General features: G+C 71.6%; 89 protein-coding genes (1 of these 89 running past the window's edge). 41 read left to right on the top strand and 48 right to left on the bottom strand.

What is annotated here, in order from left to right; all coding sequences use genetic code 11:
• Positions 1-116: 116 nt before the first annotated feature.
• Entirely contained in the window at positions 117-884 is a 768-nt protein-coding gene (locus tag AB0I15_RS28455) for an SAM-dependent methyltransferase (RefSeq protein WP_358101806.1), read from the top strand.
• 66 nt (positions 885-950) lie between these two features.
• Here the strand turns inward: AB0I15_RS28455 and AB0I15_RS28450 are convergent, their stop codons facing one another.
• Entirely contained in the window at positions 951-1,325 is a 375-nt protein-coding gene (locus AB0I15_RS28450; RefSeq protein ID WP_358101804.1) for a thioredoxin domain-containing protein, read from the bottom strand.
• A gap of 279 nt (positions 1,326-1,604) precedes the next feature.
• Between AB0I15_RS28450 and AB0I15_RS28445 the strand changes: the two genes are divergently transcribed.
• Complete coding sequence (locus AB0I15_RS28445) at positions 1,605-3,005, top strand: pentapeptide repeat-containing protein (RefSeq protein ID WP_358101802.1); 1,401 nt, start codon at positions 1,605-1,607, stop codon at positions 3,003-3,005.
• 111 nt (positions 3,006-3,116) lie between these two features.
• Here AB0I15_RS28445 and AB0I15_RS28440 read toward each other — a convergent pair whose 3' ends face one another.
• From AB0I15_RS28440 to AB0I15_RS28430, 3 genes are read right to left on the bottom strand one after another with little or no spacing between them, the layout of a single operon-like run.
• Positions 3,117-3,566 carry an SRPBCC domain-containing protein gene (locus AB0I15_RS28440; protein WP_358101800.1) on the bottom strand — a complete coding sequence of 150 codons (450 nt, stop codon included), beginning with the start codon at positions 3,564-3,566 and terminating at the stop codon, positions 3,117-3,119.
• On the bottom strand, positions 3,556-3,885 hold the full coding sequence (locus tag AB0I15_RS28435) for a metalloregulator ArsR/SmtB family transcription factor (protein ID WP_358101798.1): 330 nt from the start codon (positions 3,883-3,885) through the stop codon (positions 3,556-3,558). Before AB0I15_RS28435 ends, AB0I15_RS28440 begins: the two co-directional genes overlap by 11 nt.
• Complete coding sequence (locus AB0I15_RS28430; protein ID WP_358101796.1) at positions 3,882-4,235, bottom strand: VOC family protein; 354 nt, start codon at positions 4,233-4,235, stop codon at positions 3,882-3,884. The genes AB0I15_RS28435 and AB0I15_RS28430 overlap by 4 nt, the downstream gene beginning before the upstream one ends.
• A gap of 106 nt (positions 4,236-4,341) precedes the next feature.
• Here AB0I15_RS28430 and AB0I15_RS28425 point away from each other — a divergent pair, with 106 nt between their 5' ends.
• Positions 4,342-5,007 (top strand): permease prefix domain 1-containing protein, encoded by a 666-nt coding sequence (locus tag AB0I15_RS28425; protein WP_358101794.1) that lies wholly within the window; start codon positions 4,342-4,344, stop codon positions 5,005-5,007.
• Position 5,008: 1 nt separating this feature from the next.
• Here AB0I15_RS28425 and AB0I15_RS28420 read toward each other — a convergent pair whose 3' ends face one another.
• Positions 5,009-5,344, bottom strand: coding sequence for a helix-turn-helix transcriptional regulator (locus AB0I15_RS28420; protein ID WP_358101792.1), 336 nt, complete (start codon positions 5,342-5,344; stop codon positions 5,009-5,011).
• 86 nt (positions 5,345-5,430) lie between these two features.
• On the opposite strand from AB0I15_RS28420, the gene AB0I15_RS28415 reads away from it, so the two are divergent.
• From AB0I15_RS28415 to AB0I15_RS28380, 8 genes are all read left to right on the top strand, one after another.
• A complete protein-coding gene (locus AB0I15_RS28415; RefSeq protein WP_358101790.1) occupies positions 5,431-6,597 on the top strand; it encodes a cytochrome ubiquinol oxidase subunit I in 1,167 nt (388 codons plus the stop codon).
• A gap of 11 nt (positions 6,598-6,608) precedes the next feature.
• Entirely contained in the window at positions 6,609-7,373 is a 765-nt protein-coding gene (locus AB0I15_RS28410) for a cytochrome d ubiquinol oxidase subunit II (RefSeq protein WP_358101788.1), read from the top strand.
• Positions 7,374-7,379: 6 nt separating this feature from the next.
• Positions 7,380-9,326, top strand: a complete 1,947-nt coding sequence (cydD, locus tag AB0I15_RS28405) for a thiol reductant ABC exporter subunit CydD (protein ID WP_358101786.1) — start codon at positions 7,380-7,382, stop codon at positions 9,324-9,326.
• Between the two features lie 8 nt (positions 9,327-9,334).
• Positions 9,335-11,074, top strand: a complete 1,740-nt coding sequence (cydC, locus tag AB0I15_RS28400; protein WP_358101784.1) for a thiol reductant ABC exporter subunit CydC — start codon at positions 9,335-9,337, stop codon at positions 11,072-11,074.
• 83 nt (positions 11,075-11,157) lie between these two features.
• Positions 11,158-11,778: a hypothetical protein gene (locus AB0I15_RS28395; RefSeq protein WP_358101782.1), complete on the top strand. Its 621-nt coding sequence runs from the start codon at positions 11,158-11,160 to the stop codon at positions 11,776-11,778.
• On the top strand, positions 11,775-12,095 hold the full coding sequence (locus AB0I15_RS28390; RefSeq protein ID WP_358101780.1) for a transcriptional regulator: 321 nt from the start codon (positions 11,775-11,777) through the stop codon (positions 12,093-12,095). Before AB0I15_RS28395 ends, AB0I15_RS28390 begins: the two co-directional genes overlap by 4 nt.
• Positions 12,092-12,973 (top strand): ABC transporter ATP-binding protein, encoded by an 882-nt coding sequence (locus AB0I15_RS28385; protein WP_358101778.1) that lies wholly within the window; start codon positions 12,092-12,094, stop codon positions 12,971-12,973. Before AB0I15_RS28390 ends, AB0I15_RS28385 begins: the two co-directional genes overlap by 4 nt.
• Positions 12,966-13,706 carry an ABC transporter permease gene (locus tag AB0I15_RS28380; protein ID WP_358101776.1) on the top strand — a complete coding sequence of 247 codons (741 nt, stop codon included), beginning with the start codon at positions 12,966-12,968 and terminating at the stop codon, positions 13,704-13,706. Before AB0I15_RS28385 ends, AB0I15_RS28380 begins: the two co-directional genes overlap by 8 nt.
• Positions 13,707-13,776: 70 nt before the next feature.
• Here AB0I15_RS28380 and AB0I15_RS28375 read toward each other — a convergent pair whose 3' ends face one another.
• From AB0I15_RS28375 to lon, 6 genes are all read right to left on the bottom strand, one after another.
• A complete protein-coding gene (locus tag AB0I15_RS28375) occupies positions 13,777-15,030 on the bottom strand; it encodes a trypsin-like peptidase domain-containing protein (protein WP_358101774.1) in 1,254 nt (417 codons plus the stop codon).
• A gap of 151 nt (positions 15,031-15,181) precedes the next feature.
• Positions 15,182-16,717 (bottom strand): AMP-binding protein, encoded by a 1,536-nt coding sequence (locus tag AB0I15_RS28370; protein WP_358101772.1) that lies wholly within the window; start codon positions 16,715-16,717, stop codon positions 15,182-15,184.
• Between the two features lie 135 nt (positions 16,718-16,852).
• On the bottom strand, positions 16,853-17,689 hold the full coding sequence (locus AB0I15_RS28365; protein WP_358101770.1) for a MetQ/NlpA family ABC transporter substrate-binding protein: 837 nt from the start codon (positions 17,687-17,689) through the stop codon (positions 16,853-16,855).
• A gap of 9 nt (positions 17,690-17,698) precedes the next feature.
• A complete protein-coding gene (locus AB0I15_RS28360) occupies positions 17,699-18,355 on the bottom strand; it encodes a methionine ABC transporter permease (RefSeq protein ID WP_358101768.1) in 657 nt (218 codons plus the stop codon).
• Positions 18,352-19,305, bottom strand: a complete 954-nt coding sequence (locus AB0I15_RS28355; protein WP_358101766.1) for an ATP-binding cassette domain-containing protein — start codon at positions 19,303-19,305, stop codon at positions 18,352-18,354. The genes AB0I15_RS28360 and AB0I15_RS28355 overlap by 4 nt, the downstream gene beginning before the upstream one ends.
• 581 nt (positions 19,306-19,886) lie before the next feature.
• Positions 19,887-22,244 carry an endopeptidase La gene (lon, locus tag AB0I15_RS28350; protein WP_358101764.1) on the bottom strand — a complete coding sequence of 786 codons (2,358 nt, stop codon included), beginning with the start codon at positions 22,242-22,244 and terminating at the stop codon, positions 19,887-19,889.
• A gap of 1,047 nt (positions 22,245-23,291) precedes the next feature.
• Between lon and AB0I15_RS28345 the strand changes: the two genes are divergently transcribed.
• Together AB0I15_RS28345 and AB0I15_RS28340 are read left to right on the top strand one after the other, a co-directional pair.
• On the top strand, positions 23,292-24,653 hold the full coding sequence (locus AB0I15_RS28345; protein WP_358101762.1) for a histidine kinase: 1,362 nt from the start codon (positions 23,292-23,294) through the stop codon (positions 24,651-24,653).
• Entirely contained in the window at positions 24,650-25,309 is a 660-nt protein-coding gene (locus AB0I15_RS28340; RefSeq protein ID WP_358101760.1) for a response regulator transcription factor, read from the top strand. Before AB0I15_RS28345 ends, AB0I15_RS28340 begins: the two co-directional genes overlap by 4 nt.
• Positions 25,310-25,869: 560 nt before the next feature.
• On the opposite strand, the gene AB0I15_RS28335 is transcribed toward AB0I15_RS28340, so the two are convergent.
• Positions 25,870-26,772 carry a helix-turn-helix transcriptional regulator gene (locus AB0I15_RS28335; RefSeq protein WP_358101758.1) on the bottom strand — a complete coding sequence of 301 codons (903 nt, stop codon included), beginning with the start codon at positions 26,770-26,772 and terminating at the stop codon, positions 25,870-25,872.
• An 88-nt stretch (positions 26,773-26,860) separates the two neighbouring features.
• On the opposite strand from AB0I15_RS28335, the gene AB0I15_RS28330 reads away from it, so the two are divergent.
• The gene (locus AB0I15_RS28330; protein ID WP_358101756.1) at positions 26,861-27,241 is read left to right on the top strand and encodes a nuclear transport factor 2 family protein; all 381 of its coding nucleotides are present in this window, start codon (positions 26,861-26,863) and stop codon (positions 27,239-27,241) included.
• 69 nt (positions 27,242-27,310) lie between these two features.
• Complete coding sequence (locus AB0I15_RS28325; protein ID WP_358101754.1) at positions 27,311-28,696, top strand: phenylacetate--CoA ligase family protein; 1,386 nt, start codon at positions 27,311-27,313, stop codon at positions 28,694-28,696.
• A gap of 112 nt (positions 28,697-28,808) precedes the next feature.
• Here the strand turns inward: AB0I15_RS28325 and AB0I15_RS28320 are convergent, their stop codons facing one another.
• The 8 genes from AB0I15_RS28320 to AB0I15_RS28285 all read right to left on the bottom strand — a co-directional run bounded on the left by AB0I15_RS28320 (position 28,809) and on the right by AB0I15_RS28285 (position 37,470).
• Positions 28,809-29,756 carry a DUF5829 family protein gene (locus AB0I15_RS28320; RefSeq protein ID WP_358101752.1) on the bottom strand — a complete coding sequence of 316 codons (948 nt, stop codon included), beginning with the start codon at positions 29,754-29,756 and terminating at the stop codon, positions 28,809-28,811.
• 83 nt (positions 29,757-29,839) lie between these two features.
• On the bottom strand, positions 29,840-30,844 hold the full coding sequence (locus AB0I15_RS28315; protein WP_358101750.1) for an Lrp/AsnC family transcriptional regulator: 1,005 nt from the start codon (positions 30,842-30,844) through the stop codon (positions 29,840-29,842).
• A gap of 19 nt (positions 30,845-30,863) precedes the next feature.
• On the bottom strand, positions 30,864-31,715 hold the full coding sequence (locus tag AB0I15_RS28310; RefSeq protein ID WP_358101748.1) for an alpha/beta hydrolase: 852 nt from the start codon (positions 31,713-31,715) through the stop codon (positions 30,864-30,866).
• 11 nt (positions 31,716-31,726) lie between these two features.
• On the bottom strand, positions 31,727-32,896 hold the full coding sequence (locus tag AB0I15_RS28305; protein WP_358101746.1) for a Xaa-Pro peptidase family protein: 1,170 nt from the start codon (positions 32,894-32,896) through the stop codon (positions 31,727-31,729).
• The gene (locus tag AB0I15_RS28300) at positions 32,893-33,747 is read right to left on the bottom strand and encodes an ABC transporter permease (protein ID WP_358101744.1); all 855 of its coding nucleotides are present in this window, start codon (positions 33,745-33,747) and stop codon (positions 32,893-32,895) included. The genes AB0I15_RS28305 and AB0I15_RS28300 overlap by 4 nt, the downstream gene beginning before the upstream one ends.
• Complete coding sequence (locus AB0I15_RS28295; protein WP_358101742.1) at positions 33,744-34,697, bottom strand: ABC transporter permease; 954 nt, start codon at positions 34,695-34,697, stop codon at positions 33,744-33,746. The genes AB0I15_RS28300 and AB0I15_RS28295 overlap by 4 nt, the downstream gene beginning before the upstream one ends.
• Before the next feature lie 5 nt (positions 34,698-34,702).
• A complete protein-coding gene (locus tag AB0I15_RS28290; protein WP_358101740.1) occupies positions 34,703-36,262 on the bottom strand; it encodes an ABC transporter substrate-binding protein in 1,560 nt (519 codons plus the stop codon).
• Positions 36,262-37,470, bottom strand: coding sequence for a membrane dipeptidase (locus tag AB0I15_RS28285; protein ID WP_358101738.1), 1,209 nt, complete (start codon positions 37,468-37,470; stop codon positions 36,262-36,264). Before AB0I15_RS28285 ends, AB0I15_RS28290 begins: the two co-directional genes overlap by 1 nt.
• A 130-nt stretch (positions 37,471-37,600) precedes the next feature.
• On the opposite strand from AB0I15_RS28285, the gene AB0I15_RS28280 reads away from it, so the two are divergent.
• A complete protein-coding gene (locus tag AB0I15_RS28280; protein WP_358101737.1) occupies positions 37,601-38,602 on the top strand; it encodes an ABC transporter ATP-binding protein in 1,002 nt (333 codons plus the stop codon).
• On the top strand, positions 38,586-39,575 hold the full coding sequence (locus AB0I15_RS28275; protein WP_358101735.1) for an oligopeptide/dipeptide ABC transporter ATP-binding protein: 990 nt from the start codon (positions 38,586-38,588) through the stop codon (positions 39,573-39,575). The genes AB0I15_RS28280 and AB0I15_RS28275 overlap by 17 nt, the downstream gene beginning before the upstream one ends.
• A gap of 1 nt (position 39,576) precedes the next feature.
• On the opposite strand, the gene AB0I15_RS28270 is transcribed toward AB0I15_RS28275, so the two are convergent.
• The 6 genes from AB0I15_RS28270 to AB0I15_RS28245 are packed head-to-tail and all read right to left on the bottom strand — an operon-like array spanning position 39,577 to position 45,350.
• Positions 39,577-41,145, bottom strand: a complete 1,569-nt coding sequence (locus AB0I15_RS28270) for a SpoIIE family protein phosphatase (RefSeq protein ID WP_358101734.1) — start codon at positions 41,143-41,145, stop codon at positions 39,577-39,579.
• Positions 41,138-42,796 carry an ATP-binding protein gene (locus tag AB0I15_RS28265; protein WP_358101732.1) on the bottom strand — a complete coding sequence of 553 codons (1,659 nt, stop codon included), beginning with the start codon at positions 42,794-42,796 and terminating at the stop codon, positions 41,138-41,140. The genes AB0I15_RS28270 and AB0I15_RS28265 overlap by 8 nt, the downstream gene beginning before the upstream one ends.
• Positions 42,783-43,790: an ATP-binding protein gene (locus AB0I15_RS28260; RefSeq protein ID WP_358101730.1), complete on the bottom strand. Its 1,008-nt coding sequence runs from the start codon at positions 43,788-43,790 to the stop codon at positions 42,783-42,785. The genes AB0I15_RS28265 and AB0I15_RS28260 overlap by 14 nt, the downstream gene beginning before the upstream one ends.
• Positions 43,787-44,188, bottom strand: coding sequence for an anti-sigma regulatory factor (locus tag AB0I15_RS28255; RefSeq protein ID WP_358101728.1), 402 nt, complete (start codon positions 44,186-44,188; stop codon positions 43,787-43,789). The genes AB0I15_RS28260 and AB0I15_RS28255 overlap by 4 nt, the downstream gene beginning before the upstream one ends.
• Complete coding sequence (locus tag AB0I15_RS28250) at positions 44,185-44,550, bottom strand: STAS domain-containing protein (RefSeq protein WP_358101726.1); 366 nt, start codon at positions 44,548-44,550, stop codon at positions 44,185-44,187. Before AB0I15_RS28250 ends, AB0I15_RS28255 begins: the two co-directional genes overlap by 4 nt.
• Positions 44,550-45,350 carry an STAS domain-containing protein gene (locus AB0I15_RS28245; RefSeq protein WP_358101724.1) on the bottom strand — a complete coding sequence of 267 codons (801 nt, stop codon included), beginning with the start codon at positions 45,348-45,350 and terminating at the stop codon, positions 44,550-44,552. The genes AB0I15_RS28250 and AB0I15_RS28245 overlap by 1 nt, the downstream gene beginning before the upstream one ends.
• Positions 45,351-45,574: 224 nt before the next feature.
• Between AB0I15_RS28245 and AB0I15_RS28240 the strand changes: the two genes are divergently transcribed.
• Complete coding sequence (locus AB0I15_RS28240; RefSeq protein WP_358101722.1) at positions 45,575-46,249, top strand: biliverdin-producing heme oxygenase; 675 nt, start codon at positions 45,575-45,577, stop codon at positions 46,247-46,249.
• 4 nt (positions 46,250-46,253) lie between these two features.
• Here AB0I15_RS28240 and AB0I15_RS28235 read toward each other — a convergent pair whose 3' ends face one another.
• From AB0I15_RS28235 to AB0I15_RS28205, 7 genes are all read right to left on the bottom strand, one after another.
• Positions 46,254-47,846, bottom strand: a complete 1,593-nt coding sequence (locus AB0I15_RS28235) for a glycoside hydrolase family 13 protein (protein WP_358101720.1) — start codon at positions 47,844-47,846, stop codon at positions 46,254-46,256.
• Positions 47,847-47,916: 70 nt separating this feature from the next.
• The gene (locus AB0I15_RS28230) at positions 47,917-50,367 is read right to left on the bottom strand and encodes a CBM35 domain-containing protein (RefSeq protein WP_358101718.1); all 2,451 of its coding nucleotides are present in this window, start codon (positions 50,365-50,367) and stop codon (positions 47,917-47,919) included.
• 51 nt (positions 50,368-50,418) lie between these two features.
• The gene (locus AB0I15_RS28225; RefSeq protein ID WP_358101716.1) at positions 50,419-51,291 is read right to left on the bottom strand and encodes a carbohydrate ABC transporter permease; all 873 of its coding nucleotides are present in this window, start codon (positions 51,289-51,291) and stop codon (positions 50,419-50,421) included.
• A gap of 1 nt (position 51,292) precedes the next feature.
• On the bottom strand, positions 51,293-52,216 hold the full coding sequence (locus AB0I15_RS28220; RefSeq protein ID WP_358101714.1) for a sugar ABC transporter permease: 924 nt from the start codon (positions 52,214-52,216) through the stop codon (positions 51,293-51,295).
• Positions 52,213-53,562 (bottom strand): extracellular solute-binding protein, encoded by a 1,350-nt coding sequence (locus AB0I15_RS28215; protein ID WP_358101712.1) that lies wholly within the window; start codon positions 53,560-53,562, stop codon positions 52,213-52,215. Before AB0I15_RS28215 ends, AB0I15_RS28220 begins: the two co-directional genes overlap by 4 nt.
• 192 nt (positions 53,563-53,754) lie before the next feature.
• Positions 53,755-54,759 carry a LacI family DNA-binding transcriptional regulator gene (locus tag AB0I15_RS28210; RefSeq protein WP_358101710.1) on the bottom strand — a complete coding sequence of 335 codons (1,005 nt, stop codon included), beginning with the start codon at positions 54,757-54,759 and terminating at the stop codon, positions 53,755-53,757.
• A gap of 40 nt (positions 54,760-54,799) precedes the next feature.
• Entirely contained in the window at positions 54,800-54,988 is a 189-nt protein-coding gene (locus AB0I15_RS28205) for a hypothetical protein (protein WP_358101708.1), read from the bottom strand.
• 76 nt (positions 54,989-55,064) lie between these two features.
• On the opposite strand from AB0I15_RS28205, the gene AB0I15_RS28200 reads away from it, so the two are divergent.
• Positions 55,065-55,673, top strand: coding sequence for a TetR/AcrR family transcriptional regulator (locus AB0I15_RS28200; RefSeq protein ID WP_358101706.1), 609 nt, complete (start codon positions 55,065-55,067; stop codon positions 55,671-55,673).
• Between the two features lie 89 nt (positions 55,674-55,762).
• The gene (locus AB0I15_RS28195; protein WP_358101705.1) at positions 55,763-57,181 is read left to right on the top strand and encodes an MFS transporter; all 1,419 of its coding nucleotides are present in this window, start codon (positions 55,763-55,765) and stop codon (positions 57,179-57,181) included.
• A 6-nt stretch (positions 57,182-57,187) separates the two neighbouring features.
• Here AB0I15_RS28195 and AB0I15_RS28190 read toward each other — a convergent pair whose 3' ends face one another.
• On the bottom strand, positions 57,188-58,417 hold the full coding sequence (locus AB0I15_RS28190; protein ID WP_358101703.1) for a cytochrome P450: 1,230 nt from the start codon (positions 58,415-58,417) through the stop codon (positions 57,188-57,190).
• A 126-nt stretch (positions 58,418-58,543) separates the two neighbouring features.
• Here AB0I15_RS28190 and AB0I15_RS28185 point away from each other — a divergent pair, with 126 nt between their 5' ends.
• Entirely contained in the window at positions 58,544-59,923 is a 1,380-nt protein-coding gene (locus AB0I15_RS28185) for an FG-GAP and VCBS repeat-containing protein (RefSeq protein ID WP_358101701.1), read from the top strand.
• Between the two features lie 30 nt (positions 59,924-59,953).
• On the opposite strand, the gene AB0I15_RS28180 is transcribed toward AB0I15_RS28185, so the two are convergent.
• Genes AB0I15_RS28180 through AB0I15_RS28155 form a run of 6 tightly spaced genes read right to left on the bottom strand, consistent with a single transcriptional unit; the run spans position 59,954 to position 65,970 of the window.
• Positions 59,954-61,444, bottom strand: coding sequence for a HAMP domain-containing sensor histidine kinase (locus tag AB0I15_RS28180; protein ID WP_358101699.1), 1,491 nt, complete (start codon positions 61,442-61,444; stop codon positions 59,954-59,956).
• Positions 61,445-61,475: 31 nt separating this feature from the next.
• Entirely contained in the window at positions 61,476-62,168 is a 693-nt protein-coding gene (locus tag AB0I15_RS28175) for a response regulator transcription factor (protein ID WP_358101697.1), read from the bottom strand.
• Positions 62,165-62,734: a hypothetical protein gene (locus AB0I15_RS28170; protein ID WP_358101695.1), complete on the bottom strand. Its 570-nt coding sequence runs from the start codon at positions 62,732-62,734 to the stop codon at positions 62,165-62,167. The genes AB0I15_RS28175 and AB0I15_RS28170 overlap by 4 nt, the downstream gene beginning before the upstream one ends.
• 10 nt (positions 62,735-62,744) lie before the next feature.
• On the bottom strand, positions 62,745-64,013 hold the full coding sequence (locus tag AB0I15_RS28165; protein ID WP_358101693.1) for an ABC transporter permease: 1,269 nt from the start codon (positions 64,011-64,013) through the stop codon (positions 62,745-62,747).
• Complete coding sequence (locus AB0I15_RS28160; RefSeq protein ID WP_358101691.1) at positions 64,010-64,792, bottom strand: ABC transporter ATP-binding protein; 783 nt, start codon at positions 64,790-64,792, stop codon at positions 64,010-64,012. The genes AB0I15_RS28165 and AB0I15_RS28160 overlap by 4 nt, the downstream gene beginning before the upstream one ends.
• Positions 64,789-65,970: a biotin/lipoyl-binding protein gene (locus AB0I15_RS28155; RefSeq protein WP_358101689.1), complete on the bottom strand. Its 1,182-nt coding sequence runs from the start codon at positions 65,968-65,970 to the stop codon at positions 64,789-64,791. Before AB0I15_RS28155 ends, AB0I15_RS28160 begins: the two co-directional genes overlap by 4 nt.
• A 146-nt stretch (positions 65,971-66,116) precedes the next feature.
• On the opposite strand from AB0I15_RS28155, the gene AB0I15_RS28150 reads away from it, so the two are divergent.
• Positions 66,117-67,766 carry an efflux RND transporter periplasmic adaptor subunit gene (locus AB0I15_RS28150; RefSeq protein ID WP_358101687.1) on the top strand — a complete coding sequence of 550 codons (1,650 nt, stop codon included), beginning with the start codon at positions 66,117-66,119 and terminating at the stop codon, positions 67,764-67,766.
• A gap of 232 nt (positions 67,767-67,998) precedes the next feature.
• Here the strand turns inward: AB0I15_RS28150 and AB0I15_RS28145 are convergent, their stop codons facing one another.
• The 3 genes from AB0I15_RS28145 to AB0I15_RS28135 all read right to left on the bottom strand — a co-directional run bounded on the left by AB0I15_RS28145 (position 67,999) and on the right by AB0I15_RS28135 (position 71,070).
• Complete coding sequence (locus AB0I15_RS28145) at positions 67,999-69,561, bottom strand: alkaline phosphatase D family protein (RefSeq protein ID WP_358101685.1); 1,563 nt, start codon at positions 69,559-69,561, stop codon at positions 67,999-68,001.
• A 94-nt stretch (positions 69,562-69,655) separates the two neighbouring features.
• Entirely contained in the window at positions 69,656-70,255 is a 600-nt protein-coding gene (locus AB0I15_RS28140) for an HAD family phosphatase (RefSeq protein ID WP_358101683.1), read from the bottom strand.
• Positions 70,252-71,070: a hypothetical protein gene (locus AB0I15_RS28135; RefSeq protein WP_358101681.1), complete on the bottom strand. Its 819-nt coding sequence runs from the start codon at positions 71,068-71,070 to the stop codon at positions 70,252-70,254. The genes AB0I15_RS28140 and AB0I15_RS28135 overlap by 4 nt, the downstream gene beginning before the upstream one ends.
• Before the next feature lie 167 nt (positions 71,071-71,237).
• On the opposite strand from AB0I15_RS28135, the gene arfB reads away from it, so the two are divergent.
• Entirely contained in the window at positions 71,238-71,645 is a 408-nt protein-coding gene (gene arfB / locus AB0I15_RS28130; RefSeq protein WP_358101679.1) for an alternative ribosome rescue aminoacyl-tRNA hydrolase ArfB, read from the top strand.
• Between the two features lie 22 nt (positions 71,646-71,667).
• Here the strand turns inward: arfB and AB0I15_RS28125 are convergent, their stop codons facing one another.
• Positions 71,668-72,108, bottom strand: a complete 441-nt coding sequence (locus AB0I15_RS28125) for an NUDIX hydrolase (protein WP_358101677.1) — start codon at positions 72,106-72,108, stop codon at positions 71,668-71,670.
• A gap of 77 nt (positions 72,109-72,185) precedes the next feature.
• Here AB0I15_RS28125 and AB0I15_RS28120 point away from each other — a divergent pair, with 77 nt between their 5' ends.
• The 3 genes from AB0I15_RS28120 to AB0I15_RS28110 all read left to right on the top strand — a co-directional run bounded on the left by AB0I15_RS28120 (position 72,186) and on the right by AB0I15_RS28110 (position 76,102).
• A complete protein-coding gene (locus AB0I15_RS28120; protein ID WP_358101675.1) occupies positions 72,186-73,115 on the top strand; it encodes an acyl-ACP desaturase in 930 nt (309 codons plus the stop codon).
• A gap of 229 nt (positions 73,116-73,344) precedes the next feature.
• Positions 73,345-75,456, top strand: a complete 2,112-nt coding sequence (locus AB0I15_RS28115) for an AarF/UbiB family protein (protein ID WP_358101673.1) — start codon at positions 73,345-73,347, stop codon at positions 75,454-75,456.
• Between the two features lie 112 nt (positions 75,457-75,568).
• Positions 75,569-76,102, top strand: a complete 534-nt coding sequence (locus tag AB0I15_RS28110) for an NAD(P)H-dependent oxidoreductase (RefSeq protein ID WP_358101671.1) — start codon at positions 75,569-75,571, stop codon at positions 76,100-76,102.
• A 185-nt stretch (positions 76,103-76,287) separates the two neighbouring features.
• Here AB0I15_RS28110 and AB0I15_RS28105 read toward each other — a convergent pair whose 3' ends face one another.
• The 3 genes from AB0I15_RS28105 to AB0I15_RS28095 all read right to left on the bottom strand — a co-directional run bounded on the left by AB0I15_RS28105 (position 76,288) and on the right by AB0I15_RS28095 (position 78,252).
• Positions 76,288-76,626, bottom strand: a complete 339-nt coding sequence (locus AB0I15_RS28105) for a hypothetical protein (protein WP_358101669.1) — start codon at positions 76,624-76,626, stop codon at positions 76,288-76,290.
• A gap of 217 nt (positions 76,627-76,843) precedes the next feature.
• Entirely contained in the window at positions 76,844-77,467 is a 624-nt protein-coding gene (locus AB0I15_RS28100) for a hypothetical protein (protein ID WP_358101667.1), read from the bottom strand.
• A gap of 44 nt (positions 77,468-77,511) precedes the next feature.
• The gene (locus AB0I15_RS28095) at positions 77,512-78,252 is read right to left on the bottom strand and encodes an HAD-IIA family hydrolase (protein WP_358101808.1); all 741 of its coding nucleotides are present in this window, start codon (positions 78,250-78,252) and stop codon (positions 77,512-77,514) included.
• Positions 78,253-78,352: 100 nt separating this feature from the next.
• Between AB0I15_RS28095 and AB0I15_RS28090 the strand changes: the two genes are divergently transcribed.
• The 8 genes from AB0I15_RS28090 (at position 78,353) to AB0I15_RS28055 (ending at position 87,278) form a co-directional block, all read left to right on the top strand.
• The gene (locus AB0I15_RS28090; protein WP_358101665.1) at positions 78,353-79,543 is read left to right on the top strand and encodes a M20 family metallopeptidase; all 1,191 of its coding nucleotides are present in this window, start codon (positions 78,353-78,355) and stop codon (positions 79,541-79,543) included.
• Between the two features lies 1 nt (position 79,544).
• A complete protein-coding gene (locus AB0I15_RS28085; RefSeq protein ID WP_358101663.1) occupies positions 79,545-80,510 on the top strand; it encodes a zinc-dependent alcohol dehydrogenase family protein in 966 nt (321 codons plus the stop codon).
• Positions 80,511-80,655: 145 nt separating this feature from the next.
• Complete coding sequence (locus AB0I15_RS28080) at positions 80,656-82,488, top strand: ABC transporter substrate-binding protein (protein ID WP_358101661.1); 1,833 nt, start codon at positions 80,656-80,658, stop codon at positions 82,486-82,488.
• 3 nt (positions 82,489-82,491) lie between these two features.
• Positions 82,492-83,499, top strand: coding sequence for an ABC transporter permease (locus AB0I15_RS28075; protein ID WP_358101659.1), 1,008 nt, complete (start codon positions 82,492-82,494; stop codon positions 83,497-83,499).
• A complete protein-coding gene (locus tag AB0I15_RS28070; RefSeq protein WP_358101657.1) occupies positions 83,496-84,404 on the top strand; it encodes an ABC transporter permease in 909 nt (302 codons plus the stop codon). Before AB0I15_RS28075 ends, AB0I15_RS28070 begins: the two co-directional genes overlap by 4 nt.
• 2 nt (positions 84,405-84,406) lie before the next feature.
• Positions 84,407-85,393, top strand: coding sequence for an ABC transporter ATP-binding protein (locus tag AB0I15_RS28065; RefSeq protein ID WP_358101655.1), 987 nt, complete (start codon positions 84,407-84,409; stop codon positions 85,391-85,393).
• Positions 85,390-86,400, top strand: coding sequence for an ABC transporter ATP-binding protein (locus tag AB0I15_RS28060; protein WP_358101653.1), 1,011 nt, complete (start codon positions 85,390-85,392; stop codon positions 86,398-86,400). Before AB0I15_RS28065 ends, AB0I15_RS28060 begins: the two co-directional genes overlap by 4 nt.
• The gene (locus AB0I15_RS28055) at positions 86,400-87,278 is read left to right on the top strand and encodes a GNAT family N-acetyltransferase (protein ID WP_358101651.1); all 879 of its coding nucleotides are present in this window, start codon (positions 86,400-86,402) and stop codon (positions 87,276-87,278) included. Before AB0I15_RS28060 ends, AB0I15_RS28055 begins: the two co-directional genes overlap by 1 nt.
• Here the strand turns inward: AB0I15_RS28055 and AB0I15_RS28050 are convergent.
• Positions 87,257-88,414 carry a DUF1343 domain-containing protein gene (locus tag AB0I15_RS28050; RefSeq protein ID WP_358101649.1) on the bottom strand — a complete coding sequence of 386 codons (1,158 nt, stop codon included), beginning with the start codon at positions 88,412-88,414 and terminating at the stop codon, positions 87,257-87,259. The two genes, AB0I15_RS28055 and AB0I15_RS28050, sit on opposite strands and share 22 nt — an antisense overlap.
• Positions 88,415-88,471: 57 nt before the next feature.
• Between AB0I15_RS28050 and murQ the strand changes: the two genes are divergently transcribed.
• From murQ to AB0I15_RS28015, 7 genes are all read left to right on the top strand, one after another.
• Complete coding sequence (gene murQ / locus AB0I15_RS28045) at positions 88,472-89,371, top strand: N-acetylmuramic acid 6-phosphate etherase (protein ID WP_358101647.1); 900 nt, start codon at positions 88,472-88,474, stop codon at positions 89,369-89,371.
• A 5-nt stretch (positions 89,372-89,376) separates the two neighbouring features.
• Complete coding sequence (locus tag AB0I15_RS28040) at positions 89,377-90,510, top strand: serine hydrolase domain-containing protein (protein ID WP_358101645.1); 1,134 nt, start codon at positions 89,377-89,379, stop codon at positions 90,508-90,510.
• Positions 90,511-90,640: 130 nt separating this feature from the next.
• A complete protein-coding gene (locus AB0I15_RS28035; RefSeq protein ID WP_358101643.1) occupies positions 90,641-91,996 on the top strand; it encodes an MFS transporter in 1,356 nt (451 codons plus the stop codon).
• Between the two features lie 96 nt (positions 91,997-92,092).
• Positions 92,093-95,659, top strand: a complete 3,567-nt coding sequence (locus AB0I15_RS28030; RefSeq protein WP_358101641.1) for a condensation domain-containing protein — start codon at positions 92,093-92,095, stop codon at positions 95,657-95,659.
• 11 nt (positions 95,660-95,670) lie between these two features.
• Positions 95,671-96,720 (top strand): MupA/Atu3671 family FMN-dependent luciferase-like monooxygenase, encoded by a 1,050-nt coding sequence (locus AB0I15_RS28025; protein WP_358101639.1) that lies wholly within the window; start codon positions 95,671-95,673, stop codon positions 96,718-96,720.
• Positions 96,717-101,423, top strand: a complete 4,707-nt coding sequence (locus AB0I15_RS28020) for an amino acid adenylation domain-containing protein (RefSeq protein WP_358101637.1) — start codon at positions 96,717-96,719, stop codon at positions 101,421-101,423. The genes AB0I15_RS28025 and AB0I15_RS28020 overlap by 4 nt, the downstream gene beginning before the upstream one ends.
• Positions 101,420-103,035: the 5' end (the start) of an amino acid adenylation domain-containing protein gene (locus AB0I15_RS28015; protein ID WP_358101635.1), read on the top strand. Its footprint extends 2,158 nt past the window's final position; the window shows 1,616 of its 3,774 coding nt (coding positions 1-1,616); its start codon is at positions 101,420-101,422; its stop codon lies off the right edge, out of view. Before AB0I15_RS28020 ends, AB0I15_RS28015 begins: the two co-directional genes overlap by 4 nt.

Genomic DNA, 103,035 nt, shown 5'->3' with positions numbered 1-103,035 from the left:
CCGCCCTCCCGGGGCGGCGCACGACGTGATTTACGTCTCATTGCCGGACAGAACCGAATCCTCCGGTTTAAACGGTTTCCACGGCTATGATCACCTCGGAAGAGAGGAGGTCCGCCGTGGACCGTGCTCCGGAGGGCGTCGACCCCAGCGTCCCCAACGTCGCGCGCATGTACGACTACTTTCTCGACGGCAAGGACAACTTCGCGGCCGACCGGGCGGCGGCGGAGCAGATCCTCCAGACCTTCCCCAACACCAAGGAGGGCGCGCGGGCCAACCGCGCGTTCCTGCGCCGCGCCGTCCGGCACCTGGTCGACTCGGGTGTGCGGCAGATCGTGGACCTGGGCGCCGGCCTGCCCACGCAGGGCAACACACACGAGATCGCCCCCGATGCCCGCGTGGTCTACGTCGACTACGACTCCGTGGTGTGCGTGCACGGCAGGGCGCTGCTGGCCCGGCAGGACAGCGTCGACTTCGTCCAGGCCGACGTACGCGAGCCCGACACGCTGCTGGCCACGCTCGACGGCCTGGTGGACTTCAAGCAGCCGGTCGCGTTCCTGATGCTGGCGATCCTGCACTTCATCCCCGACGACATCGCCTACGACGTGGTGACCAAGCTCCGTGAGGCGAGCGTGCCGGGCAGTCACCTGGTGATCAGTCACGCGGTCGACTCCACGCCGGACACCACGCCGCAGGCTCTGGAGATCTACCGGAAGGCCACGGCGGCGCTCAACCTCAGGACGCGCGAGGGGGTCCTGCGCTTCTTCGACGGTTATGAGCTGGCCGAGCCGGGGCTGACGTATCCGAACGGCTGGCGGCCCGATGACCCGGACGCCCCCGGCAACGGCATCACCTTCGGCTACGTGGGCGTCGGCCGCAAGCCCTGACCCGCTCGCGGGCCCAGGGGGCCGGATGTGGGAGCCCCGCCGTGACGGCGGGGCCGGTCGCGGGCGTCAGTTCTGCTGGGCGTTCTTGAGCTCCTCGCTCAGCTCGGCCCTGATGGCGTCCATGTCCAGCTCGCGTACCTGACGGATCAGGTCATCCAGCGCCGGCGCCGGGATGGCGCCCGCCTGGGCGAAAACCACGATGCCATCGCGAATGGCCATCAGCGTGGGGATCGAGCTGATGTCGAACCCCTGCGCGAGGCCCTGCTCAGCATCGGTGTCGATCTTGCCGAAGGTGATGTCGTCGTGCTTGTCGGACGCCTGCTCGAAGATCGGCCCGAACTTCTTGCACGGCGGGCACCACTCGGCCCAGAAGTCGAGCAGCACGATCCCCTTGTCGGCGATGTCGTTGAAGTTCTTCTCTGTTACCTCGATGGTCGCCACAAGTGGCTCCTCGCTCGTCGTCGCTTTGGTGCAATCGCTTTAGTGCTTCGGTGTCAACCACGTACCCGTCACCAGCATTCCATGCCAGAGCGCCCGGCGCGGCCCCCTCAGGGCCGCGCCGGGCGGGTCGTCGTCGGGGTCGTGGCCGGAGACGCGCGGGACAAAGAGGCGTAGGACCGGCACGTCGGAGGCAATTCAGCCCGCATATTTCCACATAAAAGTGGATGGAACATAAAATCGTCGAACCTTGACCTGAGCGGCGGGGGGTATCACCCATGCATGGACTGGGTCACCTGCGCGTACTCCGCTGCCTGCACCGGAATCGCTAACCGTCCGTCCGGATTCTGCCTCGCCCACCTCACTCCCGAACAGCTCGGCGACACGATCGGCGAGCTGTCCCCCGGCCGCCTGCTCGACCTGCGCGGCATGACCGTCACCAGCGATCTGCTGTCCAGGGTCCTCGAGGCCACGGGCGGCAGGCCCGGCAGGACCCGGCTCGACCGGGTCAGGTTCACCGGCGACGTCAGGCTGTCGGGCGTGACGTTCGGGGGCGACGTGTCGCTCGACGGCGCCCGGTTCGACCGGCTCGCCTCGTTCTTCGGCGCCCGCTTCGAGGGCAACGTGTCGCTGGCGGGCGCCCGGTTCATCCGCGAGCTGTCCTTCCACGGCGTCACCGTGCGCGGGCACGTCTCGCTCGACCGGGCCGTGATGTCCAGGGACGCGCTGTTCAGCCAGGCCGTGTTCGGGCACGGGCTGTCGTGCGAGCGGGCCCGTTTCGACGGCTACGCCACCTTCGACGGCGCCCGGCTCGGCGACGGGGCCGCCTTCAGGGGCGCGCGCTTCGGCCGTACGCTGTCGTTCCGCAAGGTCCACGGGCACGCCGGGTTCGAGGCCGCGCATTTCGCCGCGGACGCGTACCTGTCGGCCACGGGACGGCTCTCGGCGGCCAGGGCGCGCGCCGACGGGCTGCTGGACGTGGCCGTCGCCCGGTGCGGCGTGGACCTGCGCGGCGTCGAGGTGACGGGCGCCACGACGGTGCGGCTGACCGACTCCCAGGCGGACCTGGAGGGCGCGGTGCTGCGCGGCCCCGCCACGGTGACCGGCAGGGGCACGTCCATGCTGACGTCGCTGCGGCAGGTGGAGGCGGCCAGCCTGGGGCTGTTCGGGCTGGACCTGTCGGCGTGCAGGTTCGCCGGGCTGACGCATCCGTCCGGGGTGCGGGTCAAGGACTGCACGTTCGCGCTCACGCCCCGGGGGGTGCGCGTGAGCCTGCGCTGGCCGATGCTGCGCTGGTTCTCGCGGCGCCGGGTGCTGGCCGACGAGCACTCTCTGCGCCGCCGCTCCAACACGGGCGTCCTGGGCGGCCCCGGCGACCCGGGCGACCCAGGCGACCCAGGGGCCACCCCCGACCGGCTGGCCGCCCTCTACGCCGGCCTCCGCCCCACCGACCGCGCCACCTCGGCCGACTTCGCGTTCGCGGCCATGGAGATGCGCCGCCAGGCCGGTCATCGGTGGTGGTTATCGCTGTCCTGGCTGCTGTGCGGCTACGGCATGCGCATGGGCCGCGCGGCGGGCTGGTTCGCCCTCCTGGCCGCGATCGCCGCCGCCGCCATCGTCTGGAGCACCGCCTCCCACGCCACCCCCACCACCGAACCCCCCAACCCGGCCGTCCGCCGCTGACTCGCGCGGCTCGCCGGGAGGTCAGGCGCCGAACGCCCGGTCCCGGCGAGCCCCGGGCGGCGGCCGTCACCCGTGCGGGGCGCCCCGCCCTCCCAAGGGCCCGTACCGGGGTCAGAACTCGGCGGCGATGCCGGCGATGACGCCGAAGTGGCGGGGCCAGCCGCCGCCCATGATCCGGCGGGAGAGCTGCTGGATCTCGTCGGCCGGATCGAAGCCCTCGTGATCGAGGAAGAGCCTGGTCCCCCGGCCCTCGGGTTCGAGCCGCCAGGTGACCGTCCAGTCGGCCCGCCCGCCGTCGCTCCAACTGATCTTCAGCAGTTTCTCCGGCTCGATCCGCAGCACCTCGCAGTGCACGATCCCATCGAAACCCACCTGCTTCTTGGGCGTCGTGGTGAACGTGAACCGATGCCCCACCTCGGCCTTGAAGTCGTTGGGCATGAGCCAGCGGGCCACCAGCTCCGGCTCGGTGAGCGCCCGCCACACCTTCGCGGGCGGGTGCGGGATGAACTGGTCGAGCCTGATCGCGCGCAGGTCGTCCGTCCGAGGTGGTTCAGGAGGCATCGTCGTCGTCCATTTCGTCCAGCAGGGCCGTGAGGTCGGTGAGCTTCTCGCGCCAGAACCGCTCGTACGGGCTGAGCCAGTCGCGGATCTCCATGAGCGGCGCCGCCTCCAGCCGGTAGTGCCGTTCCCGGCCCCTGCGGGTCTCGGCCACCAGCCCCGCGTCCCTGAGCACCTTGAGATGCTCCGACACGCTCGGCCTGCTCATGTCGAACCGCTCGGCCAGCCGCCCGGCGGGCTGGGCGCCCTCGTCGAGGAGCAGGCGCAGCAGTTCGCGCCTGGCCGGGCTGGCCAGCGCGGTGAAGACGTGGTCGGCGCTCACGCCTGGCCGGCCACGAAGCCGTTGCCGAACGGGTCGTGGAACAGCAACTGGCGGCCCCACGCCTGGTCGCTCGGCCCCTCGAAGGCGATCTCGTTCTCGAGCAGCCGGGCGGCCAAGGCGTCGAGGTCGGGCGCCCCGACGACCAGGCCGCCGATCGGCGCCATGCCGGGGAACCAGGAGGCCAGCAGCAGCGTGGTGCCGGCGCCCTTGGGCGCGACCGTGAGCCACCGCCCCATGGGGAACGGGTCGTCGGTGCGCACCTCGAAGCCGAGCACGCCGGTGTAGAAGCCGAGCGCGCGCTCCTGGTCGGCGACGGGCACGGTGACGGTGAGGATGGAGGAGATGGGCATGTCGGACACTATACGTAGGTTTTTTCCTACACGACAACCGGGCTCGGTGAAATATCGGGGAATTCCCCGATGAGACCCCGAGGCGGCCCTCCCTAAACTGGGTTTCATGCGCATCGACGACTACGTGGCAGAGCTCAGCGACGCGCTGGCCGGCCCTCATGGGCCCAAGCGTGATCTGGTCGTCGAGGCGCGCGACAGCCTGACCGACACCGCCGACGCGCTGGAGGCCGGCGGGCTCGACCGGGCCGAGGCCGAGCGGATGGCGGTGACGGAGTTCGGGCCGGTGACCGAGGTCGCGCCCGGCTACCAGGCCGAGCTGACCGCCTCGTCGGGCCGGCGGCTGGGCGTGCTGCTGTTCATCAGCGTGCCGCTCACCGTGGCCATGTGGTCGGTGCTGTGGCGCCTGTATCCGCCGCCGGACGACGCCTGGGCGAACACCCCGCCCTGGTACGCGACCGTCTCGCGGCTGCTCGACATCGTCCAGCTCGGCACCGGCCTGTACGGCGGGCTCGTGCTGTACGCGCTGAGCCGGGGCGCCCGCTGGGTCCGCCGGCCGCACCTGGCGACCCGCTCGCTGGGGGTGCTGGTGTGGGCCACGCTGCCGGTCACCGCCGGGCTGGGGCTGCTGCTGTCGTACGGGACCGAGCCGCAGCCCAACACGCTGGCCGCCCTGCCGGGCGTCCTGGCCAACCTGGTGACCTCAGCCCTGTGGGGGATGCAGATCTACTGCGCCACGCGCTGCGTGAGCATCACGCGCGCCTCCCGCCGCTGACTCACGTCAGGCCGCTCGTCTCCGCGCGCAGGACACTGCCGATCACGTTGGTGAACTCCCGCCAGGCCGACCGCTCCCCCTCGAGCCGCCTCCTGCCCGTCTCCGTCAGCCGGTAGGTGCGGCGCTTGCGCCCGCCCACCGTCGCCCACTCGCTCGACAGATATCCGATGCGCTCCAGTCGGCGCAGCGCCGGATAGACGGTGCCCGTGGGCACGTTGAGGGCCCCTCCGCTGCGCTCCTGCAGCGCCTCGATGATGGCGTAGCCGTGCAACGGCTCCCGCTCCAGCACTGAGAGCAGCAGCGCGTCCATGTGCCCGCGCAGCGCGTCCGGATTCATGACTCCGATCCTAGACATCCGTTCGTTGCGTAGCCAGTCTACATGTAGGCTACCTATATGTAGACAGGCACACTATTGGAGCATCGATGAACGCACTTGATCTGGCACGCACGCAGTTCGCGGTGACGGGAAGCCTGCACTTCCTGTTCGTGGTGCTGACGCTGGGTCTGGCGCCGCTGGTGGCGATCATGCACACCCGCTGGGCGCTGTCGGGCAAGCCGTTGCGGGAGCGGATGACACGGTTCTGGGGACAGATCTACGTCATCAACTACGCGATGGGCATCGTCACCGGGCTGGTGATGGAGTTCCAGTTCGGGCTGTCGTGGAGCGGGCTGTCGCACTACGCGGGCGACGTGTTCGGCGCGCCGCTGGCGATGGAGACGCTGGTCGCGTTCTTCCTGGAGTCCACGTTCCTCGGCCTGTGGATCTTCGGCTGGGGGCGGCTGCCCAAGGCGGCGCACCTGGCGTGCATCTGGATCGTGACGCTGACCGCGTACGCGAGCGCCTTTTACATCATGGTCGCCAACTCGTTCCTGCAGAACCCGGCGGGCTCGGTGGTCAGCGGCGATCGTATGCGCCTGGTCGACTTCGGCGCCCTGCTCACCAACAAGGCGCTGGTCTTCTCCTTCCCGCACGTGATCGGGGCGGGGCTGTTCACCGGCGGCATGGTGCTGGTGGGGGCGAGCGCGTACCGGCTGCGGCGGCGCGCGCCCGAGGTGGAGTTCTTCTCCGCGTCGATGCGGACGGGCGTGATCGCGGCGGCCGTCGGGATCCTCATCACGCTGGGCTTCGGATACGCGCAGTTCGCCGGGATCCAGCAGGGCAAGTTCGACGGCAACGCGACGGCGGCGATCTCGCTCGCGCTCATGGTCGAGCTCGGGCAACTGCTGGCACTCGGCGTGCTGCTGGTGATGCTGCCCATGATCGCCGTGCTGCCACGGTGGCGGTGGACGCATCCGATCCTCATGGCGTTGACGCCGCTGCCGTTCGTGCTGTCGATCCTGGGCTGGGCGGCCAGGGAGGTCGGGCGGCAGCCGTGGATGATCTGGGAGCGCCTCACCGTGGCCGACGCCATGTCGCCGGGGCTGACCCCGGGCATGGTCACGGCCTCGCTCATCGGGTTCACCGCCGTGCTGGGGCTGCTGGCGGTCGTCGACTACGTCCTCATCGCCCGGGTCGTCCGGCGCGGGCCCCACGCCCTCGACCTGGGGGCCACCGCCGGCGAGCCGCGCGCCGCGGCCCTGACCTACTGAAGGGGTGCTTCATGGAACTGATGTGGTTCGTCTTCTTCGCCGTGCTGCTGACCGGGTATTTCGCGCTCGAGGGGTTCGACCTGGGCGTGGGGCTGCTGCTGCCGGTGCTGGGCAGGACGCGCGAGGACCGCGACAGGATGGTGGCCGCCGTGGCGCCGTACGTGCTGGCCAACGAGGTGTGGCTGGTCGCGGTGGCCGGGACGTTGTTCGGGGTCTACCCGCTGCTGGAGGGCGAGGTGCTGTTCACGCTGTATCCGCTGGTGGTGGCCATGCTGCTGAGCTGGGTGCTGCGCGACGCCGGGCTGTGGTTCCGCCGCCGGATCGACGGCCACCGCTGGCGCGGCTTCTGGGACGCGATGATCGCCTTCGGCTCGCTGGGGCTGTCGGCGGGCTGGGGCATGGTCCTGTACGCCGCCGCCACCGGGTTCTCCTCCTCCCCCGTGCACCCGGTCGGGGTGATGCTGGGCCTGGTGGTGACCCTGCTGTTCGCCTTCCACGGCTGGACGTTCCTGGGCTGGCGGGTGCCCGGAGCCTTCGGGGCCACCCGGTCGGGCCGGGTGCTGCTGGTGTCGGGGCTGGTGGCGGCGCTGCCCGCGGCAGGGGTACTGGCGGGCGCGATGCCGTACCTGCTGGAGCACAGCGCGCACCCGGCTACGTTGAATGTGCTCAGTGTCATGGTCCTGCCGTTCGCGCCGATCATGCTGGGCGCGCAAATATGGGTATGGCGCACTTTCCGTCCAGGGAAGGACGCTTTCCGGCTCCCGTCGTTCTTCTGAGGTCACGTGCACAAGGATCTCCTCGCCCTCATGCGGGCCGAGCGTTCGGTTCGCCGTCATCTGGGCGTCACCGTGGCCGCCGCCATGCTGACCGGCCTGCTCGTGCTCGTCCAGGCGGAGCTGCTGGCCGGTGTGCTGTCCGGCAGGTTCACCACGGTCGCGCTGGCGGTACTGGCCGCCGTGGTGGGCGTGCGGGCGGTGCTGGCGTGGACGCAGGGCGTCTTCGCCGGGCGTACCGCGACCGGGGTGAAGTCGGCGCTGCGCCACCGGCTGCTCGGGCGGCTGCGCGAGCTCGGCCCCGGCCGGCTCACCGCGCACCGCTCCGGCGAGCTGGTGACGCTGACCGGGCGCGGCCTGGACGGGCTCGACGCCTACCTGACCGGCTACCTGCCGTCGATCGCGGTGGCGGCCGTCGTGCCGGTGGCCGTGCTGATCCGGCTGTTCGCCGCCGACCTCGCCAGCGCCGTCATCGTCCTGTTCACGCTGCCGCTGATCCCCATCTTCGGCGCGCTGGTCGGGATGACGACCAAGGCCGTGACCGAGCGCCAGTTCCTGGCGCTGTCGCGGCTCGGCGGGCACTTCCTCGACGTGGTACGCGGGCTGCCCACGCTGCGGGCGTTCGGGCGGGCCCGCCACCAGGCCACCGTCATCCAGCAGGTCGCCGACGCGCACCGGGGCGCCACCATGCGGACGTTGCGGGTGGCGTTCCTGTCGTCGCTGGTGCTGGAGTTGTGCGCGTCGCTGTCGCTGGCGCTGGTGGCGGTGCCGGTCGGGCTGCGGCTGCTGGGCGGGTCGCTGGACCTGACGACGGCGCTGCTGGTGCTGTTGCTGGCGCCGGAGGCGTACCTGCCGTTGCGGGCCATGGGGACGCGGTTCCATGCCTCGATGGAGGGGGTGGCGGCGGCCGACGCGGCCTTCGCCGTACTGGACCGGTCGGCCGGCGAGCGGCCCGAGACGCCTCACGCAGGCGCCGCGCCCGTACCGGGCGTCCCGGAGATCCGGCTGGAGAACGTGACCGTGCGCTACCCGGGCCGTGACGGCGCCGCGCTGGAGAACGTCTCCCTCACCATCGCGCCCCGCGAGCGGGTCGCCCTGGTGGGTGAGAGCGGCGGGGGCAAGAGCACGCTGCTCCACCTCGTCCTCGGTTTCGTCCAGCCGTCCGAGGGCCGGGTCCTCGTCGACGGTACGGACCTGCGCGATCTCGACCTCGCGGGCTGGCGGGCGCGGCTGGCGTTCGTGGCCCAGCGCCCGCACCTGTTCGCCACGTCGGTGGCCGACAACATCCGGCTCGGCTCGCCCTCGGCGTCCCTGGAGGAGGTCCGGCGGGCGGCCTCGGCGGCGCACGCGGACTTCGTGGCGGAGCTGCCGCAGGGGTTCGGCACGGTGGTGGGCGAGCGGGGCACGAACCTGTCGGCCGGTCAGCGACAGCGGATCGCGCTGGCGCGGGCGTTCTGCCGGCCGGGGGCGTCGGTGCTGCTGCTCGACGAGCCCACGGCCCGCCTGGACGGGCGCAGCGAGGCGGCGGTGGTCGCGGGCACCTCCGACCTGGCCCGGGACCGCACGGCCGTCATCGTCGCCCACCGGCCCGCCATGATCGACCTCGCCGACCGCGTCATCCGCATCCACGAGGGCCGCGTCATCTCCGACACCACCCGGCCACCATCCACCGGCCCATCCACCGGCCCGACCGCCGGCACTACCGCCGGCCCGACCGCCGGACACGCGGCGGAGGAGGGCCTTCCACCGGCCGAGAGCCTTGAGGCGGAGGCAGGGGCCTCAGGGACGATCCCTGACGAGAAGCCCGGGGCGGCGGCCGGGGGCCCGGAGACGACGCCTGAGGAGCCGGAGAAGGCCGCTGAGGATGCGGCCGCTGGAGAGCCCGTGGGTGGTCCTGCGAGGGGCCTCGGGGTGGATCGGGTGACGGGCGTACGGCCGGAGAGGGGCGCGCGATGAGCCGGCGGATGAGGATGCGGCTCCTGTGGGCCGTGCTGGCCGGGGCGGCGGCCGACCTGGCCGGGCTCGGGCTCATCGCCGCCGCGGCCTGGCTGATCACCCGGGCCGCCGAGCAGCCGCCCATCTCCGCGCTCAGCGTGGCGATCGTGGCGACCAGGGCGTTCGCCACGAGCAAGGGCGTCTTCCGCTACGCCGAGCGCCTCACCGGCCACGACGTCGCACTGCGCGCCCAGGCCGGCACCCGCGAACGGCTCTACCAGGCCCTGATCCCGCCCCAGCAGCCCCGCCACGGCGGCGCCGACCTGCTCTCCCGCATGGTGGACGACACGGAGGCCGTACAGGACCTGCTGGTCCGCTGCTTCCTGCCCGCCGCCGCCGCGGCGATGGCCGGGCTGGCGGCGGTCGTCGTCGGGCTGACGATCCTGCCGGTGGCGGCGCTGGTGCTGGTGGCGGGGCTGGTGCTGGCCGGAGTGGCGCTGCCGGCCGGTACGGCCGCCGCGGCCCGCCGCTGGTCGGCCAGGATCGCCCCGGCCCGGGCGGCGCTGGCGGGCCGGGTGGCGGACCTGGTGCACGGCTCGGCGGACCTGGCCGCGTACGGGGCCGACGACGAGGCCCTGGCGAAAGCCCTGGCGGCCGACGAGTCCCTGGCCGCCCTAGAGCGCCGCCAGGCCCGCGTGCACGCCGCCGCCCTGGCCGGGGGAACGCTGGTACAGGGGCTGACGGTGGCGGGCGTCGTCCTGCTGGCCGTGGGGGCGGGCGTCGGCTCGGTGGGCACCGCCGTGCTCGCGCTCACCGCGCTGGTCGCGTTCGAGCCGGTGCTGCCGCTGGCGGCGGCGGGCGAGCGGATGGCCGGGATCCTGGCCGCCCTCAGGCGGCTGCGCGACGTCCGCTCGGCCACCCCCGCGATCACCGAGCCGGCCACGCCGGCGCCCCTGCCCGAGGCCCCGCTGACCATCGACATCGACGACCTCGTGGTCCGCCACAAGGCCACCGCACCGCGGCCGGCCCCCGAGGCCGCCGTGTCCGGTGCCGCCCTCGTTCCCGGCGTGGAGGACGCCGGCGGCGGGCGGCCGGCGCTGGACGGGGTGTCGCTGCGGATCACCCCCGGCAAGCGGGTCGCGATCGTCGGGCCCAGCGGGGCCGGGAAGAGCACGCTGCTGGCCGCGCTCATGCGGCTCGTCGAGCCCGACTCCGGCAGCGTCCGGGTCAACGGGGTCGACCTGCGGGACCTGTCCGGCGACGACGTACGGACGCTCATGACCGGCCTCACCCAGGACCCCTACATCTTCCGCGCCAGCCTCCGCGACAACCTGCGCCTGGCCGGTCCCGACGCCGGCGACGAGACGCTGCGGAGCGCCGTGCGGGACGCGCGGCTGGAGGAGTGGGTCGAGCGGACCGGGTGGGACGCCGAGCTGGGCGAGGACGGCCGGACCGTGTCCGGCGGGCAGCTCCAGCGGCTGTCCCTGGCCAGGGCGCTGCTGTACGACCCCCCGGTGCTGCTGCTCGACGAGCCCGCCGAGGCGCTCGACGAGGAGACGGCGGACCGGCTGATGAGCGACCTGCTCGACGTCACCCGCGACCGCACCACGCTGCTGGTGACGCACCGCCTCAAGGGGCTGGAGCTGGTCGACGAGGTCGTCGTGCTCGAGGAGGGGCGCGTCGTCCAGCGCGGGCGGCACGACGAGCTCGTCGCCGTGCCCGGCTACTACCGCGACCTGTGGGAGTCCGAGGTGCTCACCCGCCGGTAAGCCACGTTCCCGGCCCCCGGGGTTGAGTTGGCGACGCAATCTGGTTTAAAGTACAAACTAGTTTGAGATCGCGAGGAGTTTGCATGGTTGAGGACGACCGGCCGCCGACGCCGGAGGAGATGCTGCGCGTCATCGAGGAGCAGAGCGTCGCCACCTCCAAGGTGCTCAGCGGCAACCCCCTGCTCCTCTACGTCCCCTGGGGCATCGCCTGGGTGCTCGGCTTCGGCGCGCTCTTCCTCCACCACGGCCTCGACGGCCGGCCCTACGCGCCGATCACGCAGATGCAGGGCGTGGGCGTGCTGCTGGGGGCCCAGGTCGTGGCGGGGTCGGTCGCCGCGTACGGGATCGCGCGGATGAACAAACTGGTGCGCGGCGACACCTCGGCGCGCGGGGCCATGTTCGGCTACGCATGGTTCGGCGGGATGTTCCTCATGGTCATCATCTGCACCAGGCTGAGCCCGCTGCTGCCCCCCGAGGAGAACGGACTGCTCTGGGCCGGCACGTCCCTCATGGTGGTGGCCGTGCTGCAGATGGCGGGCGGCGCCATCTGGCTCAACTGGCCGATGTTCTTCACCGGCGCCTGGGTGGCCGGCGTCAACGCGGTGGGCCTGCTGCTCGGCGTCGGCTGGCACTCGCTGCTGACGGCCGTGCTGCTGGGGGGCGGGTTCATCGTCGCGGGGCTGTGGCTGAGGCGCCGCCGGTGACGGACAACGCCCTGCCGGATCTCGACCCCGTGATCCACGCGCAGGCCAGGCTGCGGGTGGTCGCCGCGCTCAACGTCCTCCCCGACGGGGACGAGATGGCCTTCAACTCGATGAAAGAGCTGCTCGGGATGACCGCCGGCAACCTGTCGGTGCACCTGACCAAGCTGGAAGACGCGGGATACGTGCAGATCACCAAGACGCACAAGGGCCGCACCCCGGTCACGTTCGTGGCACTGACCAAACGTGGGCGGCTGGCCTTCGACGACTACACCAAGGCGATTCGCGCCCTGCTCGACAACGCTGGAGGAGCTCAATGACCACCCTCGCCAGAGCGATCGAGGTCAGCCGCCGCTACGGCGACGTGCTGGCGCTCGACCGGGTCTCACTCGATATCCGCGCGGGCGAGCTGGTCGGGCTGCTCGGGCCCAACGGCGCGGGCAAGTCCACCCTCATCAACCTGTTCGTGGGGCTGCGCCGGGCGACGTCCGGCTCGGTGGAGCTGTTCGGCGGCTCGCCGCAGGACCCGGCCATGCGGCGCGGCATCGGCGCGACCCCGCAGGAGACCGGCCTGCCGGAGACGTTACGGGTCGGGGAGATCGTCGACTTCGTCTCGGCCCACTTCCCCGACAGGGTCGGCAAGAGCGAGCTGCTGGCCCGCTTCGCCCTGAGCGACCTGGCCGGGCGGCAGGTGGGCGGCCTGTCCGGCGGGCAGAAGCGGCGGCTGGCCGTGGCGCTGGCGTTCGCGGGCAACCCGAAGCTGGTGTTCCTCGACGAGCCCACGACAGGCCTCGACGTCGAGGCCAGGAGGGCGCTGTGGGAGGGCATCAGGTCCTTCCACGAGGAGGGTGGCACGGTCCTGCTCACCAGCCACTACCTGGAGGAGATCGAGGCCCTGGCCCAGCGGGTCGTGGTGGTGGGCCACGGCCGGGTGCTGGCCGACGACACCGTGCACGCCGTACGCGACATGGTCGGCGTGCGGCGGGTCTCCCTCGTCGCCGAGAACCTGCCGGAGCTGCCCGGCGTGCTCGGCGAGGAGCGCCAGGACGGCCGGATCAGCCTGGTGACCACCGACCCCGACCGGCTGGTCATCGAGCTCGTACGCAGCGGCGCCCCGTTCTCCGGCCTGGAGATCAGGCCGACCACCCTCGAGGAGGCCTTCCTCGCCCTGACCTCGAAGGAGTCCGCCCATGTCTAGCCTGATCGTCGCGCACACGCGCTATCTGCTGATCGAGCAGATCAGGGTGCCCATCGGCATCCTCGCGGGGGCGCTGTTCCCGGCCGTCTCGATGGTGGCCTTCGTGGTGCCGTTCTCGGGAGACGATCCCAAGGCCGCGACCATGTCGACGGCGTCGCTGATGTTCTTCGGGGCGATGTCCAACGCGCTGATCGGGCTCAGCATCAACGTGGCCCAGGACCGCGAGCTGCCGTGGAACCCCTACCTGCGCACGCTTCCCGCCGGTCCGTTCCCCCGCTTCGCCGGCCGGATGCTGTCCACGCTCGCCGTCGTCCTCATCTCGGTGGTGCCCGTCCTGCTGGTGGCGGTCTTCTTCACCGAGGCCACGATCACCCTGCCGCGGCTGCTGCTGGGGCTGGTGGCGCTGATCGCGGGCGTCATCCCGTTCGCGCTGATCGGGCTGTTCATCGGTTATCTGCTGACGGCCAAGGCCGCGATCGCGGTGTCGCAGATCCTGTTCTTCCCGATGGCGATCCTCGGCGGGCTGCTGCTGCCGCCCACGATCCTGCCGGCCTTCATCCAGGTCATCTCCCCCTACGTGCCCACCAGGGGCGTGGCGGAGCTGCTCTGGGCGATCACCTCGGGCACCACCCCGGACACGGTGGCGCTCATCATGCTGGCCGTGTGGACCGTGGTCGCGGCGGCCGCGGCCACCTGGGCCTACCGCCGCGACGAGGGCCGGCGCTTCTCCTGAACGAATGGGGGGGTGTGCCGCCGAGTCCGCAGCGATCTCGACGGCACACCCGTCCATGAGGGGGTCCTGTTTATTTCTTCTCTTCGAGGGTGACATCGACTTCCGCCGACTTGCCGTCCCTCATATATGTGATCTTGACCTGTTGGCCCGGTTTGAAACCTCTGACCTGCCCAACAACCGTATCGCCTCCGTCAACCGTCTTGTCGCCGATCTTCGTGATCAGGTCGCCCTGCTTCAGTCCGGCCTTCTCCGCCGGGCTTCCCTGAGTGACCTGCCTGACGAGGGCGCCGGGCACGTCGCCGCTCGCGTCCGTCACGCTCACGCCGAGGAAGGCGTGGCTGACCTTGCCGCTGCTGATGAGCTGCTCGGCGACCTGCTTGGCGGTGTTGACCGGGATGGCGAAGCCGACGCCGCCGCCGGCGGCCTCCGAGGCGATCGCGGTGTTGATGCCGACGAGCTGGCCCGCGGCGTTGACGAGCGCGCCGCCGGAGTTGCCGGGGTTGATCGAGGCGTCGGTCTGGATGGCGCCGCCGATCGTGGTGGGCGCGGCGCCGCTCTCCTGCTCCTGCTGGCCCCAGCCGGGCGGGATCTGCTGACGCTGGTCGTTGCCGAGGTTGAGGGTGCGGTCGAGCGCGCTGATGATGCCGGCCGTGACGGATCCGTCGAGGCCGAGCGGACTGCCGATGGCCAGGACCGGGTCGCCGACCTTGAGCTGGTCGCTGTCGCCGAGCGTGGCCTTGGTCAGCCCGGAGACGCCCTCCGCCCGGATGACGGCGAGGTCGGTGGCGGGGTCGGTGCCGACGACGGTGGCCTTGGCGGTCTTGCCGTCGCTGAACTTGACGGTCATCTGCCCGCCGCCCTGGCCCGCGCCCACGGCCACGTGGTTGTTGGTGAGGATGAGCCCGTCCTCCGACAGCACCACGCCGGAGCCCTCGCCCGTCTGGCCCTGGATCATCACGACCGTCGGCTGCACCCTGGCCGCGACCTCGGCCACGGTGAGCTGGTCGGAGGTGGCCTTGAAGACGGGGCTCGGCGTGCTCGCGCTGGTGAGGACCGGCTCGGGCTGGAGCGAGTTGGCGACGACGGCCCCCACGACGCCGCCGCCCACGGCCATGGCCGCCAGGGCGAGCCCGGCGATGGCCTTCTGGCCCGCGGTGAAGCGCGCCTTCTTGGGCGGCGCGGGCGGCGGTGGCGGAGGTTGCGGCATGGGGTGCGTGTCACGCCGGGGAAAGCCCCCGGCGGCCGGCGGGGTGGTGCCGAACTGGCTCCACCCACCGGTGCCCCGCTCCTCAGGGCCCTGCTCGCGAGGCTCGTTCGCGTTCATCTGTCATCTCCTCGAGTGCCGATGACTCAAGGGTGCCAAGACGCGCGTAAGACCTGGTTAAGCCCGTGATCCGAAGGGCCGGCGGCCCCTGACGCCGGCTTTATCGGTCGAGGTGGAGCGGGGATGGGGGCCGTCAAACGATACCAAAATGTTACTTAGAGGCCGGCCAATACTCGTCCCGGAGCAGGCGCTTGTAGAGCTTGCCCGTCGGGTGGCGGGGCAGCTCCTCGCGGAAGTCGACCGACTTGGGGCACTTGTAGTGGGCCAGCCGCTCCCGGCAGTACGTGATCAGCTCCGCCTCCAGCCCCGGCCCCGCCTCGTCCGGCGACACGGGCTCGACCACGGCCTTGACCTGCTCCCCCATCTCCTCGTCCGGCACCCCGAACACCGCCACGTCGGCCACCTTGGGATGCACCGACAGCACGTTCTCGGCCTCCTGCGGGTAGATGTTCACGCCACCAGAGATGATCATGTACGAGCGGCGGTCGGTGAGATACAGGAACCCGCCGGCGTCGAGGTAGCCGATGTCGCCCAGCGTGGTCCAGCCCCTGCCGAGGGGGTCCTGGACCGAGCGGGTCTTGTCGGGGTCGCCGTGATACTCGAAGCGGCCGCCGTTCTCGAAGTAGATCGTGCCGTGCTCGCCCGGCGGCAGGTCGTCGCCGTTCTCGTCGCAGATGTGCACGACGCCGAGCAGCGAGCGGCCGACCGTGCCCTTGTGCTGGAGCCAGTCCTGGGGGCCGACGTAGAGGAAGCCGTTGCCCTCGGTGCCCGCGTAGTACTCGTGGACGATCGGGCCCCACCAGTCGATCATCTGCTCCTTGACGGGGACGGGGCAGGGGGCGGCGGCGTGGATCGCGAACTGGAGCGAGGAAATGTCGTATTTTTTACGTGTTTCTGGGGGCAGCTTGAGCATCTTGATGAACATCGTCGGCACGAGCTGCGAGTGCGTCACCGCGTACCGCTCCACCAGGGCCAGATACTGCTCGGGGTCGAAGCGCTCCATGACCACCACCGTGGCCCCGAGCCGCTGGAACGTCAGGCTGTAGCGCAGCGGCGCGGCGTGGTAGAGCGGCGCGGGCGAGAGGTAGACGCTGTCGGCCGAGGTCGCGAACAGCCCTTGGATGAGCTTGAACAGCATGCCGGGGTCGTCGAGCGGGCCGTGCGCGGAGGCCAGCTTGACGCCCTTCGGCCGGCCGGTGGTGCCCGAGGAGTAGAGCATGTCCATGCCCTGGCACTCGTCGGCGATCGGGGTGACCGGCTGCTTCGCGACCGCCTCCTCGTACGACTCGAAGCCCTCGGCCACGCCGTCCAGCATGAGCCGCAGCTCGACGCCGGGCGTGGCGCCGGTGATCGAGGTGGCGACCTCGGCCAGGTCCGCGCTCGAGAGGAACACCCGCGCGCCGCAGTTGCCGACGATGTAGGCCAGTTCGTCGGCCTGCAGCCGCGAGCTGACCGGCGTGTAGTACAGGCCCGAGCGGTGCGCCGCCCAGGCGACGGCCAGGAAGAGGGGGTGGTTGGCGAGCATGAAGGCGATGTGGTCGCCGGGCCGCAGCCCGGCGGAGCGGAAGAGGTGGGCCAGCCGGTTCGACTCCTCGTCCAGCTCGCGGTAGGTGATGACCCGCCCGGAGCCCGCCATGATCACAGCGGGCTTGTCTGGGGTGACTGCTGCGATGGCTCCCGGATGCATGTCCAGAACACTATTCGGCTGATCGCCCGCCACGCCAGAACCCGGGCTCCGGCGACGCTCCCGGCAGCGCGAAGCCGCGACCTCGTCGCCGAGGCCGCGGCTCCGGAGGGAGGGCCGGGCGGCCCGCCCCTGGGGTCACGCGGCGGGGATGACGGAGCCCTCGTACTTCTGCTTGATGAAGTCCTTGACCTTCTGGTCCTGCAGGAGCTTGCCGAGGGTGACCACGTTGGCGTCCTTCTCGTGGCCGGCGGGGACGACGAGGCCGTTGACGTACGGGTTGCCCTCGGTCTTCTCCAGCACCAGGGCCTGCGTGGCGGGCTTGAGCCCGGCCTCGATGGCGTAGTTGCCGTTGATCACCGAGGCGTCGACGTCCTCGAGCGAACGCGGGAGCTGGGCCGCCTCGAGCGGCTTGAACTGCAGGTTCTTCGGGTTCTCCGCCACGTCGCGCTCGGTGGCCGCGGTGCCCACACCGTCCTTGAGCTTGATCAGGCCGTTGTCGGCGAGCAGCTTCAGTGAGCGGCCCAGGTTCGTGGCGTCGTTCGGCACGGCCACGGTGGCGCCGGAGGCGAGCGCGGAGACGTTCGTGATCTTCTTGGAGTACAGGCCCAGCGGCTCCAGGTGCACCGGCGCGACGAAGGTCAGCTTGGTGCCCTTGGAGGCGTTGAAGTCGTCGAGGTAGGGCCGGTGCTGGAAGTAGTTGGCCGTGAGCTGGCCCTCCTGGAGCTGCACGTTCGGCTGCACGTAGTCGGTGAACTCCACGACCTCGAGCTTGAGGCCGGCGGCCGGGGCCAGGTTCTCCTTGACGAAGTTGAGGATCTCCGCGTGCGGCACCGGGTTGACGCCGACCTTGAGCACGGTGTCGGCCGACTCGGCGGCCTTGGCGCCGGTGCCGGTGGTGGCGGATTGCGACGTACCGCATGCGGCGAGCGCCAGGGCCAGCGCGACGGCACCTACAAGGCGATGAACTTTCATGATTTTTCCTTACTTGTGCGATAGGCGCCGAGCGACCCAGTCGCCCAGGCTCTGCAGGAGTTGCACGATCACGAGGAGCAGCACGACGGTCACGATCATCAGCAGCGTCTCGAACCGCTGGTAGCCGTACCGGACGGCCAGGTCGCCCAGCCCGCCCCCGCCGAGCGTGCCGGCCATGGCCGAGTAGCCGATGAGGGCCACCACGGTCACGGTGAGCCCGGCCACCAGGCCGGGCAGCGCCTCGGGCAGCAGGACCTTGCGCACGATCGTGGTCCGGCTCGCTCCCATGGCCTGGGCGGCCTGCACCACGTCCGTGCCGACCTCCCTGAGCGCGGTCTCGACCAGCCGGGCGAAGAACGGCACGGCACCGACGGTCAGCGGCACCACGAACGCGGCGGTCCCGATCGTGGTCCCGACGACGAGCCGGGTGAACGGGATGATCGCGATCATCAGCACGATGAACGGCAGCGACCGCCCGATGTTGACCACGAACCCGAGCCCCGACTTCAGCGCGGGCAGCGGCCGCAGCCCGTCCCGGTCGAACGCCACGAGCGCCACGCCCAGCGGCAGCCCGAGCAGCAGGGTGAACAGCGTGGACCAGCCGACCATCTGCGCGGTCTCCAGCGTCGCCGGGCCCAGCAGCGGCAGCATCTCTTCCCAGGTCACGCGGCCTCCTCGACGATCAGCCCGGAATCACGCAGGTACGCCAGCGCGGCCGGGGCCTCGGTGCCCGCCAGCTCGACCCGCAGGCGGCCGACGGAGCCCCCGGCCAGGTCCTCGATCGAGCCGCCGAGGATGCTGAGGTCCACGTCGAACTTCCGCACCACCTCCGACACGACCGGCTGGCGCGGATCCCCCGTGAACGTGAGCGTCACCGAGCCGGCCGGCGCCGGCTCGGGCAGCGGGAAGATCTCCCTGGTCAGGCGGGAGCCGGGGGTCTTGATGAGATCGGCGATCGCGCCGGACTCCTCGATGCGGCCCCCGGACATGATGGCGACCGAGTCGCAGACGGCCTTGACCACGTTCATCTCGTGGGTGATGAGCAGGATCGTCAGGCCGAGTTCGGCGTTGAGCCGCTTGAGCAGGGCGAGGATCGACTGGGTGGTGGCCGGGTCGAGCGCGGAGGTGGCCTCGTCCGACAGGAGCACGTCCGGCCTGCCGGCCAGCGCCCTGGCGATGCCGACGCGCTGCTTCTGTCCGCCGGAGAGCCGGTGCGGGCGGTCCTTGCCGCGGCGGTCCAGGCCGACGAGCTCGAGCAGCTCGCCGACGCGGCGTTCGCGCTCGGCCCTGGGCACGCCCATGACCTCCAGGGGGAAGGCGATGTTGCCCGCGACCGTCCGGGACGAGAGCAGGGCGAAGTGCTGGTGGATCATGCCGATGCGCTGCCTGGCGCGGTTGAGGTCGCCGCTGCCGAGCGCGGTCAGGTCCTGGCCGGCGACGGTGACGGTGCCCGCCGTCGGGCGTTCGAGCAGGTTGACGCAGCGCAGCAGCGTGCTCTTGCCGGCGCCGCTCTGGCCGAGCACGCCGTAGATCTCGCCTTGGCGCACGTGCAGGTCGACGCCGTCGAGTGCGACGGTCGTGCCGTACTGCTTGCGCAGGCCTGAAGCCTGGATCACGGAATATCCCCACGACTGAGAGCGGCCACCGGTGAGGCCGCGGAAACGTACATCACTGCAAGAGAGAGGCCGGGGTCAGCGGGTGCCCGGGGGGAACGGCAGGTGACTCAGCCTGCGCAGCACGAAACCAGGTGTGATCATGATGACCTTCGAGGAGAACGAGGGTGGACGATGTGCTTCTAGCGGGCCGGCATTCGCCCCGTACACATGCCTCGACAGCCGGCGTCCCGGTGGGAGCCGTGGTCTGTCGCGTATGCCTCGTTCACGCCGTTGTTAACGGTCAGGTGATATCCCCCTATTCCCGGTCTGTTTCGTGATCCACATCACGTGGCGGACGGGCGGGCCGGATGTCGTCGCGCGGACGGCTCGGGGGTCACCGCGCGGGGGGCTCAGGGGTCGCCACGCGGGGGGCCGGCTGGGCGCGCGTCACGGCGGCCGGCCCTGTGGCGGTCAGCGGGCGTCTTCCTGGAGGCCACCGGCCATGTGCGGCGGGTGGCGGGTTCGGCGGCGGAGCCGTACGGGATGGGCTGGGGTTGGACATGGGACTGCCCCATCCGGACGGATGGGGCAGTCGGGGGCGGTCAGGCGGCCACGGTGGAGGCGACCTGAGCCGGCGCGAGCGCGATGTCCAGGACCTCGCGCACGTCGCTCACCGGGTGGATGGTCAGCTCGTTGCGGACCTCCTCGGGCACGTCGTCCAGGTCCGGCTCGTTGCGGGCCGGGATGAGGACGGTCGTGATGCCCGCGCGGTGCGCCGCCAGCAGCTTCTGCTTGACGCCGCCGATCGGCAGGACCCGCCCGGTCAGCGAGATCTCGCCGGTCATGGCCACGTCGCCCCGGACGAGCCGGCCCGACAGGAGCGAGGCCAGCGCCGTCGTCAGCGTCACGCCGGCCGAGGGGCCGTCCTTCGGCACCGCGCCCGCCGGGAAGTGGACGTGCACCGAGCGGTCCTTCAGCGCGGTGACCGGCAGCTCCAGCTCCGCGCCGTGCGAGCGCAGGTAGGACAGCGCGATCCGCGCCGACTCCTTCATCACGTCGCCGAGCTGGCCGGTCAGCGTGAGCCCTGTCTCGCCGGTCTCCGGGTCGGCCAGGGACGCCTCGACGTAGAGCACGTCGCCGCCGGCTCCCGTGACCGCCAGGCCCGTGGCCACGCCGGGCACCGAGGTGCGCTGCTTGGCCTCCGGCAGGGACGACTCCGGCACGAACCTCGGCCGCCCGATGTAGCCGACCAGGTCGTCCTCGCCGACGGTGACGGGCAGCTCGCCCTTGGCCGCGACCTTGCGCAGGATCCGCGCGACCGAGCGCTCCAGCGAGCGGACGCCGGCCTCACGGGTGTACTCGGCGGCCAGTCGGCGCAGCGCGCCGTCCTCGAGCCCGACCTCGTCGGAGGTCAGCCCCGCCAGCTCGAGCTGCCTGGGCAGCAGGTGGTCGCGGGCGATCGCGACCTTCTCGTCCTCGGTGTAGCCGTCGAGCGTGACGACCTCCATCCGGTCGAGCAGCGGGCCGGGGATGGCCTCGAGGACGTTGGCCGTCGCCAGGAACAGCACGTCGGACAGGTCGAGCTCAACCTCGAGGTAGTGGTCGCGGAACGTGTGGTTCTGCGCCGGGTCGAGCACTTCGAGCAGGGCGGCCGTCGGGTCGCCGCGGTAGTCGGCGCCGACCTTGTCGACCTCGTCGAGCAGGACGACCGGGTTCATCGAGCCGGCCTCGCGGATGGCGCGCACGACGCGGCCGGGCAGGGCGCCGACGTAGGTGCGGCGGTGGCCGCGGATCTCGGCCTCGTCGCGTACGCCGCCGAGCGCGACCCGGACGAACTTACGGCCCATCGCACGGGCCACGGACTCACCCAGAGACGTCTTGCCGACTCCGGGAGGGCCGGCCAGGGCCAGCACGGCGCCGCTGCGACGGCCGCCCACCACGCCGAGCCCCTTGTCCTGGCGGCGCTTGCGCACGGCCAGGTGCTCGATGATGCGGTCCTTCACATCGTCCAGGCCGGTGTGGTCGGCGTCGAGGACAGTGCGGGCGCCGGTGATGTCGTAGTTGTCCTCGGTGCGCTCGTTCCACGGGATGTCGAGGACGGTGTCCAGCCACGTGCGGATCCAGCCGGTCTCAGGGGACTGGTCGGAGGTCCGCTCCAGCTTGTCGACCTCCTTGAGCGCGGCCTCGCGCACCTTCTCCGGCAGGTCGGCGGACTCCACGCGGGCGCGGTAGTCCTCCTCCTCGGTCTCGGAGTCGCCGTTGAGCTCCTTGAGCTCCTTGCGCACGGCGGCGAGCTGCTGGCGCAGCAGGAACTCGCGCTGCTGCTTCTCCATGCCCTCCTGGACGTCCTTGCGGATCGTCTCGGCGACGTCGAGCTCGGCGAGGTGCTCGCGGGACCACTCGATCAGCCTGGCCAGCCGCTCGGCCGGGTCGGCGGCCTCGAGCAGCTCGACCTTCTGCGCCGTGCTCAGCCAAGGGGTGTAGCCGGAGCTGTCGGCCAGCACCGAGGGGTCGTCGATCTGGTTGACCTGGTCGACCACCTGCCAGGCGCCGCGCTTCTGCAGGATGGTGGTGGCCAGGGCCTTGTACTCCTTGGCCAGCTCCTGGGCGCGCTCGCCCGCGGGAACGGTGTCGATCGTGTCGGCCTCGACCCACAGTGCGGCGCCGGGACCGGTCGTGCCGGTGCCCACGCGAACACGGCTCACGCCGCGGACCACGGCGGCGGGCTCACCACCCGGCAGCCTGCCGACCTGCTCCACCACGGCCTGCACGCCGACGGCGCCGTAACGGCCGTCGATCCGGGGAACGAGAAGGACCTGCGGCTTGTTGCCACCGGATGCACGTGCCGCGTCTATGGCGGCGCGCACCTCGGAGTCGGACAGGTCCAGCGGAACCACCATGCCCGGCAGGACGACCTCGTCGTCCAGCGGCAGGACCGGGAGGATCAAGCTCTCACTCATGCGAACTCCAAAGGGTTGAGTTACACCGGCTCAACTCATCGGAGTCCGGGAGTGTTCCCTTCATTGCCGATGTTCGCTCACGGCGATCGTAATCATGTAAGCAGTACCTGTGGGTGAGGCTGGGGATCAAACCCTGGTGTGATGCCTGGAAGGGTTGGCGCTCGTAAGCTTGATCAGGTGATTCTCGTCCAGCGCGCCCGCGAGCTCGCCCGGGCCCTCACCCGCCGCCACCCCCGGCCAAGCCCCGACGGCTCCGGCGCCGGGCAGGGCGACAGGTCCGCCGCCGCGCCTGACGAGGTGCCTGGCGACGTGCCGGCCAGCGGGCCTGGCGGGGTGCCTGACGGGGTGCCTGACAGGGTGCCTGACAGGGTGCCTGACAGGGTGCCTGGCGGGGTGGCGGCCGACGGGCCCGGCAGCCGGGCGCGGCAGGCCCGCGATCACGACCCCGGCACCCCACCCGCCCTCGCCCCCCACAACCCTCCCGGCCACACACCCCACGCCTTTCTCAACCTCACCCCCGACACCGACCCCCGCACCCCACTCCATCCCACGCCCGACGCCGACCCCCACCCGTCCGGCATCGACCCCCACCCGTCCGGCAGAAACCTCCGCACGTCCGGCGGGGGTCTCCGCACGTCCGGCGAGGATCTCCGCACGTCCGGCGCCGAATCCCACACACCAGCCAGCCGCACGCCCCACATACCATCCAGCGACACGCCCGGCACCGGGCCACACACGTCACTCAGCCCCACAACCAGCACCGACCCCCACACGGCATCCGGCCGCACACCCGACACCGAGCACCCCACATCACCCAACACCACAACCGACACCGGCCCCCGTGCATCGCCCGGCCCCACAACCGGCGCCGAGCCCCACACGGCATCCAGTCGCACGTCCGACACCGGGCCCCACGCATCACCCAGCAGCGCAAGTGGCACGGGTCCCCACGCATCGCCTGGGCGGGGGTTTGGCGCGTCCGCTGGGCGGGTTGGTCGGGGGATTTTGGGTCGCTTTGGGAGTGGGCGCGGTGGTGGGGACGGGGGGATGGACTGGCGGGACCGGCCGGCGGGGCGGGTCACGTGGGCGGTGCTGAAGGCGTTCGGGATGGCGTTGTTCCAGGGCGACGCGGATCCACCGCCGAGTGCGCGACGCCTGACGTTCGCGGTGCCGCGCTGGCTCGGCGTGCTGGTGCCGGGCCGGACCTACAACCTCGTCCAGGTGGCCGACCTCGTCCTGGCCTTCTTCCTCTACTGGCTGACCATCTCCATGGTCTTCGACTGGAACACCGACGCCGCCAACGCCCTGGCGTCGGGCAAGAGCGAGACCGGGCCGGTCGCCCTTCTGTTCGTCTACCTGACGGGCATCGGCGTCTCGCTGCCGATCGCCCTGCGCGACCGATGGCCGCTGGCCGCCTGGCGGACCGCGATCGTGCTGCTGCCCGTCGTCCTCTGGGTGGAGCACACGCTCGCCGGCAGCGAGCCGCCCTACCCCGTACCGGCGATCATGATGTACCTGCTGGTGCTCTACTCGCTCGCCGTGCGCTGCGACCGGCGGATCACGCTGGCCGTCTGGGTGTTCACGGTGCTCGCCGTCTGGATCGTCCACCCCGACTCGATGGCGCTCACGACCGTCATCGTGACGGTCGCGGTGCTGTTCGGCTACAACGTGCGGGTGCGGCGCACCGCCACCGCACGGCTGGTGCAGGAGGTGCTGCGCACCGAGCAGGCGGAGAGTGCCCAGGCGGTGCTGGCCGAGCGGGCCCGCATCGCCAGGGAGTTGCACGACGTGGTGGCCCACCACATGTCGGTGATCGCGATCCAGGCGGAGGCGGTGCCGCTCAAGGCGGCGGGCGATCCGGTGCAGCTCGAGATGGGCCTGGCCGAGATCCGGAGCCTGTCACTGGAGGCGATCGCCGAGCTGCGGCAGGTCCTCGGCGTGCTGCGCGACCAGGAGGGCCGTACGGACACCGCGCCGCAACCGGGGCTCGACCGGATCGACGAGCTGGTCGCCAACGCGCGGGCCGCCGGGCTGGCCGTGCTGGTCAAACGGCCCGACTCGTTCGGCGGGCTGCCGCCGGCCGTGGGGTTGTCGGCGTACCGGATCGTGCAGGAGTCGCTGTCGAACGTGATGCGGCACGCGCCGGGCGCCACCGTCGCCGTGGACATCGCGCGTAAACGGAACCAGCTTCGGCTGCGCATCGCCAACGGGCCCGGCACGGAGCGCACCCCCGCCACCGCCCCCGCCCCCGGCACCGGACATGAAAGCGGGCACGGCGGCGGGCAGGGGTTGGTGGGGATGCGGGAGCGGGCGGCGTTATTGGGTGGCACGCTCGATGCGGGGCCCGCCGACGGCGGAGGCTTCGAGGTGAGCGCCACGCTGCCGATCATGGAGAGGGAGAACGCTTGATCCGGGTTCTGATCGCCGACGACCAGGGCATGGTTCGCACGGGTTTCACCGTGTTCCTCAGCGCCCAGCCGGACATCGAGGTCGTGGGTGAGGCGGCCGACGGGAGGGAGGCCGTGGAACGGGCCGCGGAGCTGGCTCCCGATGTGGTGCTCATGGACGTGCGCATGCCGGTCATGAACGGCCTCGAGGCGACCAGGCTGCTCCTGACGCGCGGCGACATCGCGCCGAAGGTGCTCATTCTGACGACGTTCGACCTCGACGACTACGTCTACGAGGCGCTGCGGGCGGGGGCCAGCGGGTTCCTGCTCAAGGACGCCTCGGCCATTCAGCTCGCCGAGGCGGTGCGGGTGGTCGCGGCCGGGGAGGCGCTCATCGCCCCGGCCATCACCAAGCGGCTGATCACCGAGTTCGCCCGGCTCGGCGGTCCCCGGTCCGCGTCGAGCAGGCGGTTGGAGGAGCTGACCGATCGGGAGTCGGAGGTACTCGCCCTGGTCGCCCAGGCGCTGTCCAACCAGGAGATCGCTAAGCGGCTGTTCGTGGCTGAGCAGACGGTCAAGACGCATGTGGGGCGGGTGCTGATGAAGCTCGGGCTACGCGACCGCGCCCAGGCGATCGTCTTCGCGTACGAGACGGGCTTGGTCCGGCCCGGGGAGTGACGACGCTCTGGGAGATCGACCTGGCCATGCCGTTGCCAGATCTGCGCCTTCGCGATCGCCTGATCCATGCGCTTGCGATCACCGAATCCGCGCCTTGGTGATCACCTGATCTGTGCGTTTGCGATCGCCTGGTCCGTGGCTTCGCGATCCGATCGCTGCGGACCCGGCAGACCGGCCGCCCGACCGGCTCGTGGCGCGCTCCCACACGGGCATCGGTGCCGCCTGTTCTGCTGCTCCGCTGTTCCGGGAGTGCCATGTGCGGCCCTGTGGGTGCTCGAAGGTGTGAGCGTCAAGATCAGCCGTCAGGATTGGACGGCGGGATTGAGGGACGGGTTCAGAGGGCGGACGGCGGGGCCAGCCGGCGGGCGGCGGCGGGGCCAGGCAGCGGTGGGGGGTGGCGGCGGGGCCAGGCGGCGGCTTGCGGGGTGGGGTCAGGTGCCGGGTGGCACGTTGTGGCGGTGGCTTCGTGCTCTTGGCGATCCGGGCCGGGGCTCACCACGGGCCGTGGCTTTCCGCCGGGCGGGGTTCACCACGGGCCGTGGCTTTCCGCCGGGCGGGGTTCACCACGGGCCGGGGCTCACCTCCGGGCGGGGCTCACCTCCGGGCGGGGCTTTCTGGGGGGTGGTGGCCTTGGTGGTGTGGTTTGTTGTTTCGGTTATCGGGGGGGTTGGGTTGTTGGGTGTTTGGGAGGGGTGGGTTTGGAGGTGGTGGGCGGTTTGGGGGTTGGCCGGGAAGTAGGCTTCGACGGCGATCTCGTTCAGGGTGATGTCGAAGGCCGCGCCGAACGTCGTGATCGTGTTGACGAAGCAGAGCTCCACGCCTCGATGCCGGATCCGGATGGGCAGGGCGAGGTCGGCGGGGTCCAGCGGCGACAGCTCGCCCGCCGGACCGTACGACAGCAGTTCCTCGTGCAGCGCGCTCAGCTCCGGGTCGCCGGTCTGCGCCACCTGCCGGGCCAGGCGGGTCAGCAGGAAGCCGCGTACCTGCTGGAGGTTGAGCAGGCGGGGTGCGAACCCCTCCGGGTGCAGGCCCAGCCGCATCATGTTGACCGGCGGCGTCAGCAGTGCCTCGTCGACGCCGTCCAGGAAGACCCCCAGCGATCGGTTGGCGAGCACCAGGTTCCAGCGGCGGTCCACCACCAGCGCCGGATACGGCTCGTGGCCTCGTACGATCTGCTCCAGGATGTCCCGCGCGCCGGCCAGATCCGGGTCCTCGAGGGGACGCTGCCGGAAGATGGGCGCGTGCCCGGCGGCGACCAGCAGGTGGTTGCGTTCGCGCAGCGGGATGGCGAGGTGCTCGGCCAGGTGCAGGACCATCGCGCTGCTGGGAATGGTCCGGCCGGTCTCCACGAAGCTGACGTGCCGGGCCGAGACGTCGGCCTGGATGGCCAGGTCGAGCTGGGTGAGTCCGCGCCGGTGCCGCCACATCCGCAGTAGCTCGCCGACCGGTCGATCATGGTGCATGTGGCGAGTATGGCCGGGCGCCGGTGGTCCTGGCGATGACCTGCCATGTAATCGACAAGCCGGACGGGCTGCTGGGACGGTCGGTGGCATGAACGACAACACTCAGGCACAACGCGTCAAAGACCTGGTCCTGCGGGGGTTCGCGGAGTTCGCGGCAGGCAACGTCGGCATCCTGCGCACACTGCTGCGCGAGGACTTCGTCGAGCACAGCCCGGGAAACCCGTCGGGGCGGGAGGCGTTCATCGAGTTCATCGCCCAGGCTCCGGTGGCCGGGTCGCGGCTGGTGCTCAAGCGGGTCATCGCCGACGACCGGTACGCCGTGGTGCACTATCACATGGTGCCTCCCGGCGATGAGCGCGGCGTCGCGGTGGTCGACATCTGGCGGCTGGAGGGCGACCAGATCGTGGAGCACTGGGATGTCGTCCAGCCGGTGCCCGAGCCCGCCGAGATCCCGAACGGGATGTTCTGAGGCGGGCCATCCCCGCCGACGCGGTGAGCCCAGGTTCCGCTCCCCAGGCCCGCGCCGTACAGTCGGCGGATGGACCCGGTTGAGCTCTTCCATCAGGTGGCGGCCACCGTTCCCGCCTACGGCAGGTTTCTCGCGGACCAGCAGGTCGATCCCGGAAAAGTCCTGACATTGCAGGATTTCGCGGGCCTGCCCATGACCACGAAGGACAACTACACCCGCCGCCATCCCCTGCCCGACCTGTGCAGAGATGGCGTGATCGGGGACATGATCGCCGTGTCCTCCGGTTCGACCGGGGTGCCGTCCTTCTGGCCGCGCTCGGCGGCCGACGAGCGGGTGATCGCCGAGCGCTTCGAGGAGGTCTTCAGGGACTCCTTCGCCGCCCGCGAGCGGCGTACGCTGGCCGTGGTCTGCTTCGCCCTGGGCACCTGGGTGGGCGGGCTGTTCACCGTCAACTGCTGCCGCCACCTGGCCGAACGCGGCTACCCGATCACTGTCGTGGCCCCGGGCAGCGACCGACGGGAGATCCTGCGCGTCCTGCCCGAGCTGGCCCCGCACTTCGACCAAGTGGTGCTGCTGGGCTATCCGCCGTTCCTGAAGAACATCATCGACACCGAGGACCTCCCCTGGGCGGCCTGGGACGTCAAGCTCGTCACGGCGGGCGAGGTGTTCAGCGAGGAGTGGCGCGCGCTGGTCGCCGAACGGGCCGGAATCGCCGACCCCGTACGCGGCATCGCCTCCCTGTACGGCACCGCCGACGCCGGAGTCCTGGGCAACGAGACCCCGCTGTCGGTCGAGATCCGCCGTTTCCTGTCCGCCCGCCCCGGCACGGCCAGGGAGCTGTTCGGCGAGTCCAGGCTGCCGACGCTCGTCCAGTACGACCCCGAGGTCCGCTTCTTCGAGGAGCACCAGGGCACCCTGCTCTTCTCGGGCGACAACGGCGTCCCGCTGGTCCGCTACCACATCGCCGACGAGGGCGGCGTGCTGGCGTACGGGGAACTGCTGGACTTCGTGCGGCGGCACGGCTTCGAGCCGAGGGAGCCGGGACCGGAGCGCCCCTTCGTGTACGTCTTCGGGCGCGGCCACTTCACCGTGTCCTACTACGGCGCGAACGTCTACCCGGAGAACATCGCGATCGGCCTGGAGCAGCCGGAGGTGAGCGGCTCGGTGACCGGCAAGTTCGTCATGGAGGCGGCCGAGGACGCCGACCGCGACCGGCACCTGATCGTGACGGTGGAGCTGATGCCCGGCGAGAAGCCCTCGGACGGGGTCGCCCAGGCGGTGGGCGCGTCGATCCTGGCCCAGCTCCTGCGCCTGAACAGCGAGTACGCGCGCTACGTGCCGGCCGCCCAGCAGGCGCCGTTCGTCCGGCTGCGCGAGGCGGGCGACCCGGAGTACTTCCCGCCGGGCGCCAAACACCGCTACACGCGCCAGGAGGCCGCCCCTGCGGAGCCGTGAGATTCACGCGCGATGACGACGCCCGGCCGGCGGCGACGATCGAGAGATCGAAAGGTCGTCGCCGCCGGCCGGGCGCGTGGAAAAGGTGCTACAGGCCCCTACCGCGTGGTCCTCACTGCGGGGCGTCGAAGGTCCACTCGGCGCGGGCGCCCGGGCCGACGGCGAGGGTCGAGCGGCCGATGCGCTCCTCGTGCCGGGTCTCCACCGCGCGGTTGAGCGACATGGAGACCTGCTTGAGCCCAGCCTGCTCACGCGCGACCGAGTCGAGCTGGATGGTGGTGCCGCCGCTCGACGCGATGACGCCGCCGCCCGTGACCGTGACGTCGAGCCCGCCCGCCTTGAGCAGCGGGATCGTGTTGGCGAGGTCGCGCGCCGGGACGCCGATGCGGATGTAGGTGATGTCCCGCATGAGACGGTCGGCGTAGGTGTCGGGCAGGTAGCGCTCGCGGCTGACGTCACCGGTGTGGCTCGCCGGCTCGGTCTGGCTGCGCGGGTCGGCGAAGTACTCCTCGAAGTACTCCATCGCCCACGGGTCGAAGGCCTCGTACTGCTCGCCGGTGGTGCGGATGGTGTCGAACCACGGGATCGGGACGCCGTCGCCGAAGTCGCGCGTCTGGCGGTACTTGGCCGGGTCGCTGATGCCCAGGGCGGCCAGCTCGGTGGTCACCTTGGCCAGGTCGCCGGCGCGCTCGGCCGAGACGGCCAGACCGGCGGAGCCGTAGAGGGCGTCCTGGCCGGGCAGGTCTCCCTCGCTGAACAGCTCGATGTAGGTCTCGCGGCCCTTGAGGTAGCGGCCCTTCCAGGTCATTCCGCCACCGGTCGTGGTGCGGACCTCGAAGTTGGCGAAATCCCGCAGGTAGGCGGAGTTCTCAACGGCGTCGGCCGTCTCCCGGTCGACGACGCTGTAAGCGTGGTTGTAGTACAGCAACTGCTTCTGGGCCGCCGTCTGGGCCTGGTCGGCCTGCGCGGTCCCCGCGCCGCCCGTGATCGCTCCGGTGAGCGCGACCGTGCAGGTCGCGGTAAGGGCGGTGATCATCCGTAATGTCCGGCGAATCAGCATGGAGGTGATCTTAGATCGAGGATGATCACCTTCACTATTGGTTTGACAGGATCCGTACAGCGATTGTGGCGATCTTATACCGATCATGTGGCGAGCCGGCCCGACAGGGCGGCGGCGATGCGGTCCTGCGCCCAGGGCACCATGAGGAAGCCACGCTTGACGGTCAGCACCTGCACGCCCGCCGTCCACGACTGGATGCCGGGCACCGAGGCCAGTGTGCGGGAGGTGAAGTGGTGGATGTCGGCCGTGGTCGGCACGATGACCTCGCACATCAGCGACGCCTGCCCGAGCATGGAGGCGATCATCCGCACGCCGCGCTCGTTCGACAGCCGCTCGGCGACGCTGTCCTGCATGCTGGGCTCGACCGACAGCCAGAACAGGATCTCCGCCTCGTAGCCGAGCGCCGCCGCCGGGATGAACGTGGTCACCGTGGCGCAGCCGCGCTCCAGCATGGCCTCCAGCCGCCGCCTGGCGGTGCTCTCGCTGATGCCCAGGCGGCTGCCGACCGACTGGAAGCTGGCCCGCCCGTCCTCCTTCATCGCCGCCAGCACCTCGCGGTCGACGTCGTCGAGGTGGCCGCGCTCGCAGGTGTGCGCGGGCCGCCGCAGCGCGAACGACGCCGCCTGCTCCCCCAGCACCGGGACGCTCCAGTCGTAGCTGACCTTGTGCGTGTGCAGCACCAGGTCCGCGTTGCTCTGCTGGGCCCCGGGGATGGTGTGCACGAAGTCGACCAGCATCGAGTAGAGGTCGCGGTGCTTGGGCGCGACCAGCTCGAAGACGATGTCGTAGCCGCCGGTGACGATGGTGACGTAGCGGATGTCGGGGTTGTCGGCCAGCAGGCCCGCGACGCGGAGCTGGCTGCCGGGCGCGCACGTCAGCCGCACGATGAACACGTGGACCGGCCCCTCGTGCTCCAGGTGGGGCAGCACCGCCACCCGGGCCAGGCCCGCGCCGAACAGGTGCTGGGCCCGCCGCGCCACCGTGGTGGTGGAGATGCCGAGCATCTGGGCGATGTCGGTCCAGCTCGCCCGGCCGTTCACGTGCAGGGCGGCGAGGATCTTGCGGTCGAGGTCGTCGAGATCTTCCATCGGGGGCATCATCGCGCGTTCAGTGCCGTTCTCGCACCCCGCCGAGCGCCCGATCGAGGAACGTCCGGACGGTGGCCTCCCACAGCTCGGCCTCCTCGACCTGCGGCGAGTGGCCGGAGCGTTCGAAGACGCGCAGCTCGGCGTCCGGGATGAGGCCGGCGATGGTCTGGCTGCACTCCACGGGCGTGATCCAGTCGTGGCGGCCGACGGTGACCAGCGTGGGCGCGGTGATGCCCGGCAGGAGGTGCTTGATGTCGTAGTTCGGCTGGTTGACGGCGAAGGCGTAGTTGTGCGTGGCGTAGTGGTAGGGCGTGGCGGCCACGCGCCGTTCGACCTCGACGGGGTCGTAGTCGTGGTCGTAGAGGGGCAGGATCTCCCGCCAGCAGTCGCGCAGGTCGTCGTCGTCGCGCACAGTGCCGGACATGACGCGCTCCAGCTTGTCGCGGTCGATCGTGACCCGGGAGGAGGCGGCGGCGTTGCGGGTGGCGAGCTCCTGGTTGGCGTTGTCGGCGGAGGTGTCGCGCAGCACGACGGCGGCGACCCGGGAGGGGTGGCGGGCGGCGTACTCCATGGCGATGAAACCGCCGTACGAGCCGCCGGCGATCACCACCCGCTCGGCGCCGAGCCATTCGCGCAGGCCCTCGACGTCGGCGACCCACTGCTCGTGCGTGAACGGGCCGTTCTGCCCGCTCCGTCCCGAGCCCCTGGCGTCGAAGACGACCACCCGGTACGCGTCCGCCAGCCGCCCGAAGCTGGCCTTGGGCTCGGACGACGAGCCGAGCCCCGGCGCGCCGTGGTGGGCGATGATCGTGTGCTCGCCCTCCCCCAGGACCTCGACGTTGAGCTCGTTGCCGTTGATGTGGACGAACAAGGGTTCCCCTTTCAGATGATCACGTCGGTGAGCTCACGCGGGTACGCCGTGAGGCGGCTCGGCCCGGACTCGGTGACCAGGACGGTGTCGGAGATGCGGTAACCGGCGTGGCCGGGCACGTACACGCCGGGCTCGCTGGACAGGATCATGCCGGGCGCCAGCACGGTCGCGTCGCCGTCCGACAGCCACGGTGGTTCGTGGAAGCCGAGCCCGATGCCGTGCCCCTGCCGGTGGCGGATGTGCTCGCCGAGCCCGGCCTCCTCGATCACCTCCAGGCAGCGGCGGTTGGCCTCCTCGCAGGAGACGCCCGGGACCAGCGCCTCGGTGCCCAGCTCCTGCGCCTCGCGGACGACCTCGTAGTAGCGGGCCTGCCGGGTGGTGGGCTCGCCGAGGACGAACGTGCGCTCGCTCTCGACGAACCGGCCGCCGACGGCGCAGCCGAGCGACAGCATGAACGTCTCCCCCGCCCGCAGCCGGTCGCCGCCCGGCAGCCGGTGCGGCTGGGCCGAGTTGGGGCCGCCGTAGACGAGGCCGCCGGTGAGCATGGGCACGACGACGACGTCCTCGTGCCGGGCGTACATGAGGCGGGAGCCGTGGGAGATGACGTGGGCGGCCAGTTCGCTCTCGGCGGGCAGGTCGCCACCCGCCTCGACGGCCGCCCTGACCAGCTCGACGCCGGCCTCGATCATCTGGTCGGCGATGCGGGCGGCCTCCTCGTGCAGCGCGATCTCGTCGGGGAGCTTGCGCAGGCGGGCCCGGCCGACCGCGCCGGAGACGCTCCAGCGGGTGGCCGGGAACGCCGCGGCCAGCCCCTGGGCCCGGGCGACGCTGGTGGAGGGCGCGTACGCGGCCGTGTCGACGCCCGGCACGTGCCCGGCGAGCACCGCGAACGGCGACCGGATGCCAGGGAACTCGGGATAGGCGACGATCTCGGCGTGAACGCGCTGGTCGTGGGCGTACTCGCGTTCCAGGTCGGGCACGAGCAGCACGGGGTCGCCGTCGAGCGGCAGCCAGCAGGCAACGGGCCGCTCGTTCGGGAAGTGGTGGAAGCCGGTGAGGTAGGCGACGTCGAGCGGGTCGTCGAGGACGAGGGCGGCCACGCCGTCGGCGGACATCTCCGCTCGTACCCGGTCGAGCACGGTCGTGTAGAAGCCGCCGGGCAGCCGCTGGGAGAAGGTCATGAGTCGTTCCTGTGGTCGCGGGCGTCGTTGTAGGCCACGGAGAGCAGCGTCGTGGACAGGACCAGCAGCAGGATGGCCAGGGACGGGAACAGCGTGGTCCACCAGGCGGAGGCCAGCGCGCCAGACTGCTGCGCCTTGTGCAGGATCGTGCCCCACGACCAGCTCGAGGGATCGCCGAGGCCGAGGAAGGACAGCCCGGCCTCGGCCAGCACGGCGCGCGAGGTGGTCAGCACGACCGACACGCCGACCACCGGGATCACGCCGGGCAGCAGGTGCTTGCGGACGATCCACAGTGGCGAGCCGCCGACGACCTTGGCCGCCGACACGAACGGCATGGGCACGATGGACAGCGCCTGGGAGCGGACCACGCGGGCCACCTCCGGCCAGCTGAACAGCGCGATGACCACGGCCAGCGTGCGCACGCTCGGCCCGGCCAGCGCGGCCACCAGGATCATCAGCGGCAGCACGGGCAGCGACAGCGACAGGTCCACGAGCACGCCGAGCGGGGTGTCGAGGCGGCGGAAGTAGGCGGCGCTGACGCCGATGAGCAGGCCGATGACGATGGCCAGCACGGAGGCGCTGACGCCGACCGCCATGCTGACCCGGGTGCCCCAGACGACCTGGGCGAACACGTCCTGCCCGATGTCGTCGGTGCCGAACCAGTGCGCGGCCGAGGGCAGCTGCGAGGTGTCGGCGCCGTACCCCTCGGGGAAGGGGGCGATCAGTGGCGCGAAGATCGCGACGAGGGCGAGCAGGATCAGCAGGATCCCGCTGGCCACGCCGAGCGGGTTGCGGCGGAAGGAGGACCAGGTCCGCTGCCGCGGCGTGAGTTCCATGGCGAGCGCCGTCATGAGGTACGCACCCTGGGGTCGAGGATTCCGTAGGCCACGTCGGTGATCAGGTTGGCCGCCACGACGGCGGCGGCGAGCAGCACGAACGCGCCCTGGAGGACGGGGAAGTCGAGCTGGCCGACCGCCTCGAAGATGGCGCGGCCGATGCCCGGGTAGGCGTAGATCGTCTCGGTCAGCACCGCGCCGCCGACCAGGGTGCCGAGCTGGAGCCCGGCGATCGTGGTGGTCGGCAGCAGGGCGTTGCGCAGGGCGTGCTTCCACACGACCGCGCCCGGCCGCACGCCCTTCGCCTTGGCGAGGGAGACGTAGTCCTCTCCGAGCGCCTCGATGAGCGTGGTGCGCATGGTCAGCACGTAGCCGCCGAGCTGGATGAGCACCAGGGACAGGCAGGGCAGCACCAGGTGGTGCAGCATGCTGAGCGTCGCGGCGAAGCCGGTGGCGTCGAGGTCGACCGCGCCGCCGATGGGGAACCAGCCCAGCCAGAGCCCCAGGACGTACATGAGGAAGATCCCGACGCTCGGCACGAACAGGGACTGCGCGGTGACGCCGGTGATCTGGATCAGGCGGTCCGCCCAGCCCCTGGCCCTGGTGGCGGCGAGCACGCCGAGCGGGATGCCCAGCGCGATCGTCGTCACCATGGCCGAGGCCGTCAGGATCAGCGTCCACGGCAGCCGCTCCATGAGCACGGTCGTCACGGGGATCGACTGCCGGAAGGAGATGCCGAGGTTGCCCTGCAGGAGCTGGCCGAGATAGTCGAGGTACTGCGCGCCGAGCGGCCGGTCGAGGCCGAAGTCGGCCAGCAGCTTCTGGCGCAGTTCCTCGGTCATGTTCGGGTCGGCCACGGCCAGCACCGGGTCGCCGGGCAGCAGGCGGACCAGGAAGAACGTCACCGTGACCGCGAACCACAGGGTGAGCAGGCCGCGGGCCAGCCGTAGGCCGATGAACCGCATGGCGATCAGCCCGCCGGCTTGGCCGCGGCCAGGGAGAGCGGGTTCAGGATGGACAGCAGTTCGCTGGGCATCGGCTTGAACCCGGTCCACCGGGTGGAGTGGGCGATGTTGAAGGTCTCGACGTACAGGACGTTGTCGTAGACCTGCTCGTGGATGATCCTGGCGGCCTCCTGGATCGGCGCCCTGGCCTCCTCAGGGGTGAGCGCCCGCTGCCCCTTGTCGATCAAGCCGTCCAGCTTGGGGTTGCTGACCTGGGCGTAGTTGATGAACCCGCCGCTCTTGAAGGCCAGCCCGAGGTTGGCGGGCGGGTTGTCCATGACCGCCCAGGAGCCGGCGTAGATGTCGAAGTCGCGCTTCAGCGTCTTGTCCAGGTACGTGTTCCGCTCCAGCCCCTGCAGCTTGATCGTGATCCCGGCCTTCTTCGCCGAGTCGCGCACCATGGGGGCCCAGCGGGCGATGTTCGGGTCGGCCTGGTCGTAGACCATGCTCAGGCTCAGGTCGGTGACCCCGGCCTCGGCCAGCAGCTTCTTCGACTGCTCCGGGTCGAAGACGTACTCCTTCGACGACGGGTCGGCCCAGCCCGGCAGCGCGGGCGTCAGGACGCTGGAGTTGGTGGACTTGGCGAAGCCCTTGAGCGCGATGTTCCTGATGGCCTCGTAGTCCACGGCGTGGGCGAGGGCCCGGCGCACGCGTACGTCGTCCAGCGGCTTGCGCTTGGTGTTGTACTGCAGGTGCGCCCAGCCCAGCGACGGGATCTGCTGCAGCGTGACCTTCGGGTCGCTCTTCAGCTCGGTCGCGGTGGCGGGCGGCAGCACGTTGCCGATGAGGTCGATCTCACCGTTGCGCAGCGCGAGGACCTCGGTGTTGACGTCGGGGAAGACCCGGAACACGACCTCCTTGACCGCCGGCTGCCCGGGGCCGAAGCCGTCGACGCGCTGCAGGATGTAGCGCTGGCCGCGCTCGACCTTGGTCAGCTTGAACGGCCCGGCGCTCACCCAGTTCGCGTCGTTGGCGAACTTCTGCACGCTCGGCGCCTTCTCGAAGACGTGCTTGGGCACGATCGGCAGCCAGAAGCCCACGTTGTCGAGGAACGTGCCGTCGGGGCGGGTGAGCTCGAACCGCACCTCCGTCGGCGAGACGGCCTCGGCCTCGTCCAGGGCGGTGATGAGCCCGGCCACCACGCCGAACTTCTCCTTCTGCACGGCGGTCACCGAGAACACGACGTCGTCGGCGGTGACGGGCTTGCCGTCGGACCACTTCATGTCGTCGCGCAACCTGACCGTGGCGGTCTTGCCGTCCTCGGAGTAGGACCACTCGGTCGCCAGGTACGGGATCCGCTTGCCGGCCTCGTCCATCTGGGTCAGGTGCGGGTACATGAGGTTGGTGACCCACGAGTCGGTACGGCTGTTGCCCACCAGGGGGTTGTAGTTGACCACGTCGGCGGTCGTGCCGATGGTCAGCCGGTCGGCGGTGGCGGGCGCCGCGGAGCTCGACGAGCCGGGCACGCTGGGCGCGCAGGCGGTAAGGGCGACGGCCAGCGCCGCGAGGATGACTCCACGTCTCATCAGATCCAGACCTCTTCCAGCACGCGCATGACGTTGCCGCCGACGACCTTGGTGATCTCGTCGTCGGAGTACCCGTGGGTGACGAGCCAGGCGATGATGTTCCAGAAGCACTCGGCCGGGTTCTCCAGGCCGTCCACGTACGCGACCTTCTCGTACGGTTGCCCCGCGTGCGCCTCGTTGAGCGACAGGTGCTCGGCGAACGTGTCGTGCAGCCCCACGTGGTCGCCGAACAGCGTGTCGGGGCCGAAGGCGACGTGGTCGATGCCGACCAGGTCCACGCAGTAGGTGAAGTGGTCCATGACCGACTCCAGGCTGTGGCGCGGGTGGTCGGGTGACAGGGTGGTGTGCGGGGCCGCCTCCAGGCCGATCACGCCGCCGCGCTCGGCCGCCGCCTGGATGACCGCGTCGGGCTTCATCCGGTTCGTGGGCCAGACCGAGCGGGCGCCGGCGTGGGTGATGAGGATCGGCTTGTCCGAGTGGCGGATGGTGTCGAGCGAGGTCTGGTCGCCGGAGTGGGAGACGTCGATGGCGATGCCCAGCTTGTTCATGCGGCGCACGGCCTTCTCGCCGAACAGGGTCAGGCCGCCGTCGCCGCGCTCCTTCAGGCCGCTGCCCAGGGTGTTGGCCTCGCTGTAGGCGATGCCCATCTGGCGGACGCCGAAGCCGTACAGCATGTCGATCCGGTCGACCTCGTTCTCGATCATCGTGGCCGCCTCGAGGGCGAGCACGAGGCCGATGCGGCCGCCGGCGTGCGCCTCGTGCACGTCGGCCAGGCGCTCGACCTTGATGAGGAAGTCCTGGTGCGCGATGTCCGACAGCCGCATGCCGATGTCGGCGATCACGTCGTTCCACTTCCAGCCGGCCTGGCTGGTGATGCAGCAGGTGCCGTCCATGAGGTTGTCGAAGACGACGGTCATGCCGGAGCGGGCCAGGCCCTCGTACCCGGTGTGGTGGCGGGCGGTGCGGTTGTAGTCGACGGTTTGGCTGATGTCGTCGGGGAAGACGGACGGGTGGTCGTGCAGCGAGACGACCAGGCTGTCGGTGAGCAGGCGCCGGACGCGCTCGCGCTGCTCGGAGGTGAGCTCGGGCCCCTGGTACGCCGGGACCCGCCCGAGCTCGGGCGCCAGGTCGAACCGGCGGTAGTCGGCGCCCGCCTCCAGGTAGTCGTAGGAACGGTAGCCCTTATAGCTCTTCGCGGCTTCCAGCACTTGTTATCCCCTCTTGTCCGATTGCCGGAAGCATGCCAGGATCGGGCGCGAAAGACAATATTGAAGTTGTTTTCCGGCAACACAGCCGATGTTAACGACAAGTTTCGTCACCAAGTTCGGAGGGGGTGTGGTGACCGAACCACCGGTCCTGGAGATCCGCGACCTGCACGTCACGTTCACCGCCCACGGCCGCGAGATCCCGGCGGTGCGCGGCGTGGACCTGACCATCGAGCGCGGCCAGACACTCGCGCTGCTCGGCGAGTCGGGCTCGGGCAAATCCGTCACCGCCAAGGCCGTCATGGGCCTGCTCGACCAGCCGAACGCCCGGGTGCGCTGCGCGGCGGCCCGGCTCGGCGGGCGTGACCTGCTCACCATGTCCGCCGACGAGCTGCGCGGCCTGCGCGGCAGCGCGATGACGCTCGTCTTCCAGGACGCGCTGTCGGCCCTCAACCCCGTGCTCAGCGTGGGCGACCAGCTCGGCGAGCTGTTCAGGGTGCACCGGGGGCTGTCGCGCAGGCAGGCCAGGGCGCGCTCGATCGAGCTGCTCGACCTCGTGGGCATCCCGGCCGCCGCCCGGCGCGTCGGCGACTACCCCCACCAGTTCTCCGGCGGCATGCGGCAGCGCATCCTCATCGCCATGGCGGTGGCGCTCGAACCCGACCTGATCATCGCGGACGAGCCGACGACCGCGCTCGACGTGACCGTGCAGGCGCAGATCCTCGAGCTCATCGACCGGCTCCGGCGCGAGCTGGGCACCGCCGTGCTGCTCATCACCCACGACCTGGGGGTGGCTGCCGAGGTCAGCGACCGGGTGGCGGTCATGTACGCGGGCCGCATCGTGGAGAGCGGCCAGGCCGAGGAGCTGTACGACCTGCCCGCGCACCCGTACACGGGGGCCCTGCTGGCGGCCGTGCCCGACCTGGAGAGCCCGGCCTCGGAGCTGCGCGCCATCCCCGGCGCCCCGCCCAGCCCCGCCGACGTGCCGCCCGGCTGCTCGTTCGCGCCGCGCTGCGACCGCGCGAGCGAGCTGTGCGCGAGCACCCGCCCCCCGCTGCGGCTCCTCGACACCGGCTCCAGCCGGTACGCCGCCTGCCACCACTCGGAGGAGATGCTCCATGGCGCCCTCGCCTGAGCCCGTGCTGCGGGCCTCGAACCTGCACAAGACCTACCGCGGCGGGCTGCTGTCCAGGGGCGGGGCCGTCCGCGCCGTCGCCGGCGTGGACCTGGAGCTGCACGCGGGCGAGACCCTCGGCATCGTCGGCGAGTCCGGCTGCGGCAAGTCCACGCTGGCCCGGATGCTCGTCGGCCTCGAACGCCCCGACCAGGGCGAGGTCACCTTCCGCGGCCGGCCCTTCTTCACCCGCGGCGGCGTGCCGCGCGACATCCGGCGCCGCGTCCAGATGGTCTTCCAGGACCCGCTCACCTCGCTCAACCCCCGCATGACCGTGCACGACATCGTGGCCGAGCCGCTGCGCGTGCACCGGCTGGCCACGGGCGCGCGGGCCACGCGGGAGCGGGTCGGGGAGCTGCTGACGCTCGTGGGCCTGTCCCCCGACCGGATGAGCCGCTTCCCGCACGAGTTCTCGGGCGGCCAGCGGCAGCGCGTCGGCATCGCCAGGGCGCTGGCCACCGAGCCCGACGTGATCGTGTGCGACGAGCCGGTGTCGGCGCTGGACATGTCGGTGCAGGCGCAGGTGGTCAACCTGTTCGCCGAGCTGCAGCGCACGCTCGGGGTGGCGCTGGTGTTCATCGCCCACGACCTGGCCGTGGTGCGGCATGTGTCCCACCGGGTGGGGGTCATGTACCTGGGGCGGATGGCGGAGGTGGGGCCGGCGGCGGGGGTGTACCGGGAGCCGGCGCACCCGTACACGATGGCGCTGCTGTCGGCCGCGCCGGTGCCCAAGCCGCGGCTGCGGGGACGCTCGCGGATCATGCTGGCCGGCGACCCGCCGAGCCCGGTCGCTCCGCCGCCGGGATGCCGCTTCCACACGCGCTGCTGGAAGGCCACCGGCAGGTGCGCCGAGGTGGAGCCGGTGCTCGAAGCGGTGGGCGACCACTACGCCGCCTGCCACCATGCCGAACGCGCTGCGGAGCGGGCCTCCTGACTCACGCCTCCCGGCGTACGACCACCAGGGCGACGTCGTCCTCGCGCGCCCCGAACGCCTGCAGCATCCGGTCGGCGAACTCCTCCAGGTCGTCCTCCACGACCTCGGCCAGCCGCCTCGCGTGCTCCAGACTGTCGTCGAGCGAGATGCGGCGGTCCTCCACGAGCCCGTCGGTGAACAGCAGGATCGTGCCGCCGGGCGGCAGCTTCACCCGGTCCACCTGGTACACCTCGGGCAGCGCGCCCAGCAGCAGGTTGCCCAGGTTGTGGTAGACGGAGCCGGTGCCGGCGAACAGGGGCGGGATGTGGCCGGCGTTGGCCACCTCGACCTCCCCCGTGGCCGGGTCGATGAGCAGCAGGCACAGGGTGGCGGTCATGCGCGGGTGGTAGCGGCGCATCATCTGGTTGAGCAGGTCGAGCGAGGCGCTCAGGTCCACCTGCCCGATGAACGAGGCCCGCATCGCGTGACGCAGCTCCGCCATCACGGTCGCCGCGTGCAGCGAGTGACCCTCCACGTCGCCGATCGCCACCAGCACCCGCTCGTCGATCGGCAGCACCTCGTAGAAGTCGCCGCCCACCTCGATGTTGTCCACGGCCGGCTGGTAGCGCATCGCGACCCGCAGGCCGGGCACCTCCGGGATGCGGGTGGGCAGCAGGCTGCGCTGCAGCGTCAGCGCGATCGCGTGCTCCTCGGTGTAGGCGCGCAGCGCGTCCACCGCCAGGGCGAGCTGCTGGCCGAGCTGGCGCAGCAGGTTGACCTCGTCGGCGTCGAGCTCGGGCTCGGCCTCCACCCCCAGGTAGACGGGCGAGCGGGCGTTCTTGGTCCGGCACAGCACGCCGGTGCTGCTGCCCTCGATCTGCACGTCGGGCACGAGCCCGCGCCAGTCCTCCGCGCGCAGCGTGAACACATGGGTGCGCGCGGACTCGCGCACCACCATCCGGCTGAGGCGGTCGAGCAGGTCGGGGCCGGCGACGTGGGCGGTGGCCGGCTCGCCGGGCCGGGCGCGGAACCGGCGCGTCCGGCCGTCGGGCAGCAGCGCCAGCGTGCCGGAGAAGCGGCCCAGCACCTTGGCCGCGCCCTCCACGGCGACCGACAGCAGCCGGTCGAAGGACTCCGCCTCGTTCATCAGCAGCGTCACGTCCGCCAGCCCGGCCAGGCGCGCGGCCATGGACTCGGCCCGCCACCGCGCCCGGTAGTAGCGGAGCATGGCCTCCACGATCGCGGCGAACTCGGCCGGCTCGATCGGCTCGGCCAGGTACGCGTCCGCGCCGCGCTCCAGCCCTTCCGCGCGCTCGCTCACCGAGATGGCGTTGGCCGACACCTGGATGACGGGGATCGCGGAGGTGGCCGGGTCGGCCTTGATCCGCTCGCACACCTCGTAGCCGGGGATGTCGGGGAGCCGCACGTCCAGGACGATCAGGTCGACGTGCCGGACGGCGAGCGTCTGCAGCGCCTCCTCACCGCCGGTCGCCTCGATCACGCGATGGCCGGCCCTGCGCAGCCAGCTCGACAGGATGTAGCGCTTGGTCGGCGTGTCATCGACCACCAGGACGGTCGCCTGCTCAATCATCCCACTTCCCTCTCGCGCTGCGGATGGCCTGGAGCAGGTTCTCCCTGCGCAGCCCGTGCTTGGACAGCACAGGCCGCCCGTCGGGCGCGTGCTGCGGCGCGATCGTCACCACGACCACGGGGATCCGGCTCAGCCTCTCGTCCTCGGCCATGCGCTGGAGCAGCACGTTTCCGTCCACCCTCGGCATGAGCATGTCGACCAGGATCACGTCGGGCGGGCGGGCCGACATCAGCTCGAGCGCCGCGGCCCCGTCGGCGGCCTCCTCCACGTGGATGGCGAACCCGTGCAGCATGCGGCGGGCGGCGGCGCGGAACGCCTCGTCGTCGTCGGCGATGAGCACCCGCTCCAGCTCCGGCGGGCCGCCGTAGTGCGGCAGCCGCAGCGTGGCCGTGGTGCCCTCGCCCGGCGTGCTGGCCAGGTCGAGCGTGCCGCCGAGCGCCTCGGCGAGCCTGCGCGCGTACGGCAGGCCCAGGCCGGTCCCCCTCGATCGGACCTGCAGCGAGTGGGGCACCTGGAAGAAGTCCTCGAAGACGCGGTGCAGATGCTCCTGCGCGATGCCGATGCCGGTGTCGGAGACCGTGATGACCGACTCGTCCTTGGCCGGGTCGAGGCGGGCCGTGAGCGTCACCTCGCCGCTCTGGGTGAACTTCAGCGCGTTGGACAGCAGGTTGCGCAGGATCCGCAGCAGCATGCCCTCGTCGGCGTACAGCTCGGCGACCTCGGGCGCCACCTCGTGGCGCAGCTCGACGCCGGTGCGCTGACTGGTCGGGCGCATCGTCATCTGCAACTGCCCGGCCATGCGGGCCAGGTCCACCGCCGACGGCTGCGGGTCCAGGCGGCCCGACTCCGCCTTGGCCATGTCGAGGAGCTCGCCGACGAGCTCGAGCAGGGTCTCGGTGGAGCTGCCGATGAGGCGCACCTGGTGCTGCTGCTCCTCGGTGAGCGGGTCGCCACCCGGGCCGATCAGCAGCCTGACCAGGCCGATCACCGAATTGAGCGGGGTGCGCAGCTCGTGGCTGACCGTGGCCCAGAAGCGGTTCCTGGCCTCGCCGGCCTCGCGGAGCAGGCTGGACTTCTCGTCCAGCTCGGCGTACAGGGCCACCACGCCCCTGTTGGTCTCCTCCAGCTCGTTGGAGAGCTGGTTGTACATCGCCAGCACGCCCGAGTTCGTCTCCTGCAGCTCGGCGTTGAGCCGGAGCACGTCCTCAAGGGTCTCGGCCAGCTCCCGGTTCTGCTCGCGCAGCTCGTCGAGGGCGGAGATCGGCGCGAGCCGGGCCAGCTTGCCGCGGATCTCCTCGATCGGTACGGGCCGCAGCCGGGGCCGCAGCGTCTTGGAGAGCGTGACACGGCCGTCGTCGAGCGTGACCTCGTCGACCAGCCGGCCGGCCAGCATCACGCCCTCGGAGCCGGCCAGGTCGGCGCCCTCGAAGTGCTCCAGGGTGATCAGCAGCTCCCGCTCACCGAGCTCGATCACCGCGTTCGCGCCCGGCCCGAGGATCTCCCTGCCGACCTCGCTGAGCGCGGTGGCCACCCGGATCTGGTCCTGCGACTCCAGCCCGGCCAGCTCGGCGGCGGCGCGGCCGAGACGGCGCAGCACGAAGACGTCCTGGTCGGCGGCGATCCTGAAACGGATCAGCTCAACGTTCGCCATGGCCCGGCCTCGCGGTCACCACGCACGCGTCGTCCCGCCGGCTGCCGGCCTCGCGCATCAGCCCCGCGGCCACCACTGCGGGCGTGCGGGCGAACAGGCCGGGCGTGGCCGCGGGATCCCAGCGGTCGGTCAGCCCGTCGGTGTGCAGGATCACGGTGGCGTAGCCGGGCAGCTCGTACGCGAACTGGCGCAGCCGCCCGCCCTGGTATCCGGCGATCCCGGGCACCGACACCATGCCCTGGCGCCCCTCGGCGTGCGCGACCCAGCCGGAGACGTTGCCGAGCCCGGCGTACAGCACGCCGTCCCGCTCGACGCGGGCGACCGCGACCGCTCCTCCCCTGGTGCCGCTCAGCCCGGCGTGCAGGCGGCGGACGATCTCCACCGGTTCCTGCTCGTGCATCTCGAGAAACAGCTCGACGGCCCGTTGCGAGACCTGCGCGGCGATGTGGCCGTGCCCCAGCCCGTCGCAGACCAGCAGGGTCGTGGCCGTCTCGGTCTCGGCGATGGCGTAGCCGTCGCCGCACACCGTCTCCTCGCCGATCGGCCGGGTCAGGCCGCTGGCCCGCAGCGGCGGGCGGTCCGCCTGCTCGGCGGTGAAGTGCAGGGCGAGCACGGTGCCCTTGCCCGGCAGGGAGTGCACGTCGTAGCCGGTCGCGATGCGGGCGATCGCGCCCAGGCCGATGCCGAGCGTGCCGGAGGTGGAGTAGCCGTCACGCAGGGCACGCGTCACGTCGGCCATGCCGGGCCCCCGGTCCAGGGCGATGAGCTCCACGGTGGCGGGGGCCTCCGGATGCAGGCGGACCATGACAGAGCCCTGCATGGCGTGCTTGACGAGGTTGGACACCGCCTCGCTGACGGCCACCGCCGTCTGCCCGATCATGAAGGAGTCAAACCCGGCCTCCTCGGCCAGTTCGACGGCTCGCCGGCGCACGGCGCCGACGGCGCTGGGGTCCTCCGCCCGGACCCACTCTCCCATCCGCCGGCTGGTCGTCACCTGGCCCACTTCGTCACCGTCACCGTCGTGCCCTTCCCCGGCGCGGAGATCAGGTCGAACTCGTCGACCAGCCGGCGTGAGCCGCTGAGGCCGAGCCCCATGCCGGTGCCCGTGGTCCAGCCGTCGACAAGGGCCTGCTCAATGTCGGGAATGCCCGGCCCTTCGTCGCTGAAGACCAGTTTGAGGCCGCGCCTGGGCCCGTTCTCGACGACCAGGATACGCACGTCTCCCCCGCCGGCGTAGACCAGGGCGTTGCGGGCCAGCTCGCTGGCCGCAGTGACGATCTTGGTCTGGTCGACGAGGGACAGACCGGTCTCGACGGCGACGCTCCTGACCGCCTGGCGGACGGCGACGACGTCGGCGCTGCTCGCGATGGCCATCTCGCGCTCGGCGGTCACGGCGTCGCGCCCTTGATGTGGTCCAGGAGCGCAACCCCCTTCTCCAGGTTGAGCGCGGTACGGACGCCGCCGAGCGAGAGCCCGAGTTCGACCAGCGTGATCGCCACGGCGGGCCGCATGCCGACGACCACGGTCTGCGCGTCGAGCATGTCGCACATCGCGGCGATCGTGGCCAGCATCCGGCCGATGAAGGAGTCGACGATCTCCACGGCGGTGATGTCGATGATCACGCCCCTGGCGCCGCTGTCGACGACGGCGTCGGCCAGGTCCTCCTGCAGGGCGAGCACGCCCTGGTCCTCCAGGTCGATCTGGATGGAGACGATGAGGACGTCGCCGAGTTTGAGGATGGGAACCCGCTGCACTACGCCTTCTCCGCTCGAATGGCGATGCGTCCGCCCTGCTTGCCGCTGACCTGGATCCCTGCCCGCTTGAAGGCGTGGGCGAGCGCGTCGGCGAGCGAGGACTTGGTCACGATGTCGCCGAACTCGATGCCGAGCGTCACGATCGTGTGCGCGATCTGCGGGCGGATGCCGGAGATGACGCACTCCGCGCCCATCAGCCGGGCCGCGACGATCGTCTTCAGCAGGTGCTGGGCGACCTGGGTGTCGACGGCCGGGACGCCGGTGATGTCGATGACCGCGTGCTCGGCGCCGGTGTCGACCAGCGTCTGGAGCAGCTTCTCCATCACGACCTGGGTCCGGGCGGAGTCGAGCGTGCCGACGAGCGGCACCGCCACGATGCCGTCCCACAGCTTGACCACCGGGGTCGACAGCTCGAGGAGCTGCTCGGCCTGGTCCATGATGATCTTCTCGCGGGCGGCGGCGTAGGTCTCGAACGTGAACAGCCCCAGGTCGTCGATCAGCCTGGAGAACCAGATGAACCCGCGCATCGCCTCGGCCTCGGAGTCGGCCTCGACGAGCTCGTACAGCGCCTCTTTCAGGCCGAAGACGGCCCTGGCGGTCTCGGCGGGGGTGAAGCCGGCGCGAGCCTGCGTACGGGACAGCCCGGCCAGCAGGCCACGAACGTCGGCGTAGTCGTTCTTGCCTTCGTCGAGCGCGGCGAGCAGTGCCCGGTAGAGCTCGACGAGCTCCTCCGACGGCAACTTGGCGATCTGGGCCCAGCGACGGATGATCTGCTCCTCATGAGCGCGGAGCAGCTCCACTACACGTTGCCTGGCTTCATCGGCTTGAACGGACAAGGATCACTCCAGAGAGGGCGGCTGGCAATGTGCTCGTATGTTAGTGCGATTTCTCGGACATCAGGGACTCCCGATTTCGTGACCTCTTGACGGGGTGGTTTTCTGGGTAGGGGGATGGTGGAGGGCTTTTGATGACATGGTGTCGTCATCAGCTTGACGCCGGCCGCCGACGTTTGTGACACTTCGTCATGAAACGTCAGCTCGAGCAGAGGTGGGCCGTGACCACGCCGTTCTCCGAAACCTTGCGGAACGCCACCTGGGGCGACCACGAGTCGGCCGAGTCCGAGAGCTATCTCTCGGAGCTGATGAGCGGGCGCCTGAGCGAGCACGAATACGGCGAGATGATCGCCCAGCACTATTTCGCCTACGTCGCCCTCGACGGGGTCTCGCGAGAGCTGGCCGAGCATCCGGTGGCGGGCCGCTTCGTCTTCCCCGAGCTCTACCGGGAGCGGGCGCTGGAGCGCGACCTCACCACCGTGTACGGCGCCGGCTGGCGCGACCGGATCACCCCGTCGAAGTCCACGCGCACCCTGGTCGCCCGCATCCACCAGGTCGCCGACTGGCCCGAGGGCTACATCGCCCACCACTACACCCGCTACCTGGGTGATCTGTCGGGCGGGCAGTTCATCCGGATGGAACTGCAGAAGATCTACGGATACGCCAAGGGCGGCGGCGTGGACTTCTACTTCTTCGACGAGTTGGGCAGTCTGCCGCGGTTCAAGACCGAATACCGCTCGCGCCTGGACGAGCTCGACCTGGACGAGCGCGAGCAGCAGCGGATGATCCGTGAGGTGAAGCTGGCCTACCAGCTCAACACGGAGGTCCTGACCGAGCTCATGCACGTGGTCAAGGCCGCCGCTTGAGGGATCAGCGGCGCAGCCAGGCGCAGGCGTCCGGCGGGAGGCCGTCGGCGACGGGGGCGCTGGCCAGGAGGACCTCGGTGTGGGCGGGCAGCCGGACCGGCCCTGAGGTGAAGTTCACCACACAGGTGAGCGCCCCCCGGGCGAAGGCCACCACGCCCGGCTCCGTGTCGAGCCAGGTCAGCGTCTGAGGGGCGGGCAGGGCGCGGCGCAGGGCCAGGGCGGTCCGGTAGAGGGTGAGCATCGAGTGCGGGTCGGCGGACTGTGCCTCGGCGGTCAGGTCCTTCCAGGCGGGCGGCTGGGGCAGCCAGGGGCCGGCGGCCGCGTCCGGGGGTGAGAAGCCGAACGGCGGCTCGTCGCCCGACCACGGCAGCGGCACGCGGCAGCCGTCCCTGCCCCGGTCCGTGCGGCCGGACCGCTCCCAGGCCGGGTCCTGCAGCAGCTCCTCCGGCAGGTCCTCCACCTCGGCCAGGCCCAGCTCGTCGCCCTGGTAGACGTAGACGCCGCCGGGCAGCGCGAGCGTGAGCAGCGCCGCCGCCCTGGCCCGGCGCACGCCCAGCTCCAGGTCGCTGGGCGCGCCGTGGCGCTTGTCGCCCATGTCGAAGGCCGTCTCGGCGCGGCCGTAACGGGTGACGTGCCGGATGGTGTCGTGGTTGGACAGCACCCAGGTGGGCGGCGCGCCGACGGCGGCGTGGGTGGCCAGGGTGGCGGCGATGACCTCGCGCACCGGGCCCGGCTCCCACGCGCCGACCAGGAACTCGAAGTTGAACGCCGAGTGCAGTTCCCCCGGCCGCAGGTAGCGGGCGAACTGGGCGGGCGTGGGCAGCCACACCTCCCCCACGAAGACCCGCTCCCCCTCGTACGCGTCCGCGACCTCCCGCCACGACCGGTAGATCTCGTGCACGCCCGCGCGGTCCTGGTACGGCAGGTCCGCCGGATCGGGCGCCTCCCCCACGTCCGGCAGCCCGTCCTTCTTGACCAGCCCGTGCGCCACGTCCACCCGGAACCCGTCCACCCCCCGGTCCAGCCAGAACCGCAGGATGTCGAGGAACTCCGCGCGCACCTCCGGATGCTCCCAGTTCAGGTCCGGCTGCTCGGGGGCGAACATGTGCAGGTACCACTCCCCGTCCGCCACCCGCGTCCACGCCGGGCCGCCGAAGTAGGAGCGCCAGTCGTTGGGCGGCAGCTCCCCGGCCGCGCCCCGGCCGGGCCTGAACCAGAACCGGTCCCTGGCCGGCTTGCCCGCGAGCGCCTCGCGGAACCACGGGTGCCGGTCGGAGCAGTGGTTCGGCACCAGGTCGATGAGGATCCGCAGGCCGTGCGCGTGCACGTCGCCGATGAGCCGCTCGGCCTCGGCGAGCGTGCCGAACAGGGGGTCGATGTCGCGGTAGTCGGCGACGTCGTAGCCGGCGTCGGCCATCGGCGAGACGTACCAGGGTGTCAGCCAGAGGGCGTCCACGCCCAGGTCGCGCAGGTACGGCAGACGCCGCCGGAGCCCGGCGAGGTCGCCGACACCGTCACCGTCACCGTCGGCGAAGCTGCGCACGTAGATCTGGTAGATCGCGGCCGTGCGCCACCAGGAGGCGGGGGGATTGGACATGTACTCCCTTTCGTGCGGGAGGCGTCCCGCGGTCCGCGGGACGCCTGGGGTGTGGTGACGGTAAGGCCCGCTACCAGCCGCTGTTGCCCTGGCCGCGGACGAAGGTGTATCCGGTCACGTTGTTCAGCCCGCCGGAGACGGCCCCGGTGACCTTGACGCCGGAGGCGGTGGCGCTGCCGGCCGCCTCGGCCTCGATGCCGTACGTGCCGGCTCCGGCGATCGTGACGTTCTCGAGGGTGAGGTTGGTGATGGTGCGCTGCCAGCTCAGCAGCAGGCCCTGGTGGAGGCTGTCGTTGATGGTGACGTCCCGGACGAGGACGGGCGCGGTGATGTCGGCCGTGTCCGCGTAGATCCACAGCCCGCCGAGCCGGGCGGCCCAGTTGGGCTCGTAGCCGCCGGTCCTGGTGAGCGTGTTGCGCTGCACCGAGGTGGTGCCGCTGAACGGCACCGGCGCGAAGCGGGTGCTGATCGCGATGCCGGCGGAGGCGGTCACGGTGTCGGACAGCAGGTTGTCCTCCACCCGGTTGCCGGAGCCACCGTAGACGCCGACCGCGTTGGCCAGCATCGGCAGCGCGACGGTGTTGAAGGTGAACGCGGAGTTCGTGACCGGCGACCCCTCGGAGAACATGGCCAGCCCGTCGTCACCGGTGTTGCGGACGACGCTCTGGTCGAACCGGGTGCCCCGGACATCGGCGTGCAGGTTGACGCCGTCGGCGAACGTGTCACGGATGCGGACCCCGGCGACGTACAGGCCGTCGGTGCCCGAGTCGATCCACATGCCGACCTTGACGTGCTCCATCCAGACGTTGTGCACCAGCGAGCCGGTGCCGAAGTTCCCCTCGATGCCGGTGTCGAAGTTCTGGTCGTCGCGGTGGCGGACGTCGCCGGCGATGGTCAGGTCGGCGATCTGGACGTTCGAGCCGGTGGCGAAGAAGCCGCCCTTGCCGTTCGTGCCGCGGACGGTGGTGTGCCACTGGCCGGCGCCGCGCACGCTCACCCCGGCCACGTTGACGCGGGCGGTGACCACGAACGTGCCCGCGGGGATCCACACGCCCTTGCCCTGCGCGCGGGCGGCGGCGATGGCGGCGTTGAGGGCGGCGGTGTCGTCGCCCGCGTCGTTCGCCACCGCGCCGTAGGAGGTGACGGGCAGGTGGTCGGCGGGCATGGCGGCGGCCGGGGCGACCTGCTCGGTGTCGATGAGGTCGATCACGTAGTAGGCGGCGCTGGAGGAGGCGTCCTTGCGCAGGCGCAGCACGGTGCCGGCGGGCTGGGCGGGGATGCGGGCGCGCACCTCGTCGTAGAAGTGGTGCGGGCTCCCACCGGCGGGGTCGTTGGTGTAGGGGTAGGCGCCGTAGACCCAGCCGTAGGTGGAGCCGAGGGTCAGGTCCTGGAGTTTGACGCCGTCCGCGTACAGGGCGAGGGGGGCGGTGAGGCCGGTGCCGGCCGCGTTGTCGGGGACGATGTGGCGCACGACGATGGAGTCGGCGGGCCTGGTCAGCGTGAACTCGACATACTCGCCGGTGGCGTCGAGCTCGACGGCGCGGCGGCCGGACGCCTCGGCGGCCTGGGTGAGGTAGGTGCGGTCGGGGCCGATGACGGTGGCGTTGGTGGTGCCGTGCTCGGCCTCGTACTCGGTGTAGGGGACGGTGGCGCCGCGGACGTTCAGGGTGCCGGCGCCCGCCACGGTGAGGCCGTCGAGGGCGACGCCTCCGGTGTCGCCGCTGTCGTACTGGTAGCCGATGAGGTTGAGGCCGGCGCGCAGGGTCAGCGTGTGGGTGGTGGTCGGCCAGCCGCTGCCGGCGGGGAGGGTGAGGCGGGCGGTCTTGAGGCCGTTCACGTAGGCGGTGAGGGTTTTCGCGCTGCCGGTGGGGTTGGCGTAGCGGACGGTGGTGACGGCGCCGCCGGCGGCGGGCATCGCCACGGTACGGATCACGCGGGCGCCCGGCGTGGTGAAGCCGGTGGCGTAGCCGGTGCCGCTGTAACCGGCGATCGAGTTGCCGGCGACCGCACCGCCGGACAGGAACGCGCTCTCCATCTCGTACGGGAGCGCCGCCACCGGATCCGCCACCGTGATGGCGTCCAGGTTGACGTTGCCCAGGTCGGTGGTGTCGAAGCGGTAGGTGATGGTGTTGGCGCCCGCCCTGAGCGTGAGGGTCTCGTCCTTGGTGCCCCAGGCGTTCCAGGCGCCCACGGCGGGCAGCGTGCTCTGGCGGATCTTCGTGCCGTTGACGTAGACGGACAGGGACATCGTGGCCGTCGTGCCGTTGGCGTACCGGAGGCTGACGGTGGCCGCGCCCGCGGCGGCGGTGGTGACCGTGAAGGTGGTGGCGGCGTTGCCCTTGTTGCCGTCGGTGTAGCCGGCGACGAAACCGCTGCCGGTGTACCCGCCGTGCTCGGTGCTGACCGTCGCGCCACCCGACAGGGCGGCCGACTCCGCCTGGTAGGTGGTGGCGGCGGCGTGCGCGGGCACGGCGAGGGCGGCGAGGGCGAGGACGACGGCGGGTAACAGTCTGCTGAGCATGGCGAACCGGACTCCTTACCTTGGGGGGGTGGATCGGCCTTGAGGGGTGGGTCAGCCCTTGAGGGCGCCGGCGGACAGGCCGCCGAGGATGCCGCGCTGGAAGATCATGAAGATGACGATCATGGGGAGGCTCGCGATGGCGAGTGCGGCGAACATCTCGTTCTGCGGCACGAACCCGGTGAACGCCAGCCGGCTCAGCGCCACGCTGAGCGTCTGGGCCTGCGGGTCGCGCAGCACCAGCAGCGGCCAGAGGAAGTCCTTCCAGGCCCCGATGATCGCGAAAATGGACACGACGGACAGGACCGGCCGCGACAGCGGCAGCACGACGCTCCAGAGCATCCGGAACCGCCCGGCCCCGTCGATGGCCGCCGCCTCCAGCAGCTCGCCGGGGATCCGGTCGAAGAACCGCTTGAGCACGTAGATGTTGAACGCGTTGGCCGCGGCCGGCAGCCACAGCGCCCACGGCGAGTCGACCAGGTTGACGCCGAGGATCGGCACCTCCACGACCGCCAGGTATTTCGGCACCAGCAGCGCGTCGGCGGGCAGCATCAGGCTGGCCAGGATGAGGCCCAGCACGACCTTGCCGAGCACCGGGCGCAGCCGGGACAGCGCGTACGCCGCCGCCACGTCCACCACCAGCGTGATCAGCCAGATGCCGGCGGTGTAGAAGGCGGTGTTGAGCAGGAACCGGCCGAGGTCCAGCCGCTCCCACGCGGTGGCGAAGGTCTCCGGATGCCACGCCCGCGGCAGCAGCGTGGGCACCGGCTCGGCCAGCTCGGCCGGGGCCTTCATGGCTCCGGTGAGCATCCAGTAGAGAGGGAAGACGAAGATCGCCACGAACAGCGCGGCCATCGCGGCCAGCACGATCCAGTAGACGGCCCGGCGGTGGCTGCGCTTGAGCTCGGCCTCGGAGATCAGCGTCATCTCAGTCCTTGTCGCGGGTCAGGCGCAGGTACGCGGCCGAGAACGCGCCCAGCACCACGAACATCAGCACGCTCATCGCCGCCGCCAGCCCGAAGTCGTTGTTGACCGTGAAGGCGTAGCGGTAGACGAGGACCATGACCGTGATCGTGTCGGGGTTGGTGGTGCCGGTGAGCTGGTACGGCTCGATGAACACCTGCATGGTGGCCACGATCTGCAGCAGGAGCATGACCAGCAGGATGAAGCGCATCTGGGGCAGCACGACGTGCCGGACGCGCTGCCAGACGCTCGCGCCGTCGAGCTCGGCGGCCTCGTACAGCTCCTGCGGGATCGTGGCCAGGCCGGCCAGGTACATGATGGCGGTGCCGCCCATGTTCGCCCAGGTGGAGACGAGGACCAGGGAGATCATGGCCAGCCTCGGGGACTGGGTCCAGTCGGAGGCGGGCAGGCCGAGGCCGGTCAGGATCGAGTTGAACAGGCCGTTGCCGGGGTCGTAGAAGTACTGCCAGAGCAGCACGCCGACGATGGGCGGCAGCATGACCGGCAGGTAGACCGCGATCCTGAAGAAGCCCTTGAGGTGCCGGAACTCGTTGATCACGAGGGCGACCACGAACGGCACGGCGTACCCGAACAGCAGCGCCAGCCCGGTGAACTCCAGCGTGTTGCCCCACGCCGTGAAGAACAGCGGGTCGTCGAAAAGGGCGCGGAAGTTGTCCCAGCCGACCCAGACCGCGTCGGTGACGAAGTTGACCTGCTGGAAGGCGAGGACGACGCCCCGGACGAGGGGGTACCAGGAGAACAGGGCGAAGCAGAGGAGGCCGGCCGCGAGGAAGGCCCAGGCGTGCAGGTTGTCGGCGACCCTGCGGCGCAGCCGGGCGCGCTGGACGGTCGGGCGGTGCGCCGGGACGGCCGTCGCGTGGGCGCTCACCTGACCGTGGCCAGGATCTGGTCGACCTGCTTCTCGGCGTCGGCCAGGAGCCGGGCGACGTCGGCGTCCCTGTCGGTGAGGACCTTCTGCATGACCGTGTCGAGGGCGGCGTAGACCTGCTGGGCGTTCGGCGGCTCGAGCTTGACGGGGATGCGGCCGAGGGCCTCGGCGAACGGCGCGAAGTTCTCGGTGGGGATCGTGGCGTGCTTCCTGGTGGCGTCGAGCTGCTTGCGCTCGGAGTCGCCGGTCCACACGTTCGGCTCGGGCAGGCCGACGGGCAGGCCCTTGGCGGCCGCCTTCTCGTTGTCGGCGGCGATGCGGTCGGGGTTCTTCTTGAACGTCAGCCACGCCAGCCCGGCCCTGATCTTCTCCGGGCTCAGCCCGGCCTTGAACATGTAGCCGGAGCCGCCGCCGAGCGTGCCCAGGCCGCCGGGGATCGGGCCCATGCCGTAGTCCTCGTACGTGCCCTTGAAGCGGGTGACGGTGTTGGTCAGGTCGCCGGTCGAGCCGATCTGCTGGCCGAGCTTGCCCGCGGCCATGAGCTTGACCAGGTCGTCGTACTCCAGGAGCTGGCGCCTGCCCATGGTGTCGTCGGTCCAGCGCATGTCCTTGAGCTGCTGCAGGACCTGGCGGCCCAGGTCGCTGTTGAACGCGGACCTCCAGGCGCCGGTGGCGTCCTTGACGGCGACGTCGCCGCCGATCGAGTAGATCTCGGCGGTGAAGTGCCAGCCGCCGGTGTTGGACTTGCTGTAGTCGCCGTAGCCGACGACGCCGTCTCCGAGGGCGGCCAGCCTCTTGGCGTTCTCGCGGACCTCGGCCCAGGTGAGCGGGGGCTTGGCGGGGTCGAGGCCGGCCTTCTCGTACAGCCTGCGGTTGTAGAGCAGGCCCAGGGAGTAGTTGTCGTCGGGCAGGCCGTACACCTTGCCCGCCGCGTCGGAGAAGACCTTCATCAGGCCCGGCTTGTAGTCCTTGGTGACGGGGAACTCCGCCAGGTACGCGCTGACGTCGGAGACCTGCCGCTTGGCGATGAGGTTCTGGGCGTCGGTCAGGTAGACGTAGAAGACGTCCTCGAGCTGGCCGCCGGCGATCTTGGCGCTGAACGTCTGAGGGTCCATGAAGCCCTCCTTGGCGTCGATCCGGTAGTCCGGATACCTGGCCTCGAACGCCTTGACGTTCTCCTCGAAGACGGCCCGGTTGTAGTCGTCGGTCGCCGGGGGCAGCCCGTTGACCGTGATGGTCACCGGGCCGCCCGCCGGTCCGGCCTCTTCGGGGGCGCCGCCGCAGGCCGCGGTGGCGAGTGTCGCGCAGACGGCCAGTGACAGCCCGAGGGCCCTGGAGCGCTTCATCACTAGCGATCCCTTCCGTGAGTGGAGCACCTGGACCAGGGCAGCCCGGATCGCCGGCAGTGCCTGCCGTGTCATTGGGGGTTTTCGAGCGCCGAGGTGTTGCCCAGAACCGTAGGACCGCACATGTCGGATGTCCAGAGCGTGACGCAAGAATCTTGCTGTGATATGAAATTTACTGACATGCACTCCGGGTCAGCGGGCCGGGCACATCCCGGTGGAGCCCCGCACGATCAGCTCGGGGTCGAACAACACCTCGTCGGCAGGCACCACATGGCCGTTGATCTGCGACATCAAGGCGGCGACCGCCGCACTCCCCATGGCCGCGATGGGCTGGCGCACGGTGGTCAGGGGCGGGTCGGTCACGCTCATCAGGCTCGAGTCGTCGAACCCGACCACCGACACGTCGGCCGGCACCCTGAGCCCGAGCTTGCGCACGGCCCTGACGGCGCCGAGCGCGAGCGCGTCACTGGCGCACACCAGCGCGGTGACCCCCTCGCCGACCAGCCGCGCCGCCGCCGTGGCGCCGCCCTCCATCGTGAAGATCGTGTGCCCCACGAGCGCGCGCCACCCCCGCTCACCTCGGTCTTCGGCACAGGCGGCGTAGGCGGCGAGCTTGCGCGCGGACGGCACGTGCCCGACCGGCCCGAGGATCAGCCCGATCCGCTCGTGCCCGAGCGCCCGCAGGTGCCCGAGCGCCTGCCGCACGGCCACACCGTCGTCCACGCACACGCGCGGGACGTCCAGGTTCTCGTCGGCCGCGTTGATCAGCACGATGGGCAGTTTCCGCGCCCGCAGCACCTTGACCTGCGCCGCCCCGGCGTCGGCGTAGCTGCTGCCGATGAAGACGATGCCGCCGACGTTCTGCGCGAGCAGCATCTCCACGTAGTGCGCCTCGGGCAGCCCGTCGGCGGTGCGCGTGCACAGGACGGGCAGCAGGTTGTGCCTGATCAGCTCGGTGACGACGAGCTCGGCCATGGCGGGGAAGATCGGGTTCTGCAGCTCGGGCAGCACGAGCCCGATGAGCGGCGCCCGCGCGTTGCGCAGCTTCTGGGGCCGCTCGTAGCCGAAGACGTCGAGCGCGGTGAGCACGGTGTCACGGGTGGCCTGGGCGATGCCCGGCTTGTCGTGCAGCACCCGGCTGACGGTGGCCACACTGACCCCGGCGAACGCGGCCACATCGGAGAGGCGTCTCGGCATGGCCCGATGTTACAAGCCTTAACGCAAGAACAGCAATGAGCTACGCAAGAAATCGACAACTGCTATCGGTACGCGTTCCGCCGCGGGTGATCCGCTCGGCGAACTCGGCCCCGAGCTCCTCCCCCGCCTCGGACAGCCGGGAGGCGACGCGCTGGGCCCGCACGTGGTGCGCCCGCGGGCGGAAACGCACCCCGTCGCCCGGCCGGCAGCCCGTGATTTCCTTGGCCACCGGGGTGGACGCCTCCGGCGGATCCCGTTCTCGTTAACCGGCCGGGGCGGGGGTGGTGCGGCCTACCATGGGGCGTATGCCCCGCATCTCGGCCGCCACCATCGGCGAGCACCGCGCCCAGACGCGCGACCGGATCCTGCAGGCCGTCTCGCGGCTGTCGCGGGTGCAGGGCATCGACGCGATCTCCATGACCGACGTGGCCGGCGAGGCCGGCATCACCAGGACGGTCCTGTACAACTACTTCCCCGACAAGGCCGCGCTGCTGCTGGCGTTCACCGAGCAGGTGACCCAATACTTCATCGACAGCTACGAGCGGGAGTTGCCCGCCGGGGCCTCGCCCGCCGTGCGGCTGCGGTCCTTCGTGCGACTGCAGCTCGCCGGGCTGCTCGCCCATCCGCATCCGGGGGCCGGGGATCTCAGCGCGGCGCTGGGCCCCGACGCCTACCAGCGGCTGGCCGAGCATGTCGCGCCCATGCAGCGCGTCCTCGTCGAGATCCTGGAGAGCGGGATCGCGGCCGGAGACTTCCGGGTGCTCGACGTGGCGGCCACCGCGCGGATGATCCTCGCCGTCGTCGGGGCCGAGCGGGTGCCGCTGATCAGCGGGGACGTGACGGTGGAGGCGGCCGGGGAGCTGGTGTCGGAGTTCGTGCTCCGTGCGCTCGGGAGCGGTTCCGCGCCGACCTGATCGCGCGCTGGGGCCTGATCGCGCGCTGGGGGCGGTGGCGGGCATGCCCCGGGGGGATCGTGTGCCGGGGGCGGTGACAGGATTGGCCCATGACAGACCGTCCCGTTGAGCCCCTCGTCAACGGTCACGTCGAGCTGAAGTCGGCGCGTGGCCGGTGGATCCTCGCGACGACCGTGCTCGGGTCCGGGCTGGCCCTGCTCGACAGCACGGTGGTGAACGTGGCCCTGCCGTTCCTCGGCAGGGAGCTCAAGGCCGACATGGCCGGGCTGCAGTGGACGATCAACGCCTACACGCTCACCCTCGCCGGCCTGATCCTGCTCGGCGGCTCGCTCGGCGACCGCTTCGGCCGGCGCAAGATCTTCCTCATCGGCGTCGTCTGGTTCGCCATCGCCTCCGCGCTGTGCGGGCTGTCGCCGAACATCGAGTTCCTCATCGGGGCCCGCGCGCTGCAGGGCATCGGCGGCGCGCTGCTCACGCCGGGCTCGCTGGCGATCATCCAGGCGTCGTTCGTGCGCCACGACCGGCCCCGCGCCGTGGGGATCTGGTCCGGGCTGGGCGGAGTGGCCAGCGCCATCGGGCCGCTGCTGGGCGGATGGCTGGTGCAGTCGGCCGGATGGCGGTGGGCGTTCCTGATCAACCTGCCGTTCGCGGTGCTCATCGTGTTCGTCACGCTCCGGCACGTACCGGAGAGCCGGGACGAGCAGGCGGTGGGGCGCTTCGACGTGCTCGGGGCGGTGCTGGCGGCCCTGGGGCTGGCCGGGCTCACCTACGGGCTGATCGAGCAGGGGGCGCCGGTCCCGCTGATCGCCGGGCTGGCGCTGCTGGCGGCCTTCGTGTGGACGGAGATGCGCAGGTCGCCGGACGCGCTCGTGCCGGTGGGGATGTTCCGCGACCACGTGTTCACGGCGGTGAACGTGGTGACCCTGATCATGTACGCCGCCATGGGCGTGGTCTTCTTCCTGCTCGTGGTGCAGCTCCAGGTGGTGTCCGGCTTCTCCCCCATCGCCGCCGGGCTGTCGATGCTGCCGGTGACGATCCTGATGATGCTGCTGTCGGGCAAGGCCGGCGACGTGGCCAAGCGCGTCGGCCCGCGCTGGCCGCTGACGCTGGGCATCCTGACGGCGGGCGGCGGGTTCCTGGCCATGAGCACGATCGGGGTGGGCGCGTCGTACCCGTTCCAGGTGCTGCCGGCGGTGCTCGTCTTCGGGCTCGGGCTGTCGTGGGCGGTCGCGCCACTGACCGCGACCGTGCTGGCCACGGCCGCCGAGCGGTACGCGGGCACCGCCAGCGGCGTCAACAACGCCGTCGCCCGCACCGGCAGCCTGCTGGCCGTGGCCGCCGTGCCGCCGCTGGTCGGGCTGGTGGGCGACGCGTTCCAGAACCCGCCGGTGTTCGACGCCGGGTTCCGGATGGCGATGCTGATCAGCGCCGGGATGATGGTGGCGGCGGCGCTGATCACGTTCTTCACGATCAGGACGAACGTCCTGGCCGTCGATGACGACGACTAGCCGGCTCTAGAAGGTGAAGGGCTGGCTGCGGACGCTGTTGTCGAAGTTGGACAGCAGCAGCTCGGGCTCGCCGACCGAGCGGATGTCGGGCAGCCGGGTCAGCAACTGGCGGAACATCGTGCGCATCTCCTGCCTGGCCAGGTTGGCGCCCAGGCAGAAGTGCGGCCCTGGGCCGCCGAAGCCGACGTGCGGCTTGGCGTCGCGGGTGATGTCGAACGTGTCGGCGCCGGGGAAGACCGACTCGTCGCGGTTGGCGGAGCCGTAGAAGAGCACGACCTTGTCGCCCTGCTTCAGCTCCAGGCCGCGCAGCGAGTAGTCCTCGGTGACCGTGCGCCGGAACTGCATGATCGGCGACACGTAGCGGACCATCTCCTCGATCGCGCCGTTGATGTGCGCGTCGAAGTCGCTCGTCAGCAGCTCGCGCTGCGCCGGGTTGTCGGTGAGCAGCTTGATGCCGTGGGCCATCGTGTTGCGGGCCGTCTCGTTGCCCGCGACCAGCAGCAGCGCGAAGAACGAGCCGAGCTCCTTGTCGGTGAGCTTCTCGCCGTCGGGGTTGGCGTTGACCAGCAGCGAGACCAGGTCGCCCCGGGGGTCGGCGGCCCGCTCGTGGCCGAGCTTGATGACCATGCGCTGCAGGGCGAGCAGGGCCAGCATGTTCTGGCCGGCGAGCTGGACGCTGCGGGCCAGGCTGGGGCGCACGCCGGTGTAGGCGGTGGAGACGTCGACGTGCTGGTGGACCTTCTCGCGCAGCTCCTGCGGGATGTCGAGCATGTCGCAGATCACGTGGATGGGCAGCCGGGCGGCCACCTGGGAGACGAAGTCGCGGGGCCCTTCCCTGACCACGTCGTCGACGATGCGGGCGCACGCGGCCTCGATGTCGCTCTGTAGCCCCGCCAGCATCTTCGGGCTGAACGAGCGGGTGACGATCCGGCGCAGGCGCGCGTGGCGGGGGTCGTCCATGTTGACCATCGACTCGCCGAACACCTGCTTCACCCAGCCGGGCGGCTCGGGGTTGGTGACGGCGGGCTCGCTGGAGAAGATCTTGGCGTTGCGGCTGGCCTCGACCACGTCCGCGTGCCGTACGAGGGCGTAGAAGCCCTTGCCCGAGCGGAGCAGCGGCACTTTCTTCTCAGGGAAGAACACCGGATGCTCCAACTGCCGGAGCCGGGCGAACGCCTCATTTCGCTCTTTGAGGGATTTGCGCCAGAAATCCAAGTCCGCGAGGTCGATGTCCACCCGACTATCCTGGCACGTTCCCGCGACACGTAAGCCGGTGAGCGATGGAGGATGTGCATCCTGCCCTCCTGGCCCGTTCTCATGCCGTTCAGACCGGGTTCGACCTGCCTGGACATGAATGCCGGTATGAATGCGTTGCTCGCCGCCTGCCTGATTCTTCCTCTCGCTTCCGGTACGGCCCCCGCCACCGCCCGGTCGTGCGGCGGCCACCCCCTCGACTTCGACGCCGACGGCCGCCCCGACCTCGCCGTGGCCGCCCCCTACGACGCCTCCAGGGCCGGCTCCGTCACCGTGATGTACGGCTCCGGCCAGAAGGCCCGGCTCCGCCAGGACCACGCCGAGCCGGGCGACTCGTTCGGGTCGGCGCTGGCCGTGGGCGACTTCAACGGAGACCGCTGCGCCGACCTGGCCGTGGGGGTGTCGGAGGAGTTCGCCGGGAAGCGGGTGCCCGGGGGCGACGGCAACGGGGTCGTGCAGCTCTTCAACGGCTCCCCCGAGGGGCTCATGGCCGGCAAGGAGCTGGCGCTGGCCAAGCCCGGCAGCGACCGGTTCGGGGCCGCGCTGGCGGCGGGCGACTTCGACGGGGACGGGAAGGACGAGCTGGCCGTGGGGGCTCCGAGCCATCGGTCCGGCGGGGCAGTGACCGTGTACTGGATGAAGGGGCGGGGGCCGTACCAGATCACGCAGCGGACGCCGTGGGTCCGGCAGGCGGCGAGCGTCACCGACCAGTGGGGGGCGGCGCTGGCGACCGGGGACTTCGACGGCGACGGAAAGGACGAGCTGGTCGTCGGCGCGCCCGCCGACAGCGTGAAACTGGACGGGCAGGGCTCCGTCACCGTCGTCGACGTGCGCGCGAAGCGGGCGCGGCTGCTCACGCAGAGCACGCCGGGGATCATGGGGGCCTCCGAGAAGTGGGACAACTTCGGGGCCGCGCTCGCCACCGGGGACTTCAACGGGGACGGCCGGGCCGACCTGGCCATCGGCGTGCCGGGCGAGGGTCTCAGCCAGAACCAGCGGGCCATGGACTACGGCGACGGCACCGTGGACGTGCTGTACGGCTCACGCGCCGGCCTGCGCACCGACAGGACCGAGGCGTGGTCGCAGAACTCGCTCGAGGGCAAACCCCGCTACTACGACCGGTTCGGGGCGTCGCTGGCGGCGGGCGACTTCAACGGGGACGGGAAGGACGAGCTGGCCATCGGCGTGCCCGGCGAGAAGGCCGTCCAGGTGCTGGCCGGACGGGCCTCGGGCGGGCTGACCCGGGTGGGCAACCTGCTGATCAAGGGCAAGGGCCGCGACTTCGGGGCCTCCGTCGCGGCGATGCCGGCGTGGGGCGAGCGCTACCGGTCGCTGACCAGGCAGCGGCCCCTGTACGGGCTGGTGGTGGCCGCGCCCGACCAGGGCCTCGTGATGTACGCCCCCGGGCGGCGCACGTCCGGCCTCAAGCTGGGCAAGGTCCGCCGCCTCGGCGAGGGCTCAGGACTCTACGGGTACGCCTTCGGCTGACAGGGCCGAAGACCGAGCTCAAAACCGAGTTCAGGGTTCCGCGGACAGACCGTCGGCCGAGCCCTCGACCGGCAGGATCACCCGGAACAGGGCGCCCTTGCCGGGCTCCGACTCCGCCATGACGACACCCCCGTGCGCCTCCACCAGTGTGGCCGCGATCGACAGCCCCAGCCCGGAACCGCCCACGCTCCGCGCCGGATCCGCCCGGTAGAAGCGCTCGAACACCCGCTCCGCCACCTCGGGCGCAAACCCGGGCCCCTCGTCGGCCACCTCCACCACGGCCTGGTCACCGTCCACGCCCACCCGCACCTGGAAAGGCGTGCCGGGCGGGGTGTGGGTGAGCGCGTTGGTGACGAGGTTGTTGAGCACCTGCCCGAGGCGCGGCTCGTCGCCGGTCACGATGACGTCCTCCTCACCGCCGAACAGCCGGACCAGCTCGATCCTGCGGTCGGGAGCCAGCGTCTGGGCGTCGATCACGGTGGTGGCCGCCAGGCTGAGCAGGTCCACCGGCCGCCTGGCCAGCGCGCGCCGCTGGTCGAGCCGGGCCAGCAGCAGCATGTCCTCCACCAGCAGCCCCATCCGCGCCGCCTGCCCCTCGATACGGCTCAGCAGCCGTACGGCCTCGGCCAGGTCCTTCTCCTCCCCCAGCCGGTACAGCTCCGCGAACCCCCTGATCGAGGTCAGCGGCGTGCGCAGCTCGTGCGAGGCGTCGGCCATGAACCGGCGCATCAGCTCCTCCGAGCGCCGGGCCGTCGTGGCGGACTCGCGCGCCGCCTCCGCCGCCGCCTCCCGCTCGCGCGCCGCCACCTCGATCTGGGCGAGCATGGTGTTGAGCGCGCGGCCGAGCTTGCCCACCTCCGTGGTGCCCGCCCACAGCGGCACGCGGCGCGACAGGTCGCCGCCGGCGATGTCCTTCGCGGTACGCGCGATCTCGCCGAGCGGCCGAAGACTCCGGCGTACCATCCAGTAGCAGGCGAACCCGAGCACGATCAGCGTGCCGCCGCCGGCCACCACGACGACCAGGCCGAGCTGGGAGACCGTGGCCTGCACATCGCCGAGGCTGATGGCCAGCACCCGGCTCCCGCCCTGGCGGATCGGCACGGCGACCACCCGCCAGCTCGGGCCGCCGGTGCCGCGCGACTCCACCGTGAAGGGCCGCCCCCTGCGGCGGATGACGTCGTCGATGGTCAGGCGGGGCAGGTCGGGCGTGTACTCCTCGGTCGACTCGCTGACCGTCCTGACCAGGAGACCGCCGGAGTCCAGCACGACGCCGTGGAACAGGCCGAAGAAGCGCTGGGGCCGCCCGTCCGGGCGCGGCTCGGGCGGCGGGGGCACGTCGTCGCGCCAGGGCATGGTGGCGGACCGGAGCTGCTGGTCGACGCGCTCGACGAGATAGCCGCGCATCAGCCGCACGGCGAACAGGCCGGTCAGCGTGATGGCGAGGGTGACCAGCAGGAGCGTGACCGTGAGGAGCCGCAGCCAGAGCGGGGCCCTGGCCAGTTGCTTCCTGACACGGCTCACAGAAGCCTCACAGGCGGGTTCACAGGCGGGTTCACAGGCGGGGCGGGCGCAGGATGTAGCCGACCCCGCGCAGGGTGTGCAGGTATTTGCGCTCGCCGGTGTCCACCTTGCGGCGCAGATAGGAGACGTACGACTCCACCAGGCCGACGTCGGTGCGCCAGTCGCCGTTCCAGACGTGGTCGAGGATCTGCGTCTTCGACAGGACCCGGCCCACGTTGAGCATGAAGTAGCGCAGGAGCCTGAACTCCGTCGGCGACAGGCGTACCGGGACGCCGTCCCGCCAGACCTCGTGGCTCTCCTCGTCCAGCTCCAGGTCGGCCACCCGCATCCGGTTCGGCGGCGGCGCGCCCCTGCGGGTCCTGCGCAGCACCGCCCGGATCCGGGCGATGACCTCCTCCAGGCTGAACGGCTTGGTCACGTAGTCCTCACCGAGCCCCAGCCCGGCGATCCGGTCCTCGGAGGTGTCCTTGGCCGTCACGAACAGCACCGGGACCCGGCGGCCGCGGGACCGCAGCCTGCCCGCGACCGCCAGGCCGTCGAGATCGGGCAGCATCACGTCGAGCATCACCAGGTCAGGGGAGCTCTCCTCGGCCACCCGGAGGGCCTCCTTGCCGTCGGCGGCGGTCAGCACCTCGAACCCGGCCATGCGCAGGCTGGCCGAGAACAGCTCCCTGATGTTGGGCTCGTCGTCGACCACCAGCAGCCTGGCCTCGGGTTCGGTCATCGCGGGCCGCCTCCCTGCCCGCCCTGGGTGATCGCGACCGCCGTCACCGTGCCGTCGCCGGCCTTGCTGCCGCGCACCACGACCGGGGTGCCGGTCCGGAGGTCGGACACCTTGCCTTCCTTGCTGATCGTGACCGCGGTCTTGTCGTCGGTGGTCACGGTGACGGTGGCGCCGTCGCCGGTCCTGACGTACAGCCTGCCGTCCTCGACCTTCTCCACGGTGCCCATGGTCGCGCCACCGCCGCCGCCCATGCGCTGCCCGAAGCCGCCCGGCTGGCCCCCGCCCTGCTGCTGGCCCTCGCCCGGCCGGCCGCCGCCCTGCCGCTGGCCGCCGCCGTACCCCTGGGGCTGGCCGAAGCCGGACTGCGGCGCGCCGGCCTGCGGGCCAGGCGCCGGGGAGCCGAACAGGTCGTTCGCCTGGATGCCGAGCAGGATCCCGGCCACCAGCACGACCCCGGCGCCCAGCGCGAGCGTGAGCTTGGAGGTGCCGCTCCTGGGCTGGACGGCGAGCTCCTCCCGAAGGTCGTCGGGGAACGGCGAGGAGTCCAGCTTGTCCAGCTTGTCCATGTCCTTCTCCTTACTCATGGCGCAGGGCCTGGATCGGCCTCAGCTTGGCCGCCCTGTTGGCGGGATAACTGCCGAAGAACAGCCCGATCCCCACGGAGACGCCCAGCGCCAGCGCGACCGACGACGGCACGAGGACCGGCTCGATGCCGGCGATGGTGAACCTGGTCCCCACGAACGCCACCAGCACCCCCGACAGCCCGCCCACCAGGCTCAGCAACGTCGCCTCCAGCAGGAACTGGCCCAGGATCGCGCTCCTGGGCGCGCCGATGGCCTTGCGGATGCCGATCTCGCGCGTGCGCTCGGTGACGGTCACGAGCATGATGTTCGTGATGCCGATGCCGCCCACCAGCAGCGAGATCGCGGCGACGGCGCCCAGCAGCACGGTGAAGGTGCCGGTCGCCTCACTGACGGTCTCCTGCAACGTGGCCTGGTTGAGTATGCGGTAGTCGGGGTTGTCGTTCGTGATGCCGTGTCGTTGGTTGAGGATAGCCGTGACCTCGGCCTGCGCCGTCGTGGTGGCCCCCGCCCCGGTCGCCTGCACGACGATCTGGTTGAGCGAGCCGAACCCGCTCAGGCTCTGCTGCACGGCGGGCAGCGGCGCGATCGCGACGTCGTCGGCGTCCTGCATGCCGGTGGAGCCGGCCTCCTTCAGCACGCCGACCACCGTGAACGGCACCCCGGACACGCTGACCTGCTTGCCGATCGGATCGACGGTGCCGAACAGCTCCTCCACGACGGTCTGCCCGAGCACCACGACCTTCCTGGCGGCCAGCACGTCGTCGTTGAAGAAGTAGGTGCCCTTGGCCACGGGCTTGTTCACGGCCTCGAAATAGCTCGGGTACGTGCCCACGAACTGCGCGATCGCGTGGCTGGCGGCGCCGTACGCGGCGGTCGCGGAGGAGGCGTTCACGATCGGCGAGACGGTCTTCACCGAGGGGGCGACGGTCCTGTCGGTCAGCGCCTTGGCGTCGGCCAGGCTGAGCTGCCTGGCCTGCGTACGCGGCCCGGTGTTCCCGGCACCGCCCCCGCCCCCGCCGGGAGCGCGCATGCCGCCTCCACCGCCACCGCCGCCGCCCGAGAAGGACGGGGAGACGGTCAGTGTGTTGGCGCCCAGGCGCTGGATGTTCTGCTGGATGCTCTGCGAGGAGCCCTCGCCGACGGCGACCAGCAGGATGACCGCGGCCACGCCGATGAGGATGCCGAGCGTGGTCAGCGAGCTGCGCATCTTGTTGGCCAGCAGGCCGCGCAGCGCGAAGCGGAGGATCTCGAGGCGGTTCACCGGGCCGCCCTCTCGAGCGCCGGCGGCGGGCCGTCCTTCTCCGCCGGCCGCGGCGGCGGGCCGTCCACCGGCGCCTGGCGGCGATCCGCCACGACCTCGCCGTCCACCAGCCTGATCACCCGTTTGGCGTGCGCGGCCACGTCGTCCTCGTGCGTGATGATCACGATCGTGCGGCCGGACTCGCTGAGCCGGTCCATGATCTCCAGGACGTCGCCCGTGGAGGCGGTGTCGAGGTTGCCGGTCGGCTCGTCGGCCAGCAGCAGCGCGGGCGCGGTGACCAGCGCCCTGGCCACGGCCACGCGCTGCTGCTGGCCACCGGAGAGCTGGTTCGGCTCGTGGTGTGCGCGGTCGGCCAGGCCGACCTGGTCCAGCGCGGCCAGGGCGCGGGCACGCCGCTCGGCCTGGCCGACGCCGCCGTACACGAGCGGCAGCTCCACGTTGGCCAGCGCGCTCATGCGCGGGATGAGGTTGAACGACTGGAAGACGAACCCGACCCTGCGGTTGCGCAGGATGGCGAGCTGGTGCTCGTCCAGGCGGCCCACGTCGGCACCGTCGATCAGGTACGTGCCCGAACTGGGGATGTCGAGGCAGCCCAGGATGTTCATGAGCGTGGACTTGCCGGAGCCGGACGCCCCCATGATCGCGACGTAGTCGCCCCGCTCGACGTCCAGGCTAATGCCGCGCAGGGCGCGTACCTTGGCGTCGCCCTCGCCGTACTCCTTGACGAGGTCGCGCACCCGCAGGACCGGTAGCGGCTCTTCGGCGCTGACGGCCGTCATCGCCCGCCTCCCGGCATGCCGCCGCCACCGGGGAAGCCGCCCCCGCCGAACTGGCGCTGGTTCCCGCCGCCGCCCGTGGTGCCGGTCGAGGTGCCGGTCGAGGTGCCGGTCGAGGTGGCCGGCGGCACGATCTGGTCGCCTTCCGACACGCCCGACGTGATCTCGGTCATGGCCGTGCCCCGCACGCCGACCTCGACCGGGGTCCTGGTCCGCGTGCCGTTCCTGAGCACGGTGACCGAGGTCTGGCCGCCGCTGGTGGAGATCGCGGTGGAGGGCACGGTGACGACGTTCTCGGCCTGGCCGACCACGACCTCGACGGTGGCGGTCTGGCCCAGCCTGACCTGGCTCGGGACCTTGGTGAAAGTGACGGTGACCGGGTATTGGACGACGTTGTTGCTGGTGGCGGCGACCGGCTCGATCTGGGTGACCTTGCCGGTGGCGCTCACGCCCGGCAGGGCGTCGAACGTGACCGTGGCCTGCTGGCCCTGCTTGAGCTTGCCGACGTCCGACTCGGTGAAGGTGCCGACGAGCTGCAGCTTCGTGGTGTCGGCCAGCTCGACGAAACCGCTGGAGCTCTGCCCGGTGCTCTGGCCTGTGCTCTGGCCTGTGCTCTGGCCTGTGCTCTGACCGCTGCTCTGGCCTGTGCTCTGGCCGCTGGCCGACCCTCCTGAGGCGGACCCGCCGACGGAGCCGTTCACCGCCGTGACGGTGGCCTTGAACGGGGCCCTCAGCACGGTGGCCGCGACCACGCGCTGGGCCTCCCGGTAGGCGTTGCGGGCCTTGATGTAGGCGGCGTAGAGCGCGGCCGTCTCCGTCCCGTCGTCCAGGGCGCTGTCGTACGTGGCCTTGGCCGCCGACAGGCTCTCCTGGGCGGCGTCGTCGTCCAGCCGGGCCAGGAGGTCGCCCTTGGCCACCTTGTCGCCCGCCTTGACGTAGACCTTCCGCACGGTTCCGCTCGTACCGAACGAGAGCGCTCTGGCCTGGGAACTCTCCACCGCGCCCGACGCGGACACGGAGGCGGTCACGGAGCCACGGCTCGCGGTCACCGTCCGGACGGTCGTCTCCCCTGCGGCCTGGCCCGTGCCGAGCTGCGCGTAGGCGAGCCCGGCACCGCCCAGCAGGAGCACCGTGAGCGCTCCGTTGGTAATCAGCGCTCTGCGCCTGATCGACACCTTCACAGCCGGTGACCCTTGCACACAATGCTGCGCCGCAGCCGCGAGCAAGCTGAACGTTCGCTGACAGACCGTGGGCGCGCGCCGGCGTACAGCCGATCCTTAGGGTGCTCGCAGCGTGGCTCGATCTTGCCCCGTCAGGATGGGCGGCCATGAGACCGACTTTCGCGCTGGGCGGGCTCGCCCTGGCCGTGCTCGTGGCCGGGTCCGGCCTGGCACTGGCGCTGCGCGACGACGCCCCGCCCACCGTCCAGGTACGGCTGGCCGCCGCCCAGCGTGGGCAGGTCACGGCCTCGGTCAGCGCGGCGGGCAGCACGGTGGACGGCTCGCGCAGGGACCTGGCGTTCGGCTCCTCGGGGACGTTGACGAAGGTGTACGTCAAGGCCGGGGCGCAGGTGAAGAAGGGGCAGGTCCTGGCGCGGATCGACGGGCGGGGGGCGCGGGAGGCGTACACGGCCGCCAAGGCCGACCTGGCCGCCGCCCAGGAAGCCCTGGAAACGGCCACCACGACCACCACGACCACCACGTCGGCGGGCACGACCGCGACCTGCGCACCGGCGGCCGGAGCCGCCTACGGCCCATCGGACCCGCCCACCACGACCAAAGGCACCGCGTCCCAGGGCACCGCCACCACGGCCAAGAACACCGCGTCCCAGGGCACCGGCGCCGTGGCCAAGGGCACCGGTGCCGATCCCGGTGGCGGGGTGGGCGCGTCCGCCGGGGGGCCGGCTCCTTCGCCGAGCTTCAGCCCGCGACCCACCTCCACCGGCCCCGGCGAGCCTGAGCCGCAGCCCACGGTCACCGTGACGGCCACCGTCACCGCAACGGTCACCGCGACCGCGACTGTGACCATGACCGCGACTGTGACCGCGCCCGTCACGGCCACCCCGACGGGCGGCGCCTCGAACGGCGGCACCTCCGGCACAGGCGGGACCGAGCAGCCCGCAGGGCGCCCGTCCGCGAGCGGCACCCCGTCCCCCTCCCCCACCGTCTCCCCTTCGGCGGGCAGGCCGTCCGCGGGTGCGAAGCCGTCGGCGAGCGGCCGGCCCACCGGGGCGGGCAAGCCCTCGGCCAGGCAGAGCGCCGGCGGCGACCGTCCGTCCCAGGGTTCCTGCGCCCGCGCGGGCGGCACCGGCGCGGCCAAGGGCGGGCTCAGCGAGGAGCAGGCCGCCGCGAACGTGGACCGCGCGGAAGCCGCACTCGAGGAGGCCGCCGACGCCGTACGGGCCACCCGCATCGTGGCCCCGGCGGCGGGCACGATCCTGTCGGTCGCGGGCGGGACCGGCGACACGGCGGGGACCGGCACCTTCATCAGCCTCGGAAACCTGAACGAACTGCAGGTCCAGGCCATGGTCACCGAGTCCGACGTGAACCGGCTCAAGCTCGGCCAAAAAGCCCAGGTCACCCTGGCCACCCGCAGCGGCGAGCGCCACACGGGCACGGTGACGGCGATCGCGCCGACCGCGACGGTGGACGGCCAGCTCGTCCGCTACTCGGTCACCCTCGCCTTCGACGAGCCGCCGTCGAGGCTGATGCTCGGCCAGACCGCCTCGGTGACGGTCACCACCGAGGAGGCCGAGGACACGATCTACGTGCCGGCCGCCGCCGTCCGCAGCCGGTCGGACGGGGCCCAGGTGGTCACCGTGCGCTCCGGCGGGCGGGACTCGGCGAAGGTGGTCGAGACAGGCGTGCGCGGCGACCAGTACGTGGAGGTCACCGCGGGTCTGGGCGAGAGCGACCAGATCGTCCTGTCGGGCGGCACGTCGGGCGAGTTCCCCGACGGAAGCTGGCCCGACGCATGAGCAGGCCGGTCCGGACGGTCACCACCCGCCCGCCCGGCCCGGTCTCCCGGCCGGATCCCGGCGAACCTGCCACCCGGGATCCGGCCGGGGCTTCACCCCGCAACCCCGCAGCCCCGCAGCCCCACAACCCACAACCCCGCAGCCCCACAGCCCCACAGCCCCGGGGCGCCGGTTTTGGGCGGTTGGGCGGTTGGGCGGTTGAGCGAATCCTCAGCGGGCTTTCAGCGAACGTTCAGCCTGCGCGGGGCGCCGCCCCGGCCTGTGCCGCCGCCGACTCGGCCGCCGTGACGGACGGGATCGTGAGCCGGTGGGAGGTCTTGGCGCGGGCCCCCTTGCGGGAGATGTAGTCGAGGGTGCGGAAGTCCACCGACAGCTCGTCGCGGCTCAGCCGGGCCACCAGGTACCCCCGCCGCTGGTCGATGTACGACAGGTGCGGGTTCTCCTGCAGCGCCTCGGCGATCCACGTCCGGTCCCGGTACCCGTCGCCGTCGCTGGCGATCGAGGAGGCCACCAGTTCCCTGGCCACCACCGGGGAGTCCGGGTCGTCGAAGTCGGTCTTGAGCTCGGCCAGGTGGTGCATGTGCGCGTCCCCGGTCAGCACCACCGGGTTGGGCGTGCGCGCCAGCGACTCCAGCAGCCGCGTGCGCTCGGCCGCGTACCCGTCCCAGGAGTCCAGGTTCACCTCGCGCCCCGGGCCGACCTTGTAGTCGCGGTGGGCCATCATGATCTGCTGCCCGAGCAGGTTCCAGCGCGTGGTGGAGCCGTTCAGGCCGCTCTCCAGCCAGCGCCACTGGTCGGTCCCGAGCAGCGTGCGCTTGTCCGCCAGCCGGTCGTCACAGCCCGCCCGTACGCCGTCCAGGCACGCCTGGTCGTCGCGGAACTGCCGGGTGTCCAGCAGGTGGAAGCGCGCCAGCGTGCCCCAGGAGACGCGGCGGTTCACCCGGAGCACCGCCCCCTGGAGGCTGGCACGGCGCAGCGGCATGTTCTCGTAGTACGCCCTGAACGCCTCCGCCCGCCTCCTGGCGAAGCCCGGCGCGCCGGTGCTGGAGACGGGCCCGGCCCAGTTGTTCTCAATCTCGTGGTCGTCGAAGGCCACCAGCCACGGCGCCACGGCGTGGGCGGCCTGAAGGTCGTGGTCGCTCTTGTACTGGGCGTGCCGCAGCCGGTAGTCGGCGAGCGTCTGGCACTTGCCGGGCGTGTGGGTGCGGACGCGGCCGGCCAGCGCGGTGTAGCCGCTGGGGCCGTACTCGTACAGGTAGTCCCCGAGGAACACCACCAGGTCGGGCTCCTGCTCGGCGAGGCGGCGGTAGGCGGTGTAGTAGCCGTGCTCGTAGTGCGCGCACGCGGCCACCGCGAACGTGAGCGGCGTCTCCCCCTGCGGCGTCGTCCTGGTACGCCCGGCCGGCGACAGCCGGCCCTGGCTCTTGAAGCGGTAGAAGTACTCGCGCCCCGGCTGCAGCCCCTTCAGCTCCACGTGGACGCTGTGGGCGTCGCGTGCCCTGGCGGTGGCCGTGCCGGACTCGGCGATCGTGGTGAAGCGCTCGTCGGTGGCGACCTGCCACTGCACGTCCACGTCGCGGGCGGGCATGCCGCCGCGGCCGTCACCGCTGAGCGGCTCGACGGCCAGCCTGGTCCACAGGACGAAGCCGTCGGCGGAGGGGTCGCCGGAGGCCACACCCAGGGTGAACGGGTCGGATCTGAGGGTTCTGGACGAGGAGGCGGCCGCCGCCTGGGGGACGGCCTGCGGAAGGAGGAGTCCGGCTGTCGCCGCTGTCAGGAAGGCTCTGCGGTCCACGCCCCCAGGTATGTCCACCCGCGCTGACACCGCCGTGACACTGGAGTCAAGCGCGGATGAACAGCAAAGGTCGTCCGGCGTTTTCGCCCTGCCGTCAGCGCGCGGCCCCCGGCACGTCGGGCAGTGTTACGCGGAGCGCGGCAGCATCGGTGAAGAGCACGCCCTTCATGCCCGCGCGTTCGGCGCCCGTCACGTTCTCCTCGCGGTCGTCGATGAAGACGACCTCTGAGGGGTCGGTGCCGAGTGCGCGGGCCACCTCGTCGTAGATCTCCCTGTCGGGTTTGACCAGGCCCATCCGGCCGCTGTAGAAGCGGTGGCCGATCGCGGCGATCCAGGGCAGCTCGTCCAGGCCCTCTCCGACGCAGATGGGCGCGTTGGACAGCAGCGCCACGTCACGCTCCGCCGCGAGCAGCTCGCCGAGCAGGGCCACCGTCTCCTGGTTGGGGTAGGCCCAGCTCGCGACGTCCATGGCGACCAGCCGGGCGATCTCCGTGTGACCGGCGGGCCGGCCGAGTACGGCCGACCAGTACGCGTACGGGGTCAGGCTCGCCCGGTCGAAGTCCAGCCGATGCTCCCAGTAGGCGCGCTTGAACGCCTCGGGCTCGGCGTCCACGGCCCGCGCCATGGCCTCGGCGTCGGACTCGGGCTGCGGAAGGGACAGGACACCGCCGTAGTCGAAGACTATCCACGTCATGCCAGGAATGGTCGCAGATGCGGGTCCAGCGCCGGGCAGCCCAGGTATTTCTCGACGGTGTGGAAGTCGATCCAGTCGAGGTTGACGAGCTCTTCGACGTCGATGCCGGTGAAGCTGCGGGCCAGATCGGGTGGGATGGCGGCGATGTCGTCCTTGTCGGCGATGTTCACCCAGCGCCCGACGCCCCGGGGCCGCTCACCGCGGCCGTTGATGGGGGCGGGCAGGAGGCGCTCGAAGACGACGTTGCGCATGCCGAGCGGGCTGCCGAGGGTGATCAGCAGGTCGATCTCGAGGTCGGGGTTGGCCCACAGGGTCTCGTACGCGACCACGCTGCCGAGCGAGTGGGCGATGACCACCTTCGGCCGGTGCCTCCTGATGACCGCCGCCACGGCGCCCCGGCACCGCTCGCGCCTGGCCTGGTCGGTGAGGTAGGCCGCCACCTCCGGCGCGAACAGCTTGGCGAACGTCGCCGACCTGTCGTCCAGCCGGGTCAGCAGCCAGCCGGTGAACGACTTGAGCGCGCCCGTGACGTGCTCGCCCACGCCGAGGTTGCGCGCCCAGTCGACGAGGACCCGCTGCGTCTGGGCCTCCATGGCGGCCTGCGCCCGCTTCGGCACGGCGCCGTCGTCGTCGCGCAGGTGGTGGGAGAAGTAGGCGATCTCCGTGAAGTACGTCCCGGTGTCTCCCCCGAGCGCCGCGTGCAGGTAGCGGTCCCATTTCAGCCGCATCGCCTCCGCCGCCCCCGCCGCGGACCGGTTCGCCTGGAGGTAGTACTTGTACTTTCCTATCCCGTGCACGCCGACGATGCCGCCCACCGCGCCTCCCCTGTACCCCGTGATCTTTTCGCGCGATATTGACATACGCCGCTTGCGACCGGCCGTCAAATGGTTTCGTGGGCGAAATGCCATTGCGGGCGGCATATAGCAGCCAGATACGGTGACATCTCGTACATACGGAGTGTTGGAGAACAGGAGCCCCACCCATGCCCGGCCCACTGGTCGTCAACGACTCGGTCGTCATCCCCGAGGCCGAGCTCGTCTGGCGCTTCTCCCGCTCGTCAGGCCCGGGCGGTCAGGGCGTCAACACGACCGACAGCCGGGTGGAGCTGACCTTCTCCGTGGCCGAGAGCATCGCCCTGCCGCCCGCGCTGAAGGCCAGGGCGCTCGAACGGCTCGGCTCGGACACGATCACGATCGCCGCCTCCGAATACCGCTCCCAGCTCCGCAACCGCGAGGCCGCCATGCACCGGCTGGCCCAGCGCCTGCGCGAGGCCATCGCCGCGCCGCCCAAGCGCCGCCGCCCCACCAAACCCAGCCGCGGCGCCGTCGAGCGCCGCATCGCCGGCAAGAAGCACCGCTCCGACGTCAAGCGCCTGCGCCGCAACATCTGACCCGCGCCTCCGAGAGGGCCGCCTAGCAGATGAGCCGGGGCAGGGCCGCGATGCTGGCCGACAGGTAGCCCGCCACCGCCCTGGGCATCAGGTTCCTGGACGTGATCTCCGTACGGTCCAGCCGGACCCGCTCCACCTCGTACAGCCCCCGGGACGGATCCTCGAACTCGGGCCCGTGCCGCAGCCCCGGGTCCATGGCGACCAGCCGGCAGCCGTAGACGTGCTGGGTCTTGACCTCCCCCTCGCACGGATACGACATGGTGACCAGAGGCGTCACCGCGTGGACCGTCGCGCCGAGTTCCTCCAGCAACTCCCGGTGCAGGGTGTCCTCCAGCGAATCGTCCTGCGGCTCCACGTGCCCGCCTGGCACGGTCCAGTACAGAGCCCGTCCCGGGACCGTGCGCCGGAAGAGGACGAGCCGCTCGTGATGATCGAGCAGGACACCGCGGACACTAGGTCGCATACGACCACCCTATTTGACCGGTATGTCCTTCGGGTAGCCTAACCTACGGTACCGTAACCTGAAGGAGAAGATCTTTTATGGCGATGACTCAGACGGAGCTGCTGCACGAGCTCGAGCCCGTGGTCGCCGGGGAGCTCGACCGCCACGAGAAAATGGCCAAAGAGTGGTTCCCGCACGAGTACATCCCGTGGAGCGAAGGCCGCGACTTCGACGGCATCTACGGGGGCGAGGCGTGGCAGGAGAGCGACTCCAAGATCCCCGAAGCGGCGCGGGTGTCGCTCATCGTCAACCTCCTGACCGAGGACAACCTCCCCAGCTACCACCACGAGATCGCCACGACGTTCGGCCGCGACGGCGCCTGGGGCACCTGGGTGCACCGGTGGACGGCCGAGGAGGACCGGCACGGCACCGCCCTGCGCGACTACCTGACCGTCACCCGCGCCGTCGACCCCGTCGCGCTGGAGCGCATGCGCATGGCGCACATGGAGGCCGGCTTCACCACCGAGTACAGCACCATGCTGCAGCAGCTCGCGTACGTCTCCTTCCAGGAGCTGGCCACCCGCATCGCGCACCGCAACACCGGCCGCGCCTCCGGCGACGAGGGCTGTGAGCGGCTGCTGGCCAGGATCGCCGCCGACGAGAACCTGCACATGCTCTTCTACCGCAACCTGCTCAAGGCGGCCTTCGAACTCGACCCGAACCAGACGATGCGCTCGGTGACCGACGTCGTCACCACGTTCCAGATGCCGGGCCAGGGGATGCCGGGCTTCGCCCGCAAGGCCCTGATCATCGCGAACGAGGGCATCTACGACCTGCGGCTGCACCTCGACGACGTGCTCATGCCGGTGCTGCGGCAGTGGGCGGTGTTCGACAAGACCGGGCTGGACGCCGAGGGCGAGAAGGCCCGCGAGGAGCTGGCCTCGTTCCTGGAGAAGACGGAGCTGACGGCGTCGAAGTTCGTCGAGCGCCGGGAAGAGCGCCGCGCCCGCGCCGCCGGCCGCCAGTAACCACCCGCCGCTCAACCGCCGCCCGCCGACACCGGCCGCCTGCCACAAGGCGGCCGGGGCGCAGGCGGCGAACCCCGAGCGCCGGACCTGAGGGCCGGCTGGCCGACCGCCCAGGGGGCCGCAAGCCGGAGCTGAGAGCCGGAGTAGCCGGTCGCCCGAGGGCCGAGGGCCGGGTGGGCCGGGGGCGGGGATGGGTGCGAAGTGGACGGGCGTGGGAGGATCCTGGCCCATGGATCTCCCCGCCCAGCTCCTCGTCGCGATCGCCGCGCTGGTGATGATCATGCTGCTCGCCGTCGCGGCGCAGCGGCTGCTGGACGTCAGGTTCGGCATGGCGCGCACGTTCCTGGCCGCGCTGCTCGCGTTCGGGCTGGCCCAGCCGGTGCTGACACCGATCCTGAGCGTGATCGGCCCGATGAACTCCGTGCAGCCGCCGCCCGACGCCGCCGCGCTGGGGCTGTTCCTGCTGGCCATCATGTGCGTGGTGCTCATCCCGATGGTGATCCTCGTGCTGGCCGAGGCGCTCGTCCCGCCGGGCTCGATCCCGGGGCCGCTGGAGCTCGTACGCTCCCTGCGCGGCCGCCTGTCCCGGGCCCGGCGTTACTCCCAGATCACCAGGATCGCCATCCGGCACGGCCTCGGCCCCTACCTGCGGGGCCGGGGCGAACGGCTGGAGGACCGCTCGGGCAAGCTGCGCCTGGCCAGGTCGCTGCGCGAGGCGCTCGACGACGGCGGGGTCACGTTCGTCAAGCTCGGCCAGGTCCTCTCGACGCGGCGCGACCTGCTGCCGGCCGAGTTCGTGGACGAGCTGGGGCGGCTTCAGGACCAGGTCGCGCCGGCGCCCTGGGAGCAGATCGAGCCCGTGCTCACCGGGGAGCTGGGCGGGCCGGTCGAGGAGGTGTTCGCCGAGTTCGGCCGGGAGCCGCTGGCCGCCGCCTCCATCGGGCAGGTGCACACCGCCCGGCTGCACTCGGGCGAGAGCGTCGTGGTCAAGGTGCAGCGGCCCGGCATCGGCGGGGTCGTCGGCAAGGACCTCGACATCGTCCGCCGGCTGGCCGCCACGCTGGAGTCCAGGACCCGCTGGGGCCGCTCGCTCGGGCTGCGCGACCTGGCGGAGGGGTTCGCCGCGGCCATCCGCGAGGAGCTCGACTTCCGCGTCGAGGCCGCCAACATGGCCGCCGTGGCCATCTCGGGCGGCGGCGTCACGTACCCGGCCCCGGTCACGGCCATGTGCACGGAACGGGTCCTCGTCATGCAGCGCCTGGACGGCACCCCCATCGCCAGAGCCGCCACCCTGGCCGGAAACGGGGCCTCCGGCGGTCCCGTCCCGGGAGCCGCCGGGACCGCCCCCAAGCCACCCGCGGGGACGACCGCGGGTACGACCATGGGGGCCGCCTCCGAGAGCCATGACGGAGACGATGGGGCGCGGCTGGCGCGTGATCTGCTCGACTGCCTGCTCAAGCAGATCCTCGTCGAAGGCGTCTTCCACGCCGACCCGCATCCGGGCAACCTCCTGCTCCTGGAGGACGGCACACTCGGCCTGCTCGACTTCGGATCGGTCGGCCGGCTCGACTCCTCCGTACGCTCGGCGCTGCAGCGCTTCCTGCTCGCCATGAACCGCCAGGACCCCATGGGCGTCACCGACGCGCTGCTGGAGGTGGTGCCCAGGCCGGAGGACATCGACGAGGCCGCGCTCGAACGGGCGCTCGGCCAGTTCATGGCCCGGCACGTGGCGCCCGGCATGGACAGCGTCCAGATGTTCACCGACCTGTTCAAGATCGTCTCGGCGTACGGGCTGTCGATCCCGCCCGAGGTGGCGGCCGTCTTCCGGGCGCTGGCCACGCTGGAGGGCACGCTCGTACGCCTCTCACCCGGCTTCAACCTCATCGGCGAGGCCCGCGCGTTCGCCGGCCGCTACCTGGCCGAGCAGGTCACCCCGGAGACGGTCAGGGAGACCGTCACCCACGAGCTGGCCGCGCTGCTGCCGATGCTGCGCCGCCTGCCCCGCCGCGTCGAGCGCATCGCCAGCGCCGCCGAGCACGACAGGTTCGGCATGAACGTGCGGCTGCTGGCCGACGAGCGCGACCGCCGCTACCTGACGGGCCTGCTGCACCAAGTCCTGCTCACGGTGCTCGGCGCCACGGCGGGGGTGATGGCGGTCATCCTGCTGGGCGCCGACGGCGGACCCATGGTGCTGGCGTCGACGTCGTTGTTCCAGCTCATCGGCTACAACCTGCTGGTGATCTCGGCGATCCTCGTGCTGCGCGTGCTGGCCGTCATCTTCCGCCGCCCGAGGAGCACCGACGATCATCACTCGTACCCGAGCGGTTCCCACGGCCGGTAAAAGCCCCTCCCCGTGCGGCAAAAGCTGTGCGCCTCTTGACCCGGAGCTGGTCTTGGACATCCGAGGCATCGGGCAGGTTCTCGGTAACACCGGAACCCTTGGGGAGCAGTAGGTGAAAATCATTGGGATCGCCGCAAGTCTCCACGCGGGGTCTTTCATCACCAGATTGCTGGACGCGGCGGGCGGCGAACTGCCGGCGCACGTCGGCTTCGAAGCGTGGCAGAGACTGGACGAGATCCCTCCGTACGGGGCCGGCCCCGTACCGGCCTCGGCGTGCGAGCTGGTCGCGCTGGTCTCCTCGGGGGACGCGCTGCTGCTGACCGCTCCCGAGCACAGCCTGCTGCCGCCCGAGCTGATGTACGCGCTGGACTGGATGGCGGCGGGCCAGGGACTGTCGGGCAAGCACGTGGCGGTGATGAGCGCGAGCGCGCGCGCCTGCGGGGCGATGTGGGCCCAGGCGGAGCTGTTCAAGCAGTTGCAGGGGGCGGGGGCCGTCGTGATGGGGGCCGAGCTGGTGATCTCCCCCGTCTGGCCGCACTTCGACGAGCACGGCCACCTCACGGACCCGGCACTCCGCGCCCAGGTACGGGCCGTCGTCGGCCAACTCTGCCCAGCCGAGGCCCTGGAACCCGCCCTGTCCCTCTGAAGAGGTCAAGGGCAGGACCGCGTGGACCGGACGAGACCCCAGAGGCTCAGTCCAAGCGGAGCCTCCAGCGGGTCTCCGGATTCATGCGGCGCGACCCCGGCAAAGCTCCCGTCGGGGCACGGGCAGGCACCCGGCCTGCCGCCCACCTTGCGCCCCTGACGGGAGAGTCACCGTCGCCGTTCCGGCTACGCGCCGACCTTCTCCAGCAGACGATCCAGCTTGGAGCCCAAACCGGTGACATCGGACCGGAGGCCGGTGATCTCGGCATCGACGGCCGCGAAGCGCTTGTCCATCTCGATCCGCACCGCTGAGATCTCCGTCTTGACCTCGACGACGTCGCCCTTGAGCTCCGCAATGTCGCTCTTCATCACCGCGACATCGCCCTTCAGCCCCGCGACGTCACCCTTCAGCCCTGCGATGTCCCCCTGCATGACGATGATGTCGCCCTTCATCACGGCAACATCATCCTTCAACCCCGCGATGTCGCCCTTCATCACGGAGATGTCGCTCTGCACCACCTTCACACGCTCATTGACCTCGTAGAGGAGATCAGCGTGATAGTCGAGTTCCCTTGAGTGTTCTAGCCTGCACTTTTCTGAGTTCGGCCTGTACGTGCACGCCCCTGCCCCTAAGCTCGTCGGAAGGGACCTGGCTACTAACTTTAGCCGGGTCCCTACTTTGCGTCAGCACATGATTGCAGACAGTACGCGCGCGTGTGGGCCGTATTTCATGAGAGTTCTTTTACCTTCGGTCCTCGATCTCCCACAGGTGGTCGATGATGTGCCAGGCGATGCGGCGCAGGGCGTAGCGGGGTGGCCAGGTCGTGGTGGCGGGTGGGGTCCAGGGGCGGGAGAGGGTCTCGGCGAGGTCCGTACGCAGCGCCTCCCGGTCCTCATGCGACCTGTACGGCTTGTGCCTGACGCCCACCATCCTGGCGTACGAGCGCTCCGCCTCCGTCACATGGTCGACGATCTTCGTACGGTCGCGCCCGCCCCCGCGCGGCCCCTTGCGCAGGTCCTCGGGGGAGACGGCGGCGGTCTCGTCGAAGAGCTCCCAGGCCGCCCGCATGAGGGCCACCTGCCGCTCGGCCTCCGGCCCCGGCAGCGGCTCGAGGTCCAGATCGGGCACCTGGTACGGCACCCCGAAGTCCGTCGTCCCCGCCCCCTGTACCCGCCCCACCACCTCGGGCTCGCCCGGCGTGAACTCCAGCCCGGCCCGGTCGGCGATCACCCGGTAGCGGGGCACGTAGTCCATGAGCCGGTCGATGGCCGCCTCCTCGCCCTTGTCGATCCGGCACCAGCCGGGCCAGTCGAGCGAGCAGGCGAACACCTTCTTCGGGCCGATCTCCAGGTACAGGCGGTTCATGGCTCCTCAGCCTGCCACGTGTACCTGTCAGCGGCCGTCAGGTATCAGATGAGGTCGATGAGGTCGGCCACCGAGTTGACGACCAGCGACGGACGGTAGGGGAAGCGGTCGATCTCGTGGCGCTGGGTGACGCCGGTCAGGACGAGGATCGTGAACAGGCCGGCCTCCATGCCGGAGACGATGTCGGTGTCCATGCGGTCGCCGATCATGGCGGTCGTCTCGCTGTGGCCCTCGATCTCGTTGATCGCGCTGCGCATCATGCGGGGGTTGGGCTTGCCGACGAAGTAGGGGGCGACGCCGGTGGCCTTGGTGATGAGGGCGGCCACGGCGCCGCAGGCCGGCAGGGAGCCCTCGGTGGAGGGGCCGACGGGGTCGGGGTTGGTGGCGATGAAGCGGGCGCCGGCCTCGATGAGGCGGATGGCGCGGGTGATCTGGGTGAAGCTGTAGGTGCGGGTCTCGCCGAGCACCACGTAGTCGGGGCCGAGGTCGGTCAGGATGTAGCCGACCTCGTGCAGCGCCGTGGTCAGGCCGGCCTCGCCGATGACGTACGCCGAGCCGCCCGCGCGCTGGTCGTGCAGGAACTGGGCGGTGGCCAGCGCGGAGGTCCAGATGGACTCGGCGGGGACGTCGAGCCCCGCCCCGCTCAGCCGCACCGACAGGTCGCGCTGGGTGTAGATGGAGTTGTTCGTCAGCACCCTGAATTTCTTGCCCGATTCGCTGAGCCGTTTGATGAATTCGTCCGCACCGGGGATCGGCCGCCCCTCGTGGACGAGCACGCCGTCCATGTCGGACAACCAGGAGTCGATCCGCTTACGCTCAGTCACGTGCCCATCGTACCGAGCGTGCCTTGTCGACTTACGGCCCGGTGGATGAACAATGTTCTTCATGTCGTTCACTGAAACCGCACAAGACATGCGGGACGAACTCGTACAGCTCAGGCATTCCCTGCACACGACGCCGGAGCTCGGCCTCCACCTCCCGCGCACCCAGGAGAAGGTGCTGGCGGCCCTGGAGGGGCTGCCGCTGGAGATCACCACCGGCAAGACGCTCAGCTCCGTCACGGCCGTGCTGAGGGGCGGCAGGCCGGGGCCCGCGGTACTGCTGCGGGGTGACATGGACGCCCTGCCGGTGACCGAGAAGAATGATCTGCCCTACGTCTCCCAGCTCCCGGGGCAGATGCACGCGTGCGGCCACGACCTGCACACCGCGATGCTGGCGGGGGCGGCGCACCTGCTGAGCGCGCGGCGGGAGGAGCTCGCCGGTGACGTGATCTTCATGTTCCAGCCGGGCGAGGAGGGCCACGAGGGCGCCAAGCACATGATCGACGAGGGCGTGCTGGAGGCGGCGGGCGCGCGGCCCGTGGCGGCGTACGGCATGCACGTGGTGTCGGCGATGCTGCCGCCGGGGCTGTTCGCGTCGCGGCCCGGGCCGATCATGGCGGCGGCCGACACGTTCTGCGTGACGGTGAAGGGGCGCGGCGGGCACGGCTCCAGCCCGCACCGCTCGCTCGACCCGATCCAGGCCGGGTGCGAGATGGTGACGGCGCTGCAGACGATGGTGACCAGGTCGTTCGACGTGTTCGACCCGGTCGTGGTGACGGTGGGCAGCTTCCACGGCGGGTCGGCGGACAACGTGATCCCCGACGAGGCCAGGTTCGACGCCACGGTGCGGACCTTCAGCAAGGAGAACCGGACGCTGGTCAAGCGGCGGCTGGTGGAGGTCGTGCGGGGCATCGCGGCGGCGCACGGGCTGGAGGTGGAGGCGTCGTTCGGGATGGGCTACCCGGTGACGGTGAACGACCAGGGCGAGACCGACTTCGTCGGGCGCACGGCCGACGAGCTGTTCGGCCCCGGGCGCTACTTCGTCTCGCCGCAGCCGGTGATGGGGTCGGAGGACTTCTCGTACGTGCTGGAGAACATCCCCGGGGCGTTCGTGTTCCTGGGCGCCTGCCCGCCCGACCGCGACCCCTCGACCGCGGCCTACAACCACTCCCCCGAGGCGATCTTCGACGACGCGGTCCTGCCGGACGGCGCGGCCCTGTACGCCTCCCTGGCCCACGCGCGGCTGTCCGCCTGACATGCGCGCCTGGGTGGTGGACCGGCCGGGGCCGATGGCGTCCCGGCCGCTGCGGCTCGTCGAGCGGGAGGTGCCCCGGCCCGGCCCCGGCGAGGTCCTGGTACGCGTGGAGGCGTGCGGCGTGTGCCGTACCGACCTGCACCTGGCGGAGGGCGACCTGCCGCCGCGGCGGCCCCTCACCACCCCGGGTCACCAGGCGGTGGGCCGGGTGGAGGGCACGGGCGAGCGGGTGGGCGTGGCCTGGCTGCGCTCCACCTGCGGCACGTGCCGGTACTGCCGTCGCGGGATGGAGAACCTCTGCCCCGCCTCGGCGTACACGGGGTGGGACGCGGACGGCGGGTACGCCGAATACCTCGTCGCGCCGCGCGACTACCTCTACCCCCTGCCCGGTGACGTGCCGGCCGAGCGGCTGGCGCCGCTGCTGTGCGCCGGCATCATCGGCTACCGGGCGCTGGCGCGCTGCGACCTGCCGCCTCAGGGGCGGCTGGGGATCTACGGGTTCGGCGCCTCGGCCCACCTGACCGCCCAGGCCGCCATCGCCCAGGGGGCCGTCGTGCACGCGGTCACCAGGTCGGCCGCCGCGCGGGCGCTGGCGCTCGAACTGGGCGCCGCCTCGGCCGGCGACCGGCCGCCCGAGCCGCTCGACTCGGCCATCCTGTTCGCGCCCGTGGGCGACCTGGTGCCGCCCGCGCTGGAGGCGCTCGACCGGGGCGGGACCCTGGCGATCGCGGGGATCCACCTCACCGACGTGCCGGTGCTGAACTACGAGCGGCACCTGTTCCAGGAGCGCACTCTACGCAGCGTGACCGCCAACACGCGGGCCGACGGCCGGGCCTATCTGAAGCTGTCCCTGGAGCATCCGCCGCGCGTGACGACGGTGCCCTATCCGTTCGAGGAGGCCGGGCGGGCACTGGCGGATCTGGCCGCGGGCCAGGTCAGCGGGGCCGCCGTCGTGGTCATGAGCTGAGCTTTTACTTGATGGCGCTTAGCACCAGTACGTACACTCATGAAGGAAAGTTACATTAGCCTCACAACCTCTGGAGATTATTGACGCTGATGTGGCGCGATCGTAGTGTCCGGTCAATCCCTAGAGACATCCCCCGGAGCGGCAAATGAAGCGACTGGCAGCGGTAGTGGCGTTGCTGGGCCTTGCCACCGCGACAGCGGCGTGCAGTGGTGGTTCCACCAACAAGTCCAGCGGCTCAGGCGGCGGTGGCGGCGGGCTCTTCACCACGATCGACGTGAACAGGCCGGGCCTGGAAGCGACGGCGCCCGCCAACCCGTACAACCCCAAGGGCAACTCCTTCCCCGGCTACAGCTCCATGAAGCTCGGCTGGGTCGTGAACCATCTGACCGACCCCAACAAGGCCCTGCCCGGCATCGCGGCGAGCTGGGAGATCGCGGAGGACAACTCCGCCATCACCCTGAAGCTGCAGCCGAACGCCAAGTGGTCCGACGGCAAGCCGGTCACGGCCGACGACGTCAAGATGTCCATCGGCATCGCCTACACGCAGGGCAGCACCGCCTTCTCGGTGACGCCGGGCGCGGCGGGCGCGGCGGCGGAGGTCACGGTCGTCGACCCGCAGACCGTGAAGATCACGCAGGAGATGGCCAGCCCCAGCCCGAAGTTCGCCCGTGGCGTGCTCGACACCACCGTCCTGCCCTCCCACGTGTGGAGCAGCGTGCTGCCCGCCGACTTCTGGGACAAGCTCAAGGCCGCCCGCGGCGAGGGCGCCGAGGCCGACAAGGCCCGTGAGGAGATCACCGCGCTCGGCGAGAAGGTGATCGCCTTCGCCCCGCCCAAGGACGTCTCGGCCGGCCCCTTCGTGCTGGAGCGGGTCAACCCCTCCGAGGCGCTGCTGGTCAAGAACAAGTACTTCTACAACGCCGCGAACGTGGCCCCGGCGCAGGTGAAGTTCCTCAACTACACCGGCAACGAGCAGATCTGGACGTATCTGACCGCGGGCAAGCTCGACCACGCCGGCTTCACCGCCGCCCCGACGGACGTGATGAACCGGATCAAGGCGGCCGCGGGCAACGAGGTCATCAAGGGCTACTCGCCGGTCGCGGTGGGCATGGCCTTCAACCAGAGCAAGAAGCCGTACGACAACGTGCACGTACGCAGGGGCCTGGCCTTCCTGATCGACCGCGACCAGGTCACCAAGGTCGCCTCCCCCGAGGGCGGCACGCCGGCGCTCACCACCAGCGGCATCCACCAGAAGGCCGCGCAGGCGTGGATTCCCGACACGCTGCCGAAGCTCGAGCCGTACAAGGCGGACGTGGCCAAGGCCGAGGAGGAGTTCAAGCAGGCCGGCCTGACCAAGAAGGACGGCAAGTGGACGCTGGCCGACGGCACGCCGTGGAAGGTGTCCATGCACGCGCCGGCGGGCTTCTCCGACTGGCTGTCGGCTCAGGAGAACATCAAGAGCCAGCTCGTCAAGGCCGGTGTGGACGCCGAGGTCGTGACGACCGCCGACTACCCGCTCTACCTCGAGGAACTGGCCGCCGGCAAGTACGACGCCGGCTTCTGGCTGATGGCGCTCGGCCCCGCGCCGTACGACATCTTCCAGCGCCTCTACGGCGCCTCCAACGGCTGGACGAACGTGGCCGGCAAGGTCAGCCACGCCGCGGCCGGCAAGAGCGGCAACTGGATGGGCGGCCCCGAGGAGATCGAGGTCGACGGCGCCAAGATCAACCCCGGTGAGCTGACCGGCAAGCTGAACTCCGCCGACGAGGCCGCCGCCAAGCCGATCATGGCCCAGCTCGCCCAGGCCGCCAACCAGGACCTCCCGGTCATCCAGCTCTGGGACTACGTCAACACCCAGTTCGTCAGCAACAGCCGGTTCACCGGCTGGCCGCACGACGACGAGCTCCTGCGCATGGGCACGGGAGTGCTTCCGTCCGGCGTGTGGATCCAGCAGGGTCTGATCAAGGCGAAGCAGTAGCCTATGACGCTCATCACTCGGCGACTCGCGGGCCACCTGGCCCGCGGGTTCGTCATGATCCTGGTCGTCGCGACGATCAGTTTCTTCATCGTCAACAACATCCCCGGCGACCCCATGGCGGCTCGCTACGAGAAGCTGATCGAAGGGGGCATGGCGCCGGAGGCGGCCGCGCAGGCCGTGAAGGTCCTGTACGGCTTCCAGCCGGACGGCTCGCTGTGGCAGCAGTACACCGACTACATCGGCGGCCTGCTCCACTTCGACCTCGGCGTCTCCGTCACCCGGCCCGGCACCCCGGTGCTGGACGTGCTCACCGAGGCCGCCAAGTGGACCGTTCTCCCGGTGCTGCTCGGCACGCTGCTCAGCTTCCTGGTCGGCATCATCCTCGGCGTGTACGCGGCGATCAAGCGCACCGGCAAGCTGGGCGACGCCCTGGCCGTCTCCGGCTCGCTGCTGCACGGCATCCCGCAGTACGTGCTGGCCATGCTGCTCGTGGTGATCTTCGCGACGCTCATCCCGATCCTGCCGGCCGACGGCACCGTGGACATCCTGTTCGAGCCCGGCTTCAACGCGGGCTACCTCGGGTCGCTCGCCGAGCACGCCGTGCTGCCGGTCGTCACGTACGCGCTGTCGGCCTACGGCGGCTGGATCCTGGCCATGAAGTCGAGCGTGGTCACCGTGCTGGGCGACGACTTCATCCTGGCCGCCGAGCTGCGCGGGATGAAGCGCTCGATCGTCTTCCGCTACATCGCGCGCAACGCGATCCTGCCGCTGTTCACCATGCTCGCCCTGTCCCTGGGCCTGCTGCTCGGCGGCGCGGTCTTCATCGAGAAGATCTTCAACTACCCGGGTCTCGGCTGGCTGCTCATCGGCAGCGTCCAGGATCGCGACTACGCGCTGATGAGCGGGGCCTTCCTGCTGATCACGGCCGCGACCATCATCGCCAACATCGTGGCCGACCTGTTCTACACGGTGATCGACCCACGGGTGCGCAGCGGAGAGGAGGCCAGATGAGCGTCACGCTCATCCCCGAGGCGGCGGCGCCCGCCGCCGCCACCATGCGGCGGAACTTCTGGCGCGGCGTGTGGCGCGTCCTGCGGCGCAAGCCCAGCCGGATGGCCGGCGTGGTCATCCTGGCCGGCTTCGTCTTCATGGGCGTGTTCGGGCCGATGTTCTATCCCGACCACCTGCCGGACAACCCGAACGCCATCACGCAGCCGCCGAGCTGGGAGCACTGGTTCGGCACCGACCCGCAGGGCCGTGACGTGCTCGCGCTGGTCGTCACCGGCTCGCGCTACGTGCTGCTCACGGCGGCGGTGACCGCGCTCATCACGGTCGTCGTCGGCACCGCGATCGGCCTGTTCTCCGGGTTCAAGCGGGGCCGCTGGGACACCGTGCTCATGCGGTTCACCGACATGAAGCTCACGATCCCCGGCCTGCCGCTGCTGCTGGTGCTGGCGACCGTGTGGAAGTTCGGCAGCCCCCTGCAGATGGGCCTGGTGCTGGGCCTGCTCGGCTGGGGCGGCGTGGCGCGCGCGGTGCGCTCGCAGACGCTGTCCCTGCGTGAGCGGGGCTTCATCGAGGCGGCGCGCGGGCTGGGGCTGTCCACGACGCACATCATCGGCAAGGAGCTGCTGCCCAGCATGGCGCCCTACATCGCGATGAACATGCTCATCGCGGTGACCGGCGCCGTCTATTCGCAGGTGGGGCTGTTCTTCCTGGGCGTGCTGCCGTACGAGTCGGACAACTGGGGCGTGATGCTCAACCTCGCCGTGTTCCAGGCGGGCGCCATGATCACGCCGAACGCGCTGGGCTATCTGCTGGCGCCGTTGCTGGCCATCCTGCTGCTCACGCTCGGGATCGTGCTCGTGGTGGACGCCATGGACGAGATCTTCAACCCCCGGCTGCGCGAGGAGTAAGTGTGAGCGACCAAGCGCCGGGAGTGCGCATCGGCGGCCTCACGGTCGTCTACAAGACCCCGGCGGGCGAGCTGCCCGCCGTCCGGGACGTCAACCTGACGTTGGAGCCCGGCTCGATCACCGGCATCGTCGGCGAGTCGGGGTCCGGCAAGTCGACGCTGGCCCTGTCCCTGCTCAACGCCGTCCAGCCGCCCGGCAGGATCGCGGGGGGCAGTGTCGAGATCGACGGGCTCGGCGACGTGGTGGGCCTCGCGGGCGAGCGGCTGCGCAAGGCCCGTGGCAAGCACATCGGCTACGTCTTCCAGGCGGCCCAGAACTCTCTCAACCCGCTGAAGACGGTCGGCAAGCAACTGCTCGACCTCGGCCGTTCCCACGGCGTGGAGGATCTGCGCGGCCTGGTCCGCGAGGCCAAGGAGCTGCTCGGCCGGATGGGGCTGGACGGCGCCCGGGTGCTCGACTCGCACCAGCACGAGCTGTCCGGCGGCATGCGCCAGCGGGTCGGCATCATGCTGGCGCTGGTGCTCAACGCCCACCTGGTGGTGCTGGACGAGCCCACGACCGCGCTCGACATGATCACCCAGGCGAACATCCTGAAGATCATCCGTGAGGTGCACGCCGAACGCGGCCTCACGACCCTGGTCATCACGCACGACATCGGCGTGGTGGCCGAGGTGGCCGACCGGCTGGCGGTCATGTACGGCGGCCGGCTGGTCGAGCAGGGCCCCACCAGGCAGGTGCTCGGCGCGCCGAGCCACCCCTACACCAGGGGCCTGATCAAGGCCATCCCGCGCCTCGTCGGCGACATCGCCGAGGCCCAGGCGCTGCCCGGGCGGCCGCCCACGCTGGCCACCGTGCCGAAGGAGGGCTGCGTGTTCAGGGAGCGGTGCCCGCTGCGCATGGACGTGTGCGACACCGTGGACCCCGAGGCCGTGGCGCACGGCCACCGGGTCGTGGCCTGTCACGCCGTGACCGTGAAGGAGCACGCATGATCACCGGGACCGGCGTCGTCAAGACGTTCAAGCAGCGGGGCAAGATGCTGGGCGCCCGCGAGGTACGGGCGCTGCGGGGCGTGGACTTCACGATCCCCAAGGGCGGCGCGGCCTCGTTCATCGGCGAGTCCGGGTGCGGCAAGACGACGCTGGGGCGGATCATCGCGGGGCTGGAGACGTACGACGAGGGGGAGATCGCGATCGACGGCGTCTCCATGTCGTCGCTCAAGCCCAAGCAGCGCCAGCCGCACTTCCGCAAGATCCAGCTCATCCACCAGGACCCGTACTCGGCCCTGAACCCGACCAGGACCATCCACCAGACGCTGCACGCGCCGCTGAGCCTGCGGGCGGGGCAGACCGGGCGGTCGAAGGCGTGGATGGACGAGCGGGCGGCCGAGGTGCTCTCGCTGGTGGGGCTGGACCCGGGCTCGGTGCTGTCGCGCTACCCGCACCAGCTCTCCGGCGGCATGCGGCAGCGGGTGGTCATCGCCCGCGCGCTGACGGTGGACCCGGAGATGCTGGTCGCCGACGAGGCCGTCTCGATGATCGACGTGTCGCTGCGGCTGGGCATCCTGGCGCTGCTGAAGGACCTGCGCGAGCGGCTCGGGGTGAGCGTGCTGTTCATCACGCACGACGTGGCCACGGCCCGCTACATCGGCGACGACGGCGAGCTGTACGTCATCTACCGGGGCCAGGTCGTCGAGCGCGGCCCGGTGGACACGGTCATCGCCGACCCGGTGCACCCGTACACGCAGTCGCTGCTGTCGGCCATCCCCGTGCTGCACGGCCTCGAGCAGCCGGGCGAGCAGCCCGTGACGCCGCTGGAGTCGCTGGACGAGAGCCGGTCCGACGACGGCTGCCTGTTCGCCCGCCGCTGCCCGTTCCAGGGCGAGCGGTGCACGAGCGAGCGGCCGCTGCTGCAGCTCACCGAGGGCGTGCCGCAGGAGCACGCGTGCTTCTATCCCGAACGCCGCAACGTGATCGCCCGCCCGATGAGCGAGGTCTGATGGGTCACGCCGTGCGGGCCGCCGAGCTCGAGGCCGCGTCGGGAGTCGCGTCCGGGATCGCGTCGGGGATCGCCGAGGCCGCGCTGACGCTGGACGCCGGCGTGGCGGCCGCCCTGCCCGGGCACCTGTCGCGGCCGCCCGCGGGGCGGCGGTGGACGGCGCTGGCCACCGACGGCGGCGTGGTGATGGCGTCCCTGTCGGAGAAGGATCCCGACGTGGGGCACATCGACCTGCTCGCCGTGCACCCGTCGGCGCAGGGTCAGGGCCGCGGCCGGGCGCTGGTGCGGGCGGCCGAGGAATGGCTGGCCGGTCAGGGGGCGCGGCAGGCCCGCTTCGCCGGCAACCCGCCGTGCTACGCCTGGCCCGGGATCGACGTGCGCTACACCGCCGCCGCCTGCCTGGCCGAGAGCCTCGGCTACGAGCGCTACCACGTGGCCTGGAACATGACGGCGGACCTGAGCGTGGATCTGTCCGTGGCGGACGAGCTCGCGCGCCTGGAGCGGGCGGGCGTCACCGTGCACGCGGCCGACGGCGATCGCGGGCGCGTGACCGCGTTCGTCGAGGAGCACTGGAACGAGCGCTGGGCCTGGGAGGCCGAGCACGCGGCCGGGCTGCACCACGCCGAGCGCGACGGGCGGATCCTGGGCTTCGCCGCCTGGGGCTCGCGGCCCTCCTGGTTCGGGCCCATGGGCACCGCTCCGGACGCGCGCGGCCTGGGTCTGGGCGGGGTGCTGCTGCGGCGGTGCCTGGCGGACCAGCGCGCCGCCGGGCAGGCCACCGCTCAGATCGGCTGGGTCGGGCCGTTGCGGTTCTACTCGCGCGCCGTCGGCGCGCGAGCCGAACGCGTCTTCTGGCTCTACCGGCGCGATCTGGCGTGATGTCCCACGTCGGTGTGGTCCTCACTGCCGTAGAGCAGCCGCCCTTCGGGCCGGCCGGGCGGCGGGCAGAGCTCGCGCGGGTCCTCGCCCGCCTCCAGGCACCGGGTGAGCGTGCCGGAGCCCCACAGGTGGTCCAGGAACAGGTCGGGGCCCCACCAGCGCAGGTCGTCCGGGTAGAGGGTGCGGGCGACGTGCAGCATCGACAGGCCCGTCAGGACCGGCCTGAAGGTCTCCCGATCGTGCACGTGGAGCTGGACGCCGCGTACGGGGGTGCCGGCGTGCTTGTGGAACGTCGGCGTGAACCACGTCTCCCTGAACCGCACTCCCGGCAGGTCCAGCGCGGCCAGCGCGGGGGCGAACCGGTCGTCCGCGTACGGCGCCCCGACCAGCTCGAACGGCCTGGTCGTGCCGCGCCCCTCGGAGAAGTTCGTCCCCTCGAAGAGCCCCGTGCCGGGGTAGACCAGGGCGGTGTCCGGGGTCGGCATGTTGACCGACGGCATCACCCAGGGCAGCCCGGTCGCGGCGTAGGTCATGTCGCGCCGCCAGCCCTCCATCCCGACCACGCTCAGGTCCAGGTCGAACCCGAACAGCAGGGCCAGCTCCCCCACCGTCCTGCCATGCCGCAGCGGCAGCGGGAAGCGGCCCACGAAGCTGGCGAACGCCGGGTCGAGCGGCGGGCCCTCGGTCACGGTCCCGCCGAGCGGGTTGGGGCGGTCGAGGACCACGAAGCGCAGCCCGAGCCTGGCGGCCGACTCCATCAGGTCGTACATGGTCCAGACATAGGTGTAGAAGCGGGCGCCCACGTCGGCGATGTCGAAGACCAGCGTGTCCACGCCGGAGGCGGACACCACGCGGTCGAGGGCGTCGCCGGAGAGCTTGTGGGTGTCGTACACCGGCAGGCCCGTCTTCCCGTCCACGGTGTCGCCTTCGCTGCCCGCCGCCTGGGCGGTGCCGCGCATGCCGTGCTCGGGGCCGAACAGGGCGGTCAGGTTCAGGCCGGCGGCCAGGAGCGCGTCCGGGGTGGGGGTGAGATCGGGCAGGACACCGGTGGGGTTCGTGATCAGGCCAAGGCGGGTTCCCCCCGCGAGCGCGGCATCCGCGGCCAGCCGTTCAGCTCCGGTTCGTACATGTGGCATGAACCCATTGTCTGAAAGATATTTACAAGAGAGAAGTAGAGGGTGGAAATTAGCGTCATGATTGATCCGCTACCCGAGCTGTCCACCGAGCAGAGCGATCCCCGCTACAGCCAGATCGACCGGCTGCCGACGGAGCAGATCGCCCGATTGATGAACCAGGCCGACGCCGCCGTGCCCGCCGCCGTCGCGGTGGCCGTGCCGGCGATCTCGGCCGCCATCGACGCGATCTCCGCCAGGATGGCCGAGGGCGGCCGGCTGCTGTACGTCGGCGCCGGCACGTCGGGACGGCTGGCCGTGCTCGACGCCAGCGAGTGCCCGCCCACGTTCGGCACCGATCCCTCGCTCGTGCAGGGGATCATCGCCGGCGGGCCGGACGCGCTCACCCGGTCGGTCGAGGGTGCGGAGGACGACGCCGAGGCGGGCGCCGGGGCGATGAAGGACCTGGAGGTGGGACCGCTCGACTCGGTGGTGGGCGTGTCCGCCAGCGGGCGGGCCCCTTTCGTGCTGGGCGCGCTGGCGGAGGCGGCCTCTCGCGGCGCGCTCACCGGCGCCCTGTCGTGCAACGCGGGCGCGCCGCTGTCGGCCGCCGCCGAGCACGCCATCGAGGTCGTCGTGGGACCCGAGGTGGTGACGGGTTCGACCAGGCTGAAGGCCGGCACGGCGCAGAAGCTCGTGTTGAACATGATCTCCACGATCTGCATGGTCAAGCTGGGCCGGACCTACGGGAACGAGATGATCGAGATGTCGGCCATGAACAGCAAGCTCGCCGGGCGGGCGCTGCGCATGGTCCGGGACATCACCGGCACCGACGACGAGACGGCCGGCGCGGCGCTGGACGCGGCGGGCGGCCAGGCGAAGGTCGCGGTCCTGATGGTCCAGCACGGGCTCGACGCGGACGCGGCCCGCGCGCTGCTGGAGTCGCACGGCGAGCGCCTGAGCGACGCGCTGAGCGGCTGACGGCCGTGGGGCCATCCGATCGGCTGGACGCGATCCTGGCGGACGGGGTGCCGCGCGTGTGCCCGGCCGCGGTCGCGCTGATCGCCGTGGACGGCGCCGTGGTGGCCGCGTCCGCGGCCGGAGAGCTCGTACGCTACGCCGACGCGCCGGGAACCCTGGCGGGGGAACGCCCTCCGGCGCGCCGGGACTCGATCTTCGACCTGGCCTCGATCAGCAAGCTGTTCACCACGGCCGTGCTGCTCTCGCTGGCCGAGCAGGGCGGTCTGGACGTCGACGGCCCGGTGGCCGACTGGATCCCTGGGATCGATCCCAGGCTCACGCCGCGCCGCCTGCTCACCCACACGGCGGGCCTGGTCCCGACCCGCCGCATCGACCTGGAACTGCCCGGCGCGGACGCCGGGGAGCGCATGGCCGCCATGGTGCGCACGCCGGTCACCCACCCGGTCGGCGGGCCGTACCTGTACAGCGACGTCGGGATGGTCGTCGCCGGCCGCCTGGCCGAGCTGGCCGGCGGCGCTCCCCTCGACGTGCTGGTCCGCGCCCGGGTCACGGAGGTGCTCGGGCTCACCGAGACGGGCTACCGGCCCACGGGCCAGGTCACAGGGCAGGTCACAGGGCAGGTCACAGGGCAGGTCACAGGGCAGGTCACGGGTGCGCCCCGGGATCGCGAGCGGATCGCCGCGACCGAGTGGAAGGCGGAGCGCCCGGGGCCGGGCTGCGTGCGCGGCGAGGTGCACGACGAGACCGCGTACGCGCTGGGCGGCGTGGCCGGGCACGCCGGGATCTTCGCCACGGCCGGGGACCTGCTGGCCTTCGGGGAGGCGCTGCGGCGCGGCGGCGGGGCCGTGCTGCGCGCGGAGAGCGTGGCCGAGATGACGCGCGACCAGGGGGCCGGGGGCGCGCCGTTCCGCCACGGCCTCGGCGTGCGGATCGGCGACCCCGCCATCGTCGGCCCCCTGAAGGACGCGTACGGCCACTCGGGCTTCACCGGCACCTCGCTCGTCGTGGATCCCGCCCGCGGGCTGACCGTGGTGCTGCTGACGAACGCCGTCCATCCCGTACGGGGCCGCGACGGAATTCGGGAATTGCGCCACGCGGTGGCCGCGGAAGCGCTGCGCCTGGCTGACCTCCCGCATTGACAGGAAGTAATTGCAAGACCACAAATAGTTTATTGCTCCGGCCGAAACCGTGTGTGAAGGTACCTGTGAGACGGCCGGGCATAGTGGGACGTCTCACAGGTTCCTTTCACCAGAAGGGCCTCGGGCACAAATGAGTGAACCTCTTTCGTCCCAGGAAAACCGCTTTATCCAGCGATTAGCTGGAATGGGAAGATTTGGCCTGATTTGGTCGGGTCAGGTCGTTACTCTGGTCGGCAATTCCGTCCTCCGCTTTTCCCTGGTCATCCAGGCGTGGACGGTGGAGCACCAGGTCACGCAGGTGGTGGCGCTCTCGTTGTGCGCGCTGCTGCCGCAGATGCTGCTGAGCCCCACCGCGGGCGCGATCGTGGACCGGTGCCGCAAGCGCACCGCCCTCCAGCTCGCCGACCTCGGCGGCCTGGTGGCCGTGTCCGCCATGGCGGCCGTCTTCTTCCTCGGCGACCTGCACCTGTGGCAGGTCTATCTCACCGTCGCGCTGCTCGGCGCCGCCGCCGCGTTCCAGTTCCCCGCGCTGTCGTCGGCCGTGCCGCTGCTGGTGGGCAAGGAGCAGCTCCAGCGCGCCAACGGGCTGCTGGCCACCGCCAAGAGCGTCGCCGACGTGGGCGGTCCCGCGCTGGCCGGGCTGCTGGTGGTGACCGGCGGGCTCGGCGTGGTGCTCTGGATCGACCTGGTCAGCTTCGCCGTCGCGCTGCTGACCGTACGCCTGGTCCGCATGGAGGGCGACACGCCGGGCGAGGCGGGCGCGCGCAAGCGGCTCGGCGCCGACTCCCTGGAGGGGCTGCGGTACCTGTTCGCCCAGCCCAGCCTGCGCGGCCTGATCCTGGTGTTCTTCACGGTCAACCTGGTGATGGTGTTCGGCTTCGCCGTCGTCCAGCCCATGATCCTGGCCAGGACCGGCAGCGACGTCTCCGCGCTGGCCAGTGTGAACGCCGGCATCGGCGCGGGCGGCATCGCGGGCGGGCTGCTGCTGGCCGCCTGGGGCGGGCCGCGGAACCGGGTGCGCGGCATGATGCTCGGCGTCGTCGGCATGTGCGTGAGCGCGCAGATCGTGATGGCCATGGTGCACGGCGTGGTCGCGTGGACCGCGGCCATCCTGGTGGGCGCGCTCCTCATGCCGATCGTGAACGGCTCCATGCAGTCGATCATCCAGACCAAGGTGCCGAAGGACCGGCAGGGACGGGTGTTCGGGGCCGTCATGTTCGTCTCGCAGATCTCCTCACCGGTGGCGATGGCCTTCTCCGGGCCGCTCGCCGACCACGTCTTCGAGCCGCAGGCCGCCGCCGGAACGGGCCTGGCGGGGTTGCTGCGGCCCCTCGTCGGCGCCGGGCCGGGCAGCGGGATGGCGGCGATGCTGCTGATCGCGGGCCTGCTGGGGGCGGGCGCCGCCCTGTGGGGGCTGGCCCGCCGTGCCGTACGGCACATCGACGTGCTGGCGCCCGACCTCGAGAAGCGACCCGCGAGAGGCTGACATGACCACGAACCCCTTAGAGGACGGGAAAGGCGCCCACCCGGTGCCGGCCCACGTCGAGATCCGCTGGACGGACATGCGGCCCGTGAGCCTGACGTGAGCGTCCATGAGATCTTCGGGGCGCAGGCCGCCCGCACGCCGGACCGGATCGCCCTGGTCTGCGGTGACGAGCGGCTGACCTACGCCGAGCTGGACGCGCGCTCCTCGGCCCTGGCCGCCGAGCTGTCCTGGCCGGCGGGCGGCCTGGCCGGGGTGCGCATGGAGCGGGGCACGGAGCTCGTGGTCGCGCTGCTGGCCGTGCTGAAGGCCGGGGGCGCGTACCTGGTGCTCGACCCGGCCTTCCCCGAGGAGCGGCTGCGCGCCATGGTGGCCGACGCGGGCGCCGCCGCGGTGCTCTCCCCTTCCGGGGTCGAGCGCCTGCCGGACGCGGCCCGGCACGACGGGGTGGCCTGCGTCATGTTCACCTCCGGCTCCACCGGCCGGCCCAAGGGAGTCGCCGCGCCGCACCTGGCGATCACGGCCACGGTGACCGGGCAGGGGTACGCCCCGTTCGACGCGGTGTGGCTGCAGTGCTCGCCGACGTCGTGGGACGCCTTCGCGCTGGAGCTGTGGGGGCCGCTGCTGTCGGGCGGCACCTGCGTGCTCTATCCGGGGAGCCGGCCCGACCCGGTGGTGATGGCGCGGGTGATCGCCGAGCACGGGGTCACCGTCATGTACCTGTCGAGCAGCCTGTTCAACGTCATCGTGGACGAGTGCCCGGACGCGCTGGCCGGGGTGCGCGACCTCATCGTCGGCGGCGAGGCCCTGTCGCCCGCGCACGTCGGGCGGGCCCTGGCGCGGCATCCCCTGCTGCGGGTCAGCAACGGCTACGGCCCGGTCGAGGGCATGATCTTCATGACCACCCACCCGGTGACCTCGGTGGACGGTCCCGTGCCCATCGGGGCGCCGCTGCGGGGCAAGCCGGTGCGGGTGCTGGACGCCCGGCTGCGGCCGGTGGCGGACGGGGAGGTCGGGGAGCTGTACGCGGCCGGTGACGGGCTGGCCCTGGGCTACCTCGGGCGGGCCGGGGCGACGGCCGAGCGGTTCGTGGCGGACCCCTTCGGGGCGCCGGGCGAGCGCATGTACCGGACGGGCGACCTGGTGCGGCGGCGGCCCTCGGACGGGGCGCTGGAGTTCGTGGGGCGGGCGGACGAGCAGGTGAAGGTCCGCGGGTTCCGGATCGAGCCGGCGGAGGTGGAGGCCGTGCTGGCGCGGCACCCTTCGGTGGGGCGGGCCCGCGTGGTGGCCAGGGAGGACGTGCCGGGCGAGCGGCGGCTGGTCGCGTACGTGGTGCCCCGCTCCGGCGAGGCGGCGGGCGGCGGGGCGGTGACGGGCGGCGCGGCGGGTGACCGGGTGTTCGACGGGGTGGCGGGTGGTGCGGCCGTCGATGGCGAGGTGCTCCGGGGGCATGTGGCGGCCGTCCTACCGGAGTTCATGGTGCCGTCGGCGTTCGTGGTGCTGGAGGCGTTGCCGCTGACCGGCACCGGGAAGCTGGACCGGGCCGCCCTGCCCGCGCCCACGTACGGGCCGGTCGGGCCGGTCGGCTCCGAGGGACCGCGCGGTGCGGTCGAGACGGTGCTGTGCGGGCTGTTCGCCGAGGTGCTGCGAGTGCCCGGGGTCGGCGTGGACGACGACTTCTTCGCCCTGGGCGGCGACTCGCTGGGCGTGGCCCGGCTGCTCAGCAGGATCCACGCCGAGCTGGGCGCGGAGGTCGGGGTGCGGGCCCTCTTCGAGACGCCCACGGTCGCGGGGATCGCCCGACTGATCGGGCCCACCGGCACGGCAGAGCTGACGGGAGAGCCCCGGGAGCGCCGGGCCGGCCCGGGGAGTCACGCGGAGGCGGCCGGGCTGCCGTTGTCGTTCGCGCAGCGGCGTCTGTGGTTCCTCGACCGGATCGACGCGGGCGTGGCCTACAACATGCCCATGCTGGTACGGCTCGCCGGACCCGTCGACGTGGCCGCGCTGCGCGGCGCGCTGGAGGACGTCGTGGCCCGGCACGAGGCGCTGCGGACGGTCTTCACCGTGCACGACGGCGAGCCCGCCCAGCGGGTGCTGCCCGCCGCCGAGGCCAGGCCGGGGTTCACCTCCGTCGAGGTCGCGGCCGGCGAGCTGGCGGCGCGGGTGGCGCGGGCCGCCCGGTACCGCTTCGACCTGGGCGCCGAACCGCCGATCCACTCCGTGCTGTTCACCACGGGGCCGGACGAGCACGCGCTGCTGCTGGTCATGCACCACATCGCCACCGACGGGTGGTCGCTGCCGCCGTTCATGCGCGACCTGTCGCGGGCCTACCGGGCGCGGCTGGACGGCGTGCCCGTCGCCTGGCCGGCGCTCCCCCTCGGGTACGCGGAGTACGCCGCGCTGCACCGGGACCGGGTGGACGCCGTGGCCGAGGGCGAACTCGCGTACTGGCGCAAGGCGTTGAAGGGGCTGCCCGAACGGCTGCCGCTGCCGCGCACTCCCGGCACCCCCGGCACCCCTGGCGCTCCCGGCAGGCCCGGCGCCCCCGGCGCCGAGACGGCGGGCGCGGCCTCGACCGTGGTCGCGCACGTCGGGGCGGAGCTGCACGCCCGGCTCGCCGGGCTGGGCCGCGAGCGCGGGGCGACGCTGTTCATGGTGCTGCAGGCGGGCCTGGCGATCGTGCTCGGCAAGGCCGGCGCGGGCACCGACCTGCCCATCGGCGCGCCGGTCGCGGGGCGCTCCACCGGGCCGGTCGGCGATCTCGTCGGGTTCTTCGTCAACCTGCTCGTGCTCAGGACCGACCTGTCGGGCGATCCGGCGATCGGGGAGCTGGTGTCGCGGGTACGCGAGACGGACCTGGAGGCGTTCTCGCACCAGGAGGTACCGTTCGAGCGGGTCGTGCAGGAGCTCAACCCGGCGCGGCACCCGGGGCGGCATCCGCTGGTGGACGTGGTGCTGGCGCTGCAGAACAACGTGCGGGCCGAGCTGTCGCTGCCCGGGGTCGAGTCGCGGGTCGAGGTCGTCAGGACCGGGGCGGCCCGGTTCGAGCTGCTGGTCGACGTGACGGACGACTACGGGCCCGGCGGTGAGCCGGCGGGCATCGCGGTGACGGTCGAGTACCGGATGGACGCCTTCGACCGGCCGGTGATGGAGTGGCTGGCCGACGCCCTGGTCAGGGTCCTCGCGGCGATGGCCGCCACACCGGACGCCCGCGTGTCCGCCATCACGGTCCCGGACCTGCCGGACCTGCCGGACGTTCCCCCATGCCCGACGACCGGCGGCGCGACGCCCACGGACGGTGGAGCGCTCGCGCACGACCCGGCGCCCGCTCATCACCCGGTGCCCGCGAGCGGCGTCCCGTCCGAGGGCGGTGCCGGGTCCGAGGCGCGGGCCCAGCTTGAGCGGCGGATCGCCGAGGTCTGGAGCGAGGTGCTCGGGGTGCCACGGGTCGGGCCGCACGACGGGTTCTTCGCGCTCGGCGGGAACTCGCTGGCGGCCGTACGGGTCGCCGCCCGGCTGACCGGACGGGGGCTGCCCGTCACCACCTCCCAGCTCTTCTCCGCCCCCACCGTCGCCGGGCTGGCCGCCGCCCTCACCGAGGCCACGGCCCGGCCCGAGCCCGCCATCGCCCGCCTGCCCAGGACCCCGCGCACCCGTACCCGATGAGGAGCAGCTCCATGGAACTCAGCGTGATGTTCTTCGGCGCGGACGACGCGAGCGCCGGCGGCCACGCCGCCACGTACGACGACATCCTGGCCATCACCCGGGCCGCCGACCGGCTCGGCTTCACCGCCGTCTGGACCCCCGAGCGGCACTTCCAGCAGGTCGGCCAGGTCTTCCCGAACCCGGCCCTGCTCAGCGCCGTTCTGGCCACGGTCACGGAGCGCATCCACGTACGGGCCGGCAGCCTCGTACTGCCCCTGCACCACCCGCTGCGCGTGGCCGAGGACTGGGCCGTCGTGGACAACCTGTCGCGCGGCCGGGTCGGCGTGTCGGTGGCCACCGGCTGGCATTCGAAGGACTTCGTGCTGGCCCCGGACGCCTTCGAGGACCGCAGGGAACGGGCCTTCCGCGACCTGGCCCTGCTGCGGCGGTTGTGGGCGGGCGAGGCGGTGGAGTTCATCGACGGCGCGGGCGAGCGGGTGGCGGTGACGTCGCAGCCGAGGCCGTACTCCTCCGTGCTGCCCCTGTGGACCACCACGTCGGGCAGCCCGCAGACCTGGGAGGCGGCCGGGCGGCTGCGCACGAACATCCTGGGCGCCACCATCGGCCAGACCCGCGAGGAGCTGGCCGGCAAGATCCGCCGCTACCGCGACGCCTACGCCGCCGCCCCCGAACAGCCCGGCACCCCGCCCCGGGGCACGGTCACGCTCATGGCCCACACCTACGTGGGCGACTCCGACGAGCAGGCCGGTGAGCGGGCGGGCGGGCCGCTCAAGGCGTACCTGAGGTCGTACGTGGCGCAGACGGCGGCCAACAAGGGCGCCGCCGACGGGCGGGCGGCCACGCTGAGCGAGGCGCAGCTCGGCACGCTCGCCGAGTTCGCCTTCCAGCGCTATCTGAGCTGGGGCAGCCTGCTCGGCTCGCCCGAGACGTGCCGCAAGAGCCTGGCGGACCTGGCCGAGCTGGGCTGCGACGAGGTCGCCTGTTTCGTCGACTTCGGGCTCGGCCGCGACGACGTGCTCGCCGGCCTGGAGCGGCTGGCCGACCTGCGGGAGGGCATGTGAGCGAGCGAACGGTGAAATCCGGCAACAGCGCCGAACGATTCGCCGCGCTCGGCGGCGAGCGCCGGGTGGAGCTGCTGCGCCGCCTGGTCGAGGCGGGCCGGCTGGAGGCGGCCCCCGACATCGTGCCGCCGCGCGACGTGTCGCACCCGGTGCGGCTCAGCCCGGCGCAGGAGGACCTGTGGGTGTACGAGTCCCTCTATCCGGACACGGCCGCGCTCAACCTGTGCTGCTCCTACCATTTCGACACCCCCGTCGACCCCGCCGACCTGGAGGCGGCGCTGACGATCGTGCTGGGTCACCACGACAGCCTGCGCATGCGGATCACGGGCGAGGTGGGCGACCTGCGGGTGGACCTCGCGCCGGCGGAGCTGTTCACGCTGGAGCGGGTCGACCTGCGCGGCACGGGCGTGAGCCTGCGTGAGGCGCTGCACGCCTTCAGCCGCCGCACGTTCGACCTGGACGGCGGGCCGCTGATCAGGGGCCGGTTCATCACCGTGGACGGCACGCGGTCCACGCTGGTGCTGGCGCTGCACCACATCGTGACCGACTGGTGGTCGTTCGACGTGCTGCACGGCGAGCTGACCGAGGCATACCGGGCCGTGCGCGAGCGCGCCGAGCCGCGCCTGCGCCGCCCCGCCATCCAGTACGCCGACTTCGCCGGCTGGCAGCGGGAGCTGGAGGCGGCCGGGGTGTTCGAGGCCCAGCTCGCGTGGTGGCGCGGCTACCTGGCGGACCCGCCCCGGCCCCTGACCGTGGGCCCGGCCGCGCCCGGCGGCGGCTTCGGGGTGGAGCAGATCGCCTTCCGCATCGACGCGCGCACCGAGGCCGCCGTGCGCGCGCTGGCCAGAGAGCGCGGGGCCACCGTGTACGGGGTGCTGATGGCGGCTTTCGCGGTGTTCGCCCACCGCCTGACCGGCGAGCCGGACCTGATCACCGGCACCCCCGTGGCCAACCGGTCGGCCAGGGGCCTGGACCGCGTCATCGGGTACGTCATGAACTCCGTGCCCGTCCGCTGGCGCCTCGGCCCCGGCACGACGTTCGCCGCCCTGCTGGCCCGCTTCACCGCCGAGTTCCCCCAGGTGCTGGCCAACGCCGACGTCCCCGTGGGCCGGATCGTCCGGTCACTGGACCCGGAGCGGGTGGCCGGGCGCTCACCGCTGTTCCAGTGGGTGTTCATGCACCTGCCGCGCCAGGAGAGCGTGGCCAGGCTGCGGGAGATCGCGGACCCCGAGCGGGTGCACACCGGCGGGGAGCACGACCTGATCGGGATCGTGCGCGACGGGGACGACGGGTTCGAGGCGAGCCTGGAGATCCGGACCGACCTGTACGCGCCCGAGGTCGTACGGGCCTGGGCGGACGCCTTCGCGGCGCTGCTCGCGTCGCTGGTGGCCGAACCGGACGCGCCGGTGTCGCTGGCCTCGATGGTGTCCGCGGAGGAGGCCCGGCGCCTGCTGTCCGAACTCGACGGAACCTCGCCCGACGCGACCTCGCCCGACAGGACCTTGCCCCACGGGACCTTGACCAGCGCGACCTTGCCCCACGGGACCGGGTTCGGCAGGGCGGGCTTCGACCGGACCGGGCTCGGCGGGGTCGCCGGCGTGGCGCCGTCGAGTTTGCCCGATCTGGTGGCGCGGCAGGCCGAGCGGACGCCCGACGCCGTCGCGGTGGAGTCGAGCACCGGGCCGGACGCGGAGCGGCTGACGTACCGGGAGCTGGTGGAGCGGGCCGACGGGCTGGCCGGGGCGCTGGTGGAGCGTGGTGTCGGGCCCGAGCGGGTGGTGGCGCTGGGGCTCGGGCGGTCGATCGCCCTGGTGGTGGCGATCCTGGCGGTGCAGCGGGCGGGCGGGGCGTACCTGCCGCTCGATCCGGAGCATCCGGCGGAGCGGCTGGCGTACATGGTGGCGGACGCCGGGGCGGAGGTGCTGATCGCGGAGGCGGGAGCGCTGCCGGAGCTGGCCGTGGAGCGCCTCACACCCGACATTTCGCACTTTAATGCGAAATTTCAGCCTATCGAGCTGCACAGCGCCGCCTACGTGATCTACACCTCCGGCTCCACCGGCCGCCCCAAGGGCGTCGTCGTCAGCCACGCGGGCATCGCGAACCTGGCGCACTCCCTGATCGCCCACTTCGGGCTCGACGGCGGGAGCCGGATCCTGCAGCTCGGGGCGCCGACGTTCGACATCTCGATGGCCGAGCTGTGCATGGCGTTCGGCTCCGGCGGCACGCTCGTCATCCCGCCCGCCGGGCCGCTGGTGGGCGCGGACCTGGGGCGGGTGCTGCGGGCGGGGCGGGTCACGTTCGCGCTGATCACGCCGTCGGTGCTGGCCACGGTGCCGCCCGGCGACTATCCGGACCTGCGCGGCCTGTCCTCCGGCGCCGACGTGTGCCCGCCGGAGCTGGTGGCGGCGTGGGCGGGCAAGGACTTCTGGAACGCGTACGGCCCGACGGAGACCACGGTCGCCGCCAGCGTCAGCGACCTCCTCACCCCCGGCGGGGGCCTGCCGCCCATCGGCCGCCCCCTCACCGGCACCCGCCTGTACGTCCTGGACGCCCGCCTGCGCCCGGTGCCCGTCGGCGTACCCGGCGAGCTGTACGCCGGGGGCGCCGGGGTGGCGCGCGGCTATCTCGCCCATCCCGGCCTCACGGCCGAGCGCTTCGTGGCGGACCCGTACGGCGCTCCGGGCGAGCGCATGTACCGCACCGGTGACCTCGTCCACCGGCGCGCCGACGGCCAGCTCCAGTTCCTGGGCCGGGTGGACGACCAGGTCAAGGTCCGCGGCTTCCGCATCGAGCCGGCCGAGATCGAGGCCGTCCTGGCCGCCCACGACCAGGTCGCGCAGGCGGCCGTGACCCTCCGCGACGGCCGCCTGATCGCCTACCTCGTCCCCAGCACAAACGGGCACCAGCCGACCGGAGCGCAACCGCATGCCACGGACGGGCGAAAGCCGGCTGACGCGCAGGGGCGCGGCGCGGACGGGCGTGAGACGCAGGCGCATGTCGGGGGCGTGTGGGAGACAGGCGAGGTGCTGGCGCATGCCGTGGCGGCGTTGCCCGCGCACATGGTGCCGAGCGCGTTCGTGGTGCTCGGGACGCTGCCGCTGACCCCGCAGGGGAAGCTGGACCGGGCCGCCCTGCCCGCCCCCGACACCGTGCCCAGGACGGCGCGCGAGCCGGTCACCGAGCGTGAGTCGGCCCTGTGCGGGATCTTCGCCGAGCTGCTCGGCCTGGCCGAGGTGGGCGCGGACGACGACTTCTTCCGGCTGGGCGGCGACAGCGTCATGGCGATCCAGCTCGTCAGCCGGGCCAGAGGGCGAGGGCTCGAGCTGACCCCGCGCGAGGTGTTCACCGCCAGGACCCCGGCCGCGCTGGCGGCGCTGGCCCGCGCGACCCGGGCGTCCGTCACGGCAACGGTCGCGGACGACCCCACCGGACGGTTCCCGATCACGCCGATCATGCACTGGTGGCGCGAGCACGGCGGCCCCCTGGACGCCTTCACCCAGTCGCTGGTGCTGCCGGTGCCGGAGGGGGTGGGCGAGGACCGGATCAGGACGGCCCTGCGCACGCTCACCACCCGCCACGCGGCCCTGCGCATGCGCCTGCTGCGCCACGCCCCTGCCGACTGGGAGCTGGAGGTGCCGCCCCCGGAGGAGGCGGCGGAGGTGCCGTTCGCGCCCGAGGGCTCGTCCGTGCCCCGGCCCGATCCGGAAAGCGGGCGGATGCTCGCCGCCTCCTGGGCCGCCCCCGGCCGCCTGCTGGTCACCGCGCACCACTTCGCCGTGGACGGCGTCTCCTGGCGGATCCTCGGCCCCGAACTGACCGCCCTGCTCGCCGGCGGGACCCCGGCCCCCGTCCACGGGACGTCGTTCGCCCGCTGGTCACGTCTCCTGACCGCCGAAGCGACCCGCCCTGAGCGTGTGGCGGCCGAACTCCCCTTCTGGGAGGAGATGACGGCGAAGGCCGAGCCTCTCCTGGAGTCCGCAGGGCACGGCGGTCCGCGTGCCGTCCTCACGCGGACGCTCCCGCCGGACCTCACCGGGCAGGCGCTCACCCACCTCCCGGCCGCCTTCCGCTGCGGCCCGAACGAGGTGCTGCTGACCGCCCTGGCCATCGCCGTGACCCGCTGGCGCGGCGGCACCGGCGTGCTGGTGGACGTCGAGGGGCACGGCCGTGAGCCGCTCACAAGCGAAAGCGACGTCTCCGGTACGGTCGGCTGGTTCACCACCCAGTACCCCGTCGGCCTGGACGCCACCGGTACCCCGGCCGAGGCGCTCAAACGGATCAAGGAACGCCTGCGCGCCATCCCCGATTCCGGGCTCGGCCACGGCCTGCTCCGCCACCTCAACGCGGACACGGCGGCCAGGCTCGCCCGCCTGCCCGCCGCCGACCTGCGCTTCAACTACCTGGGCAGGTTCGAGGGCGAGCTGCGGGGCATGCCGGACGCGCCGATGGCGTACGCGGTGGAGCTGGACACGATCGCCCAGGCGGGCCGGGACGGCACGAGGCTGGTCGCGAGCTGGTCCTACGCCGCCGAGACGCTCGCGGAGGAGCGGGTGGCGGCGCTGGCCGAGCTGTGGGCGGACGCGCTGGCCGAGCTCGCCGGGCAGGCCGGCGCGGGCGGCGCGACGAGCTCGGACTTCCCGCTGGTCGAGCTGACCCAGAGCCAGCTCGACGCGCTGGAGGCGGACCTGGACGGTGACTGGTGAGCGGCAAACTGGCCGACGTGCTGCCGCTCTCCCCCGCCCAGGAGGGCCTGCTCTTCCACGCCCTGTACGGCGGCGACGACGCCTACGTCGTCCAGGCCAGGTTCGCCATCGACGGCCAGGCGGACCCGCCGCGCCTGAAGGCGGCGGTGGAGTCGCTGCTCGGCCGCCATCCGAACCTGCGCGCCTGCTTCCGCCACAAGGGCCTGGACCGCCCCGTCCAGCTCGTGCCGCACCGCGTGCGCCTGCCGTGGACCGAGGTGGACCCGCCGTCGGAGGCCGAGCTGGAGCGCATGCTGGAGGCCGACCGGCTGCGCCCCTTCGACGTCACCAGGCCGCCGCTGGTCCGCGCCACGCTGGTCGGCCGCCGGGAGCTGGTGCTGACGATGCACCACCTGCTCGTGGACGGCTGGTCGATGCCGATCCTGGCCAGGGAACTGGCCACCCTGTACGCGGGGGACGGCGTGTTACCGCCCGCGCCCGCGTACCGCGACCATCTGGCCTGGCTGCACGCCCAGGACGGCGAGCGGGCGCTGCGGGCCTGGCGTGAGGCCCTCGCCGGCCTGCCGGGGCCGACCCTGCTCAGGCCGGGGGCCGGCGCGGCCGGCCTGCGGCAGGCGAACGTCGAGCTGGAGCTGACGCGGGAGCGGAGCGAGGCCGTGCGGCGGCGGGCGCGCGCGGCCGGGGTGACGCTCAACACGGTGGTGCAGGCCGCGTGGGGCCTGGTGCTCGGGCGGATGACCGGGCGCGAGGACGTGGTGTTCGGCGCGGTGGTGTCCGGCCGGCCGCCGGAGGTGCCGGGCGTGGAGTCGATGGTGGGGTTGTTCATCAACGCCCTCCCGGTACGGGTCCGTACCGGCGAGCCCCTGTCCCGCCTGCAGGATGAGCAGTCGCGGCTCACGCCGTTCCACCACGTGCGCCTGGCGGACGTGCAGCGCGGCACCGGCGAGCTGTTCGACACCCTGCTGGCCTTCGAGAACTACCCCCGCGACGGCCTGTCCTCCCCAGGCATCAGGCTGACCGACGTCCACGACGCCACCCACTACCCGCTCACGGTCACGGTGGTCGCGGGCGAGCGGCTCTGGCTGCGCCTCGGCCACCGCGCCGACCTGTTCACCCGCGCGGAGGCGGAGGCCGTGGCGGAGCGCCTCGTCACAGCGCTGGAGGGCGACGAACTGCCCCCTGCGGAGGCGCACCGGCTGATGGTGACCTGGAACGAGACCGGGCGACCCGAGACGGCCGGGTCGGTGGCGGAGCGGTTCGCGGCGCAGGCGGCCCGCACGCCGGACGCCGTGGCCGTCGAGCACGGCGGGCTCGCGCTCACCTACGCCGAGCTGGACGCCCGCTCCGACCGGGTGGCCGCCCGGCTGGACGTGGCGCCGGAGACGCCGGTCGCGGTGCTCATGGAACGCTCGCCGGACCTGGTGGTGGCCCTGCTGGCGGTGCTGAAGGCGGGCGGCTGCTACGTGCCGCTCGATCCGGGCCAGCCGCCGGCCAGGCTGGAGTGGCTGATGGCGGACAGCGGCGCCCGGATCGTCCTGACGAGCCTCGACGAGGGCGACCAGGCGTTCACCGGCCCACCGGTCCGCCCGGACGCCGCCGCCTACGTCATGTA

The sequence above is a fragment of the Nonomuraea sp. NPDC050643 genome, assembly GCF_040654715.1.
Lineage (GTDB): Bacteria > Actinomycetota > Actinomycetes > Streptosporangiales > Streptosporangiaceae > Nonomuraea.
The sequence above is the reverse complement of the archived record's forward strand: the minus strand, read 5'-3'. Positions and strand labels throughout refer to the sequence as shown.

Excerpts from the sequence above, each read along its gene's own strand:
- AB0I15_RS28120 (WP_358101675.1), top strand. The coding sequence starts at position 72,186 with ATGGCGATGACTCAGACGGAGCTGCTGCACGAGCTCGAGCCCGTGGTC.
- AB0I15_RS28060 (WP_358101653.1), top strand. The coding sequence starts at position 85,390 with ATGATCACCGGGACCGGCGTCGTCAAGACGTTCAAGCAGCGGGGCAAG.
- AB0I15_RS28395 (WP_358101782.1), top strand. The coding sequence starts at position 11,158 with ATGGTTGAGGACGACCGGCCGCCGACGCCGGAGGAGATGCTGCGCGTC.
- AB0I15_RS28415 (WP_358101790.1), top strand. The coding sequence starts at position 5,431 with ATGAACGCACTTGATCTGGCACGCACGCAGTTCGCGGTGACGGGAAGC.
- AB0I15_RS28430 (WP_358101796.1), bottom strand. The coding sequence starts at position 4,235 with ATGCCCATCTCCTCCATCCTCACCGTCACCGTGCCCGTCGCCGACCAG.
- AB0I15_RS28370 (WP_358101772.1), bottom strand. The coding sequence starts at position 16,717 with ATGCATCCGGGAGCCATCGCAGCAGTCACCCCAGACAAGCCCGCTGTG.
- AB0I15_RS28195 (WP_358101705.1), top strand. The coding sequence starts at position 55,763 with ATGACAGACCGTCCCGTTGAGCCCCTCGTCAACGGTCACGTCGAGCTG.
- cydC (WP_358101784.1), top strand. The coding sequence starts at position 9,335 with ATGAGGATGCGGCTCCTGTGGGCCGTGCTGGCCGGGGCGGCGGCCGAC.
- AB0I15_RS28295 (WP_358101742.1), bottom strand. The coding sequence starts at position 34,697 with ATGCGGTTCATCGGCCTACGGCTGGCCCGCGGCCTGCTCACCCTGTGG.
- AB0I15_RS28075 (WP_358101659.1), top strand. The coding sequence starts at position 82,492 with ATGACGCTCATCACTCGGCGACTCGCGGGCCACCTGGCCCGCGGGTTC.
- AB0I15_RS28080 (WP_358101661.1), top strand. The coding sequence starts at position 80,656 with ATGAAGCGACTGGCAGCGGTAGTGGCGTTGCTGGGCCTTGCCACCGCG.
- AB0I15_RS28230 (WP_358101718.1), bottom strand. The coding sequence starts at position 50,367 with ATGCTCAGCAGACTGTTACCCGCCGTCGTCCTCGCCCTCGCCGCCCTC.
- AB0I15_RS28305 (WP_358101746.1), bottom strand. The coding sequence starts at position 32,896 with ATGACCTTCTCCCAGCGGCTGCCCGGCGGCTTCTACACGACCGTGCTC.
- AB0I15_RS28175 (WP_358101697.1), bottom strand. The coding sequence starts at position 62,168 with ATGACCGAACCCGAGGCCAGGCTGCTGGTGGTCGACGACGAGCCCAAC.
- AB0I15_RS28170 (WP_358101695.1), bottom strand. The coding sequence starts at position 62,734 with ATGGACAAGCTGGACAAGCTGGACTCCTCGCCGTTCCCCGACGACCTT.
- AB0I15_RS28385 (WP_358101778.1), top strand. The coding sequence starts at position 12,092 with ATGACCACCCTCGCCAGAGCGATCGAGGTCAGCCGCCGCTACGGCGAC.
- AB0I15_RS28185 (WP_358101701.1), top strand. The coding sequence starts at position 58,544 with ATGAATGCGTTGCTCGCCGCCTGCCTGATTCTTCCTCTCGCTTCCGGT.
- AB0I15_RS28160 (WP_358101691.1), bottom strand. The coding sequence starts at position 64,792 with ATGACGGCCGTCAGCGCCGAAGAGCCGCTACCGGTCCTGCGGGTGCGC.
- AB0I15_RS28380 (WP_358101776.1), top strand. The coding sequence starts at position 12,966 with ATGTCTAGCCTGATCGTCGCGCACACGCGCTATCTGCTGATCGAGCAG.
- AB0I15_RS28300 (WP_358101744.1), bottom strand. The coding sequence starts at position 33,747 with ATGACGGCGCTCGCCATGGAACTCACGCCGCGGCAGCGGACCTGGTCC.
- AB0I15_RS28090 (WP_358101665.1), top strand. The coding sequence starts at position 78,353 with ATGTCGTTCACTGAAACCGCACAAGACATGCGGGACGAACTCGTACAG.
- lon (WP_358101764.1), bottom strand. The coding sequence starts at position 22,244 with ATGAGTGAGAGCTTGATCCTCCCGGTCCTGCCGCTGGACGACGAGGTC.
- AB0I15_RS28335 (WP_358101758.1), bottom strand. The coding sequence starts at position 26,772 with ATGCACCATGATCGACCGGTCGGCGAGCTACTGCGGATGTGGCGGCAC.
- AB0I15_RS28275 (WP_358101735.1), top strand. The coding sequence starts at position 38,586 with ATGGCGCCCTCGCCTGAGCCCGTGCTGCGGGCCTCGAACCTGCACAAG.
- AB0I15_RS28210 (WP_358101710.1), bottom strand. The coding sequence starts at position 54,759 with ATGCCGAGACGCCTCTCCGATGTGGCCGCGTTCGCCGGGGTCAGTGTG.
- AB0I15_RS28070 (WP_358101657.1), top strand. The coding sequence starts at position 83,496 with ATGAGCGTCACGCTCATCCCCGAGGCGGCGGCGCCCGCCGCCGCCACC.
- AB0I15_RS28270 (WP_358101734.1), bottom strand. The coding sequence starts at position 41,145 with ATGATTGAGCAGGCGACCGTCCTGGTGGTCGATGACACGCCGACCAAG.
- AB0I15_RS28225 (WP_358101716.1), bottom strand. The coding sequence starts at position 51,291 with ATGACGCTGATCTCCGAGGCCGAGCTCAAGCGCAGCCACCGCCGGGCC.
- AB0I15_RS28425 (WP_358101794.1), top strand. The coding sequence starts at position 4,342 with ATGCGCATCGACGACTACGTGGCAGAGCTCAGCGACGCGCTGGCCGGC.
- AB0I15_RS28215 (WP_358101712.1), bottom strand. The coding sequence starts at position 53,562 with ATGAAGCGCTCCAGGGCCCTCGGGCTGTCACTGGCCGTCTGCGCGACA.
- AB0I15_RS28375 (WP_358101774.1), bottom strand. The coding sequence starts at position 15,030 with ATGAACGCGAACGAGCCTCGCGAGCAGGGCCCTGAGGAGCGGGGCACC.
- AB0I15_RS28200 (WP_358101706.1), top strand. The coding sequence starts at position 55,065 with ATGCCCCGCATCTCGGCCGCCACCATCGGCGAGCACCGCGCCCAGACG.
- AB0I15_RS28345 (WP_358101762.1), top strand. The coding sequence starts at position 23,292 with ATGGACTGGCGGGACCGGCCGGCGGGGCGGGTCACGTGGGCGGTGCTG.
- AB0I15_RS28325 (WP_358101754.1), top strand. The coding sequence starts at position 27,311 with ATGGACCCGGTTGAGCTCTTCCATCAGGTGGCGGCCACCGTTCCCGCC.
- AB0I15_RS28115 (WP_358101673.1), top strand. The coding sequence starts at position 73,345 with ATGGATCTCCCCGCCCAGCTCCTCGTCGCGATCGCCGCGCTGGTGATG.
- AB0I15_RS28420 (WP_358101792.1), bottom strand. The coding sequence starts at position 5,344 with ATGAATCCGGACGCGCTGCGCGGGCACATGGACGCGCTGCTGCTCTCA.
- AB0I15_RS28365 (WP_358101770.1), bottom strand. The coding sequence starts at position 17,689 with ATGAAAGTTCATCGCCTTGTAGGTGCCGTCGCGCTGGCCCTGGCGCTC.
- AB0I15_RS28240 (WP_358101722.1), top strand. The coding sequence starts at position 45,575 with ATGAAACGTCAGCTCGAGCAGAGGTGGGCCGTGACCACGCCGTTCTCC.
- AB0I15_RS28315 (WP_358101750.1), bottom strand. The coding sequence starts at position 30,844 with ATGGAAGATCTCGACGACCTCGACCGCAAGATCCTCGCCGCCCTGCAC.
- AB0I15_RS28265 (WP_358101732.1), bottom strand. The coding sequence starts at position 42,796 with ATGGCGAACGTTGAGCTGATCCGTTTCAGGATCGCCGCCGACCAGGAC.
- AB0I15_RS28035 (WP_358101643.1), top strand. The coding sequence starts at position 90,641 with ATGAGTGAACCTCTTTCGTCCCAGGAAAACCGCTTTATCCAGCGATTA.
- arfB (WP_358101679.1), top strand. The coding sequence starts at position 71,238 with ATGCCCGGCCCACTGGTCGTCAACGACTCGGTCGTCATCCCCGAGGCC.
- AB0I15_RS28235 (WP_358101720.1), bottom strand. The coding sequence starts at position 47,846 with ATGTCCAATCCCCCCGCCTCCTGGTGGCGCACGGCCGCGATCTACCAG.
- AB0I15_RS28330 (WP_358101756.1), top strand. The coding sequence starts at position 26,861 with ATGAACGACAACACTCAGGCACAACGCGTCAAAGACCTGGTCCTGCGG.
- AB0I15_RS28150 (WP_358101687.1), top strand. The coding sequence starts at position 66,117 with ATGAGACCGACTTTCGCGCTGGGCGGGCTCGCCCTGGCCGTGCTCGTG.
- AB0I15_RS28125 (WP_358101677.1), bottom strand. The coding sequence starts at position 72,108 with ATGCGACCTAGTGTCCGCGGTGTCCTGCTCGATCATCACGAGCGGCTC.
- AB0I15_RS28100 (WP_358101667.1), bottom strand. The coding sequence starts at position 77,467 with ATGAACCGCCTGTACCTGGAGATCGGCCCGAAGAAGGTGTTCGCCTGC.
- AB0I15_RS28050 (WP_358101649.1), bottom strand. The coding sequence starts at position 88,414 with ATGCCACATGTACGAACCGGAGCTGAACGGCTGGCCGCGGATGCCGCG.
- murQ (WP_358101647.1), top strand. The coding sequence starts at position 88,472 with ATGATTGATCCGCTACCCGAGCTGTCCACCGAGCAGAGCGATCCCCGC.
- AB0I15_RS28085 (WP_358101663.1), top strand. The coding sequence starts at position 79,545 with ATGCGCGCCTGGGTGGTGGACCGGCCGGGGCCGATGGCGTCCCGGCCG.
- AB0I15_RS28410 (WP_358101788.1), top strand. The coding sequence starts at position 6,609 with ATGGAACTGATGTGGTTCGTCTTCTTCGCCGTGCTGCTGACCGGGTAT.
- AB0I15_RS28095 (WP_358101808.1), bottom strand. The coding sequence starts at position 78,252 with ATGGACGGCGTGCTCGTCCACGAGGGGCGGCCGATCCCCGGTGCGGAC.
- AB0I15_RS28445 (WP_358101802.1), top strand. The coding sequence starts at position 1,605 with ATGGACTGGGTCACCTGCGCGTACTCCGCTGCCTGCACCGGAATCGCT.
- AB0I15_RS28025 (WP_358101639.1), top strand. The coding sequence starts at position 95,671 with ATGGAACTCAGCGTGATGTTCTTCGGCGCGGACGACGCGAGCGCCGGC.
- AB0I15_RS28140 (WP_358101683.1), bottom strand. The coding sequence starts at position 70,255 with ATGACGTGGATAGTCTTCGACTACGGCGGTGTCCTGTCCCTTCCGCAG.
- AB0I15_RS28440 (WP_358101800.1), bottom strand. The coding sequence starts at position 3,566 with ATGCCTCCTGAACCACCTCGGACGGACGACCTGCGCGCGATCAGGCTC.
- AB0I15_RS28055 (WP_358101651.1), top strand. The coding sequence starts at position 86,400 with ATGGGTCACGCCGTGCGGGCCGCCGAGCTCGAGGCCGCGTCGGGAGTC.
- AB0I15_RS28320 (WP_358101752.1), bottom strand. The coding sequence starts at position 29,756 with ATGCTGATTCGCCGGACATTACGGATGATCACCGCCCTTACCGCGACC.
- AB0I15_RS28290 (WP_358101740.1), bottom strand. The coding sequence starts at position 36,262 with ATGAGACGTGGAGTCATCCTCGCGGCGCTGGCCGTCGCCCTTACCGCC.